This window comes from Balneola sp. EhC07 (genome assembly GCF_001650905.1).
Lineage (GTDB): Bacteria > Bacteroidota > Rhodothermia > Balneolales > Balneolaceae > Balneola.
Genome location: NZ_LXYG01000012.1, coordinates 115,344 through 230,686 on the forward strand (window position 1 = coordinate 115,344; position 115,343 = coordinate 230,686).

Genomic DNA, 115,343 nt, shown 5'->3' on the forward strand with positions numbered 1-115,343 from the left:
TTTGATCACTTCTTTGGGTGAAGAAGGAAGATCCAGATCCGCAATTGGGTTTTCCCAGTTCTGAATTGCTTGTTTTACTTCGTCGATGGATGAAGGAGTTTTTTTCAATTTTACGGTTGCCGAGATCATATGTCCATTGATGGCAGGAACACGGGTTGCGGTAGCACTCAGATTAATTTGTGGTTCCGTAAGTTTTCCATCTGTGAGATCAGATAATAATTTCTGAGTTTCCGGTTTGATCTTAGGCTCTTCTCCTGAAATAAAAGGAACCACATTGCCTAAAATATCTAAACTGGCAACGCCTGGGTATCCAGCTCCGGAAATCGCTTGCATTGTGGTTAAGATCACGGTTTCAATTCCGAAGGCATCATGAAATGGTTTCAATGCTAATGAAAGTGGCACAGCAACACAGTTGGGATTGGTAACAATCCAGCCCGAGCCATCTGCAGTAAATTTCTGAGTTTTGATGAGGTCTATATGATCAGGATTTACTTCCGGAACCAAAAGCGGAACAGTGTCATCCATACGGAAATTCTTCGCATTCGAGATCACAGGAATACCCGCTTTAGCGAACGCTTCTTCGATCTCACCGGCAACGGAAGAATCCAGACCGGAGAATACAAAATCAACGTTTCCGAATTCCTCCGGTTTACAGTTAGCTACAATCATTTTTGCAATCGAAGAGGGGAGATTAACATCTTCGATCCAATTGGCTGCATCATTATATTTTTTACCGGCTGAGCGTTCTGAAGCACCCAAAGCTTCAATTTTAAACCATGGATGGTTTTGAAGTAAACGAATAAATTTTTGTCCAACGGCACCGGTAGCGCCTAAAATACCAACTTTCATGTGTTCAATTAAGAATGATTCAATGTAGAATTAAGAATGGCTAAAAATAGCATTCTTAATTCCTAATTCTCAATTATTCATTCAAATTTGGTTAAACTAAATTCTTATCTTCAAAGCTTATTCAAAATCAAAAACAGAGTTAGAACTTAATGTCGAACTTAGATAGCCTGGACAAGATCGTTTCACTGGCAAAAGCACGTGGTTTCATTTTTCAATCTTCTGAAATTTATGGCGGACTTAGCGCTGTATATGATTACGGCCCATTAGGTGTGGAATTGAAGAACAATATCCGCAATACCTGGTGGAAAGAAATGACGCAACGACATGATAACATTGTTGGTATTGATGCGGCTATCTTCATGCATCCGAAAGTGTGGGAAGCCAGCGGCCACGTAGGCGGATTTAACGATCCCATGATCGATGACAAGCAGTCCAAGAAACGCTACCGCGCAGATATGTTGATCGAGCAGTATATCGCTAAGCTGGAAAAAGATGGCAAGCAGGATGAGGCTGATAAAATTCAGGAGCAGTTAGATACTACAGGAACTCGCAAAAGTTTAACAGAAGACCTGTATGATATTATCATGGAAAACGAAATTCGTTCTCCCGACTCCGGCGCTTTCGACTGGACCGAAGTTCGTCAGTTTAACTTGATGTTCAAGACTCAGTTTGGTTCTACATCTACAGAAGAAGATGGAGTGTATTTACGTCCTGAGACTGCACAGGGAATTTTTGTGAATTATAAGAATGTACTGGACACAGCCAGAGTTCAGGTTCCTTTTGGGATTGCACAAACAGGAAAGGCATTCAGAAACGAAGTAGTAGCCCGACAGTTTGTTTTCCGTATGAGAGAATTCGAACAAATGGAGATGCAGTATTTTGTAGAGCCGGGTACAGATGGTGATGCTTATGAAGAATGGCTGGAAAAAAGATTAGCTTGGCACAAAAGTATTGGGATACGAGAAGAGAATTTAAGAACAGCTCCGCATCCGGGTGATAAACTAGCACACTACGCCAGAGCCGCTGCCGACATTCAGTATAAATATCCGATTGGCTGGCAGGAAGTGGAAGGAATTCATAATCGCTCTGATTTCGATCTTACTCAGCACCAGGAATTTTCCGGAAAGAAATTGGAATATTACGATCAGAAGAATCAAAAAAGATACATGCCGTACGTGATCGAGACTTCAGTTGGACTTGATCGTTTGACGCTTATGGTTCTTTGTGATGCATACCGTGAAGAAGAAATAGACGGTGATTCCAGAACGGTTCTGAAATTGGATCCGAGATTAGCTCCTGTGCAAGTTGGCATTTTTCCATTGATCAAAAAACCTGAATTGCAGGAAATAGCTCATAAAATTGAGAAAGAGCTTCGCGAAGATTATTCAGTTCAATACGATGAATCCGGTTCTATCGGTAAGCGATACAGAAGATTAGACGAAGCAGGAACACCGTTCTGTATCACCGTAGATTTTGAAACGATAGAAGATGATAATAAGGTAACTATCCGATACAGAGATGATATGAGTCAGGTTCGAATTCCTATTGAGAAAGTTGGTGATGTGATTAGGGATGGTATTAAGGACTGGAAGGTGGAAGGATAGTCTTTTCTGCTTATATATAAGAGAAGCGTCACGGAGGGCGTTGTAAAGTTTTGCAATTTTGAGCTTTACAACACCCCTCAGATCAAATCGAGAACTGTCGATTTGACCGTCTCCCCTCGAGGGGAGAATTATATGACAACCTTTTTATGTAGTTGTATATTCTTATATGATTCGTATGATTTTCTTTCTTTTAGTTTTTACAGTTTCTAATTGGGCTCTTCCAACTTATAGTTATGAAAATGAAAGCGATCTTTCAGAAATAGTTCTCAGAGAAGACTCGATTGATAAGTTTAGCTTGCCATTTCCTGAAAAGAAGATGTTTAATGAACTGGCATTGTTTTACGAACGATTTGTTGTCAAGGAAGAAATCGGGATGCAAGATGGCCCCGACTTTCCATTAATCAGCTTTTACGATAACAATAATGAAGTATTATTCTTCAAGTTTGATCCGGAAAATAGGCTATTATTAGATAAAGTAATTGTATCAAACTCAATCGTAAGAGATGAATATGGGTTGCAAGTCGGATTAACAGTTTCTGATATAATAAAGAATCGTGGCACAGATTTTAGAATCATAACAGATGCCCATCAGCATACCTACTTAAAGAATGAAAGGTCAAAAATAAGTTACGAGATAAGTGTAAGTTCTTTTATATCGGATGCAGAGCTTAGTTCGGTTAGTTCCTCAGATTTTAAAGCTTTAGAAAATGCAACAATCGAGAGGATCATCTGGACTAATAAAAAGATTGATAGTAATTAAATTTTACTATGTAGGTTTAATCTGATTTTTCAGAAAATTCCCTTAAGCAATCAAATATATATAAGCTAATCAGCCACACTTCCCGGAAGATCGATAATTACTTTAGTGCCTTTTCCGGGAACACTTTCTATTTGCAATTTGCCATCCATAATTTCAATGTATTTGGCAGCTGCCTTAAGACCAAATCCGGTTCCTTTTTCATCATTAGTGCCAACGGTGGTTACCCATTCTTTACTAAACAGGATCTTTTCCAGCTTCTCCTCACTTATCCCTACTCCATTATCCTCAATCGTTGTAATGGTACGATCACCTTTTTTTGTCAGATCAATATAAATGGATCCGCTTTTTGGGGTGAACTTTATTGCATTATGAAGAATATTACGTGTGACAAAAGAATAGCTTCCCTCGTCTGCATAAATTGACTGTTCTAAATTGTGAGTAACGAGATTTATATTCTTGGATTCTATGTTGTGATGATAAAGAGCCAGAACCTGAGTCCATGTTTTTTGAGAATTGAAAAGCTCAGGTTCGATCTCTTTATTTTCGATCTGTGCTTTTGACCATTGTAAAATATCGTCTAAAAAACTAAGGAGGTTATCAACTGTTCCGGAAAGGTCATTGATATAGAAGCTTAATTCTTCTTTAGAAAATGTTTCTAACTCGATCAGATCAAGAATTCCGTAGACGCCTGAAATTGGGCTCCTGATATCATGCGCTATAATTGAGATAAGACGATTATTTATTTCATTTAACCGTTGCAATTCATCTTTCTGAACCTCAATTTTTTTGTAATACCGGATCAAAAGATAGGACATTGGATATGAGATCAACGCCGGGATTATTACAGAAATAGACAGACCAAAAGTATTTACCTCAAAGCCCCATATTGCACTTAAGATCAAGTAACATACAAGTGAAATAATTATTGAAATAACCATCACCTTTAATGGTGATAGCATGAACTTTGCTAAGGTGTCTCTTTTGTGCATGTTAGGATTTTTTCAGTCAGAACTTAAGTTTTAAAAGAATTTATACCAACTCGATTTTAGTCAATAAATATTCATTTTATAAAAACCGAAAATTTTGGATTCTGATTAAAATCAGTTTCAACTTCTATAATTGAGTTTTATAGATTAAGTGCCGTTCTTTAATAAAAAAGTAAATAGTTATGGAACTATTCGTTGAATTTTTTGAAAATATCCCGACGGCATTTAGGGCAGGATTATTGGTTGGAGGTATTTTTCTGTTCTGGATCATTGAAGGAGTATTTCCACTTTTCGAATTCGGATATAAGAAAGTTCGTCATGCCGGGATAAATTTATTTCTGAATGGTTTGTTTCTAGCTATCGGACTTGCTTTTGCAGGGTTGCTGGTGTGGTCGTCTGATCTGGTGACGACTGAAGGTTTTGGAGTTCTTCAATGGATCGAAATGCCGCTATGGGCTCAGGCAACTGTAGGAGTTCTGCTACTCGATTTCTTTGGAGCTTATCTGATCCACTGGATAGAGCACAAAGTGGTTTTTATGTGGAGATTTCATTTGGTTCATCACAGCGATACTACCGTTGATGTTACCACAGGTTTACGTCATCATCCCGGAGAAGCAGTTTTCAGAATGGTATTTACGATCTTAGGAGTAATTTTGGTCGGTGCCCCGATCTGGATCATCTTTTTGTATCAAAGTATTTCGGCACTATTTGCACATCTTACACATGCTAACATCAATATGCCTAGAAAGATCGATCGTGCGTTATCATGGATTTTCATTACTCCGTTGATGCATAAAGTTCATCATCACTACACACAGCCTTTAACAGACACCAATTACGGAAATATTTTCTCTATTTGGGATCGCCTGCTCGGCACGTTCGCTCAGGTTGATGAAATGACTGAGCTGAAATATGGAATTGATACTCATATGGATCCCAAAGAAAATGATAATCTTGGGAATTTGTTAAAGATCCCGTTTCAGCAATATCGCCCGCCGGTAGGTTCTAAGTTTGGAGAGGAAGAAGGTGATGCCACGGAATCACAAAAACTCGGAAAAGAGTGAAAGAGAAAACCTTTCAGCTTATATTCTAGTCACACAAATGGATTGATAATCTGGACTGAGTAAATTTTTTGTTTATGTTGCAAATCTTCGGAGTAAAGGGTGGAGCAACCGGCTTCAAGTGCAGCGGCAATAATTAAAGAATCGTAGAATGAATATTTCCAACGCTCAGCAATATTTATGGCTGAATAAATTAACTCTTTGTTGGGATTTACGTCCCAAATTAAGGCAAGTGATCGATCTATAAACAGCTGACAATCACTCCACTTTATCGGAGATTTGAATTTTTTTGTTGCAACGTTCACAAATTCCTGAATAACTTGATAGCTTATTGAGGCTGTATTATTAGATACTCCTTTGATAATCAGCTCTTTTGCAATCTTTTGTTTATTTAGATCTTCGTTTTCATATGCATATACGATGATATTAGTATCAAGAAAGTATCTATCGCTCATTCATTTCATCTCTTGTGAACTTGCCACCTGAATTTACATAACTTAAATCTTCCATAAGCTGTTCAAATTCTTTTCGATAGTCATTTTCTGATGCATATCTTTTCAACCAATCTCTGAATTGTTGATTGAGCGTTGTTTTTTCTTTAGCCGCTTTTAACCGGGCTTTTTCGATGAGCTTTTCGTCAGCGCTGAATGTGATATTCTTCATAATACACGAGTTTAGTGTACACGAATATAGTGTATAATTTCAAAATTAGCTACTTCATGGTTTTAGAATGATCCCATGCAAATAGGTTCTAAGTTTTCTGAAGAAGAAAATGATGCCACTAAATCACAAAAACACTAAGGCTATAAATTTTTTGTGATTTAGTGTTTCCGTGGCCAGATCAAACTAACTCCAATCCCAACTATAACAACCACAAAAGCGCCCAGCGGATTTAACCACAAAAACTCAATGGCTTTGGAATATCCTTCCGGAGTTTGTGACCACGGAAAGAAAAAAGAATAATCATGTGTTGCAGCATTATAGAAAAGTCGATCAAATGTAAATACAGAGGCCATTCCTGAGAGAAGTCCGATCAACGCTCCATTTCCATTTGCTTTCTTTACCCAAAGCAGGAGAATAAATACACCGAGAATAGAACCATAAAAATAGCTTCCTATTTGATTGATCAACTCGATAATAGAACGTGTTTCACCGAGAACTAGTGCTGAGCCTGTGGCTATCACTCCCCATAATACAGTAACCGAACGGGAAGATTTTAAGAAGTGCAACTCACCCGGATCATCGGGTCGGAGTCGTTTGTACCAATCCACAATAGAGACGGTAGTGAGGGCATTCAATTCTGAATCAATGGAACTCATAGCTGCTGCGAAAATTCCGGCTACGATCAGACCAACCAAACCAATTGGAATGTATTTTAAAATGAAATAAGGGAAGATGTAATTGGTGTCGTTTACATCAGCCTGACGAATTTCTGCTTGCAGAGCCAGTTCTTTTTGTCTGGCGGTATTCAGATCAGCATCTGCTTCAAGGAATGCTTGCTGAGAAATCATATCTCGATTTTTTGCAGCTTCTACTGCTAATCTCTGTCGATTTTCACGAGCTTCTAAATATTGTTGTTCAATGATCTGCTCACGATCCATCTGCTCTTCAGTTTGGGCAACAGGATCGGTAGCCCGGAAAGAAATTGGGGCATCATTGAAAATGAAGAACACATACAGCATCACACCCAATAACAAAATAAAGAATTGCATAGGTACTTTTGCATAAGCTGAAAGCAACAGAGATTTCTTCGCTTCTTTCGTATCAGAAGTAGTTAAATATCGTTGAACTTGAGTTTGATCCGTTCCGAAATAAGAGAGCATCAGAAACAGAGCCGCAAAAACACCACTCCATACATTATACTTTTCGCTGAGATCAAAATTCAGATCCAGAGCGGTAAGTTTATCCAGACTTCCGGCGAGGTAAAGGGCGTCCCCAAAACCAACATCTTCCGGGAGGTTAGCCATCACTATAAAAAAGCAGAAGACAAGGCCGAACATCATCACAGCCATTTGCTTGATGTCGGTTGTAATTACACCCGCAACTCCACCGTACATGGTATAAATGGTTGCGATCAAACCTATTATAAGAATGGTTGCAGTAAGTGGAAGATTCAATAAAAGAGCCAATACATAACTTGGAGCAGCAATTACAGCTCCTAAAGCTAATCCTCGGGAAATCAAAAATAATCCACTGGTGGTAAGTCGTGTTTTTAGACCAAAACGTTCTTCCAAAACTTCATAAGCGGTAAAGGCTTTCATCTTGCTGAAGAAAGGAACCAGAAATAAACAGATCAGGATCATTGCAAAAGGAATAGCCAGATACACCTGAACAAATCGCATGTCTTCTACATAAGCAATTCCGGTAGTTCCTATAAAAGTAATTGCAGAAGCCTGAGTGGCCATGATGGAAAGTCCGGCTGCCCACCAAGGCATGCTTCGTCCGGCAAGTAAAAATCCTTCGATGTTTTCCGCATCTTTACCGCGTCGGGTTCCATCCCAAATGGTATACAACAAAAAAAGTGAGAGTACTGCCCAGTCTATCCAATGCATATCAGGAAGGCAGATTAAAGGTGGACGTGAACCAGAAGAATAGAAGAATGAACACAATCCCTGTTATAAAAACAGCAGCGTAGATCTTGGTCCAGTTGGTGGTTGATTTTTCTTCTTTCATGACGGATGATAGGGATTGGACATTACAATTTCTCTAAAATTCTGAAACTCTCGACACCTTTATTCAAGAGCAGATCCAGAACAGAACAACCAGAAACAAATCCGGGATAAGCCTGATCGTACGCCGGATGCTTTTCAAGAGCTACTTGAGCTTGCTTAGTTTGACGTTGATAGTTTTTGGATTGATGCTCCAGATACAAAACTTCAGCAGATAACTTTTTCTTAGTCTCATCAGGGAAAGTGCTGTAACCGGAAACTTTACTAGCAAGCTTATACTTAATATCGATTTCCATATAGCGAAGTAATCGCTCAAAAAAATAAAGATTGAACTCCATCAAATATTCAAATTCGAACGCTTGTTGAATGTCATGATAGAGCTCATCTTCAAAATGATCGAAGTAAGTAGCGTTTCTGTAATTATGAAGGATCGCATTCCAAAACGGATCTAACCATTGTTGATCATGATCTAGTCGCACATCTTTGATAGCTTTTTTCCGATCTTCTGAAACTACAGGAAGGTTGATCCACTGAGAGTCCTCTTCATTTCTGATTTCTGCCCGATGCGTTCTCCCTTTACGGGACCATTTTTCCACATCTGTAAAGATAATCCGATCTGCTTTCAACATCGAAGCCAGGTCATAGAGATTAGGAGCAAATTGGGGAGTAAGAATTGTCAGAATCATAATTTTATAGAGCTATAACACCATAACACTTTAGCACAAAAGGTAAGTGTTAAGGTGCTAAAGTGTTATAGTCGCTCTAATAAAATGAATGCCTGATTCTGAACCTTATTATTCCTTATCTTTAATGCTCAAAAATAATAGAATTCATCAAAATTTAGTTAGAAAATATGAGCGTTCGCGTACGTTTTGCTCCATCACCAACAGGATTTCTTCACATCGGCGGTCTCCGCACAGCATTATATAATTATCTGTTTGCCAAACATCATGGCGGAACTTTTGTTCTTAGAATTGAAGACACCGATCAATCTCGTTATGTAGAAGATGCCGAACAGGATATTATCGATTCTTTGGAATGGGCCGGGATGACGATCGATGAGGGTCCTACCAATCCCGGAGAAGTTGGTCCGTATCGACAGAGCGAGCGTAAGGAAATGTATCACAAATATGCCAAGCAGTTGATCGAAAGTGGTCATGCTTATTACGCCTTTGATACAACTGAAGAGATCGATCAGATGAGAGAGCGATTAAAAGCTTCCGGAAATCCATCTCCAAGCTACGATTCTATCACACGTCAGTCGATGAAAAACAGTTTGACACTTCCTCAGGATGAAGTTGAGAAAAAGCTGGAAAACGGTGATGATTATGTGATCCGTTTAAAAGTACCAAGAAGAGAAACCGTAAAGTTTGAAGATCTTATTCGCGGAGTGGTTTCTTTTGAAACAGCCGGATTAGATGATCAGGTTTTGATGAAGTCGGACGGGATGCCAACCTATCATTTAGCGAATGTTGTGGATGATCATACAATGAATATCACACATGTGATTCGTGGAGAAGAATGGTTGAGTTCAGCTCCAAAGCATATGTTGTTATACAATGCTTTTGGATGGGAGCCGCCAACAATGGCACATCTGCCTTTAATAATGAGTCCAAGCGGTGGAAAGCTTTCCAAAAGAAAAGCAGAAAGCGAAGGGATTCCTGTAAATACAAAAGATTATATAGCCGGAAACTACGAGCCGGAAGCGCTGATCAATTTCTTAGCATATTTGGGATGGAGTCCGGGCGATGATTCTGAAATCCACGACATGAAAGAATTGTGCGAACTGTTTACGCTCGATCGAGTGAGCAAAGGCGGCGCGGTATTCAACTACAAGAAGTTGATGTGGTATAACGAACACTACATTCGTGAGACTTCAATTGCTGACTTGCTTCCAAGAGTCAAAGAACTGGCTGAAGATGCAGGTTTTGATACAAAGGATGACGAGTATTTAGAAACCGTAGTAGGTTTACTGCACGAACGTGTTTCCAAAGTAGATGAATTTGTAGAAATGGGATCGTTTTTCTTTGAAGCTCCGAAAGAATATGATGAAAAAGCACTGAAGAAATGGAAAGACGATAGTGCCGGATTAGTAACTGCATACAAAGAAAAAGTTGAAGCTTTATCTGATGCTGAGTTTGAAGCAGCTACTCTGAAATCCAAGCTGGAAGAAACAATTTCAGAACATGAGGTTGGTTTTGGAAAGTTGATGATGCCACTTCGAATTGCGGTAACGGGACAAGGTTTTGGACCGGACTTGTTTGCTTCTTTAGAGCTTCTTGGAAAAGAAGAAGTTTTGGATAGGATTGATGTAGCTTTGGAGAAGTTGGGGTAGTTAGTTAGGTCATCCTGAACTTGTTTCAGGATCTTACGCCATGGCTCTATTTTTTCAATTGATGTGAATAGTCTTTGTTCAAATTTATTGCGGCTATCTAAGAATTTGGTCTCTACAAAGATCCCGAAACAAGTTCGGGATGACGTATTTATTTCGTTTAATATTTTCATGCACTTGAGAAGAAAAATCACCCTAAAGAACACTTCCGAAGGATCTGCACGACAACGAGCTTAGCAGATTCTTAGCTATCGCTCAGAATGACTATACAAAGAAATAACTATCGTAAACAAAAAAAGGCTCCCGATCGATGATCAAGAGCCTTTAAAATATTCAGAAATCTAATTACTTCTTCTTAGTAACAACACCACCTTTTTGACTGTCTACTTTTACCGTATAATTGTTTCCACCGCTGATGATCCAACGAACAGTAACAGAACTCATTCCGGGAATATTAGCTACTTCAATTCGCTCGGGTCTGAATTTCTGTTCGGTAGTTTGATTCAGATCTCGGTTCGTAACGATCATTCCTGCTTCTACGGTCGCTCCTTCAATGCTGATGATATCCGGTGGCATGATGTTGTTGTTTACATCTATACTTGCGTGAGTTGGCATCAATCTGCTGTTGGTTACTACGGCAGTTACTTCTCTTAAACCACCACCAAGATTCTTTTCAGAGATCTCATCGATGGTAAGCTTTGGAGTGTGATAAGCATGGTATATCGTGAATGCCATATTTCTGTGGGCACCTTGTTCCAGCAAGAATCCCGGATGAGCACGACCAAAGTTTTTCTTGAATCCACCGATCTCGATCTTTCCATACTGTGGATGATCATATTCCGTCCATTCCTGCATAGCATCACCGAAAAGTAAATACTTGTTGAACTCATAAGAATCTGTAGCTGAGCGGTCGTTGCTTTGGAACATCTCGTAGCTGGTCCACAGCTCATTGGAATACGTGAAGACTCCACGAACGCCATAAAACCAATCTAGCTCTCCGCCAAATACATCATACAGATCATCATAAACAACTAAATATCTGTAGCCGGGAATTAAGCGTTCGCCCATTTCACCGATGGCATCATAAACCTGAACATCCTGGCGATTGTATGTACTGATGTCTTCTGCTACGCCGGGACCACGAAGGATCATTCCGCCTGAGTTATGATAACTTTGAGCAGCAGCAATGTTTGGTCGCTCCATTACGAAATCCATAACGGCTCTCGTTTCAGGAAGAGAGAATGGATATTTATGCGCTCCGCCCTGAATGTGGTTTGGTTGCCAGTTCCAGCCCCAGTCACGGTTAGGATCGTAATAACCAACGCGATCTTCGTTGATTCTTCCATCATTATCGTTATCGATTCCTTCAGAACCCAGATATTCGTAATCACCGAATTCATCATCAGGAACACGAACCATCATATTTGGATAAGTAGGATGAGCTCTGAAATTTCCACGAGGATTTTTACGACGCATTTGAGTGATGCTTCCGTTTCCATCAAGATCGTCAGGTTGATCTTCATCTACAAGTCCGTCACCGTCATCATCAATTGGTTTCAGACCTGATCGAGGGGAGCTTCCTGTGTTTGGCTCCGTCATATAATGCTCGCGCGCATCAGGATTGATGGTGGGCACTATATAGAATGTTTTGTCATTTAATAATTCGGTTATAAACTTCACATCTCCGAAAGACTCTGTTAAATACCAAGCGGTATACAATGACATTTCCGTTCCCTGAATTTCATTCGAGTGGATATTTCCATCGATATAAATCGCAGGCTTTCTGTCCGGATCTCCTTTTTTGAAGTTAGATACCGTCAGCATCCAAATGTCTTTACCTTCATAAGACTTACCAATGGAAGTTCTCTTAGCAAGATCAGGATAAGCTTTTGCGATACGCTCTGTGAGTTCACTAATTCCCTGATAATTGTAATAGTGATTCCAGGTTGCTTCCACTTTTGGATTAGAAGGTGTTCCTGCGGCAGGGAATACGCCGTCAGTAAGTTGAGCTTTTGCTGTGTTTGAAGTCATTATCATCAAACCAAAAACAAAAGCCGTAAGTAGGGTATATCTAAATTTTTTCATGATTCTGTTACTTAATGGTTTGTTCTTTGGTTGAAAATCCTGTCATCGGTGAGCCGGATGTAATAGTAACTTTTCCGGAACCTCGAATTAACCAGGTTTTGGTTACGGAACCATCTGCCGGAATTGAACGATCAAAATCCTGAATATCGCCACTAATCAGACTCATGTTGTTCCCAAGTTTGATCTGAGTCATAACTCTTCGAACCCAGTTATTTCGCTGACCCAATAGTGATGCAGTTGGGAAGCTTCCACCGTTATAAACGTCAACGGTAATACGGGTAAGATTTTTTCCAGCGCTTTCTGATTTGAAGTTCACTAGTTCAACCATTGGTTTCATAGAAGCAATTTCCATGATGAAATCAGTGTGACTTTCAGCTAATGAATCCAGAATGTTTGCAGGAGGCGTCATCAAAGTAAATGGCTTGATTCCACCCACTTCCACTTTTTGATTCGGAAAATCAGGATGATCGACCTCTGTCCATTCAACAAAAACATCCTGTCCCTCGGCTTCTGCCCAAGCTAAATGTTTTGCATGATCATTATCGAATTTCTGAGCTTTCCCGTCCTCATCTTTTACTTCGGGAGTCCACCAACCCGGAGTGCTGAAACTGAATCTGCCGTAGTGGTAATAAGCCCATTGGAAGAGATCTCCTTGCTGTGGTTCACCTGAAGGCGCTTTACCAAGATTGGTTTTATCGTTATAAAGATCAGAAACCATTTTATTAACGGTGATGTCATCAGATAACCATCCTGAAACTACTCGTTTAGAAGCAGCTCCTCTGTTAAACTTAAGCGGATCAGACAGATTGTTCTCCGGTCCGAAAGAGATAACAGCGAAAGTATTTCGTGCTTCTTCAAACAGAAAGTCTAGTACTCCACGAGTTTCATTTTCTGATACAGGATTTTCACTTGATCCGGGTTTGAAATAAGGGAAGTCATAGGAGAAGTTTTGATTGATGTTTACTCCACCTTCGCCATCTTCGTTGAATTTGCCATCTTCATCGTTATCTCGGCCTTCAGTAAACATTTTATAAGACCCTTTTTCACCGTTGTCAGCGTCAGCTTTTACCATAACCCGAGGATCATCTTTGTGCATGGTCCAGCTGCCGGTTTTGTCAGCTACGCGCATCATGGTAATAAAATTATCTCCGTTCAGGTCATCAAAACCGTCTTCATCATAAAATCCATCACGGTCGGCATCAGTTGAAGTCATGTTGCCGTCACGCTCATATTTCAGTTTGTCGAAATACTGAATAGCAGCATCAGGATTGATCTGAGGAAATACATAGAATGTTGTTGATGCTAAAAGTGCTTTTGTTTCTTCTGTATCTGCAGAAGATAAAAGTTGCTCAGCAAATCGAAGTGTGAGTTCAGTACCTAAGATATGTGAGGCTTTTGAACCACCAATTACAGCTATTCCGGGATGATTTTTCACATCTCCTGAGCCAATGGTAAGTAACCAAACATCTTTGCCGCCTTTTGTTTTAGCAACAGATGTCAGTTCCGTTATATTTTTGTTGGCGTTATTTAATGCCGTCATTTTATTCGTCAGTTCTGAATAAGAACTGTACCCTGTTTGGGCTTGAGCTGATGCCGGTATAAAAAATAAACCAACAAGCATTGTAAAGCTCAAAACCCGGACTGATATTTTCATCATGTAAATCCGTTTAGTTTTTTTGATGTAAGAAAGTCCTCACTTAAAAAAGCATTTCAAAATTACAGCTGTAAAAAGATTATAAGCTGAATGGAAAAAGTTATTATTTCACAATCACAATAAGCACAAATGGCAATTAAGTGTGATATCTTTTATTGTAACTCACTCTTATAAATATTTAAGCAGACGAATTTTATGAAGAAATATATTCTGGGATCATTGTTGGTTTTGGTAAGCTGTACATCAGTAGAAAAAGTAGCTGAAAAAGAAATTTCAGACAATGAAACAAAAGACCTTGGTAAAACAGAGCAATTAGCTCAGATCTTTGAAGATTCAGACACATTCAGAAAAACCATAACCGGGTTTATGCTATTCGATCCGGAAGGAGATTCTACGATCTATGCTGAAAATGAAAACAAGTATATGATACCGGCTTCCAATACAAAGCTTTTTACTTACTATGCAGGGTTGAATGTATTGGGAGATCGAATTCCTGCTTTGAAGTATACAATTAAAGGAGACTCATTGATCTTTTGGGGAACAGGAGATCCTTCTTTTCTTCATCCCGATTTTGGAACAGATGATGTTTACAATTTCCTGAGTTCATTTGAGGGAAACCTGTATTTCTCGGATAGTAATTTTAATGACGAAAATCTTGGTCCCGGATGGTCATGGGCAGATTACAATTCTTATTATTCAGCCGAGAAAAGTCCGTTTCCAATTTATGGCAATGTTGCCAGAGTTACGATTGAGCACATCGAAGAATACCATCTTGCCAAAGAGAACGGGGAATATCTGATCAATCCAAAGATCTTTAATAAATATATCGATGATGGAGTCTTAAGCGATAACGGTAGATTTGTACTCGAAAGAGATAGGGTTGGTAATGAATTTGAGTATGCGTTTACTTCAGATACAAGCAGATATCAGACCGACAAACCCTTTCATTATTCACCACAGCTGATCGTGGAATTACTTTCAGATACGTTGAAGAAGAGAGTAGAATATCTGCCAAAAGCCAAGCTTCCTTCAGATCACGAAATGATCTACAGTATAGAGTCCGATTCGCTGTACAAAAAAATGCTTCTTCCCAGCGATAATTTGTTAGCAGAGCAGATCATGTTGATGATATCAGGAGTGGTTGGGGATGAATTGAACAGTTCTGCAGGGATCCGATATGTGAAAGATAATTTCTTAAGTGATCTGCCTGATGGAGCTAACTGGAGAGATGGCTCAGGTCTATCCAGATATAACCTGTTCACTCCAAGAAGTATGGTTGCTCTTTTAGAAAAGCTTGATGAAAAAGTAGAAGAAACTCAGCTTTTAGATGCTCTTCCTCAAGGTGGTAAACAAGGCACGATCAGAAGATTGTACGCTAACAAAGATGGCGGAGAACCCTATGTGTTTGCTAAAACGGGAACACTAAGCAATAACCATTGTCTGAGCGGTTATGTGATCACAAAATCAGGCAAAAAACTCATCTTCAGTTTTATGAATAATAACTATGTGATCTCAACCAGTGAAGTACAAGCTCAAATGGATGAGATCCTTTGGTTTATATATGAGAATTACTAAGCGTCTTGTGGTTTTGCGTCTTTCAGCATTCTCAGCTTGATCTTAAATACTCCATATATCACAGTCATAAACGGACTGATAAGGTTGAAGAAAGCAAATGGCAGATAAGTAAAAGTGTCCACACCAAGTACTTTGGAATGATAAGCTCCGCAGGTATTCCAGGGAATTAAAGCAGAGGTAACGGTTCCGGAATCTTCCAGTGTTCTGCTTAAATTTTCAGGAGCTAATCCTTTCTCTTTAAATACATCCGCATACATTCGTCCCGGAACTACAATGGCAAGATATTGATCGGACGCTGTAATATTGAAGAATACACAAGTTCCTGCCGTTGTGGCTATTAAAGCACCGGCAGAGTTAATTCCACTGATAACGCCTTCAGCAATTCGTTTAAGCATTCCACTGCGTTCCATCACTCCACCAAAGATCATCGCAGATAGAATCAACCAAACCGTTCCAAGCATTCCGTGCATTCCACCCGAGCTTAAAAGACCGTCCACGATTTCATTATCTGTAGTAAAACTGATGTCTCCATACATGGAAGTCATAATTCCGACGAAGCCTTTTTCCCAAGTTCCTTCACCAAACTGAGCCACTTCCTGAACTAAATTGGGTTGGAAGATCAATGCAAATACAGCTCCGAGTAAAGCACCCACAGAAATTGCAGGAATAGCGGGCATTTTCTTAGAAATTAAAACTACCATAATTATCGGTACTAGAAACAACCAAAAATTGATCTCAAATTTGCCGGAAATAGCATCCAGAATAACTTGAGTTTCTTCGATTTCAATATTTCCACCTTTTATAAATCCAAGAATTAGAAAGATCACTAAAGCAATAGAGATCGATGGAATGGTGGTATATGCCATATATCGAATGTGCGTAAATAGATCTGTTCCGGCCATTGCAGGGGCAAGATTAGTTGTATCAGAAAGAGGAGACATTTTATCACCGAAATATGCACCTGATATGATTGCACCGGCTACCATACCAACCGGTATCTTTAATACCGTTCCAATTGCGACTAAAGCTATACCAACGGTTGCGGATGTGGTCCATGATGATCCTGTTGCTACTGAGACAATTGCACAAACTACACAGGCTGCAACCAAGAAAATAGAAGGATTCAGGATCTGTAATCCGTAATAGATCATAGCAGGAATAATTCCGCTTAATAACCATGTTCCTGCAAGAGATCCTATCAGCAATAAAATGATCATTGATGACATAGCAGAACTGATGCTGTCAACAATTCCTTGTCTGATCTCAGCCCATTTAATACCCAAACCAAGAGCTACAAGCGAAGCAACTCCGGCAGAAAGCATTAAAATAATTTGATTGGAACCGTCAAGAGAAGCGTCTCCGTAAATACGAACATTGATGAATAACGCGACGATCAAAAAGATGATCGGAATAAACGATTGAAGAAGTGTCGGTCGGTCGTATTTATAGGTCATAGTAAAAGTAAAAGTTGATTCTTAAACTGAGTAAAACATAAAGTGGTGTGAATAAACGTCGATTTTTAACTAAAAACCAGTTTAAAAGTATTTTCATCAATAATTTCACTTGTGCTTGAATCATATCTGCGTTCCGTAAATTCAGCATTGCCATCATAATCCACTAAAAGTAGGGTGGAACATAAGGTTCCGTAATTGTCTGTTTTTATGAATATCGACGAAACAGCTTTTTCCCATTCATAAGGAATTCCTGTAGATGGCAACTTATCATCCGGAGCGGTTTTGCTGTTTGTCAGAATATTAAAAAGATCTTCTTTTGAAAAATCTTCCTTAGCAGTGACTTCTGTCAATGCTTTTTTTGCATGGTCTAATTTTGGCCAATTCGTATCCAAAAGAGCATTACTTACTCCATGAATTCCGGGTTTTACTTCCTTGATCAAGTTGTTTTCATTCGAGAAATGAAACACTGAATCTTTATTTCCGATCAGTAGATTGAACCCATTATACTCCTCAGCTTTTCTCTGAATTTCTTGTAAATATTCTTGTTCACTTAACCCTGATTTGAAAAAATCTAACACCAAATCACCTCTTGTAGGTGCACTATCTTTGATATTCGAAGGGTCTCTGTAGTTTGTGAGTGCTCCCCATTTTCCTGTTCTGGAAACTCCCATCCAGGTTCCATTGGCTTTCAGATCTTTACCCGCGAGTATGTTCGGGAGACCTTCTTCAGTCCAAAACTGTGCTTTTCTAGTCGGTCTCTGATAAAATTCATCTCTGTTTGCCGCTACTATTAATTTGTAGCGAGGATGAGTTTTATATGAGAATGCAATCAAACACATAGAAATTGAAACAAATTTGGTTTTATAATTCGAATGAATCTAAGCATATTCCTGCAACCATTTCGAAATTTTGCGTATAGTTCAAAATGTTTTCTGAATCAAATAATCACTTTAGGGATTTACTTTTATTAATAGTCGGGTGTTTAGGAGCTGTTTGGTTTTACTACAGCTATCCGAATCTGGACTCAATGTCTACTATTAAAAATAGTGTGTCAAAAGAAGCTGTTATCTCAAAAAGTGATTCAATAATTACTTCCTGGCAGGTTTATTCTGATAACACACTTCCTCGTATTGAAATGGAGTCATATCGGGGGATCATAGATTCTCTTCAACACAAATTTGGGAAAAAAGGATTTAAAGAATTAGTGGACAAAGCTGAGTCCAGAAATTTTCCTTTATTCTACTGGGATATTGATAATTATCTGAAAGAGGATTTTTATAATGATGGATCCCGATTTTCTTCAGCTTCACTTACACCTTCGGGAGAAATTTTTTCGTATTCAATGGGTAGTGACGCTATTCTAAAAGCGCGACCGTATAATAACAGCACGATCCGTCAGGCGCTGGGATTGAATTTCGAAACAACAGTTGAAAATAAAGCAATTCAGGATTCGCTTCTAAGTGAGCTTCTTAGATTTCAATCTGTAACGGAAGAGGATTACAGAAGCTACGGACAGATCAGGAAATTTTCTGAGATGCTCGGTGCTGAGATTCCTGAAGACGGTGATTTATTTACACAGGATGAAATTTGGAATGGAGTTTCGGGATATTTGAGTGGTACCTATTGGAAAAATTATTCCTTCCGAAGAGATTCTTTAGAATTTCAACAGTCTCAGGGACTACGCTTTGTGAGGTTGTTTTTAACTTCCCGAGATTCTGTTTTAGGATTTCTTCCAAAACTTCAAGTAGATCTGTTACCTGCCGGTGGAATAAAGGCCATTACATTTGATATGGCTGACATTGATATTCCTTCACGTCCGTATTCTGATATTATGGATGTTATTATCCAGTTTACATTTTTGTGCCTGGGTATATGGCTGATCTCGATCTTTTATCTCAGAATTAAAGCAAAAGCGATAGATACACAACCTGCTTTTGTGATTTCAGTATTAGCAGGGTTTATGTTCTCTGCCACACAGTTTCTCAGATATGCTAATGAACTGGAATTCAGCAGCGAAGCAATTTTGAATGCATCTTTACCGGATCGCTTGTTTATAACAGGAATTCTGGGAGCCATCTCAGCTGTTTTATTCTTTATTTTGACATCCATCAGTGATTCAGTTACTCGTCAGTATTGGCCCGAGAAGCTTAAAGCATGGGATCTTGCAAGAAGAGGATTTTTCAAAAATAAGCCGGTAGGTCGTTCAGCTATTTTATCAATTTGTATTGCCGGAATGTTAGCCGGACTTTGGGCAGTATTAGTTCAGGTTTTCCCCGGAACTCATATTACTGCTGATGTAAGGTTGCAGTCATCCAATTTCGCATTTCCATCCATTGCAGTATTGATGGAGAACTTATTGGGAAGTTTACTCGTGGTTATTTCTTTATTGATGATACTTGGAAATCAGCTTTACGCGATAACCAAAGCCAAATGGCTTATTCCTGTTCTGAGTGGGTTCATTTTTGCATTGTTTTTGGAATTCTTTATTTCCTTAGATGTTCATCCGTTCAATTATTCGCTGGTCATAAATTTTGTAATTGGGGCAGCTTTTGGCGCTTTTTACATCAGGTATGGATTTTTGACGATGGTATTATCATTATTCATATTTGTCGGGATTTTTACAACCAGAGCCGGATGGTTAATGCCCAATTCTCCTGATGAGAATTTGTTCTATATATTTACAACACTGGTATTTGGGATCTTTGTTCTGGGTTTTTATTTCGTAGCCAAAGGAAGCGAAAAGAAAGATTTGCCTGATTACGTTCCTACTTATATTGAAGACCAGGCAAAGGAACAGCGCCTGGATCAGGAGCTGGAAATTGCCCAAGCTGTTCAAAAGACATTTTTACCATCAAGAGTAGAGCAGTTGCCCGGAATCGATATAGCAGGAATTTGTGAACCTGCACAGGAAACGGGTGGAGATTATTATGATATGATTTCACTTGGTAAGAACAGGATGGCTATAGCGATTGGTGATGTAAGCGGAAAAGGGATTCAAGCTGCTTTTTATATGACTTTTGTAAAAGGAGTGTTGCATAGTTTAAGCGCTCTCATTTTATCTCCTCTGGAACTTTTAAATCAACTTAACCGGCTATTCAAGGAAAACGCTACGCGAGGTACTTTTGTGTCCATGATCTATGGAATATTGGAAGCCGATAAGAGAGAGCTTACTTTTGCCCGGGCCGGCCATAATCCGATGCTGATTGTAAGAGCTAATGGGGACACGGATTGGCTGATGTCTAAAGGGATTGGTATCGGGGTAACCAGTAGTTTATTATTCATGAAAGGAACTGAGGAAGCTGTACTTAAGCTGAATGAGGGAGACGTTGCCGTTCTATATACAGATGGCATTACCGAAATGATGAACATCAGCAATCAATTTTATGGAGAAGAAAGACTGGAAAGAGTTGTAAAAGGAGTACGAAAAGGTGCATCGAGTAGCATTCTGAATATAATAATCAGCGATGTAAAAGAGTTTAAAGGTGTAGCAAAACAGCACGATGACATGACACTGGTTGTTATAAAAGCTGATTCATCTGTAAACAAATAGTTTCGTATATTTAGGCATGATATTTTTAAGACTAACAATACCGTTATTGCTGGCACTTTTAAGCGTTAGCACAACTCTCGCTCAGGAATCCTTAGTGGATTCAGGAGTAGAATGGCAAACACTCGAAGAAGCACAAAAAAAAGCTAAAGAAACAGGGAAAAAGGTACTCGTTTTTGGATATGCTGATTGGTGTACCTATTGCATGAAAATGAGAAAAGAGACCTATCCTGAAGATAATGTACAGAAATCGCTCACTGACGATTTTATTCCGGTTCAGATCAATGGAGAATCTGAGGAAGAAATAGTATTCAATGGAAAAACGTACAAATCGTACGAGTTGGCCAGATATTTGAGATTGACATCTTATCCAACACATTACTTTTTAAATTCGGACGGAAAAATAATTGGTGCCCAGCCGGGATTTTTACCGGCAGAAGTATTTTCTCCTCTTATGAATTATGTGTCAGAGGACCTTTTCGGAAAAGTACCTTTTCTGGATTACATGGAAAAGAAAGGAATAAAGCTAGAAAAAGAACAAGATTAAGCATGAGTCTAAGCCAGTCGGTAGAGGATTATCTGAAAGCAATTTATCTATTGGAAATAGATGGAGTTGTAGCAACTACTAATAATATAGCTGAATCACTCTCTGTTTCTTCTGCTTCAGTAACCAATATGTTTAAGAAATTGGCTAAGCTTCAACTTATCAATCATAAATCTTATCGTGGAGCGGAACTTACAGAAGCGGGAGAAAAGATCGCCCTTGAAGTTATTCGTCATCACAGATTACTGGAGCTATACCTTAAAGAAATGATGGGTTATTCATGGGATCAGGTACATGATGAAGCTGAAAAGCTAGAACATCACATTTCAGAACAGTTTGAAGATAAGATCGCTGAGTTGTTAAATGATCCTACTCATGATCCTCATGGAGATCCAATTCCATCAAAAGAAGGAGTTGTACCCGAAATGGCATCGTTGGCTATTACTGATGCTGATGAAAATGAATCCTATATAATTGGAAGAGTAAGAGATCAAGATCCTGAATTATTGAGGTTTCTGGAGAAAAGCGGAATTATTCCGGGGGTTAAAGTTACTATTTTGGAAAAAACTCCGTTTGATGGACCTGTGAAGATCAAACTGGAAGACAAAGAAACCACCATCGGCAATTCTGTTGCAAAAGATGTTTTTCTGGTAGAAAAGTAGTGACTACACAGTTTGTGAAAAAACTAAATCAAAGTCCTTCCAATTCTTCTTCTATTACTTCAACTACTTTGTCTGCATCTTGATTGACGAATTGAGTGCCTTGGTATGCAATCTTTCCTTCTGCAGATATAACAACCGATCTGTCATAAGATGACGCGTTTCCATAATAATCTACCAGACTTTGACGGGCATTAAGCAAAAGAGTATATGTGATACCGGTAGCTTCTTTAAAATTTTGAACGGCTCCGGCGCTTGTATTCCAAGTATCTAAACCCAGTGCGACAAAATTTTGGTCGTCTTTAAATTCAGCATAGATCGTGTTTTCGGTAACAGGACCGTTATCCCGGCAATGAGGACAATTCGCTCCAAAGAAAAAGATGTAAACCACTTTTCCTTTCAAACCCGAAAGGGATACCTGATTTCCATCCAAAGAAGTTAAAGTGAAATTCGGTGCGTCTTTACCTTCGTCTTCGCCTACAACCTCTGAAGAAGGAGTTTCAGCACAGTTCAGTGTAAAGATCAGAAGTAAAAAGAAAGTAATAGTTGGTAACTTCATGGTATTATTTGATTAAAATCTTGTTGTTATTCTTAGTTCAGCGCCTTCGAAGTCAAGAATCTCGTAGCATATTCCGGATGTACATGCCGGTCCACCTCTTCTTTTACCTACGAATAACGTCACCGAATTGGATGTATTAACTCTGTAAAGAGAATTAAATCCCAGCCAGGTTCTAGTATCAGTTTCTATTTCAGGGAAGGTATTAGGATTGTCTGTTAAGCCCGGTTCCGTAGTTGCTTCAAATACAGCACTAATATTGAAAGCGGAAGTAAATCCAAAAGACAGAGAAGCAAAGTAGTTTTCTATTTTATCTGAACTGTTAAACTCATTATATGTCTGATATTGAAGATCAATAATGACGTTTCGGGAGTTGCCGAAACTCTTATCGGATATTAGTCCAAGCGAAATTCTGTTGTCTTGTCCTTCTCGTTCATCAGTAGCAAAATCAATAAAAGACTTAAGCGATAATTTATCACTGAATTTATATAACCCCTCCAGAAAATATTCTCGGTATTCCTTTTTGTTAAACACATTATTTACTGTGTACGCGTAATTAGCTACTAAAGAATGACCGTCTTCAAATGAGTAAAAAGCCTCTGCCTGAACACCCTTTTCACTTGAAGTATTTGGGACATGTGTACTTCGGTTCAAAACGGGATAGGTGTGTTCTTTTATAAGCGACGGCGGATCATTGAAGCCGGATGATTCCAAGCGAAAATTGTTGTAATTCTTATACTCAAGACTCACTCCAAATGAGCCTTTGAAATAATTTAATCCGGAATAGAGGGCATAACTTTGATTATTTTTAAAAGAGAAAAGATCGGATTCGGTGCTAAAAGCATACTCGCCAAAAAGTTGAAAGTTAGCAGGTAATTGTATGTTAGTCATGAGCGAAGCAAATTCTTCATAATTAGAAGAATTTGGAGTATTTACTCTCATTACTGCAGCGCCTAAAGACAAATTTTCGGTAGGAAAGAAGTTAGCTTGAAAAGCTTCCAGCAAATCTGGTCTTCTTAAAGAATCGGGCTTAAAATTAGGGGGAAGATCATTTTGTAAAGGTTCGGCTCTTAGTGCTTTTATTTCAACCCAATCCAGACTGGCATCGAAAGCAATTCCTTCCAGATCTCTGAAAAATGCATATCTGGTTCTGTAAAAATCACTTTCAAAAACAGATCCGGGAATATCGTAGCTCCTTAATAATAATCCCGAACCAATGGTTTCATAAAAATTACCAAGCCGAATCCTGAAATTATCATCCTGATACTGGAATCTTTTCTGAGTAAGCTGGAAATAATTACGCTCAGCATGTGGAGACAAAAATTGTTCTGCTTTGCCAAATAAACTGAATTTTCCTGAATCGTAATATAGATTTAATTGATTGTAAGAAGTGGAAAGGTCTGTATCTTCTTCAAACGGAAGATTCCCAAGTTGAAATTCAAATGTGTTGGTTCCATAAAGTTGACCAACCGCAGACGCCCATGGGGTTATCAGAACAAAAAAAGTGAGAGCTAATATTTTTTGAAGGCTCTTCATTCTTCTAAAAGCTCAAGAATCTTATTTTTGATCTCAACTTCTTCTCCTGATTTATACCCTTCATGGAAGTAGATGATCTCGTTGTCAGAGTTTACAATTAACAGAGAAGGAACAGCCCGAACACCCAGCCTTCCCATGACGGAGCTTTCAGAATCTCTGAGAACAGGATATTCAACACCAAGAGATTTGATGAATGGTTTTACTTTGGCTTTATTTCTGGGTCCGTCAATTGAAATTCCTATGAACTGAACCTGAGTATCATCAAATTCTTCATCCATTTTAACAAACTCAGGGATGGATTTAACACAAGGTTTACACCATGTAGCCCAAAAATCAATAACCGTAAGATTGTCTCCTTTAACCTGATTATAGCTGACCGTTCGCCCATCCAGATTTTTTAAACGGAAATTGGGTACTTCATTTTTGGAATGTTCGAATCCACCAAAAAGCAGTGACAGAAGTAATAAATATTTCATGATACTCTGTTTTACTTAAAAAATGCACAATACGTACAATAAAGGTATCACGAAAATATAAAATCGGGAAAGGCTTAAGATATTAGACATAAGATGTAAGATGGTTTTAACAAAAGTCTTACTTCTTATGTCTTACATCTATACTCTACTTCACCCAGTCAGCTATAAACACATTTGTAGATCGGTCGCCGCCATTGAATCGGTTTGATGAGAAAACCAGTTTCTTCCCATCATGAGAAAACATAGGAAATGAATCGAAAGTATCATCAAAAGTAACTTGTTCAAGCCCGGATCCATCAGGGTTGATCATAAACAGATTAAACGGAAAACCTCTGGTTGAATTATGATTAGATGAGAATATTATTTTTTCTCCGGAAGGATGGAAAAAAGGAGCCCAGTTAGCGTTCCCTAGATCTGTGATCTGACGCATATTGGTTCCATCAACATTTACGAGGAATAATTCCATATCCGTAGGTTCAACCAATCCTTCAGCAAGAAGAGAAGTGTACTTTTCAACTTCGGCTTCTGTCTTTGGTCGTGATGCTCTGAATATCAATTCTGTTCCATTCGGAGAAAAGAAAGCACCGCCATCGTAACCAAGTTCATCAGTGATCTGAACAACATTAGATCCGTCAACGTCCATTATAAATAATTCCAGATCTCCGGTTCTCATTGAAGTGAAAACAATTTTGCTTCCATCCGGAGAAACGGTTGCTTCAGCGTCATAACCCGGTGTAGTGGTTAGAGTATCAATGATCTCACCGTCTAGATTAGCTCTGAAAATATCATAACCTTCATAGATCGGCCAAACATACGCTCCACCGGGTCCTCGTTCAGGAACTTCAGGACAAGCGATATCGTCCAGATGTGTAGAACCATAAACAATGGTTTCATCCGGTAAGAAATATGAACAAGTAGTTCTGCCCAGCCCTGTACTTATGATCGGAGCTTCAAATCCGGGTTCATTTTCTTCAGCATCCATATAAAAGATCTGATCACATTCGGTGTCCCATTCAGGGTTATTAGCTTGAAAAACCAACTTGGTATTATCGTAGCTCCAGTAAGCTTCAGCGTTATCTCCGCCAAAAGTGAGTTGTTTAATATTTTTTAAATGAGTCTCTTTTTCATATCTGAGAGCGTCATTTTTTTCAGATGTACAGTTTAGTAGTAAAAGTGTTAATAGAACCGGGTAAATAAACTTCATAGTATAATTTGATAAAAAATTTCAGCCCCAAAAATACCACAAAAAAAGATAGAAAATGAAGTTTATAAATATTAAAGATCGGAACGTTTTCTGTTGTTGACTATAGAAACTAGTAACAATATTAACTAACAGAATACAATGAAGAATTCAAGAGTTTTATTAATGATCACATTAGTAGCATTAACTTTTGCTGCATGTTCAGAAAAATCAAAAACAGAAGCCGAAAAAGCAGGCGATCAGATCGAAAATACTGCAAAAGCGATAGGTAATGATTTTAAGGAAAAAAAGAATCAGTTTATTGCGGAAGCAGAAGATGAGATTGAGGAAATCAATAAGAAAATTGATGATATAGACAAAGAAGTCAAAGAAGATTCTGAAGAAGTAGAAGAAGAAACTAGAAAAGCATTAGATAAGCTGAAAAAAGAAAAAGAGGAGCTGCATAATGAAATTGCTGACCTTGAAGATGCGACCAAAGAAAATTGGGAACGTCTTACCGCAAGTATAGAAGATGGTTTTGATGACCTGAAAAGAGGTTACAACAGCTTGCTGGAAGACATGAAAACAAGCTAAGTCTTGTTAAAGAATAATCCACTAAAAAAGCCCTTTCTAGCAGAGGGCTTTTTTTATGCATCAGATTTTTATCTGAAGAGTTACATAAAACGTTCTTGGGGGAGAAGGGATAATTCCCGGCCCGGGATAACCGGTCGCTCGTCTTGTAAAGTAAGATGAATTTAGAATATTGTTTACTCCTGATTCCAGAGAGAGCTGTTTATGTGACCATGACATAGAAAGATCGAGTACATCATATGCAGGAATTTCACCCTTAATTCCACTTTGGTTATCTCTTACATTCTGTAATGCATTTGATGCATCTGTAAACTGTTTGGAAATGTAAGTGTACTGAACGGATCCCAACAGGTTCTTAAATCCAAAATTAACGCCTGTTTTAAGATTTAGAGTCGGAACAAATTCAACTTCATTTCCCTTAATTCCTGCAATTTCAGAATTCAAATATTCGGATTGGGTAACAGCAGTATTGGCAAAAATGGTAAGTTTTCTATTTGTTGATGTTGTATTAAAAACCGAGAATAGATCGATTTCGATCAGGCTTTCCAGACCGTACATAAAAGCTTCTCCGATATTTCCACGAAATCGGACAATTCTACCGGTTTCTTCCTGCTCTCCATCAGCATTGGTTCGGGTTTCTGCCCGGAGCACCTCACCTAAACGGTTTTTATACAGCAATCCAAAAACGCCGACATCGTAAGAAATAACATCCCCGATTTTACCACGGATTCCAAAGTCTGACGAAAAACCACTTTCATCTGTGATATTCGGATCAACCTGAAAACTGGGGTTTATGATTCTGATATCGTTAAAAGTAACTGAGCGATAGTTCTGAGAAAAATTTCCGTAGAGATCAGTATTTAAGTCAGGCTGATAACTGAGTCCGATCCCAAGCAATACAAAATTTCGTTCAAAAGTTTTCTCTTCTTCAAAGGTTTGGTTTTGAATAGGATTTCCCGCCAGATCGAAATTCACCCGTTTATAAGAACCTTCACTTTGGGTTTTGATATACTCAAAACGAAAGCCGGGAGTGATAGAAAAATTATCTTTCACATAAAAAATGTGTTCTCCAAACAAAGCAAAGTTCTGATTAGGGAAGGTGAAATCAGATTGTCTCGGGTAATTCGGGAACTCTTCATCAGCTAAAGTAAAATCAGCTGCACTCGAGGCAGTTCCCGGTCCTTGAATAGAAGAATTTTTCGATTGATAATATTTCGAACCGATAAGAAAGACCGCATTTTTACTGCCTAATTTATATCGCTGCAGAAAACGGGTTTCCACTCCCCAGTTATTGAAATCACCTAAGATCAGATCGCGTGGTTCGTTGGGATCATCTTGCTGAGAAACTCTGTTTGTTCTGAAACCAACTGATTTTCTGGAAGCATTTAATCCGAATGCAGTCATACTCAAACGGCTTTGATAGGTGAATCGATGATCTAGTTTCAAAGACGCCAATTTCCAATCAACCTCAAACCAGTTTCTTTCTCTGTTGCTGAATTCCGGATCATCGTAAAATTGAGCATCCGTAAGCCCGCCGGGTTGTTGAGCCAGATATCCCAGATAGGTGAAATCAGCGCTAAGTGATGTTTTATCAGACAATGCATACTCAGTAAACAAATAGACGTTGTCAGATTTAAACTCAGAATTTGGACGGAAACTGTTTCCATTTTTATAGTTGTAATATCCCAGATAGCCGAGTTTCTTGTAAGTGCCGCTCACACTGTTATGGGAAGTAAAAAGAGCATTTGAACCGATGGACTGACGGGTTGTAAATTCAGCAACTTTGTCTTCAACCGGTGATTTCATTCTGAAATTAACCAAACCACCAAATTGTGTTCCGTACTGCAAGGAAGCCGCTCCTCGGATGATCTGAATTTCTTCGAGCGCTTCGGCGGGAGGAGTGTAATAACTTTCCGGATAACCCAAAACGTCAGCACTTATATCATATCCATTTTGTCGGATATTGAAGTTGGAAGATCTGTTAGGATCCAGACCGCGTCCTCCGATATTTAGCTGTAATCCGGCGTCATCCGACTCAAAAATATTTAAACCGGAAACCTGGCTGTAAATTTGCCGCGCATTATTTGAAGAAGTGTTTACTGTCATTTGGCTTAGGTCAACAACTTCATTCTTTTTACCGGCATAAATAGAAGTTCCTTCCACTTCACGAAGTCGTTTTATAGAAAAGATCTGTTCCCTTTGGTTTACAACAGCAACTTCAGAAAGTTCACCGGAAAGTTTGCTTAACTGTATATTCAGGACTTCGTTTTCAGATCCTAATTGTATTACTCTGTTTGTGATCTCATACCCTAAAGCAAAAAAGAACAAATTGTATTTTCCATAGGATAGATTCTGAATCTGAAAATATCCTTCTTCATTCGGTTCATAGGATTCCCCGGAATTCTCCTCAAAAATAGCCACTTTCGACAAGGGTTCACCAGTCGCGTTATCTGTTATATATCCCGAAATAGAATACTGACTAAATGCAGGAACACAGATAAAGCAAAATATTACGAATAAGCTAAAGTCCTTTAATCTCATCGTTGAAAGGAAGTATCCATTTTTTTGGTTTTAAATTTCTTTTAATTGTTGTGAGATCGATTTCAGGATCAATGAACGACGCACTTCTTCTGCCATTCAGAGCAACAAAACTCTCAACATAGATTTCAGGATCTTCGATTCCCTGATTCTGATAATGCTGTTCCAGATGATGAGCATATTCAAGAATGAAATCAGGCTGTGTTGACATCTGTTTTTCCTGAAAGCGAGTCAAAAACTTAGTGTTATCTACATAAAATCTTTTCTGCGTCTCGGGATCAACAACTTTGAAATTTGCATATCCTGCTTTTTCAATTAGCATTACCCGCCATGAAAATCTGTAACCCTCTTCAGTCCAGAATAATTCTCCGGAATACAGCAAATACCTGAATGGAAATAAGAGTTGAAAAAGGAAGAATACCCCTACAATACTGAGACTGAATTTCTTGGATATTGGGCTCTCAAATGAATATCGCTCTGAGTTGTTAAAAGCATCTAAATCTATTTTGAAGAATGTGGAAACCCGTTCAAGAATTCGGATGTGTAATCCGGCATCAAAAAAGATTAACGCGCTTATGATCATGATGTAAGGAAACATTCCTATTGGGAACAGAATCCGGGTTAGAATGTGAAAGATCACAACAAGTACAAAAGCGAAGGTTCTGGTTCGTTTGACCAGAAGTAAAAAAGGAATAGACAGATCATAAAGAGCGCCTCCCCATGCAAAAGCAAAATGAACCCATGATTGTTGCAACAGCTCCCCGAGTAATGGAATGGAGTATTTTGCAGGAAGCCAGATCTTTAAAGGCATTGCCTGAAAAAGCCAGTCGGAGTTCAATTTTGCTAATCCTGCATAGAAGTAAACAATAAACAGAAGCAGTTTTATAACATCGATTGTCCAGCTTGGTATAAACTCAGCTTTAAGTTTTGGGTTTCTGGCAGCATCAACTGAGAAATATGTACTAGCCGGTAGAAAAATCATCAAAAAACTGAGAATGCTGATGAAATAATAGTGATTCAGATAGGTGGTTTTGTCCATCAGTTCTATAAAAGTAAAACTGAGGAAAAAAGTAATGATGGCAAATCGGTACTTGAAACCCAGTGAAATAAAAATGGCAGATAGCCCACAAACAGCAAAAATTAAATAGGTCCATTCACCGGGAGGTTGAACCCATTCAAATCCATAATAGGAAAAGAAGAAATCCGGCTCGATATACAGTTTTTGTATCCATCCGTTTAACGCAAACCGAACAATGCTTATAAGCATTAACAGGCCGAAAAAAACACGAAAAACCGCTAAAGGAGCGGCTTTCGAGTAAGAATTAAGATATGTGCTAATTGAAGTTTTATTCAAAGATCAATCACCGTCAGCATCCACGTAGTCTACATTAATATTTAATGCCTGAAGCATATCAACTTTCAGGAGAATGACATTTTTTTGGAGCTCATCGTATGTTTGCAGCATTAAAGAATTATCGGTCTCAACCTGAGCAACAAAACTTGAATTCAGATTTTGAGCTTTTGTTCGACTTTCTTCGAATTGTTGATTGATAAGCTGAGTCAGATCTGTGCCGTTTTTTATGGTATTCAGAAAATCCAGATAATCACTTAGGCTAAGTCCTGAAGTTCCTGAATTAAAATGTTTTCCGTTAAAGAAGTTCTGAGTTGCAGTTAACGACTCCAGAAAGAGTTCTTTCGAGAATTCTTCGCTATAAAAGCCTTCCACATTTTGAGGAAGTGGGGTTCCGGAAAAAACACCGGCAGGAATTCCGATCTTACCTGCGCGGAGATTCTTTTCGTAGTAAAAGATAAAGTCATTCACCATCATGTCGATGGAGGAATTTGCTCCGTTTCCTGAGTTGTTTACAAATTCATCTCTGAATCCTGAGTTCCAGTCATTTAATACTATATCGGTAAGAGAATCTATTCTGGTTACCAAATCCACTACATAATTTCGGTAATCAGAAGAGTTTTTTCCTGAGTTATAAAAAGAGAGTATTTCAGCATCGTTGCCGGCCAGTCCGTAAAGTAAATAATCAAGAGTTGGAAAACCCTGTTGATCAATCTCAGAAGGTAATTTTAGGTTGTAGTTGCCCTGATTGATGTTTTCATTTACTTCTGCAGTATCGACCGGGTAAATGTTTAGATTGTTTCGGTACCGGATCTCCATTGTTTTTGAGGTTTCAAACATGGATACATGTTGTAAAGCAATATATCCGGCTTTCCATTGATCACGAAGTGCTTCTAAAGCTTGTTGATCAGGATTTTCTGCAAAGTTATTACCGGCAGTTTTGAGGGATTCTGTCTTTTCTGAAAAGTCAGTTAAAGCAGGAATAATGATATTATCAGCCCAGTTTTCAAGTATTGCTTTTCGATCAAAATCGTTAGGGTCAGGTCCTGATGGATTCGTTTCTGTACAACTTGAAATTAGAAGTGAAACTGATAAAAAAAGAAAGAGATAACGTTTCATATAAAAATAAAAAAGCTGCTAATAATTGTATTAGCAGCTTTATCCTTAAAATTTAGTTTGAAGCTTCTTCAATTGTGAAATTGAATTTTGAAGCTATTTCAACAGAAATATCCTGAAGAGTTTGAGGAGTTACATCCCATAAGCCATTTCCGGCTTCCAGCAAGGAGATGAAACCATCAACTTCAGCTTTGGTGAAATATGGCTGACCCGTTCCCGGCTGTCTGGTAAATTGTAAACTGTATACAAAACCATAAGCCTCTGAAAGATCGTGAAAAGCAGCTCCAAAGTCAGGATTAGCTTGTTCTAGAACTGTTTTACCTGATTGTAGATAATAAACAGCTCTGACACCGATGATTGCCGAGATCTGAGCTCTTAATATTTCAGCTTGTTCGTCTCTAAGTTCATAATCTCCTTCAACAATAGCTACTCGTCCTAATGCAAAAGCATCAAAAATATCCTGAGCAATACCGGCGAAATCGTCATCGCCTTCTACTCTTCCTACATACTTATTTAAAAAACTGTCGTCCTGACCAATTGTTAAGTTGGGGTTTGCTGTGTTTGAAGAGTTTCCATACAGGTATCCGAAAGCTTCATCCCACTTATGCTCCATATTAGTGTAGGTTTTACCTTCGGCTGTTATTCCATTGTTGTTGTCTTCAATATTAGTTCCTGCATCCAGAACCGAGGTGCTAACATAATTATTAAGGATTTGATCAGTCATAAGTGCACCAATCAGGCTTTTTGCTACCAATTGATTGTACTCAAATCCTTTTGCACTTACATAGCGTGTAGAAGTTCCGTCAGCAATTTGTCCGGCAACTCCCGGTTGCGCTTGAATATTTTCATTTGGAAATACTTCATCAACCTGAGCAGTTAGCCATGTTTCGAACTGAGTTTTAATTTCAGAACTAACGGTTGTATTCGAAGAATAAAAGTCGGTTGAAGCAGCTATTTTACCTTTAACATTTTTTGTGGCAGCGTTTAATTCAGCTTCTGAGAATGGATTAGCATCAGCACCACTTTCCGTTTGATTTCGAAACATTTCCAATAGAAGTTCTTTGGTAGTGTTATCGAAATCTGTCATGGCAGAAGTTAATTCGCCGGACATTTTTATACGTGTAGTTTGACCTGAAAATGAAACAGTGGATTCTCCATTTCGGGTAAATTCATAAGTTTCAGGGGTAGCGATCTCGTCGTTAGTGTTATTAGTATCGCATGAAATGGTGAAAATAAATGCTGCAATGATCAGCAGACTTTTTGATAGATTCATCGTTTTTTGAAGAATAGTAGTTGTAGATTTTATTTAGAACGAATCTAAGTTAAGGACTTTTTCGAACGTCCTCAACCTTTATGTAGAATAAATCTAAATAAAATCGAAAAGTGGGATCGTCAGTAGTTTAAAATATAAACGAAGCTGATAAGGAGGCTCCAAAGTTTGAGGAAGTGTCTAAAGAAACGGTAGGATTTATAACAAATTTGCTTTGATTTAAGACGTTTGCATATATCCCAACTCCAAACTGAAAGAGAAAAAACTTTTCATCTGAAACATATGTATTCCCGCTTCCGGCAACCTGGCTAAAAGGAATGAAAGAAACTCCGAATAAAGGAATTGTACTAAAGGTATTCGGTTGTTCTTCTTTATAAGCAAAAGTAAGACCGGCCCCAAAACTGGATGCGCTGAAATTTTCATATTCTGCATAAGAACCAGACAAGGATAGTGCTATTTCAACTGGAAAGTCTTCTTGAGTTTTACTCCCCCATAAGGTTAGACTGCCGCTAATTCCGTCTGCATCAGATGCCGATTCTTCTTCAGATTCCTGAAGATGTATTTTCGAATACTGAAATGAGACATCTAATTTCTTATTCAATGAAAAAGAAGTTCCTATTGAAAGAATTGAAACGTCTTCAGCAAAAGAAAACGAAGGCGTTATGGCAAGAGCAAATCGTTCTTTATCTAAATAAAGAGACTGTGACATTAAAAAACTGCTAAATAAGAAAGCAATTAAAAAAGGAGAAAAGATTTTTTTCATAAATTTAGTTTTTCTGATCTCCGGTAGATAAGTGTTCAAAAACCTGTGTAAAGATGCTTTTTCCGATCTTTAAAAAGCGTTCCTGATTACCAAGTGCAAGATATCCAAGTACAGACCGAAGTTCTTTGAGGAGAACGGGAGGATTGGTTATTAGTGAGTCCTCTGCTATGATATGATCCCAGTCCATTTTCTTTTGGAATTTAACACCGGCCTGTACCATTGAGATATAGTACACATTTGCCATCAATCCGTAACCAATGGTTGTAGGATGTAAACCATCCAGACTGAAAATTCCGCCTTTTATGATCTTTTTGTCTTTATCCAACCTCAGGAATTCGGTGTTTATTGTAGCTTCATCTTTTTGATTTACCAAATGTGCGGTTGCAGGATTTCTTTTTAAAGCACTAACAAATTCTTTAGGGTAACCTCGCAATAATTCTCCGCCCAGTCTTCTATTAGCCATACCGGCGACATTTCGGGCAACCGGGACTACAAACCAATCATATTCTTTGGCTACTTTTTTAATGATGTTGTTGAATTCATCCACTGCCAAATCAATTTGAATAGCTTCATCTTTGGTAATAAAAGGGTGTTTACCCGGATCAAAATCCTCATCCCATATCCAGAAACGTGTGTAATAATCGAAGTAACCCAGAGCCTTTTTTGAAACGCTGGAATTTACGCCTCGAATTACCGGTGGAATTGTGGGGTAAGGAATAGTGGGTACAAAAACCCGTTTTGCTCCGATCTTTGAGATCCGTTCAGCTAGTTCTCTGTATTCCATTTCAAAATGTTCCGGACGGTAAATAGAATGCTTTCTATGCGGTGTAAAAGCTTTCATGTCTTCGGGTTCCGACCAGGTTAGATTTAAATTCACAACGGATCCCAAGGCATTATTATGTCCCAGACAAACGATCAGGTTTTCAATCCCACCATCTTCCTGAAGAATGTTTGCATTATCGATTTGGGAGTTTTCCTGAAAATCATTTCGAAGCGTCGGATTAAGTACCAGTCTGGATGTGGTATATTTTGCATGTTCCGGAAGAATACCAAATACAGAAAAACTTTCTTTATTGTTTTGAATGTATTCTCTGCTTTTTCGCTCGTTTACTATCCATGAATCATTAATGGCAAATCCCCAAATGGCCTGATTGTGGTATGGCGTTAGCTGATTCACTTTCAGGTCTTTCATTCCACCTTCCCAGTATTTCTTTATTCTTTTCAGAGTTCTGAAAGTATGATTAGCAGCGGGAAGATATTCTCTCCAGTCGATCTCGCTGCCAAATTCCTCCGAAAGCCCACGAATCAAAACTTCGAGATTTATAGGAATCCCGGCCTGAGCTGTAAAATTTGCCTGATCGAATCGAGGTGTTGGCTCAAAACATCTTGCTATAAAAGAAGGAAAGTTGATGTCGGTGCGGTAAATACCACCATTGTTAAAACCCTGAGAAAGGCTGTCACCGATTACGACCAGTTTATGTTTTGGATCTTTTTTTCTGAACATTAATAAGAAGTCCCCTCTGGAGAGGGGATTTAGGGGTGTGTTTCTTTTTAAAATTGCGACTAATTAATCAAATCACAAAATGAAATTTTTGGGGACACAGAATCGCTATAAGTAGATGAGGAAAAACGTGGATAAGTATAGGAAGTGCCTTATTCTCATATCTACTTATCAGGACAATCAGTATTTTCTGAAAAATTTAATGCACAATTTCATTTGTGCTTTCGTGGCTAAATCAAATTAGAAAATGAATAACACCGATAAAAACCGACTACAAGCTTTCCGTGAGGAGAGAGAAGAATTAAATGAAAAAACCCTAAATGCTGGACATCTTGGAATCAAACGGTTCTTTAACATGGATGCCAATACTTACCGTGATGGCGCTCTGGATTCCAAAACCAAAGAGTTGCTCGGGCTTGTTGCCTCTTCCGTACTTCGATGTAATGATTGTATCGATTATCATCTGGAGCAATGTGCCAAAACCGGTTCCACCAAAGAGGAAATTCTGGATGCTATGAATGTGGCCCTAATTGTTGGCGGTAGCATTGTGATCCCACATTTACGAAGAGCAGTCGAAACCATTGAGATGATTGAAGAAGAAGGAGCTTTTCAAAAACAATAACCAACATTCAATATCAAAATTTCAAATTAGTTTGCTCAGATATAGAGAATGGGTGCTCTTGTCATTTCGACCAAAGGGAGAAATCTAAAAATTTCTTTAGAGCAGATACTTAGATTTTTCGTTCCACTCGAAATTGCAGATGTTTAGATAGTTCGCTGACAAAAATCGTCCTGTTTATAATTCTGACGATTTCAGAAAAAGCTTCAAACTACACCGACCTTTAGAATTATTGGCGAGCCAAGAACGCAATGAAATCGACGGCTCCGAAGGAGCAATCATTACACTCAGAATGATTCTTGAATGTGAACAATAAGAACGAAGACCTTTTGTAATGATTAGTCGATGCAATGGAGTTCGCGCCAATAATTCTTGTCGGGAGTTTTTGGTACTGGAGCCTGTGCTGAGGAAGCTCAGTATCGGTACAAAAGTACACATATCAAGTAAATGTACTCACGATCCTTAAGAAAGACCTCCTCTGTCTCCTCCTACAACAGGAGGAGGACTCGTTGATAAAAATTAGAATCAACTCGGGAATTCCCCTCCTTATCCAAGGAGGGGCGAACTACTCAGAACCAAAGAATTTGTTTCGTAGCCGGGGAGGTCCGTTTCCAATGCATAGCATAGAGACCAGATAAAAAGACTTAACCTAGCACAAGAGCACCTACTTTTGTCTTGATACAAAAGTAGCAAAAGATCAAGCCGAAGTATTTAAAACGGGTTCACTGATCCTGCGCTGAATAATCCTAAAGGTCTTCGTACATTCTGAGAAAATTTCTGAACTCCTCACCGGAAAGGATTATTCCTGCTTCGCATCCGCATCCGGATCATGCTCTCTTTTCCGTCTTAAATACTAAGGGCGAATTTGTCTGGAGTTGTCACTACTACAATGTCAACGAATTACCTAATATCTACAAACCTGAGATTACTTCCGAAGGATCTGCAAAACTATTCAAATTCATATGCAAACAGATCATTATGCATGTACTCAAACCCCAACTCTTTTTTAATTCTGGTACTATCTACTAGTTTCTCATCAGATCCGCCTGAATCAAAAGACGGTATTTCCAGTCCTGATTTATCTGCAAGTTTGGTATAGAGTTCTTCTTTGGTTGGATGATGATCGCTGCAAACATTAAAGATCTCGTTCTGGATTTTTTGGGATATACCAGAAATAGTAGCAGAGATAACATCTTCTCTGTGAACCAGATTTACCGGCGCATCACCATTTGAAATTCCTTCACGCCCTGCGAGATATTTAACGGGATGTCGGTCTGAGCCAAAAAGTCCGCCCAAACGAAGAATGACAGAGTCTGGAATTATTGTTTTTAGTTCGCCTTCAGCAGCCAGTATCACGTTATCACTTTCCGGATCAGGAAGGGCGTCTGTTTCCGTAACTATTCCCATCCTTTCTTTATAAGCGGAAGTGGAACTATACATGACCACTTGTTGGTTTGTTGAAGCAAGAAGTTTACTGAGTTTTTTGATGTGTTTTGGATACTGAGATCGTTGATCACCTCTTCCAGGGGAAATGGAAATGACGATTGCATCAACTTTGGGAAGATCAGTTTGGATGGTGTCTTCTTTTTCCAGATCAAAAATGATTGGTTCTATTCCTAAAGAGCGAAGGGAGGAAACTTTTTTAGCAGAACGAGTAGTTCCGAAAACTTTGATATTCTGCGAGATCAAAGTTGTTGCAAGCTTGGTTCCAATCCAACCACAACCAATAATTAATACAGAATCTAATTCAGCAGACTTCATAAAAAATTCACAAAAAAGTGAGTTATTAGTTAACTGTACATAAAGTAGATAAAATTTCAGGCATGGCTAAATCAAAGACAGGAATATTTTTAGTGAATCTGGGTTCTCCGGATAGTTTTGAACCCGAAGATGTTAAGGTTTATCTGAGAGAATTTTTGATGGATAAGAGGGTAATTGATGCTCCCGAAATTATCAGAAAGATGATCGTAGAAGGATTTATTCTCCCCAAACGACCGAAAGAATCAGGAGAAGCTTATGAGTTGATCTGGTGGGAAGACGGTTCTCCGTTGATCGTTATCACTGAGCAGGTGGAAGCAAAACTGAAGCAAAGATTGGGCGATGATATTCCCGTTAGTATCGGAATGAGATACGGGAATCCATCTATCGAGGCAGGGATTGAAGATCTTCTAAAGCAAAATCCTGAACTTGAAACCGTATTTTTAGTTCCGCTGTATCCGCAATACGCGATGGCAACGTTTGAAACAGTGATTGAAAAAACCAAAGATGTTATTCTGGCTAAGTTTCCTCACTTACACACGGTAATAAAAGATCCATTCTTCAACGATCCGAAATACATCAAAGCGTTGGCGGAAAGCATGAAGCCGTATATCACTGACGATATTGACCATATACTTTTTTCTTATCACGGAGTGCCTGAGCGTCACATTAAGAAGAGAGATATCACCGGAGATCACTGCCTGAAATGCGAAAACTGTTGTGAAGTAAGTTCACCGGCTCATCAGTTTTGCTATCGGCATCAGGACCTTATGACCACAAAACAGGTTGTTGGATATCTGGATCTGGATGAGTCAAGGTACAGCACGGCTTTTCAATCAAAGTTAGGAGTTGATCCGTGGTTGTTACCGGCTACCGACAAAGAGCTTGAACGTCTTGGAAAAGAAGGAAAGAAGAAAGTAGCAGTAGTTTGTCCGGCTTTTGTATCGGATTGTATTGAAACTTTGGAAGAGATCGGTATCAGAGGAAAGGAAGATTTTATTGAAGCCGGTGGAGAAGATCTGGTTTTGATTCCGTGTATCAATGACAACGATCTTTGGATCGATGCTCTTGAAGACTGGAGCAGAAAAGCTCTGGAAATAGCTCCTGAGTTAGAACGCGTTTAAATGAGTACTTCTTCCTCAAATACTATTGCAGTACTTGGAGGAGGTATTTCAGGTTTGTCAGCAGCCTGGTATTTGAAAAAGAAAGGCTTTGAAGTAACTCTTTTTGAAGCTCAGAAAGATACGGGTGGTGTAATTCGATCTGTTTCAAATCAATATTCTGTTTTTGATTTTGGACCTAACACCATTCGTGATAAAACAGGATCTGTTTCTGAAATGATTGCAGATCTGAGTCTTGAAGACGAAGTACTTTCTATGTCTGAAGGTTCAAAAACCAGATTTATCGTTAAGAACGGAGAACTGAAAAAGATAAAGCAGAATCCGATTTCTTTTCTGTTTTCTGATGTGCTTAGTTGGAAAGGGAAGAAAGAGCTTTTTTCCGAGCCAATCAGGAAATCATTGAACTCTGATGCCGACGAAAGTATCGGTTCTTTTCTGGAAAGACGAATCGGTAAGGAAGCTGTCGATTATCTTGCGGATCCTTTTTTCTCCGGAATTTATGCAGGTGATATTTATTCGCTCAGCAAAAATAAATTGATCGGTAAACTGTCTGATTTTGAACAGGAATATGGTTCGATCAGCAAAGGATTTCTTAAATCCCGAAAAAAGAAATCATCTTTTAAACCTAAAATGATCTCTTTCAAAAAGGGAGTTCAACAATTAACCGATAAGCTAACCGAACGTTTTGAAAATTCAATTCTTCATGAAGAAGTAAAAAGCCTTCATGTTCAGCAAAGAAACTTCAAAGTAACTACCGCTGATCACGAATATATTTTTGATAAGGTTGTAAGCTGTCTTCCCGCCTATGTTTTGAAAGAAGTATTGAAAATAGATGATCAGAAATTGGAAAACAGTTTGTTAGAAATCGACTATTCACCGATGCTTTCAACCCAACTGGTGTTTAAAAAAGAAGATCTGAATCTGCCTGAAAACGGATTTGGGTTATTGGTTCCGAGAAGAGAAAACATCCGATTACTTGGCGCGATTTGGAAATCAAACATCTTCCCTGACCAAACAGAAGACGAATATGTGCATGTAAACCTGATGACAGGTGGTTCACACGATATAAAAGTGATCAATCAGGATATCAGTGATATTGAGAAGGAAGTTATTGAAGAGTTTTCAGCAATCATGAATGTGAAAGGCGATGCTGAAATGGTTTTTTCAAAATTATGGAAAAAAGCTATTCCTCAATTTCATGTAGGCTTTGCATCAGTAGAGGAATCAATGGACCGATTTCAGCAAGAAAATGAAGGGTTTTATATCGGAGGAAATTTCCGTTGGGGAGTTTCTGTCTCTGACTGTGTGGACGGAGCGAAAAATTTATCTGAATTCATATAATCTTCACATTCAGGTCTTATTTTAGCGTGAATTTGGTCCAAACTATTTTTTAAGCAAATATGAGATTTTCAGCAATAGGTATTTCTCACTGGAAAAGTGAGGTTTCTATTCGTGAGTTATTCTTTATTGATAAACAAAGACGTGAATTTCTGGAGTTCAATACCAGAAATATTCCGGGTGGTGTCATTATTCTGGATACCTGTAATCGAACAGAGCTTTATGCGTTTTGCGATCCCGATGTGCTCGTTTCAGCATTATGTAAGGCTACAAATACAGATGCCGACTTTTTCAGCAAACACGGATACAGCTATTCTGAAGAAGAAGCATATCAGCACTTGTTTAAAGTGGGAGTTGGTATGGATTCACAAGTTCTTGGTGATGTTCAGATTATCCAACAACTAAAAAAAGCTTACAAAGAATCTAAAAAGAATCTTTCAGGTGAATTCCACCAGTTGATGCAATCCGTTTTTAAAGCTCATAAAAGAGTGCGTACTGAAACTGATTTTGGTAGAGGAATGGCTTCGGTTGGATTCGTTGCCACTCAATTAGCATTAGATCATTTCAAAGACCTGAGCAATGTCAATATTTTGTTGCTGGGCGCAGGGAAGATGGGTAAAGTGACCTGTAAAAACCTGGTCTCAAACGGAGCTGAGCATATTTCGGTGATCAACAGAACCATCGAGCGGGCTCAAAGTCTGGCCTCCTCATTCGATATAAAAGCTCACACTTTTGATGAACTGGAATCTGTAGTTGCAAATTCGGATCTGATCATAACTGCAACAGGTGCGACTTCCCCGATCCTGAAAAAAGAGCATTTTCCTGAAGATGGAAAAGCGCGTTTAATATTTGACCTGAGTGTGCCGAGAAATGTAGAAGAAAGTGTTTCTCAAATAGAGAATGTAACTTTGGTTGATATGGATTCTATACATCTCGCAAATAAAGAAGCGATTGAGAATCGTAAGAAGTCAATTCCTGCGGTAGAAAAAATTATTGCCAAGGAATTAGATCAATATGAACATTCGATCGAGCGAAATAATTACATTCTACCAAGGATCAAAGAGATCGATCATCACTTGAGTTCCATTACAGACCACGAACTAGATCGCATCAAAAATAAAGTAGATGGAGAAGCTTTTGAGGTCATCGAAAAACTTACGGGACGGATCAAGAAAAAAGTAATGGCGATTCATATCAATCGAATTGAGAATGAATTAGAGGAGCTTCGAAATGAAGCTTAAAATAGGCACACGCAGAAGTAAGCTTGCACTTTGGCAATCAAATCTGGTTGCTAAAAAACTAAACGCCCTCGATGTTCAAACCGAGCTTGTTGAGATAGAATCGTTTGGTGACAAGGAACAAGATCTCCCACTTCATAAACTGGGCGACAAAGGTGTATTCACAAAAGCACTGGATGACGCTTTATTAGATGGTAAAATAGATCTCGCAGTGCATTCACTAAAGGATGTTCCAACAATTTTTGAAGATGGATTACAGCTAAACGCAGTGCTTGAAAGAGCAAATCCTATTGATGTACTTGTTGAGCCATTGAACTACGAGAAGGGAAATGCGTCTAGAACCATTGCTACCGGAAGTATAAGAAGATCAGCATTCTGGAAGAACAAATATCCTGAAGATGAAGTTGTTGATCTTCGTGGAAATGTGCCCACAAGATTAAATAAAGTTGATACTCTTGGTTGGGATGGAGCTATTTTTGCTCACGCCGGTTTGGAAAGGTTGGGATTAGGTGAGAGAATCAGCAAAGAATTACCGTGGATGATATCTGCGCCTTCTCAAGGAGCGATAGGTATAGTTTCTAAAGAAGACTTTAAATATTCTGAAATTGTATCTGTGCTGAATGATGACAACACCAGAATTTGTGTAGATATAGAACGAGCGTTTTTAAGGACACTAGATGCAGGTTGTTCATCACCTGTAGGAGCTTTAGCTGAAGTGAAAGGCGATACACTGTTTTTTAAAGGAGCAGTTTTGTCCGTTGATGGAAAGCAAAGGGTGGATATTCAGGAAGAGATCGAATTAAGAAATGCGAATGAAACTCTGGGAGCAGAATTCGCAAAAAAAGTAATCAACGAAGGTGCAGCTGATCTTCTTAATGGTAACTGAGATCAGATGCCATGCCAAAGATCCTTTTTACACATAAAATCAAAGCGAAACACCTTGATGAATTAAAGCGCGCTAAATTCGAGTTCGCTCATATTCCTTTCATAGATGTTCAGATAAAGGACTTTGATACAGAAAAAGTCAAAGAGATAAAATCTGATGCTTGGGTGTTTACGAGTAAAAAAGCAGTAAAATCGGTAGGCAAAAAGCTGGAAGAGCTGGAAATCCCGGAATTCGTTTTTGCAGTGGGTTCGTCAACTTCAGAAAAGTTAGACGAACTTGGAATTAAGGCTTTGGTTCCTAAAAATTTTACAACAGAAAGTTTAGCTCATGAAATTGCGAAACATCCGGTAAAGAATGTGATCCATTTTTGCGGGAACTTGAGCGATTCAGAACTTGGGGATCTATTACAAAAGGAAGGATGTTTGGTTAAAAAGCTCGAAGTCTATGAGACTTTATTAACACCAACAACTGTAGATCTTTCAGAGTTTGACGCGGTGGTTTTTTTAAGCCCAAGCGCATTTAATTCCTTCTGTAAAACCAATGATCCAAAAAAATTGAAAACGGTATTTTGCATCGGAAGCACTACAGCGGAAGCCGTTAAAAAATCATACGAACGACTAATTGTTACGCCGGATAATTTCACATTTGCTGATCTGGTGGAAACTATAAATCAAAAATATAAGAATGTCATTTCCCGAACTTAAAAACACTTTATTTCTGGATACTTTAGCCGGAAAGGAAACTCCCAGACCTCCGGTTTGGATGATGCGTCAGGCTGGAAGATATTTGCCGGAATACATGGCTATAAAGGAGAAGTACAGCTTTTTTGAAAGAGTAAAAACTCCTGAATTGGCAAGTGAAATTACCATTCAGCCAATCGATATTGTTGGGACAGACGCTGCAATTTTGTTTTCGGATATTCTGGTACTGATCGAATGTCTGGATATTGAAGTACAACTAAAGCCTGGATTCGGACCATATTTACCGGATCCGGTTCGTACTGCAGAACGAGTTGAGCAGATAAAGATCATTCCTGCGGAAGAACAACTTAGCTACGTGTACGATGCACTGACTTTAACACGGAAGGAATTAGACGGCAGAGTTCCGCTGATAGGATTTGCTGGTGCTCCGTGGACATTGTTCTGTTATTTGGTTGAAGGTCAGGGTTCTAAAACTTTTTCTACAGCAAAATCATTTTTGTTTTCACAGCCAAAAGCAGGGAAAAAGCTACTGGAAATGATGACAAAAATAACGATCAACTATCTTCATCAGCAGGTAAAAGCGGGAGCGCAGGCATTACAGATATTTGAATCCTGGGCAGCTGCTTTAGGACCGGATGATTTCAAGGAATACGCGCTTCCATGTTTGAAGGCTATTGCAGCAGAAGATTATGGCGTTCCGTTGATCATGTTTTGTAAAGATGCGGAATGGGCGTACTCTGAGTTCAGCGAACTTAATGTAACCGGGCTGGGAATCGGCTGGGGATGCACTCCTGAAAAAGCTCGTGAGTTTGCCAATGGAATAGTAGTTCAAGGGAACTTCGATCCTTCAAAATTGCTGTGTGATCCTGAAGTCATTCAAAGAGAAGCGACTGAAATGATCAACAGATTCGGTCCTCAACATTATGTTGCAAATCTTGGCCACGGAATACTTCCAAATGTTCCTGTTGAAAACGCAAAAGCATTTGTAGACGCAGTGAAAAATTACAGATCATAATGAGCAATTTGGTTTCAAAAAAAGAGGAGTTCATTAAATTTGTTTCTGATGTTCAGGAGCACATCTGCGAAAAAGTGGAAGCCATCGATGGAACAGCTAAATTTCAAATTGATGACTGGACCAGAGACGGATTTGGATATGGAAGCACCAGAGTTATAAGCGATGGTGCAGTAATTGAGAAAGGAGGAGTAAATTATTCCGTTGTGGGCGGAGAGCTTCCCAAAGCACTACAGGAAAAGTTTGAAGTGGATGAAGCCAGTTTTTTTGCTTCCGGAATTTCATTGGTTCTGCATCCTCAAAACCCATTTGCTCCAACGGTACATGCTAATTACAGATACTTTGAACTGTACGATCGTGAATCTGAGACGCTGAAAGATCTTTGGTTTGGCGGGGGAGCTGATATGACTCCTTACTATTTGTTTGATGAAGACGCTGTTCACTTTCATAAAACACATAAAGATATTTGTGATCAATTTGATGAGAGTTTCTATCCTAAATTCAAAGAAGAGTGTGATAACTACTTTCTGAATCATCACAGAGAAGAATCCAGAGGAATCGGCGGGATCTTTTTTGATTATATGCGTCCGACGGAAGAGATGTCGTCTCATGATCTATTTGAGTTTGCTAAAACAGCAGGGTTCGGTTTTACGGATGCTTATCTTTCGATCCTGAAGCGAAGAAAAGATATGGAATTTACTGAGGATCAGCGATATTGGCAGGAAATACGACGTGGCCGATATGTGGAATTCAATTTGATTCACGACAGAGGTACACTTTTTGGTCTTAAAACAAAAGGACGTATTGAATCTATCCTGATGAGTTTACCGCCAAGAGTGCGTTGGGATTATAATTTCACTCCCGAAGAAGGTTCAGAAGAAGAACGATTATTGGAACGACTGAAAAACCCTGTTGATTGGCTGAGCAAGTAGTCATTCCGCGGCGCATGTCTGGAATCTGGATGTGCTTCACATGTGAGATCCAGATTCCTGCCTTCTCAGGAATGACTTGGTGAAAGAAATAGCAAGAATATTATATTGGACTGAAGTTTTAAAAAATTTAGAAGATCAAATATGAGTTTTCCAAATACACGACTTAGACGACTTAGAACAAATCCTGCCATCAGAGCGATGGTTGAGGAGAATTCACTGAGTCCGGTAGATTTTATAGCTCCGTTATTTATTGTTGAAGGAAATGGAGTGAAAGAAGAGATCGAAAGCATGCCCGATTATTTCCGCTATTCACTTGATAGGTTACAACCCGAGCTGGACGAGTTAGCAGAAGTTGGAATCAGGTCGGTTTTATTGTTTGTGAAAGTTCCTGATGAGAAAAAAGGTAACAAAGGAACGGAAGCACTGAATGATTCGGGATTGATGCAGGAAAGCATTCGTTTCATCAAAGAATCTCATCCTGAGTTTTTTATAATGACAGATATCGCTTTGGATCCATATTCTTCATACGGTCATGATGGAATTGTTGAAGACGGAGAAATTCTGAATGATGAAACCGTAGAAGTTTTAGCAAAAATGTCTGTAAGTCATGCAAAAGCCGGCGCTGATATGGTGGCTCCATCTGATATGATGGACGGAAGAATTGGAGAAATACGAAAAGCATTGGATAAAGCCGGATTCTTAAACACCGGAATAATGGCGTACAGTGCAAAATACGCATCTTCTTTTTATGGACCATTCAGAGATGCATTGGATTCCGCACCGGGTTTCGGAGATAAGAAAACCTACCAGATGAATCCTGCAAATCTGCAAGAAGCACTTCGTGAAGTGGAACAGGACATAGAAGAAGGAGCAGATATCGTGATGGTAAAACCGGGAATGCCTTATCTGGATGTAGTAAAAGCAGTATCAGATAATTTCAATATCCCTGTTTCAGTCTATAATGTTTCCGGAGAATATGCGATGATAAAAGCAGCAGCAAAGCAAGGCTGGCTGAACGAAGAAGAAACGATGATGGAATCACTATTGGCGTTTAAACGAGCCGGAGCCGATCTGATAGCGACCTATTTTGCTAAAGAAGCCGCAAAGATCATCAACAGATAATTTTGAAAAGTAGGAGCGTATCGCATACGCTTTAATGAAAACAGAGTATATATTTACCCATGGAAAACACCAACAGCAAAGCATTATTCGAACGAGCACAGAAAGTAATTCCTGGTGGAGTGAATTCTCCCGTTCGGGCATTTAATAGTGTAGGCGGATCTCCGGTTTTTATAAAGCGCGCAGAAGGTGCTTATCTTTTTGATGAGGACGGAAACAAATACATAGATTTTATCGGTTCGTGGGGACCAATGCTCCTCGGTCATGCTGATCCTGATATTGTAGATGCTGTTCGTGAAACTGCCTTGGGATCAACTTCTTTTGGTGCCCCAACTAAGTTGGAAGTTGAAATGGCAGAACTGATCACAAGTTCCGTTCAGGGAATTGATAAGATCAGAATGGTAAATTCCGGAACGGAAGCCACTATGAGCGCCATCCGCGTTGCCAGAGGGTTTACGGATAAGAATAAGATCATCAAATTTAAGGGTTGCTATCACGGTCACGGAGATTCTTTTCTGATCGAAGCAGGAAGCGGCGCTTTAACTATGGGACAACCAAGTAGTCCGGGCGTAACTGAAGGAACGGCAAAAGATACATTGAATGCTGACTACAACGATATCAACTCCGTAAAAGAATTAGTTGAAGCAAATAGTGATGATATCGCAGCGATCATTTTAGAGCCTGTTGCCGGAAATATGGGATGTATTCCTCCGGTGAATGGATTTCTACAAGACTTAAGAGCATTAAGTGACGAACATAACATAGTGCTGATCTTCGATGAAGTGATGACCGGATTTCGTGTTGATTTCGAAGGAGCTCAAAAAGTGTATGGAGTGACTGCCGATCTTGTTACTTATGGAAAGATCATCGGTGCAGGGCTTCCTGTTGGTGCTTATGGTGGAAAGAAGGAGATCATGGAATACGTTGCTCCAACCGGACCGGTTTATCAGGCGGGAACGCTTTCAGGAAATCCATTAGCGATGGCTGCAGGTTTGACCATGTTGAATAAGCTGAAGAATAATCCTGATGTATATGAAGATCTGGAAAGAAAATCGGCCCGAATTGCAGAAGGGATGACCAAAACCCTGGAAGCTCACGGAATTACATTTTCAGCAAACAGAGTGGGTTCCATGATCGGTTTATTCTACTGCGAAGGACCTGTGACTTCATTTGCTGATGCTAACAGAACAGACAAAGAATTATTCAGCAAGATATTTCATGGTATGCTGAAAAGAGGTGTGTATCTACCTCCATCACCGTTCGAAGCTTTCTTCTTATCCAATGCACTTAGCGATGATGATATAGAACTTACTTTGAATGCTTTTGAGGAAACTATAGAAGAGATTTCAATTAAGAATTAGTCAATTAAGAATGTGACAATTGTGGCATTCTTAATTGGTAACCGATTAAATCCTCCTGGTCCCGGACGCTCTGTGTCGGAATCAACTATGTTGTGAGTAAAATAATGAGTAGAGTTAATGCTTCTCAAATGGTTTCCGGCTTTGAAAATACTTATTCTCAAATAATTCTTTAGCTAAGACGAACTTACAAATGAACTAAAAATTCTTAAAAAAGCTTGTCAAGAAAAAGAAAGACAGACAAATTTAGATTTTGTAGAAAATGAATATCCTGATTACCGGTGGAACCGGGTTTATTGGTAAAGAGCTTAGAGAGACGCTTTTAAAAGCCGGGAATAATCTTGTGATCATTACAAGAAACCCAAAAAAGTATGAAGATGAATCAGCTTCTAATCAACGGTTTGTTAGTTGGGATGATGATCTGGTTTCAGAAATGGAAAATGCTGATGCAGTTATTAATCTTGCGGGCGAAAATCTTTTTGGTCAACGTTGGAATGAGCAAGTAAAAGAAAGTATCTATAACAGCCGGATTGACTCTACACGATCTTTGGTAGAATCAATGAGGTCAGCAGAGAAAAAACCGTCAGTTTTTATTTCAGCATCAGCATCGGGAATTTACGGAGATCAGGGTGACACGGTATTGTCAGAAGAGTTTGAAGCTGCGAATGATTTTCTCGCAAGTGTTTGTAAAGATTGGGAAGAAGAATCACAAAAAGCCGGAGAAATCGGAGTTCGTGTTGTAAATCCAAGAATAGGAATTGTTCTTGAAGAAGGAGGTGGAGCATTAGAGAAAATGATCCCACCGTTTAAATTCTTTGTTGGTGGTCCAATAGGAGATGGAAAACAATATATGAGTTGGATCCATCGATCTGATCTTGTAAAGGCCTTGGTATTCCCGATTGAAAATGAAAAACTGGAAGGGGCATATAATGTTTGTTCACCAAATCCCGCAACAATGAATGAAGTTGCCGAAACATTAGGAGATGTAATGAACAGACCATCATTTTTCAGAGTGCCCAAATTTGCCCTTGATATAGTTTTGGGAGAGGCTGCTCAGCCAATTACAGGAAGTATCAGAATGCAACCCAAAAAACTACAGGTTACAGGTTTTGAATTTCGATTCGAAGAATTGGAAGAAGCGCTTGCAGATATTATTTACTAGAAGGAAAGAATCTTTCATTCTTAATCGCTAATTAGTCCTCAAAATGGTCCAACACCGCAAACCTTCTCTTGTCTGTGCAATTAGTTCTTTTTGACCATCTCCATTCAGGTCAGTAATTATAGGATATTTCATCCCGGAAGTAGGTAAATCGTAAAAACGATCACCTGTAAGTACATCCCAGGCAAAAAGGCGTCCAAATTCCGCCAGTGCCAACATGTTTTCATTCTTATCATTATCAATATCAATCAACATTGGCTGAAAAGTATTCGAAGCGGGTTGTCCAAGATTCTCAGTTAATCTCAGCTCTCCAAGAAGATTAAAACCAAAAACAGAACCATTTCTACTTTGTGCAAGAAGTAAGTCTTCTCTGAAAAAATCAGTACTGTCTCTTAAGAGTACGTTTTCCGAGGCTCCAACAGAAAGTAATTCATTGTTGGTTACATAAAGAGATTTTACAGAAATGGAATCCATCCGCACAAAAGTTCCTAGAGAATCACTGAAGCTTGGATTTTTCCCTATAGAATAAAAGTTTCCATCGGATCCGGCTCCGTAAACAGAACTTTCATAGATCATTGGGGATCCATTAAAACCGGCATTAACAAATTGAGGATATCCGGGTCTTACAGCCCCATTGCGCAACCAGCTGTGTAGAATATTTTGAGAGAAAGCCCAAACAGACCATGTTCCATCCACTTGTGCAAAAACAGGTTTTGATGTTACAGCTGTGTTTACAGATTTAGGCCAACCGGACACATTTTCGCCTCTTCCGTCAATGACATGAATCAATCGGTCTTCAGTTGCAGCAATTACTTCAGGAATGCCATTTCTTCGAACATCGGTTACTACGATTGGAGCAGTTATTTGCTGATTTAATTCTATCGGAAATTTCGGAAGGAGCGTACCACTCTGATTCCATGCGAATATCTTAGTTCCGGCTCCAAGCATAATAACAGGCTGGTTGTTTCCGTACCAGTCGTATAAGACAGGGCTCCCGACCGGAATACTGCCATTGGTGGAGGTTTGGAGTACAATAGTGCCATCACCTGCAACAGCAACAACATTTCCATTTTCTGTTGCATAGATTATTTCATCACCGGAGCTCCCAACTATATCTCCGAGAATTGGCGCCCCTGTTAGATCACTATTAGAAAGTGATGTTACCCAAAGCTCTTGATAAGGCTGTGTAGAACCTTCTTTATTTTTAGTACCTAAAGAAAAATCTACTGAAGATTGATTCAATCTCTCCATAGTAACATATGCCAGATCAAATTGATTGAGTAAACCTGTGGCAGCATTTTCTGGAAGTAAAAAAGGTTCTATAAAGCGTTGAAACTCTGAAGATTCCACCCATACAAATCCACTAATTTCGGACGGGAGATCTTTTCGAATAGCAGAATAATCATCGTTGTAATAAATAACTCTGCGTCGAGCCCGATCAGATTCTACACTTTCTGAAAGACCTCTTCGGTTTGAAATCACTGCTACATCTCTTGAGAATGAAATATAGAAATCAATAAAAGGACTAAGTTCAGAACCTATCAATTCAGACAGCACAGTGCTGCTTACAAAATAGGAATCACCGATTTTGGAGATCAATTCTTGCTGACGGAGTTCTTCCAACTTCTGCTGAAAAACTCTAACATTCTTTAATTTGCGCATGAAAAGAAACTCTCCATTAGAAACAAGTCCGGATTCTGAGAAAGTTTCTACGGCAAAAGGGTCGTCGATAGTCGAAGCCAACTCTGAATAAAACGAGTTGGAATTCAAAAGAAACTTATCAAGATCTGTAAGTCGAGTGTCGGGTTTTCTGGGTATAACTTTTGGGGGGAGACGAAATAATGCAAAAGATGCGGCATTTCCTGCAATAAAACGGTCCAGTTCGATCGGTGCATTTTTTGAAGAAAGTGCGCCTATGAGAGCAGAACGGGATGTGTCTGACAACATGATTTTCCCGGAAAGGTTTATCCGGGAATTAAGTGAATCTCCCGAATTACTAAACACCAATGAAGCAGAATTTGAACCGGAAAACGATCGATGGACAGATGGGCGATAACCCACATTTACGAATTGTTCTACCCAGGAATCGAGTTTTGGCGTATTCATTATAAGCTGTCCCGGATAAGCATCGTTTGGAATACTCATAGAAGGAGATGCTCCAAGATATGATCTTATTGAAGACTCAACAGCCAAACTCGAGGATGAAAAAACTATCCAATTATGAATCTGAGAAGCATAGAAAACAGGACTGTTGTCCGTTTCTATTTTATGGATCGTATTCCCTTTGATGGTATAATAATTTTGAGAAAGTGGTTTGTAGAACTTCTTTACCCAATCATCAATAGGTTCTTGAGAATTAATGATCCAGATAAGTTCTGACTCTGTAGATTTAGAAGGAAACATAGCAACCCCTTTAAGTGAAATCTTAGAAAGGATCTCCGGATCAAAATTAGAAATTTGTTGAGCGGAACTTGCAGTCATATCATCAATAATAGATGCGTACCTTGTTTCAGCAATAGATGAAATTGTTACACCTTCTTTGGGAATAATTAAGAAGCTCGCTTCAGAAGGAACCAAAGCTGTCCAGGGTTTTTCACTCATGGATGAACATGACCAAAAGAACGAAAAGAAAAAGGTTGTAATTAGTAGCGAAAGTACTCGTTGCATAAATGGATTTAAACCATCTTTTTTTGAATATTGATATTATACTGGCTAAGTCTCTTTAACACAAAAAGTTCCTGCCCGATCACAATAAAAGTAACATTTTTTTAAGCTAAATGAGTTTTCTAAATCCCATTTTTTTATTTGCCTTAGTAGCTGTGGGTCTTCCGCTGGTTATTCATTTGCTGAATTTGAGAAAACCCAAAAAAGTTCAGTTCTCAACTTTAGCCTTTTTTAAAGAGTTACAAAAGACAACGATCAGGAAAATAAAGATTAAACGATTGCTGCTTTTGATGCTCAGGTTTCTAGCCATAGTATGTCTGGCAATGGTATTAGCGAGGCCTTTTCTTCCTCCTTCATTGAGTACAGGCGCTGTAAATAATCAGCCAACTTTATACGCAATTTTGCTCGATAACAGTATCAGTATGAACAGAATAGGTTCAAAAGGACCTCTAACTGATCAAGCAAACGACTTGATCCAAAAAATATTAGATGTTTCCGGCGAAAAAGACAGATTTATCATCCAAACCACAAATGGTGAGCCGCTGAATCTTTCTATTTCAAGTGCAGGTCAGGTGGAGAGGAGAATTAAAGATATAGAAGTAACAAAAACAGGATCCTTTATATCAGAAAGGTTAAATGGTCTGTTATCTGCTTTAGACACAGCCCCCTATCAAAATAAAAAGCTTTATATAATCGATGACAGAAATCCTGAACTGAAAGAAGTATTAGAAGAAAGAGCTGATGATTTAAGTACTGATCTTGCTTTAACAATTTTGAATGTTGAAGATGTTAAAGTGCAAAACACATTTGTTTCAGAAATAACTACTTCATCATCGATGGTAGGAAAAGGAATTCCGTTTAATGTAGAAGTATTGGTTCAAAATGAAGGCGAAGTTATCGCAACAAATCAATTTTTAACATTAACAGTCGGAGAAGAAACAATTGGGCAATATTCTCTTCAAATAGACCCGGGGGTTTCTCAAAGTTTTTCGTTTGAGATAAATCCGGATTCGGAAGGTTCCATTACCGGTTCTGCAATAATTGAAGGCGATGATTTTACCCAAGATAACGAATACTTTTTTTCTGTTCAGATTCCAAGCAAACGAGATGTGCTCTGGATCACCTCAGAATCCGAAAATCCAAATGAAGTTTCTTACACGTCCGTGATTCTGGATGCTCAGCTTGAAGGAAACAATCAAATTAACTACTCCAAAACCACATTAAATAGTCTTTCCAACTATTCTATAGAAGAATTCGATGCTCTGATCCTTGAACAGATAGATGAGATCCCGGAGTTTCTGTTTTCCGATATTCAGCAGTTTGTACAAAATGGAAAGGGAGTTGTATTTTTTCCTTCCGAAACTGCGAACATCCAAAATTACAATGATTTTTTAGCTCTTTTCAATGCGGGAGATTTTGCAGGTATCCTGGGTGATTACACATCCTTTAATTCGATAGCAAAAGGGTCAGTGCTGTTAGAAGATCACCCTGTTTTTGAGGGGCTTTTCCAAAGAGATTCTGATGAAGAATTGAATTTTACTGTTCCCGATATCTATTATTATTTGAAATTAAGAACCAATAATTCAGGATTGGGATTAAACATAATTGAAATGAATAACGGAGATCCTTTATTAAGAGAAAAGAAATTCGGAGAAGGACGGGTTCTGTTGTTTACTATCGGGAATGATCCCGGCTGGTCTAATTTTCCGGTAAAAGCCATTTATGCGCCAACCTATTATCGTACAATTTTATATGCCGGCTCATTAGAAGAAGGAGGATTGACTTATAAGTATTTAGGAAAACCATTTGAGTGGAGCGGGGATGCCGATGCTCAGCAAACAGAGTTAATTTATAATGATGAAACCATACAGGTAAATCCCCGCAATATTGGAGGAGCTATTTCACTGTCATATACCGGATATGAATGGGAGCCCGGTTTGGTTACTATTACTGATGGAGAAAAGATGTATAAAACAGCTGTTAATTTATCAAAAAGCGAATCGAGCTTTAATTCGGAGAGAGCGTTGAGTCCTGAGGTTTCTGATAGGATCAATATTGTTGATGCGGGTGCGTTAACATCAACAGAGATAACAAGTGAAATTAAAACCAGTGGTTTTGGAAAGGAGATTTGGCATTGGTTTATGCTGGCAGGATTCTTGCTCTTAGTTACGGAGTCTCTGGTATCCATTTTTTATAAAGCAGAAACAGTTACATAATTGAAAGAAATACTGTCCATATTTTTCCAGGGTGTAATTGTATTATTTACAATTTCATCAACTTTATTAGCCGGTTATTCTGTAATGAATAAATTCAGGTTAAGAAAGGTGAGGATGAGTTGGAGAGCAGGAAAATTCGCCGGATATCCACTTTTTGCTACGGTTTTTTTAGTATTAATTGGTTCTTTGGGAATTGTTGCTCTTTTGGTAAATGATGTGAGCAGGTTTCCTACTTTTGTTTGTTATGTTTGGATCGGTTGTATGTGGTTTATCGCCAGTTATCTGGCGTCTAAACATTATATAACTGATTATGGTATTGTGAAGAATATCAATGAACCATCTCAAACGATCCCCTGGTTTCAGATTCTGGATCAGGTAGAGAAAGAACAAAAAGAAGGAGTTGAGTATTCTTTTTCATATTCCGAATTGGACAAGAGTCTCACTGAAGGTTTTAAGCAGTTGAAGATCTACGTTCCCAATAGTAAAAGAAAGAGATTCGAAAAAATCGTATCTTTAAAGTTGAAAAATCGGTTTGAAGGACAAGAATTACCCGATATTGATTTAAAAAATTTACAAAACGAATAAAATAAAAGAGAAGAGATAGATTATTGTTAGACGACATTAAAAATTCTGACATAGAAAAAGAACGAGTGATGCTGGTTGGGCTGTACGGTCCGGATACCACAAAATTTCAGGCAGAAGAATACTTAGAAGAATTAGCATTGTTGGCAGATACTGCCGGTGGAATTACTGTCGAAAAGGTGCTTCAAAATAAGACCAATCCGGATATAACTACATTTGTTGGGAAAGGAAAGCTTCAGGAGTTGAAGAGACTTAAAAGTGAACTGAATATCGACACTATTATATTCGATGACGATCTTTCACCTACTCAAGTCCGAAATATAGAAGCGGGAACAGATGCCAAGATATTAGACAGAAGCGCTTTGATCTTGGATATTTTTGCCGGAAGAGCTAAAACAGCGGCTGCTAAAACTCAGGTAGAATTAGCTCAGCTTCAATATCTGCTTCCACGATTGACAAGATACTGGACTCACTTATCCCGCCAAAAAGGTGGAATTGGTACAAAGGGTCCGGGTGAAACTCAGATCGAGACTGACAGAAGAATAATTGGCCAACGCATAGCTACGCTTAAAGACAAGCTTACAAAGCTGGACAAGCAAAGAACTACCCAGCGAAAAGGCAGAGAGGGTATGCACCGTGTTTCTTTGGTTGGATATACCAATGCGGGTAAATCTACTTTGATGAACGCGCTTACGGAAACAAATGTGTTAGCAGAAGACAGGTTGTTTGCTACATTAGATTCAACAGTAAGGCGTCATGAACTTGAAAACCATACCATTTTATTATCTGATACGGTTGGATTCATCCGAAAGCTTCCGCATAATCTGGTAGAAAGTTTTAAATCAACGCTGGATGAAGTAAGGGAAGCAGATGTATTGCTTCATGTGATTGACGGTTCTTCCAAAATGGCTCATGAATACAAAGAAGTTGTTGATACCACTTTAGAAGAACTTAATGCAACCAATACCAGAACGATCTTAGTTCTCAACAAAGTAGATATGATGGATGCAGATCAGATCAGAGAAATGAGATCAGATTATCCGGATGCAATTTTTGTATCTGCAGAGCAAAGTATTGGACTTGATGAACTGGAAGAAAAAATTGAGCAGATGATCGAAAGTGAATATGAAGATCATACTCTGCAAATTCCGATGAGTAAATACAAAGCAGTTGCCTTTATTCATGAGAACGCAAATGTAGATAAAGAAGTTTATGAAGGTAGTGATGTTGAGCTTACATTCAGTATGGCTGAAAAAGATTTTGAGCAACTTTCACACTTGTTGAATACTATTGGTACAAATGGAGAAGTTATATAGACTATGTTAGTTAACGAGATTTTAAATACTGAAATAGCACCACTGAAAGAATCAGATCCGGTTTCTTTGGCATTGGCAAAACTTGATCTGCTCCATATCAATAAGTTTGTAGTTGTGGATACAGATCATAAGATCAAAGGTATGATCAGTATTGAGACACTGGCGGAGGTTGTTGATGAAAATACTATTCTCACAGATCTGCCTTTGGAAGAGATCATTTCGGTGCCTATTACACAACATCTTTTTGAAACAACCCGCCAAATGTTTGCTAATGAGTTGTACGTTCTTCCGGTTACCGACAACGAAAACAATTTTCTGGGACTGGTTCGCAAAAGAGAAGTACTGAACGGTTTGGGAGATATCTTTAATCTGTCGTCATACGGTTCCGTTATTACTATAGAACTCGCTCAAATTGATTACACTTTATCAGAAATAGTTCGGATCATAGAGACTGAAAACGCAAAGATTCTGGGAATAGCAGTTCAACAACCTAATGATGTGCTCGACTCAATAAGAGTATCCATCAAGTTAAACTTGGAAGATTCTTCTGTTGTAAGTGCTGCTCTTCGGCGGTTTGATTATGTAATTGTTTCAGAAGAAAGCAGTGAAAATATGGAAAATAATTTTTCTGACCGTGCGGACGAACTTATTCGCTATCTTGACATATAAAAGATAAACTCAAAACAATATTCCAGCGATAAATGCGCCTTCTGTTTCAAAGCAGCTTACTTTTTATATTCATTCTAACTTCAGGATCGCTCTCAGCACAACGGATTCAGGCTCCAAAAACTGATGCATACCAAACCGGCGTAGATCTATTCGAGAAAGGTTTTTTTGAAGAGTCATTGAAAAAACTCAAGCAATTTAGAAGCAATTATTCCGGATCAGAATTAACCCCTTTTGCTGATTATTATATAGCCCGGGCCAATACCGGCATAGATTCTTCCGGAATAGAATATTACTATCAGAATTTTATTCGTGATTATCCCAAACATGATCTTTCAAAGAAGTTATTAAGGGATCTTGGTCATCGCTTTTCTGATAGCGGAAAGTATGACGAGGCAATTTCATACTATCAGGAATCTTTGAAGACGTTTAACACAGTAGCGACATCAGCCGAGACTGAATACTGGGTTGCCGAAGCAGCAGCTGAAAAAGGCGATAATGCAGAGGCAAGACAATATTTTTTGACATTAGCTGATAAGTATCCAAGAAGTAGTTGGTCTCCAAAAGCTCTATATGCCAGAGGGCGCTTATATCTTTCTGATAATGAATTCGATTCTTCTTCTATAGCATTTGAGGTTTTAAAAGATCGATATCCTAACAATGAAATTACCAGAAGAGTCGGAACAGCACTTGGGGAATCTTATTATCAACAAGGAAAGTACCAGGAAGCAATAGATGCACTTAAAGCAGCAATGGCATACCTGGATGATGTATCCAAAGAAAAGGCGATCTTCCTGATTGCAGAAAGCTATAATTTTCTTGGAGATTTTAAAGAATCGTCAAAAGCATATTTGCAGTATCTGAATTTAACAAAAGGTACAAGCAAAGAACGAAGCGCACACTATGGACTCGGGTGGTTATATCACAAACAAAAGATATATCACTGGTCAGCCGATTCATTCGAAAAAGCGGCAACGGGAGACGATGAACTCGCTAGAAAAGCTTTGTACTATGAAGCTATCAATCAGAAGCTGGGTGGACAATATGAGAATTCGCTGAATACATTTTCTGAGTTCGGTGAACGCTACAAAACAGGACTTTGGGTAGAACAAGCATTTTATGAATGGGCTGTTTCTTCTTTCGAGTCGGGGCAGTATGGAGATGCCATAGAAACGCTGCTTACATTGATCAGAAATGAGAAAAATCTTCAGGATCCCGGAAAAGTTTATACACTTTTGGGCGAATCTTATTTTGCCAATAATGAATTTACCAGAGCTAGTATAGCATTCGAAGAAGCAGAGAAAATTGCTGATATAGATCCGGAGCTTCGCCGGCAAGCACGTTTCCAGAAAGCATGGATATTATATAGAAACCAAGCTTATGGAGAAGCTCAGCCGGTATTCGAATCTGTTTATGCAGAAACACCAACTTCTGAGATCGGAGCGGAAGCATTATTTTGGAGTGCTGACAGTTATTACAAACTTCGTCAATATGGTGATGCTGCTCAGAGATTCTCAATCTTTATAAGAAATTATCCCGACCATGAACTCATAGGCGCTGCCAGATATTCGTTGGGTTGGAGTTATTTTGTAACCGGAGATTATGAAAAAGCAGTGGCTCCTCTGGAAGCTTTTTTAAATGACTATAACCCTCCACCGATTGCGCTTTTTCCTTACGATACGGACACTCAATTAAGAATTGGCGACGCTTATTATGCACAAGGGAAATACAGAGAAGCGATCAGTTTTTATAACAAAGCGATTGGAGCCGAACCGGGAGGGGATTACGCAATGTTTCAGGTTGGAAACAGCTACTACCGTTCGGGGAGAACATTTGAAGCTGTAACTACTTTCAGAAAAGTTCTTCGCATTTATCCATTTAGCAGATTAAAAGAGCAGGCTCAATACAACATAGCTTACATTTATTTGAACTCGGATAATTATTCTCAGGCCATTGAAGAATTTCAGACGGTGATCAATAAATATCCCGGAACTGAATGGGCAGCAAGATCTCAGTATAACATCGGAGATTCTTATTACAACTCCGGAGAGTATGAACGAGCTATTGAAGCATATAAAAATGTATTGCAGAATTACCCCAGAAGCAGTTACATCATAGATGCTGTGAACGGAATTCAATATTCTCAGTTATCATCTACCGGAGTAGATAGTAGCTCAGCTGTGTTAGAAGACTTTTTAAGTAACAACCCAAGTAGTGGAACGGCGGATCGATTGAGGTACCGTCAAGCAGAAACTATTTACCAAACGGGAGATTATGAAGGAGCGATCAAAGAATTTCGCCAGTATCTGAGAATAACTAATTCGGATAACCTAACTCCTGAAGCATATTCCAATTTGGGAGATTCTTATCGCCAAACTGGTCAAATTGACAAAGCTATTAGTGCTTATCAGACGATTGTAGATGAGTTTCCGAATGATGACCAAACACCATCAGCTTTAATAATACTTGGGAATCTTTATAAAGAGAGAAATGAATTTGATGTATCTCATCAGTATTTCGAGTTGCTGCTTGAGAAGGGTTCACGATTCAGCCAGGAAGCTTATGTGGGGATGGGATCAGCAAGTTTAGCTGCAGGACGAACGGGTGCTGCAAAGTCAGAGTTTGAAGAAGCTTTAAAAATAAATTCAGGAAATCCGGCTGCAAATGTCGGGCTTGGAAAAGTCGCTGTAGCTGAAAGCAGATACGAAGATGCACGCCCATTACTTGTTCCGGTGGCTGAAAAAAGTACGACTATAAGCGGCGCAGAAGCTCAATACTATCTGGGAAAGATCGAACAGGATCAGAATAATTTTGAAGCAGCGATAGAAAACTATTCTAAAGTTCGGGTATTGTTTGAAGCATTTGAAATTTGGGTGTCAAAAGCGTTGTATAATTCGGCGGAATGTCATATTCGATTGGGTAACAGAGGCGAAGCAATGAGCATTCTAAACGGAATCATTGAAAAATACCCTGATACCGAAGGAGCTGTGCAAGCGCAATCTTTACTGGATTCTACAGAATAGATCGTACGCATTTAGAATTTAAGGTCAGCTTGCTGAATATCTTATCTTCAAATTTTCTACTTTCAAATACACTCCAACACACCTACTTATCAATTAAATGATCCAAAAAGTAAAACCCTCTGACTCGTTACAGGGAACACTTTCTCCTCCACCGGATAAATCCATATCACAGCGAGCAGCGATTTTTTCGTTACTTCATGAAGGTACATCAGTAATTAAAAATTATTCTTCAGCACAAGATCCGCAAAGCTCATTGGAGTGTGTAGAGTCACTAGGAGCTGAAGTTATCCGAGGCAAGGATTCCATTTCTATAAAAGGAACAGGTAGATCAGGAATAAAAGCTCCGGAAGATGATCTGGATTGTGGAAATTCCGGTACAGCCATGAGGTTATTAGCAGGAGTAATTGCAGGGTCAGGAAAACAAGTGCGGATGTGCGGAGACGCTTCCCTGACTTCCCGTACAATGACCAGAATTATTGAACCTCTGGAGAAAATGGGCGCTTATATTTTAGCTCGAAATAGTGCTTATGCTCCATTAATGATCACCAGAGAAGAGAAACTAAAGCCGATGGATTTCGAACTTCCGATTCCAAGTGCACAATTGAAATCCTGTATTTTGTTGGCGGGTTTATTTGGTGAAACTCCTACAAGAGTTATAGAAACTATTCCCAGCAGAGATCATACTGAACGTCTTCTTCAGCTAAAGGTGGAAGAAGAAAAAAAAGGTAAGAAGATCATCTCAGCATCATTAAATGATGAAATCCCAAATCAAAGCTATACTGTGCCCGGTGATTTCTCAGCGGCTGCTTTTTGGTTAGTAGCTGGGTGTATTATTCCAAATTCTGAGATCAAGCTTGAAGCTACGGGGTTAAACCCGACCAGAAATGCATTGCTTGGAATTTTACAGGAAATGGGTGCAAATATCACTATTGAAAATGAGCGGATGGAAGGAGCAGAGCCTGTTGGTGATGTTGTGGTTCGCAGCTCTGATTTGAGGGCAATTAATATTCCAAAAAGCATTATTCCGAATTGTATTGACGAGCTTCCGATTCTTGCCGTGGCTATGTCTTTTGCGGAAGGGATCTCGGTGATCTCCGGCGCTGAAGAACTTCGCCACAAAGAAACCGATCGTATTATGGCTATTTCCGAAATGCTGAAAGCTGCCGGAGTTAGTTTCGAAGAAAAAGAAGATGGAGTAGAGATTCACGGAAACCCTGAATTCAGTTTTGATTCAGCTACATTTAAAAGTTTCCACGATCACAGAATTGCAATGGCATCAGCAGTATTATCCTTAAAAGGAAAATCCGAATCCGAAATTCTGGATGCTGAATGTGCTGCTGTTTCCTATCCCGGCTTTTGGGAAGATCTTTTAGCATTATATCCGTAATCATTTTATTTCCGAGAATAACTCTCCCTTCGAAGGGAGACGATTGTCCAAACAGTTCTTTGGACAATCATCCGAGGGATGTTGTGAAGATCAGGATTGTCTAAACCTCACACATCCTCCATCTGCCACTTTTGTTACCCATCTGACTTCCCGTCAAACTTCCACTGACAGCTTTTCCAAAGCATAAATTCCGGTCTGTAAAAATTTCATTCCAAGTTTGTCGCACTGTCAGTGTGGTTTTAAAATTTCGTCTTGGCATTTCTCTTGTAGCATTCGTTGTGAACCTGATAAACAAATAATCAAAACAAGAGGTCAAAAAGTTATGGCACTTATTAAATATTCAAGACCAAGTACCGATCTTTTTTCAAGAAGATTCAATGACATTGTTGACGAAATGTTCAACAACACAAATAATGGAATGAACTACCGTCAAGATAGTTTTATGCCAAACGTAGATATAGCAGAAAACGATACGCAATTTGAGATTTCTGCAGAACTTCCGGGCTTAAAGAAAGATGCGATCAGCATTGATCTGGAAAACGGAAGATTAACGATCAGTGGTGAGCGTAAGTTTGAAAACAAAGATGAAGGAAAGAACTATCACCGAGTAGAAACATCTTACGGAACCTTTGTGCGTTCATTTTATCTGCCGGATAGTATCAATGAAGATACCATCAACGCAACCTATACTGATGGTGTGCTAAACATCACTATTCAGAAGCAGGAAGAGAAAATAAAACGACAGATCGAGATCAAATAATCTTGAAGCATATATAGAATAGTTAGTGAATGCTCAGGCTGTTTAAACGCAGTCTGAGCTTTTGCGTTACAAGATGTAAACCATATACAATTTATCAGGAACACATCGTTGTAACAACGGTTGATAACAGAGAACTATAATTAAGAGATCAATGAATACTACTGTAAAAAATGTATTTGGTGTGGCTGCAGCCATGCTGCTATTACTGGGAATGAATGCCTGGACAAACAATAATTCCTCACCAAGTTCGCCGGATTACGCAACTGAAAATGAGGTTACATCTGCGGAAAATCGTTCGGTTTCATCATTACTGGATCTGAATAATGCGATCGTTGATATCGCAGAGAAAACAAATCCTGCCGTTGTAATGATTACCACTGAAAAAGTGCAGGAACAACGAATAATGAGAAATCCCTTTTCTCAGTTTTTCGGAAATCCGTACGGACAACAAGACCCCGAAACAAGAGAATACACACAAAGAGGATTGGGATCCGGAGTAATAGTAACTGAAGATGGTTACATCTTAACGAATAATCATGTGATCGAAGATGTAGACGAAATTAAGATTCAGATGTTTAACGGAGATGAAGTTGAAGCAGAGCTGATAGGAACAGATCCCGCCACTGATATTGCCGTTGTAAAAGTAGACATGGATAATTTACCGGCCGTAAAGATGGGAAACAGCGAGGCTCTAAAAGTAGGAGCTTTTGTTTTAGCGATCGGAAGTCCGTTAAGTCAAAACCTGGCACATACTGTTTCATTTGGAATTGTATCAGCAAAAAGTCGATCAATAGGGCTTATTAATAGTGGTGCCGGATATGAAGATTTTATTCAAACCGATGCTGCCATTAATCCCGGAAATTCAGGCGGAGCGCTCATTGATATGAATGGAGAATTAGTGGGAATTAATTCAGCTATTGCTTCCCGATCCGGTGGAAACGACGGAATTGGTTTTGCGATCCCGATCAGCCTTGCCAAAAGAATAATGGATGATCTAATTGATGACGGCGAAGTTTCCCGGGGATATTTAGGACTATACTTTGGCGGAGAGGTGGACAGAACCATGGCTAAAGCTCTGGGTTTGGATAACGCAAGAGGAATCATCGTAGCAAGAGTTGAAGAAGACGGTCCTTCTGATAATGCAGGATTACTTGAACAAGATGTAATTGTGGCAATAGATGGCGATCAAATTACAGACTGGAATATGTTCAGATCCAAAGTTGCTTCGATGAAACCAAATGATGTTGTAGAACTTGATATCCTCAGAGATGGAGAGGCAAAAACATTAACAGTAACGCTTGGAGAAAGAAATGATGAAACTGTAGCCAGTGTTCGTCCTGAACAAACAGAATCCATGGAAGAAAAGTTAGGATTCACAGTTACGGATCTGGATGCAAATATTCGTCGACAGCTAGAATTGGATAGCTCTGAAGATGGCGTAGTTGTAAGCAGAATTAAAGACTCAAGCAATGCATATGAGCGAGGATTGCGCAGAGGTGATGTGATCACAACCGTCAAGAATAAGAAAGTAGAAACTACAACTGAATTCTATGATGAGCTCGAGAAGTTAGAAGAAAAAGGTGATGAAGTAGTGCTTCTGAAAATAATCAGAAATAATGGGAACCAATTCATCGCTTTCGAGTTAGAGTAGTATCCTATTTATTGTACCCCGAAAAACCAAAGCCATTTCCCTGATACGGAAATGGCTTTTTTTATTTAATATAAGTTTCTGTCAAAGTAATATTTGATACCTGCATTTACAGACCATTGAAACCTTTTGTCAGTAACAGTTAAGTCTAAAAATTCTCTATTACTACCATTATATGCTAAAGAAACCCCGGTATTAATAGCTATTTTATTTTCAACAAAGTAAAAGAGATTTGTTCTCAATACCGATGAAAGAACCCCGAATTTATCTTCAGTATTTTGTTTGAGTTTTCTGGTTGAATATCGGGTTTGAAGATTGGTATCAAGTGTAAAACGATCAGCAAAAATCCAAAGCCATTCTGCGGTGATATCGGTTTGGTTCGCCCATTCTTCCTGGTCTGATTCTTCAAGAGGAAGTATGAGGCTGTTATAAGTTCTTATGCTTAATTGATTGTAGAGATCGATATTTTTGAACCAATCAATATTAAAGTTCAAATTTGCTTGACGATAGAGGCTGAAAATTCTGGTTTCAGTATTGTTTAGGTGGTCATCTTGTTTTGTGAGACGATTTACATAACTGTAATCCACACTAACTGCTGCTTCATATCCTTCAAATCTGCTGCCAAGATTTTCATCGAACACATCATTCAAATAGAAAAGATCGAAGGCTCCAATCTGGTCTAGCTTACCATTTAATCCGTTATTTATATCATCCCAAAAATACTTTTGAAAACGATCGGTGGTTCTTCGATAACCTTGGATTCTTGTAAATGAATCAGCAGTGTTTTGGATTTCATTTCCGGAAAGAGAATTACTTTCCAGTTCTTTATATCGTTCATTAAAACGAATAGCTCGGATTATTGGTGTTACATTACGAATTCTTCCAAAACCAATTCCAAGTGTAGGGGTAAAGTTGAGCGACCTTTCAATAGAAGTTACCTCACTAACAACAATACCGTCAATCTCAGATTCAGCATTATCCCTCCTGTAACGTATATCTGCGAAAAGGTTGGTTATAAGAAACACATTGTCTGACGTATAATAATTATGTGCTAACGAAACCCGGGATTGTATTGATTGTCCGTTGAAGTTCCCTTCAGATTCATTAGTATTAGAACCGGATATATTATCTTGTTTCGAATTAGAAAAATTGGTAGAAATACCTGATATCATATCTAAAGAAAATGTTCGTAATTCACTTTCTCGATATAATTCATATCGAGGAGCAAACCCTATATTCGTATTATGATTAGCTCGGTCTGTCTCTGCACGATTAAGAGGGTTGCTACTTTCCTGATCAATGAATGAATATGTTCCATTGGAACTAAATCCAGCGGAGCTTATACTAAAATTACTATAACCCCAATCTGGTAAACGGTAGTCGATTAAATATTGAAAATCTGTTGAGTCAGAGTAACCTATACTTTCCTGAGCGCTAAGTTGAATAGTTGAAATTAGAAGAAGGGCAGGCAGTAATAGTATCAGTTTTCTCATCTACGATAACTTTATTTATGAATTGCAATCAATATGAAGGGGCTTAAGATAACATTTAATAGCATATGTGTGCTATAAATTATTGTTAACTATGAAATTCCGTCAGGTCAATGATTTGGCACGATTTTGGACTTATATGTTCTGAAATAACTAAAGAGGACGAGAATTATGAATTTGAATAAATATACTTTAAAGGCTCAAGAGACTATTCAGAAAGCATTAGAGCTGGCGCAGTCAGGAAATAATCAGGCGTTGGAACCGGCTCATGTATTGAAAGCATTTTTGATTGACGGAGAGAATGTTGTTGTAAATCTGCTGAATAAATTGGGGGCAAACTTAAGAGCAGTTGAAGAAGTTGTGGATGCGGAATTAGGAAGACTTCCCAAGGTACAGGGCTCTTCAGTATCAGGGCAGTATTTATCAACTACATCTAAAGAAGCGTTCGATAAAGCTCAGAAAGAAGCTACAGCGTTGGGAGATGAGTACATCAGCTCTGAACATATCTTGATGGGATTTACTGAAACAAAAGGACCGATTGCTTCTCTCCTTAAAGATCAGGGAGTAACTAAAGAGAATATTTTAAAAGTACTGACCGATGTTCGTGGAAATCAAACTGTGGATGACCCGAATGCAGAAAGCAGATACGGCGCTTTGAAGAAATACGCTCGTGATCTGAATGAATTGGCTGAGAAAAATAAACTAGATCCGGTTATTGGTCGTGATCAGGAAATTCGTCGGGTAATGCAGATTTTAACACGTCGTACTAAAAACAATCCTGTATTGATTGGTGAACCTGGAGTTGGTAAAACAGCTATCGCAGAAGGAATGGCTCTTAGAATTGTTCGAGGCGATGTTCCTGAAGGATTGAAATCTAAACGTATTATGGCTCTTGATATGGGAGCATTGGTTGCAGGTACAAAATTCCGCGGCGAATTTGAAGAGCGATTGAAAGCCGTCGTCAAAGAAGTGACCGATTCAGATGGAGAACTCATTTTATTTATAGATGAGATCCACACTTTGGTTGGAGCCGGAGCTACTGAAGGAGCGATGGACGCTGCCAATATCTTAAAACCGGCACTTGCCAGGGGAGAAATGCATGCAGTTGGTGCCACTACTTTGGATGAGTACAGAAAGTACATCGAGAAAGACAAAGCTCTTGAACGTCGTTTGCAAACCGTTTTGGTTGGCGAGCCGTCCATTGAAGATACTGTTTCTATTTTGCGCGGATTGCAGGAACGCTACGAAGTCCATCACGGAGTAAGAATTACCGATGCTGCTATTGTCGCTGCTGCTGAACTTTCGCACAGATATATTGGAGATCGGTTTCTGCCGGATAAAGCTATTGATTTAATTGATGAAGCCGCTTCAAGATTGAGACTTCAAATTGACTCTCTTCCTGAGGAATTGGATGGCATTGAGCGACAAATTCGTCAGTTGGAAATTGAGCGTGAAGCATTGAAGCGCGAAAAAGATAAAGGGAAGATCAAAGGCATTGAAAAAGAACTGGCTGATCTGGAAGAACAACGAAGTACCATGCGGGTGCAGTGGGAGCAGGAGAGAGATACCATCCAGAAAGCTCGTGAACTCAAACAAGCCATTGAGACGACCCGAAACGAAGCTGATAAGGCTGAACGTCAGGGTAACTACGAAAAGGTCGCAGAACTCCGGTATGGAACTATTACGCAACTAGAGAAAGATCTTGAGGAGGCGAAAGCTAAACTGGATGAAATGCAGGAAACAAAGGCGCTGCTGAAAGAAGAAGTGGATGCTGAAGACATTGCAGACATTGTTGCTCGTTGGACAGGAATCCCTGTGAAGAAAATGTTGCAGAGTGAACGACAAAAATTGCTTCAACTGGAAGATGAACTTCACAAAAGAGTAATTGGTCAGGATCTGGCTATTGATGCTGTTTCTGATGCAGTCCGTAGATCTCGGGCAGGTTTACAGGATGAAGACCGACCGATTGGTTCATTTTTCTTTTTAGGATCGACCGGAGTGGGTAAAACGGAATTGGCAAGAACGCTGGCCGAGTTTCTGTTCAATGATCAGAATGCGATGATCCGAATTGATATGAGCGAGTATATGGAAAAGCATTCCGTAAGTCGGTTAGTAGGAGCACCTCCCGGATATGTCGGCTACGATGAAGGTGGACAATTAACGGAAGCCGTTCGTCGACATCCGTATTCGGTAGTTTTGTTGGACGAAATTGAAAAAGCACATCCTGATGTGTTCAATATTCTGTTGCAGGTACTGGATGAAGGAAGACTGACTGACAACAAAGGAGTGACCGTAGATTTCAAAAATACCATTATCATCATGACCAGCAATATCGGTTCACATTTGATCGTGAATGAAATGGAGAAATCAGGCGGGGAACTTTCTGAAGAAAAGTATGAGAATCTCCAAAATCAGTTGATAGACCAGTTGAAGAAAACCATCCGACCTGAATTCTTAAATCGTGTGGATGATACTATTGTATTCCATCCGCTGGGCAGAGAACACATCCGATCTATTGTAGATATTCAGTTGAGAAGAGTTCATCAATTGTTAGCCAAAAACAAAGTCACGCTTCACGTTTCTGATAATGTGAAAGACTGGCTGGCAGTTCGTGGATATGATCCCGTATATGGGGCTCGTCCTTTGAAAAGAGTACTTCAGCAGAATATTACCAACAAACTGGCAACTCAGTTATTAATGAGAGACAGTGAAGAACCGATTGAATTCGAAGCTACGATCTCCAAAGACGGAAACGAGATCGATTTTGCAGAAGTAGTGGATGATCCCGAGAAATGGGCGAAGGGTGAGAATTAAGAATTAAGAATTATGAGTTATGGTTGGTTTTATAGTTGGTGGAAATAACCTTTATTCCCAATAGGAAGCCAATAACTATACCTGATAAACTTATTCTCGCGTTTTTCTAGAGGGATTTCTTTGATTGAATAATCCATTATTGGGTGACTAACATTTTTTGCACATAAATGAAGAATTAGTATCTCAAAAATAGTAATAATATTTTCTTCTACTTCGGGTAAAAAAATTGATAAAGATACTTTTTGAAGAATAGTATCTTTAAACTCAAGCTCAATAGAAGGCTTATAAATAATTGAGTCTGAATTCAGTTCGAAATCATTTACTGATACAAAATCTAATCTATGATCAAGACAGTTTCGAAGATTTCTAATTAACTTCATGAATTCTAAAGTAGAACTTAAGAATAGAGTAAATTCGTCTTCACTTCCATATCTCTTTTCAATTATTTCTAAGAGCTTTGGAAAATGTGATTGTTTATTCAACCCATAATCTGGATAAAAAATCAAAGTCAATTCGATCATGATTTGCTCTAAATGATCAGTTTTTTGAAAGATAGTTGTTGTGCGAGTTAGAACATCTGTAATCGAAGGGAGCGTAAAAGAAGAAGATGCTTGTTTCTTTTTAAACTTTTCTATCTCCTTTTCCTCGTCGGTAAGGAATTTTTCAATTTCTTTTTTTAGAAAATATAATTCATGCAATAGTTCCACTGAAAGACTTAAAGCTTTTTCTAGATTCAAATCTTTTTCGAAAAATTCTGGATCAAATAATCTTTTGGAGATTAAAAGAGTTCTAGAGACTATTTCGGATTCAGCACCTTGGTCAATAATTAGTTTTTGAACATTGGTAGGTAAGTCAATATTGGTTCGTTTAGGATCTATTGTATCGGCTAAAACAAGTTCGTAAACGGAAAATTCTTTAATTACTATTATTTTATCCTTTAATGGAATCATATCAATAATAGCACCATCTTTTTTTGTACCTACTTCACCAGAAAAACCAGAATTTCTTTTTATATCAATGGGTTGCTTTTTCATGAAGTATAGAATGGTTTCTTCGGCTCTAACTTAAAAAATTCAAACCCTAAACTCAGAATCTATTATCCGGTTTCCATCCTTATTGTACACACCATAATCAAAACCTTTACGAATGCTGTATGCGCCAAAAGCACCATCTTTGTTGAGGGCCAGGTAGCCGACTTGAGTATTTTTTAAGCTGGTGCCGTTTCTTTTGTTTCGGGAAATGATTCTATCGACAGCAATTTTGCAGGCTTCTTCAGGCGAGTGACCTTGTCGCATCATTTCAACGATTAGTGCACTTCCGGCAGTTTTTACAACTTCTTCTCCCAGTCCTGTGGCACAAGCTGCACCGACTTCCGGGTCTACAAAAAGTCCGGCGCCAATAAGTGGGGAATCACCAACCCTGCCATGCATTTTCCATGCAGCACCACTGGTTGTACAGGCTCCGGAAAGTCTTCCATCCACATCAAGAGCAAGCATCCCAATCGTATCATGATTTTCAATATTTACTACCGGCTCATACTTGCCGTTTTTCAGCCATTTTTCCCAAGCTTCTTTAGCTTTTGGAGTAAGCAGATCCATTTCTTCAAAACCTTGATCTTTGGCAAATTGCTGAGCCCCTTCTCCGGCTAACATGATATGAGGCGTTTCTTCCATTACTTTTCTGGCAACGGAAACGGGGTTCTTATAATTTTGCAGAAAAACCACAGATCCACACTCTCCTTTATCATCCATGATGCAGGCGTCCAAAGATACATTTCCTTCTCTATCCGGACGTCCGCCATAACCCACAGACATATTTTTAGGATCATTTTCTTCAACCATAACTCCGGCTTCAACGGCATCAAGTGCATAACCACCTTTATCCAGAATTTCCCATGCTGCAACATTAGCTTTAATAGCAGTATTCCAGGTAGCTATTACAACCGGTTTGCTTCCTGTGAACTTGCTGACATTCGTGCATCCAATTCCTGCAAAAGGAATAGCTCCAAGAAGGCCGGTTTTTAAGAACTGCTTTCGGTTTAACATAATGGTTAATCTATCCTCATTGGATGTGCTTCTGTATTGAACACATGTTTATCCAAATCAAAAACTTCATCATCAGCAAAAAGGAGGTAAGCATATTTGAGGGTTTCTGCTAAAAAGAAGCTTTCCATGTCATCGCTTTTTTCTTTGGTAGTAACATCTGATAAGGCAGCATAACCATGCTCAGTTTTACAATATTCGATGAGACTCTGGAACATCACTTTCCCCATCTCAATATATTTTTCATCGCCTGTTGCCTGATATAAATAATAAGCAGACTCAATATTTTCAGGGCGCAAAGGATAGCCTGCCCAGGTTACTTCCATATCAATGTAATTCAGACCTTCAGGTTCGATGCCATGCAATTGCCACATCTTAAAATTGGATTCCTGAACTTTTTTTGCAGTTTCGATATCTCCTGCAAGGACTAAAACTCCGGGCATAAAAGCATCCAGTGCTCCGTAAGTAGTTGCTGTTCGTTCTCCTGTGTCCATGTTTGCGCGACCATACCAGGTTCCGGTGGCAACTTCGTCGAGCAGATACTTTTCGATTGCAGGCTCGTGAGCTTTCCATATTTTTCGGAAATCTTCATCTCCAAAAAGTAGCCATGATTTCAGTGCATATTCGTAATAAGAATCTATCATTCCTGAAATGTGAGCTTCTTTATTCTGCCATTCACCGGTTTCTACATCAATAGTTGTTCCGACTAATCCGATTTCGGAGCGGCGCTCATACAATCCCATCATCGCTTTTTTGGCGCTGTTATAAAAAACAGAATCCTGAGTGTGCTTAGTGAGTGTCCCGAATTCTATCATTAGTGTGCCGATCTCAGCGGGGTTATTAACCTGCCATTTGGTTTCTCCGGTTTTAAGATTTACCTGTCCGTAAGTCATACCTGTTGCTGAATCGAATGCAGGAAGTAATCTTCTTCCAAGATCTTCAGCCAATTGCAGAAATCGATCATCTCCATCCATTTCATACGCTGAAAGAAGTCCGCCTAAAAGACGAATAGTTATCTCAAAATTGGACACAAAGAAGTCATGATCGAAAGACAATTCAGAAAAGATCAATTCTTTTGCTTCAGCGGCTTCTTCATTCAAACCCATTAATAACATAGTGTCAAAAGCATCGACCGGTGTCATCAATAAAGATGCGTCATACCAGTTTTTAGAAGACTTTGATAACGGTTTAAGTGCGTCATCTCCCCATGCATGTTGTTTGTATCCGTTCCAAGCGTGTAGGAATTCTTGTTTTACTTGCTCAGCTAGTTGTTCTTTCTCTGATTTTTGAGGTGCACACGCTATCCCTAAAGCAAGTGCCAATAATAAAAATCTCTTCATTAGTTTGTCGGTCTGTATTCAGTTTTCTTCGCCCAGTTTTTATTCGGTGCAGATCCCATTTCAAAGATCAATTCTCCACCCGCTATAATTTCTTCATGAGATATATAACTTCTCTCCAAAGGTTCTCCATTTAAAGATACTGACTTAATGTAAATATTTTCATCCGAAACTCCATCAGCTATAATAGTAAAAGTCTTTGTGTCAGATAAGGTTATATCAACTTGTTCAAATTGAGGAGTTCCGATCACATAATTACCAGAGGCGGGGTTTACAGGATAAAAACCCATCGCTGAAAAAATGTACCATGCGGACATTTGTCCACAATCTTCATTTCCGCTTAACCCATCTACAGCGGTGGAATATTGAGTGTTCATTATTTCGTGAAGAATTTCCTGTGACTTCCATGGTTTTCCTGCATAATTGTATAAATACCCAATATGATGGCTGGGCTCATTTCCATGTGCATATTGGCCTATCAATCCTGAGATGTCGGGTGAGGTATTATCACCGGTGATGTTAGAGTCCTGATTGAACAATGAATCTAATCTTTGAGTAAAAGCATCTTCTCCGCCCATGAGCTCTATCAGTTTATCCACCTGATGAGGAACAAACCAACTGTGTTGCCATGCGTTTCCTTCTGTATAGTCAGTATTTACGCGATGAACAGATCTCTTTGGGTCAAAAGGCTCAACCCAATCTCCTTCAGCGGTTTTGCCACGCATAAATTTAGTTTGAGCATCATATACATTTTGCCAGAATCCGGATCTGACAATGAAATGTTCATATTCCGACTCTTTACCGAGCATAAAAGCCATTTGAGCAATCGCCCAGTCATCGAAAGCATATTCCAGGGTTTTAGTGACTGATTCATGCTCAAGTTCAGAAGGAATGTATTGGTATTTGCGATACAGATCAGTTCCACGCTTATTTTGCATGGCACTGGCTTTCATCGCTTCGAAAGCAAGTTCGGCGTCATAATCTCTGAATCCTTTGGCATAGGCATCCGCGATCACCGGAATAGCGTGATAACCGGTCATAGTATTGGTTTCATTTCCGTGTAATTCCCAAACAGGAAGCAATCCGTTTTCTTTGTAGAAATCCAGCATAGTTCGGATCATGTCATTCACTCTGTCAGGATTGGTAATAGTAAGCAATGGATGCTGCGCCCGAAAAGTATCCCACAAAGAGTAAATGGTATATTTGGTTTGATCCTGATTGGCATCAGAAAACAAAACCGGAGCCAATTTGGAATGATAAAGAGCGGTATAAAAAATCGTTTTTTTCTCTTCATCTCCCTGAACTTTGATCTTGCCGAGTTCTTCATCCCAGACCATTTCAGCAAAGAGTTTGGTTTCGTCAAAATCCCAATCGTCCAGAGTTTCCAGATTTGCTAAAGCTCCTTCTTCACTGTTGGATGAAATGGCTACTTTGACGAGAACTTCTCTTCCTGCAGGCTCAAACGCCAGCGTACCAAACGATGTAAATCCTTTGTATTTAGCGGAATCAACGATCATAAAGTCTTTTGAGAATTCCATAGCAAAATATACATGTTGATCATTCGCCCAGCCGGAAGATCTTCGGTAGCCGACCAGTTTCTTGTTTTCATTTTCTCCGATAACTTTGAAATATCCTTCAGTGAAAGAATCCCAATTCAAGCTATATCCCAGATCCAGATTTAAGTATTGAGGATCGCCATATTCGAAAGTAAATCTATACATGGCTACTCTTTCTGTGGCAGTCATCTCGGCATTGATCTCATAATCATTCAGGAAAACGCTGTAATATCCCGGAGAGCCTTTTTCGCGATCGTGAGAAAACTTGGAAGCGTAACTTCTTTTGCTTTCATATTTGGCTGAATCTGACAAGAGCACTTTTCGATTGGTTGGCATGATCAGAATGTCATTCAGATCACCAATTCCCGTTCCGCTAAGATGAGTTTGAGCAAAACCGGTTATAATACTATCGGAATAATGATAACCTGAAACCCAATCCCAGCCCGGAGTTCCGTTTACAGGACTTGGTTGTATCATCCCGAAGGGTAGCGTTGCTCCGGGATAAGTATGTCCGTGTCCACCGGTGCCGATGAATACATCTACGTACTTATTGGGAGATTCGTAGCTGGAGCATGCAACAAAGAAGATGAAGAGAGGAAGAAATAAATGTGCTTTTTTCATAACAGAATGATACAAAAATTGACCAAGGTTTTCGAGACTTCTGTGTAATCTTCCGGGGCATTCTGAACGAGGTGAAATTAGAATGTAGGGACGCAAAATCTTGCGTCCCTACATTCTAATAATAGAAATTCACTAATCTTCCAAAAACTCTAAAAACCTCTGAACAGCTTTTCCTCTATGACTGATCAGGTTTTTGATATTAGGATCCATCTGAGCGAAGGTCTCTGCAAATTCATTCGGCATGAAGATCGGATCGTAGCCAAAGCCTTTTTTACCGATCTGATCTTCGATAATTTTTCCTTTACAAACTCCTTCGAATGTCCATTCCTGGTCTCCATCAACTAACGCGACAACGGTTCGGAATTGTGCTGCGCGGTTTTCTTTTCCTTTTAGCGCTTCCAATAACTTCAATACATTATCCTGATAAGAAGCATTTTCGCCAGCATAACGCGCAGAATAAACTCCGGGTGCACCATCTAAAGCTTCCACTTCTAATCCGGTATCGTCAGAAAGAGCAGGAATTCCGGTTTGTTGATTTACATAACGCGCTTTTTTGAGAGCATTTCCTTCAAGTGTTGGTTTATCTTCTTCTACTTCTTCCAGATCGGGGAAGTCGAGAGCAGAAAACACATCAATACCCAGATGAGCAACTAATTGCTTCATTTCTTCGATCTTATTCTTATTCCGGGAAGCGAGAATCAGCTTATCCATCTAACAACTCTTCTTTTCGGGGGTTTAGTTTGTAGTAAAGATTTATAGCACTTCCTACGGTTAACATTGCATTCAATACTGTGAAAATAAGATCTTCAGTCAGGATCGAATAAACGGTGAGAAGTAAACTTGAGGAGACATACATCAGAATAAAAGCGAGACTGATATCCGTTTTTCCCATTTTGATGGTTTGCCAGGTTTGGGGAATCCATGCTCCAATTAATATACCAAATCCTGCCCAGCCCAATAGTTCTATTCCGCTCATAATGTATGATTTTGAATTTCTTTGATCGCTTTCATGTTTAAACGCGGTCCGTATTGTGATACAATTTTGGAAGAAGCTAAACTCGCAAGTTTACCTGATCCTGCATAAGTGTGTCCATTGGTGATGCCATATAAAAAAGCGCCGGCAAACATATCGCCTGCTCCGTTGGTGTCAACAGCATTAACTTCATAAGGTTCTATATCGACAAAAGTATCACCGTCAAAGATCATAGCACCGTTTTTTCCCTGAGTTATCACAAAGCGTTTTGCAATTTTCTTTAACTCCTCTCTGGCAACATTGATATTAGAACTGTCTGTGAATTTGAGAGCTTCTTCTTCATTACAAAACAGCAGATCTACAGAGTTTCCAATAACTTCATGAAAAAGTCCTTTAAACCCTTCCACAATCGACGGATCAGATAAGGTGATAGAGGTTTTTACTCCATGTTTTTCCGCTAATTGCTTCGTGAGCTTCATAGCCTCAAATGCTGTTGGTGAAGCCACTAAATAGCCTTCCAAATAAATGTATTCTGATTCCTTTATAGCGTCTTCGCTTACCTCATCTGTAGAAAGTGAAGTTGTGATACCCAGAAAAGTATTCATAGTTCTGTCGGCGTCATCGGTGATCATAACGAGGCATTTCCCTGTGATTCCTTCTTCCCGTTTCATCCCATCCAGATTGGTTGAGATGCCGGCGTCAGCCAGATCTTCTAAATAAAAATTACCGAATTCATCATCAGCAACTTTGCATGAATAAAATGCTTTACCTCCGAACTGAGATACAGCCATAACTGTATTAGCAGCTGAACCACCCGATTTTCTGTTTGATTCTTCAGGATTGATAGCCCTGATAAGCCGGGTTTGTGTTTCTTCATCAACTAAAGTCATTAAACCTTTTTTGATTTCATGGTCGGTGATGAAATCCCGGCTTACTTCAAAATCGATATCAACAAGTGCATTGCCGATACCATATACATCATATTTTTTTGTCATGTTTAGTTAGTTATAGCTATTGAATAAATCTTTTGGCTTGTTCCCATGCTTCTTTTATAATTTGTCTAGACAACCTAATAATATCATCTTCAATCATTTGAATTTCATCTAAATTATTTTCAGGGTTTGACTCTAATAATACATTTTCAATTAATATCTCATATTCAACTAACTTTTCATCAAGTATTAGATGAGTGCTTGTGTTATCCTCATTTTGGTTAGGATTTAACATCAGTCTTACATTACTTATTAGGTCTTTATTTTTTGCTTCAATCGGTAATACGTTTTCTGTTAAGTCTTTAAAAAAAATTTCTAACCAATCCTTTTCAGAAAGATGAGAATACCTTTTTTCTTTTTCTATCTTAATTCTTTCTAGAGAACCATAGAGTTTACTCGAAATACTTAAGAGCTCACTAGTATTTTTTCTAAAAACTTGAACCCACTCCATTCTAGCTGATGAAAGTTTATTAAATTTTAGTTGAAGAAAAGTAAATGTTGTACCAAGAAAGGCAAGTATTATTGGGACTATTATAGACCAGTCAAGTACTTGACTAGATTCTAACATTGTCTGGTTTATTTCCTGAATTGATGTATCCAGTTCCTTAATTTGATTTGCTACTTTTACTAATAATGAGTCTGACATATTTTAATTTCCGATCATTTATGTTCAAAAAAATTCATATTTGTTAGTATAAGGTTAAAGTCTTAATAGGTGAAAATAAAGCATGCAAAAATTACAGTTATTTCTTCAAAAAAGACTAGAATCTCAACTTCCGGGAAAAAATGCACAGAATTTGATGCGTCCGGCTCCAAAGATTGAGCGTAAAAATGAAATGACTTACAAACCATCTTCCGAAAACTTCAGAAACAGCAGTGTGTTAGTTCCTGTTATAACATGGACGGAAGAACCTGAAATTATGTTTACTCTAAGAACAGAGGGAATTAAGCATGGTGGGCAAATTAGCTTTCCCGGAGGCGGGAAAGAGGGAGATGAAAGTATAGAGGAAACCGCTTTACGTGAAGCTCATGAAGAAACGGGTTTAAAACCGGAAAATGTAGAAGCAGTTGGTCGTTTAACTCCACTTTATATAAATCATTCGGAAAATATGGTTACTCCTGTAGTCGGTTTCATAAAAGAAGAACAGGAATTTTGTGCAAACCCGAATGAAGTTGATGAGATCTTCTCGGTTCCAATTTCAAAGCTGGTGAATGGAGAGTTTTCGAAAGTTGAGGATTGGAAGCTACGCGATTTGGATTACAGTATTCCTCTGTGGGATGTACATAAAGTACCTCTCTGGGGAGCAACGGCTATGATGCTAAGCGAGTTTGTGGAGTTGTACAAAGAGTTTTTGGAAGAATAGTGATTTTTTGATATCCGGTAGGTGCGTATGGCCATACGCACCTACCGTGTAATTTTCCTAAAAGCTAGTTCAAACCAACTCAGAAGCTTTTTTACCTAAGTTCATTCCTAAAGCCACGCCCATGCCGCTAAGTCCGGCCGCAAGTACACAGTTCTTGTCAATGTCTTCTAAGATATAAGATTTGGATTCGGTGAAGCCCATAATTCCCGACCACTCTTGCTCTATTTTCCAGCCTTCGGGTAATTCCAAAGTATCATTGGCAAAGCTGACAAGGTATTTTTTGATCTCTTCATTTACTCCAAACTCAGAAGTGGTTTCGGCGTCGTGATTGATGTTTCGCCCTCCGCCAATCAGAATTCTGTTGTCGCCGACATTTCTGAAATAGACATATCCTTTGTTGTAATGAAAGGTGCCTTTCCACTTTGGCTGATCTATTTCTTTGGTAATAAAAACATAACCTCTCCCAGGTTTTATATTGATTTTCGGGAAGATTTTATCTGTAAAGGCATTGGTGGCAATGATCAATTTTTCTGCCTGAAAGCGGATTTGAGATTTAGAGGAAACAAGATTTGTTTCAGTATCAATGTGATCGATGTTCGTATTCCATCTGAACTCTATTCCAGATTGAATGCATTTTTCATATAAAGTCCGGATCATCTTACCGGGATGCAGCATCCCTTCCACTCGATTGTAGAAAGATGGAAATGACAAATAAGTCCCGACTTCAAAGACTTCTTTTTCACCGATCATTTCTTCCATAATAGAATTCAACCGGGGAACGTAGTCTGATAATCTTACATATTCATCTGAATCTGTGAATATTTCCCATCCTCCACAGGAATCATAATCAATGTTTTCATCTCCAAGAGTTTCACGCAATAACAACAATCCATTATAACGATCCTGAATTCGTTGTTTTATAACTTCTTCAGTTTCTAATTCCAGATCTGCAACCAGTTCACCGACACTTCCAATACAGGCAAAACCGGCATTTCGTGTACTTGCTCCTAAGGGATAAAATCCACGATCAATCACTAATACTTTTGCACTTGGATGTTTTTTCTTAAAAAAATATGCGGAAGAAAGCCCGGTTAACCCGGCACCTACTACTATCAGGTCATGTTTCTGATTATAGAGTTCTTCTTCCCAGTAAGATCTTTTAGGTTCAGGCATTGTTATTTCTTCAACACCAATGCTGCCATTAACGGAGCAGCTGTTAAAAAGAATCGATCATCCACATTATATTTAGGGTGATGCCAAACGTAAGTAGACTCCGACTCTTCACTTCCACTTCCAACAAAAAAGAAAGCTCCCGGAAAAATCTCCTGATAAAATCCGAAATCCTCTCCTGCCATGCTGGGTCGTTCAACTTCAATAGCAGATTCATTTCCGAATAATTCCTGTGTTGTTTCAAGAACATTCATAGTCTCAGCTTCAGAATTTATAACAGCGGGATAACCTCTTCGATATTCCAATGAATAACCTCCTCCATGGGCTTCAGTAATCCCTTTTAACAGATCATGAAGTCTTTGCTCGATCAAATCTTTAGTGTCCTTGCTGAAAGTACGCACGGTTCCATACATACGTACTTTTTCGGGGATGATATTATGAGCAGTTCCGCCTTCAATTTTACCGATTGTAACCACAGCTGATTCAGTTGGATCAACAGAACGACTGACTATAGTTTGCGCTGCTGTGATGAAATGTGACGCAATAACAACGGGATCTACTGCTTCATGAGCACGTGCGGCATGACCGCCTTTCCCGGTAATCACAATGTCAATTTCATCGGGACTAGCCATGAATTCCCCAATTCTGATCGCAGCTGTTCCGGGTTTATGGCTTGGAGAAGTATGAAGTCCATAAATAGCATCAACATTTTTAGATTGAAGAAACCCTGTATCACATAAGAGTTTTCCTCCACCTGGAAGTTTTTCTTCTCCGGGCTGAAAAACTAAAAGTACGGTTCCTTCGATCTCATCTTTCAATTCCATCAAGATTCGGGCAACACCTAATAAATTTGAAGTATGAGCGTCATGTCCACAGCAATGAGCAGCACCTTCATTTTTTGAGAAGAAGTCTTTTTTGAAATCTCCTTCTTCGGTCATTGCAAGAGCGTCGATGTCGGCACGTAGCGCTATTACACGATCTGATTTCTTATTTCCTTCAATAATACCTACACAACCTGTTTCCAATGGACTTTCATATGGAATTCCGAGTTTATCAAGTTTAGATTTAATGAATTTTGTTGTTTCAAATTCCTTATAACTCACTTCAGGGTGTTGATGCAGATACCGTCTGGTTTCGATCATTTCCTGATGAAAATTCTTAGTGAGTTCTTTTATTTTGTTGTGAAGGTTCATGCTTTTATGGATGAAATTAGATGAAGGAATAATATATATACTTAGCTATCAAATCTGTAACTTTAGATTAAAGCAAGCGTACGGATTGTCTGTGCATTCAAATAGAAAAATATGAAAAATAGATCCTGGGAAATAATTGTTGCAGGCCTGTTCTTATTACTGGTGGCTATTATTATCACTTCAAAGGCTGATGATAATAATCATTCACAAGATGAAGAGAAGTATACAGCCAATGCAACGGCAAAAGCCACATCTTCAGACAAGTCAAAAACCTCTACAAGAAGTGTAACGGTTATTGATGTTGAAGAGCTCGCAAAGATGGAAGAGCTTAAAGAACTGGAAGAGCTGAAATCTCTGGATGGTCTAGAGAAACTGAAAAGTTTAGCGGCATTGATTCCTGAAGAAGCTAAGCAGGAGATGATGACAGAATTAGAAGCTGCTTTAAAAGAACTTGAAGATGACAGTTTTTCCATCAACATTGATCTGGCTGAAGGCTTGTTGATGCTTAAAAAAGAGTATAAAGTAACTCCGGGCGAATGGAGCAATGTATCGCCGGGAGTTTATGCATTTACTGAAGAGTTTGATGCAACAGGATTGAATGATATTTCTGTTCAGTTAACATCAGGTTCAATAGTATTGGTTGGTTCTGATAATGCTAAAGCATCTATATCTGTAAAAGCTTCAGGAGATATAGCATCAAAAGAATCATTGAAAGAAATGGTGTCGGTATCAACAAAAAAGAACGGATCTTCTGCAGAACTCAGAGTAGTTAATACTAAAAGCAACGATTCAAATATTCAGATGCAAACCACTATTTATATCCCGTCCTCAATGGATGTTACTTCTTTTACAAGTGGCGGACATATTGAAGCGACAAACTTTCAAGGTGATGTAGAATGCAAAACTTCAGGTGGACATATAACTTTAAAGGATCTTTCCGGTGATATAACAGCATTTACGGAAGGTGGACATATAAAAATGTCAGATTCAAAAGGAGACGCATCATTGAAATCTTTGGGTGGACATTTATCAGCTGTCAATTTTGAAGGTGATCTGGAAATGAGTACATCCGGTGGAAATGTTTCCGGTAAAGACCTTTCAGGAAGTACGAATGCATTTTCAAGCGGAGGAAATATCAAACTGAGTTTTCTCAGCATTGGTGGAGATATACAAGCCAGAAACGGAGCCGGACAGATAGACCTTTTTCTTCCTGCTGATGTTAATGTTGATCTGAACGTGAACGGCACAAAAGTAGAGATCGATGAAGCCTTTTCCTTCAATGGAAGGAAAAAGAAAAACCACATCATAGGAAAAATTGGTAAAGGTGGAGTAGAAGTTGTAGCCAAAACAGGATACGGTACCGTATCGATCAATAAGAATGAGTGAACGTCCTGATCATCACATAACAAAAGACGGTTCCTCCACACTCTATTCCAATACTTATAATCAGTATTTTCACAATCCAAACGGTTCTGTTTCCGAAAGTAAGTACGTTTTTTTCGAAACGTCCAATGTACCGGATGCTTTAGTTCAAAACGAGAAAGTTACTATTTTTGAAACCGGATTCGGAACCGGATTAAACTTCCTTTTACTGCTGGATTATTATCTTTCAGGGAAGTGCATTTCAAAAGTTGAATTTCACAGTGTGGAAGCTTTTCCAATTTTAGCTGATGAAGCCGGGAAACTCAATTACGCTTCTTTTTCGGATTTTGAAGAATTGGAACAGGTTTTGAAAAATATATTCACAGACCTAAAGAAAGGGATGAATATCATTAAACCATTGCCTGATGTTGACGTGACTCTGTTCCTTTTTATAGGGAAGTTCAAAGATTTTGAAGGCGAAGTAGTTCAAGCTGATTTCTTTTTCCACGATGCCTTTTCTCCTGAAGTAAATGAAGAATTATGGACCCCCGAAGCATTTCAAAAACTTAAATCGCTTGCTCATTCTGAAGCCATACTTAGTACATACTGCGCAGCTTCAAAAGCGCGGGCAGCGATGGCAGTAGCAGGGTGGAAGCTGGCAAAAGCGAGAGGTGCGCTGGGCAAGAGAGAAATGACGATCGCTTCTCTATCTGAAAAGAATCTGACCAATTTTAAAAGGGTAAACGAAGAACGACTTATCGAGCGATTCAATAATGGAGACTTTGATCACTGATTGGGTGATTATCTTTGATTTGCGATGATAGCAATTAAGTCCCCTCTTGAGAGGGGATTTAGGGGTGTGTTTATTTACCGAACTAAAAAGAATAAGTAACTGAAAGTGTTCCAGTTGTCGAATCTTGAGGAATGTACTTTAGCTTAAAAAAATTGCTATACCAATCACCTGAAAATTTTACTGTTGATGAACCAGAATTCAATACATAGTGTTCTGAGAAAGAAGAGTCAGGATTACTTAAAGTTAAGGATGCTCTGCCATTAATATTGCTTTGCAATTTCAACTCAAGATTAGATATAGATTCATGGGAATCAGGAGAAAAAAAAGAAATTGAAAAAGGTTGAGATATATCGTTAACCGTTGTTGTTTGAACAGTTCTTTCCGGAACTTGGAATAAGTTAAAAATGCCCCATGCAATCATCAGAAAGATACAGCTGGAAAATAGTAAGAAAAATTTTTTCCAAAGTTCCATAAAATAAATGTGTATGTACTAATTCTATTAGGTGCAAACTCCGTCAGGGTTTAAAACCCTGACGGAGTTTTTAAGAAATTTTTCAAGAAAAACTTACATACCGGATATGCTGAATTCCATTTAGTTCATTAATGGTTTTCAGTTCATCATCTTCAAGCTTTTTATCTATAGTTAAAGCGGTAATGGCATTTGAGCCTTTTTCAGTTCTTCCTAATCCCAGAGCACCGATATTAATGCTTTGCTTAGCCAAGGCTCCGCTTACAGAAGCTAACATGCCCGGAACATCTTGGTTTTGATAAATAATGATATCTCCTTCTAAACGAAGTTCTATTCCGTATTTATCAATTTGAACGATCCTGTAATCACTATCGCCAAAAACAGATGCTGAGATACTTCGGTATTCCGCTCCTTCAGCAAACTTAATAGTAACCATATCATTAAAAGTTTTTCCTTTGGAAGAAAGAACTTCTTTAATGGAAAATCCGCGCTCATCTGCAAAATGTCTCGCATTGATCAGGTTTACGGAATCTTCTACATAATTGGTAAGCATTCCCTTTAGGATACCGTCGGTTAATACGTCTGCGAATTTTGCACAATCTCCGGAATATTCAAATTCCAGACTGCTGGCATGTTCGGGAGAAATCTGAACAGCCATAGCGCCAAGCTTTTCTGCCAGTTGCAGATAGGGCTGTACTTCCGCATTCGTTAACAGCGAAATAGACTTGCCGTTCAAACTTCCTTTATAGTTTTTGTTCTCCAGCGCATCCGACATTTGAGCAGCTATTTGCTCAGCTACTTTTTCCTGAGCTTCTTCGGTTGAAGCTCCCAAATGTGGTGTACAAATAATACCGGGGTGTTCCAGCACTTTATAGAGTTTTTCAGTTGGTGGTTCCTGAGAATACACATCCAGTGCAATTCCACCAACAACACCGGAATCCAGTAATTCGGGTAAATCGGATTCTTCATAAATTCCACCACGGGCACAGTTCACCAAACGGATCCCCTTATTGAGTTTATCTGCATTTTTCAGAGAAACCAACCCTTTTGTTTTTTCAGTAAGAGGAGTATGAACAGAAAGAAAATCAACAGTTCCCAAAAGGCTATCTATATCAACTAATTGGATTCCCATTTCAGAAGCATGTTCTTTAGTAGCAAACGGATCATATGCCAGAACTTCCATTCCAAAAGCTTGCATTCTAAGCGCTACTTCTGATCCGATCTTTCCAAGTCCGACAATTCCCAGTTTTTTTCCATGAACTTCGGTACCCATATATTTTTTACGATCCCATCCTCCGCTTTTTACAGTAGAAACAGCAGTAGGGATATTTCGTGCTAAAGCGATGATCATTCCGCAAGTATGTTCGGCAGTAGAAATCGTATTTCCATCAGGAGTATTCATTACCAGAACTCCTTTCGTAGTAGCCGCTTTGATGTCAATATTATCAACTCCTACGCCGGCACGACCGATAACTTTCATATTGGTTGCTTTTTCAAGCAATTCGGGAGTTACAGTAGTAGCACTTCTGACAACCATTCCATCATAATCCCCAATCCGGTCAAAGAGTTCTTCTTCAGTAAGTTTTCCGGGTTGATCCGCTTGAATATCTCTGGATTTAAAAACCTGTGCACAAACAGGATCTACGCTATCTAGTAAAAGTACTTTGAATGACATTTTATATTAAGTGTGGTATAAGCTATTCTTTGATGAAATCCTGAATCAATTCCTGAATTTCAGGGATTCCTTTTCGTGAACTGGCTGAGTAGCCCAGAATAGGGACTTCAATATTCATTTCCGCCAGAATATTTTTAACTGCCTTTTTTGATTGAGCAAATTTGTTATTCGAAAGCTTATCTGCTTTAGACATCAACACACAAAAGGGCATTTCGTTGGATGCGAGCCAATAGAAGAAATCCTGATCAAGGGCAGAGGGCTCATGGCGTGCATCTATCACAGATAGAATAAGTCTCAAACTTTCTCTTTCAGAAAGATACTTTCGAATGCTTCGTCCCCAACGCTCACGTTCTTTTTTCGGAACCTTTGCAAAACCATAACCGGGAAGATCCACAAAAAAGCAATCATCTCCGATCTGATAGTAATTCATTTGCTGGGTTTTACCGGGCACATTGGAAGTACGGGCAATGTTTTTGCGGTTCACAATCGCGTTTATCAACGAAGACTTTCCAACATTGGAACGACCTGCAAAACAAACTTCCGGAAATTCATCCGGGGGGCATTCTTCAATTTTGGTAGCGCTGGTTATGAATTTAGCTTTACCGTTAAACAAGTTCATTCTCTTCCTTTTCAACACCAAAATTAACCGGGACAGGATAGTTGCTGGTAAAGCAAGCCGTACAATAATCGTGACCCGACGGATTTGCTTCCTTAACTGCATTTACCAACCCATCAGCTGATAAATATCTTAAACTGTCCACTCCTATTTCTTCAGCGATCTTATCTACATTTCGCTCAAATTTATTGGCGATAAGTTCTTCAGGGCTTGGGAAATCCATTCCGTAATAACACGGACTGATAATTGGTGGAGAACTTACCAAAAAGTGAATTTCTGCAGGATTACATGCACGGATCATATCAACCAATAAACGAGAAGTGGTACCTCTTACGATAGAATCATCAACAATAATAACGGATCGACCTTCAATTACTCCACGAACCGGATTAAATTTTGTCCGAACTTTTTGTTCCCGTGATTTTTGTCCGGGAGAAATAAATGTTCTTCCTACATAGTGATTACGGATCAAACCAATGTCATATTTACACTCGTGTCCCATTTTCTGATTCTCATTTGCATATCCGATTGCTGCGGTGTTACTGGAATCAGGAACTGAAATGATAACAGGCTTTTTGGAAGAATCTTTAATGGTAACAACTTCATCTATAGGATGTTCTTTTGCTAAAGCCTGCCCTAAATTTCTTCTGATCTTATCAACCATTTCACCGAAGATCATACTGTCCGGTCGGGAAAAATAAACATATTCAAAAATACACTGGCTTGTTTTAGTACCTTCCTTTGGTTCAATAAAGTATGATTTTACTTCTCCGGAATCAGAAGCTTCCTGATCAATTACCACAACTTCGCCAGGTTCAACATCGCGAATGTATTCCGCGTTATTGATATCGAAAGCGCAAGTTTCGCTGGCAAGACAGAATTTCCCGTCTTTTTTTCCAAGTGCTAAAGGCCTGAAGCCGTTAGGATCTCTTACACCGATCAATTTATCATCAGCTAGTATTACCAGACAATACGCACCTTCAATTTGATGCAGTGCGTCCATTATTTGTCCCATCTGATCCTGTTTCAGACTGTGTGAGATCAGATGAAGAATCAATTCGGTATCAGAGGTGCTTTGAAATAAAACTCCTTCTTTTCTGAATCTGGAGCGAATCTGTTTGGCGTTAGAGAGGTTTCCATTGTGCCCGATGGCCAGATTTCCGTTTCTGTAATGAACTCTGAAAGGCTGGATGTTAGCCGGATTTTTAGAAGATCCGGAAGTTGAATATCTGTTATGCCCGATAGCTGAACGACCCTTTAGGATCTTGTTCATGATCTTAGGTTTATCGAAAACACTAAGCACTAGCCCGAAATCTTTATAAGAAGGCATAACCATGCGTTCTTTGTCTTTGTCGTAATGACTGGTAACAATTCCGGCTGATTCCTGGCCGCGGTGTTGAAGTGAATGCAGGCCGTAATATGTGGTTAGTGCAGCTTCTTCATGATCAAAGATGCCAAAAATTCCACAATACTCGCGAGGTTTGTCGCTCATTAAAAACTCCGAATTTGGATGATTCTTGAGAAGTCTCAAGATAAGAAATGAAAAGCTTAATGTTGAATTAGGATATGGCTTTTTATTTCTTTTAAATATTGGACTTTATTTGTCCACTTTTAGGAAGAGTTAAGAAAAAGGTAGTGCCGACATTTTCTTCACTTTCAAAATAAATTTCGCCATTCATTCTGTGTGCGAATTCTTTGCACAAGCTTAGTCCAAAGCCATTGCCCAGTTCCATGTTAGTGCCTAAGCGTGTTTTTGACTTGTCTTTAAAAATCGAGTCATGGAGATCTTCAGGAATCCCAATACCGGTGTCTTTGATAGTGAAAGTAACAGAACCATTACCTTCAGTACAATCAAATTCTATTGATCCATTTGATTGAGTGAATTTAATACTGTTAGAAAGAAGATTTCTAATAATGAGTTTGAAAGCGTTGAGATCTACACAGGCAATTGTTTGGCCAGGGATTTTATTCGAAATAGTCAGGTTTTTAGCATCTATCTCATAAAGTTGTTTCGAAATTACATCATCAATAATGGGTTTAGTGTCAATATCTTGTGGATTTAAACTGATTCCGGACATTTGTTTTCTGGCCCAAGCAAGAAGATCATCTAAGGTATTTATATTTTTTTGAAGAGTTGGTTCCAGACTAATAACAAGATCTTTAACCTCCTGAAGGGAAAGCTCACTGCTGTTGATCATATATAAAATACCCTGTAGTGACGCCATAGGCGACCTAAGGTCGTGGGCTACAATAGCGAAAAGTTTATCCTTCGTTTGGTTGAGTTCTTCAAGCTCTTCTTTTTGTTTATTCAGAACCAGATTTACTTTTTTTCGATCTGTTCCGGACCTGAAAACCACATATAGCAGAACTAATATGATCACAATAACTACTACTGCTGCGATGTTAAGATTTCTCGTCAAAATTAACTGGCGTTCCTGAATTCCTTGCTTTTCTTCAAGAAGTCGGTTGATCTCTGTTTGTCTGTTCAGCTCGATCTCACTTTCCAGTTCAGAAAGTGCGGCATCTGATTCTTTTTTTGCGATACTATCCGAAAGAGCTTTAAAATTCTCAAGTGATTTCAGGGCCTGAGCGGTTTCGCCGACTGATTTGTAGGTTAAATAAAGTTTTTCATGAAGCTGAACTATGTAGAGATTTTGATCCAGATCAGTTGCTACATCAAGTGCTTTTTGATACCAACTGATTGCAGTATATGGCTGAGTGAATTTTTCATACAGATCGCCTAATCCCTTGTAATTAAAATACAATCCCTGAGTAATTTTAAGTTCTATACAGTACTGCAAAGATTCTTCAAAGGCATCTTTAGCTTTTGTAAACTGCCTTTTGTTGCTGTAAAGAACTCCCAGATTATAGATGATCTGAAAAGGGGGAGTATCTGGTCTTACTTCTTTATTTAAAGCTAGAGCTTGTTCGTAATACTTTAAAGCTTCGTCGTATTTTTCATTATTACTAAAAGTATTACCCAGATTTAAATAGATTCTGAGCAGATCGGGTTTATAATTATTTTGTAATGCTATAGTCTCTGCTCTTTTTAAGTAATACTCAGCACGTTCATACTCTGAATAAGAATTGTATGTATCTCCAAGGTTATTCAGTGTGATCGTCAAAAATGAAGAATCCTTTGTTGATTCTGCAAACTGTAATCCCTCAAGGTAATTTTTTATAGTATTAGATCTGTCCCCAAGTTTATGATATGCCCCCGCCATATTTACATGGACGGCCGCGATAGATCTGGATCTCATACTAGGAGGTAGTAATTCAATAAAGTTTAAGCCCTTTCTGAATGACTCAATTGCTTGTTTAGATTGTCCTTTATAATTGTAAGCGGCAGCCTGTGTGTTATAAAAATTGAAACGTAATCTGCTGTCAGGAAACTGATCTATAACTTTATTTATGGAAGTAAGAGCAGAATCGATCTGTTTCTTGATCAGTAATATTTCTGCCCGTTTTACGCCTGAAAAAGCTAATCCGTATTCATAATCAAATTGTTCAGACAGTAAATCTACCGAATCTAGTTTTTGATAAGCCGTTGTGAAATTACCTACATCCATTAAGTGTTCAATGTCAGAGAACATTGACTTAACCTTATTGGTATCACTTTGGAACGTTTGAAAATCTGCAAACACATTGCTGTATGAGTTAGCAGACAATACTAACCAAATTCCAAGTATTAGAAGTAGTTTTGAAACCCGTATTTTTTTAGCCACGATAGAAAATAATTAGCTGATTATAGCATTCTTAGGGCCAAAAAAAAAGCCATTCACATTGGAATGGCTTTATATGTGAAAATTTAAGTAAAAATGAAGTCAGGCCAGAGAAGCTTCCAGCTCAATATCTACACTTGCTAAAGCGCGGGAAACAGGGCACGCTTCTTTAGTGGCAGATGCAATTTTTTGAAATTCACTATCGCTTAATCCCGGAACATCTGCTTTGGTTGTCAATTTAATTTTTGTAATTGTAGGTGTCCCATCTACCATTTCTAAAGATACATCGGCATTGGTTGATACACTTTTAGAATCATGTCCGGCGCTGTGTAATTCATTAGATAGTGCCATAGAATAACAACCGGCATGGGCTGCACCAATTAGTTCTTCCGGATTAGATTTTCCTTCATCTTCAAATCTGGACGCAAAAGTAAAAGCAGCTTCAGATAAGACTCCACTTTCAGAATTAATAGATCCTTTTCCTTCTTTTAGGTTTCCGTTCCACACGGCTGACGCTTTTTTAACTGGCATAGTGATAACCTTACTTATTTTGTTATTAGTTGTTTATTTCAGTATTCAAACAGAAAGTAAAACTCATAAATTCCTTTTATCAGGAAACTTTATATCTACTAATGGCAAATAGGCCACATAGCGGGCCAATAAAAATCACCAAAAATACCAACGGATTCTGAAAGTGAGCCCACATCAAATTAACAAGCTGAATACTTACAATAGTTATTGCAAAACCAATACTGTTCACGATGGTAAGTCCGGTAGCGATGTAGGAACTATCTGTTGATTGAGCTACAAGTGTGGAAAATTGTGGAGAGTCAGGAATTACAAATATTCCCCAGATCAATAAAAGTCCAAGAAATACCCAGACCGGTGCATGAAACAAAAATGGAATTAATACTGAACATAATCCTGATATAAAGAGGGAGATCTTAGAAACAAACTTACTTCCTTTTTTAAGAGAAATATATCCACCAATAGCGCAACTTATTCCGCCAACACCAATAATAATGGAAGACCACAAAGGGATATTTATTATGAACCCCTGGTTTGATAACACGTAGAAAGCAAGCAAAGTAGGAATGAAAGCCCAAAACGTGTACAGTTCCCACATATGTCCGAAGTATCCGAAAGCAGCGGAACGGAAGTTTGAGTTTTTAAACAGAGTAAAAAACATAGAGGGTTTGAAAGAACTTCTTCTTACACGATAAGGACCATCAGCAACAGAATAGAAAAGCATTAAGCCTCCGATCACCGAGAGAGCAGAAGTTCCTGTAATAACAAATCTCCATGGCATGTCGCCACCCAGATACTTAAGGAAATGTGGGAACGCGGTTCCTAAAACAAGTGCTCCAACTAAATATCCCAAAGCTTTTCCAAGACCTTCTTTATGCCAGTCCGAAGCTATTTTCATTCCGACGGGATAAATTCCTGCCAGAAAAAAACCTGTAAACAATCGGGCTAACATTACTTCAGTAAAATTTGAACTGTAAATAGTCAGAACGTTTGCCAGCGCTCCCAAAACAGAACACACTAAAAATACTTTTACGGGAGAAAATCTGTCGGCGACACTTAAGACTGCAAAAACCAATGTTCCGATGATAAATCCCGATTGTACAGCCATCGTGATAAATCCCACAAACATCTCCAATAAATTTAGTTCTTCGATCAGATCCGGAACAACTGCATTACCGGCGAACCAAAGTGAAGTTCCTGCAAATTGAGAGAATACAATTACAGGTAAGATGTGCTTGGGAATTGAGGAGCTAATTTTCATAGAAGAAGAAAAGGAAGAATCCATTTAAAATATACTCAAATCGTAAGATTGATTTTAACGCGTCGATAATGAATATCTATCATAAAGAATGAAATGATTTTTTATGTTGTTAATGGATTAAAACTGTAAAGAAAAAAGATTATGTCAGATAAAGAAAAAGAAAGTTCGGGAACTTATAACGCAAACGATATTAGTAAATGCCCATTTCATAATGGCTCAATGAGGAAAGATGCCGGAGGCGGAACCAGAAATAAAGACTGGTGGCCGAACAAATTGAATTTGAATATTCTTCGCCAACATTCTTCCAAGTCAGATCCAATGGGAGAAGATTTTGATTATGCAGAAGAATTTAAAAAACTGGACATGAAAGCTGTTAAAGAAGATCTAACAGAATTAATGACGGACTCTCAGGACTGGTGGCCGGCAGATTTTGGTCATTACGGACCACTGATGATCAGAATGGCTTGGCATAGCGCAGGAACCTACAGAGTAACCGATGGACGTGGCGGTGGAGGGACAGGAATGCAACGTTTTGCTCCGTTAAACAGCTGGCCGGATAATGTAAATCTTGACAAAGCTCGTCTATTACTGTGGCCTATCAAGCAAAAATATGGAAGAAAACTTTCGTGGGCTGATCTTATGATTCTAGCCGGAAACGTTGCTCTGGAATCAATGGGCTTTGAGACTTTCGGTTTTGGCGGCGGACGTGAAGATCGTTGGGAACCGGAAGAAGATGTGTATTGGGGAGCTGAAGGTGAATGGTTAGGCAGTCAGCGTCATAACGAAGAGGGAGACTTAGAAAAGCCTCTCGGTGCCGACCATATGGGATTGATCTATGTAAACCCTGAAGGCCCTGATGGAGAACCTGATCCATTAAAAGCAGCTGCTTTCATCCGACAGACTTTTGCAAGAATGGCGATGAATGATGAGGAAACGGTAGCGCTTATTGCGGGTGGACATACATTCGGGAAAACGCATGGAGCCGCACCTGAAGATCATTTGGGTTCAGAACCTGAAAGTGCGTCTATTGAAGAAATGGGATTAGGTTGGAAAAATGCTCATGGAACCGGAAAAGGAGCTGATACTATCACCAGTGGATTAGAAGGAGCATGGACACAAAAACCAACAGAATGGAGTAATTTATATTTCGATAACTTGTTCAAGTATGAGTGGGAAAAATATAAGAGTCCGGCTGGTGCTTGGCAGTGGAGACCGGTTGATGGTGGTGGAGAAGGAACAGTTCCTGATGCACACGATCCTGATAAAAAGCATGCACCGTTTATGTTGACGACAGATCTTTCTTTAAAAGCAGATCCTGCTTACGAGAAGATCTCAAGAAGATTTTATGAAAATCCTGATGAATTTGCTGATGCTTTTGCACGTGCCTGGTATAAGCTGGTTCACCGTGATATGGGGCCAAAATCGTTGTTGCTCGGACCGGAAGTACCGGAAGAAGAACTGCTATGGCAGGACCCGATCCCGAAAGTGGAGCATGCATTAATCAACGAAAATGATATTGAAGGTTTGAAAGCTGAAATCTTGGATTCAGGATTGTCAGTTTCAGAACTGGTATCAACAGCTTGGGCTTCTGCATCTACTTATAGAAACTCTGACAAAAGAGGTGGAGCAAATGGAGCAAGAGTTCGATTAGCTCCTCAGAAAGATTGGGAAGTAAACAATCCTGAGCAATTGGATAAAGTGTTGAAAGTCTATGAAGGGATTCAAAGTGATTTCTCAAAAGAAGTTTCCATGGCAGATCTGATTGTTTTAGGTGGATGTGCAGGAATTGAAAAAGCCGCAAAAGAAGCTGGTCATGAAATTTCAGTACCATTTACACCCGGTCGAGCAGATGCAACTGCTGAACAAACGGATGTAGAATCATTTGCATGGTTAGAACCTTCGGCTGATGGATTCCGTAATTATTTTGCACCAAAACATAAAACTACTGCAGAGGAAATGTTAGTGGATAAAGCTCAGCTTATGACATTAACTGCTCCGGAAATGACCGTATTGGTTGGTGGAATGAGAGTTCTGGAAACCAATTTCGACGGATCAAAGAAAGGTGTATTTACGGACAAACCCGGAACACTTTCCAATGATTTCTTCGTGAACCTGTTGGATATGAATACAACATGGCAGGCAACTACAGATGAACAAAATGTATTTGTAGGAAGCGATCGAAAAACCGGAGATGTGAAATGGTCAGCTTCCAGAGCAGATCTGATCTTTGGTTCTAATTCAGAACTCAGAGCAATTGCAGAAGTATACGGTACAAGCGACTCAGAAGAGAAGTTTGTAAACGACTTCGTAAAAGCCTGGGATAAAGTGATGAACTTAGATCGGTTTGATCTGAAGTAGGGTCAATATCCTTATTCAAAGTAAAAAGCCTCTTAGATTTTTCTAAGAGGCTTTTTATTGAGCGAGAGATGAGACTCCCCGAATAGCCAGGACCACAACAACCTTGTCAAGACAGAGCTATTCTCACAGAAGATGATTGGAGTAAAACCTCAAAAACTCAACACTAATTTAGTTGCAGCCAATTGTCTTGTCGAACCTGATCGGGACGTGTTCCATATGGATCAATACTCACATATTGCGGAAGGGTGTCAATCCGGAACGTTAGCTTTTGTGTTCCGTCGGTAACCTTCATTGGTTCAAGAAATATGGTCTGCTCTTTTGATGCTTTTGAAGGATGAGTGGTAAATAGCCCCACAGGAATGGGCTCATTCATGGAAACCGAAGACTCAATTCCATCTATCGATTCAAATTTAGAAGCATCAATGGTCATGGTAATTTCATAGCTGCCATCGTTAAGTTCGGTATAGTCTAAGTCCTCAACCGAAAGATCATAGGTGATGATTTTCTTAAACCAGTCTTCAATGAGGGAGTGATATTCCACAGGAGTTGCCGCGTACAATTCTTCTAAAAATTCGAGAGAAGTTACAGTTGCATCGATCTCGTTTTTATGTCGTTGCACCAAAGTTTTTAAGATCCGGTTTATTGCTTCTTCGCCAATGAGTTCTTTCAAGGCTACCATCACTATATAGCTTTTGCCATACATCATATAGCGTTCTCCCTGTTCCAAATACAAAGGTTGCTCAGGAGTGGAAGCATAAGAACGACCATTAAAATAGGCACGATTAGCTGTTTCACTCAGTTGAAAAAGCGAAGCCATTCCAAAATGTTTTTCCATGACTACAGCTTCGGTGTATTTGGCAAAACCTTCCACAAAAATAGCTCCTCCGCTTACGTTCTGTGTGCTGAGCATGTGTCCCCACCATTGGTGAGCGACTTCATGAATGGTGCGCTTTGCAATCAGGCTGAAGGCTTCGGGGTCACGTTCATCCACCAGATACAAATTATTTTCCACCATACTGATCATTCCTGAAGCGGCATATCCTCCAAATCTCCAGTAAGAAGGGATTTCAGCTATACGAAGATGATCAAGGTGATAGTCTCCAAATTCCTGTTGAGCATAATCCAGCGTGTGTTTCATGCTATTCATGATGGTGGAATTATTGAAGGCGTGTTCCGAATGGAAATAATGCTCCAGCGTTATTCCTTGATATTTTTCCTGTTCAACTTCATACACTCCGGAGTGATAGCTGATAGCAGGAGCCACCGGATTTTGAGATTTAAACCGATAATAATTCCGATTATTTTCGGTCCATTCCTCTTCAAGACGACCAACGGTTACACCTGTCTGAGAAACGGGTACTGATAGTATTGTTTCGAAATCAACCCGCCCAAATCCGGATTCCATGACATCAAAATCAGCTGCTGAAGGTCGTTCAAATGATTTTCTTGGAAGACCGCGTTTATTCCGTTCGGGGTTATTTCGGATCTCAAGACTTTGAGTATATCCTAGAAACGGACTGAAATCACGGAGGTGTACATAACTGCCGTTATCTACCAGATCATTTCCGGATTGCAGTCCTTTGTGGCTTCCATCTGCAGAAAATTCAAGTCTGACAGTATCTCCGGGTTGTACCGGCGTATCGAATTGAAATTCAAAAATTCCATGTATGGGATCGGTATTCACTAACGTAGCCCGTTCGAGTTTAATTTCAGTGATGGTTTTTTTCTCAATAAACAGCGCCCGGTTTACTACCGAATCACTTTTATTCATGAGCGTGTACACAGCATCAACGGAATAGCTTCTTTCGTCTGGATAAAGTGCTACATCCGTGTAAATGGAAATCGGGTACATCCAATTCACCTCATCAAAGTGTTTATATTTTTTCTCGTAGTCCGCCCGGCGATCCAGGAATTCATCCGAAGAAAGATATTCTGTTTCGATATTGGTTTTGTAGAAGATCATCCCGGAAGTACTGAGAAAAGCCAATCCCAGAACAGCGAGAATGGTCAGCTTTTTGCGTGACCAATTTCTGAATACCTGCTTAGTATGAATCAGAAAGCTTTCAATAATACCTCGTCGCCAACCATGAAGAGCGATGACCGACAAAATGAATCCCAATAGAAGCCAATGCAGAGAGAAGAGATAAAAAACAGAAGCATTGTTGCTCAAACCGGACATATCCGAGAACGTAACCGTTGGCATAGCTCCGACTCTTAGCAGCGGATGTTCAATACCCAGCGTACCTGACAAAGGAGTTGCAAAGGTTACAACGAGCAATCCGGTTATTGCCATTCCAAGATATTTTCCGGGAGAAAGTGATTGGATAAACAGGGCGATCAGAATATAGAAAGCAAGTGGAGCTCCATGAAAATAATACAGCGATAAGTAGGTGCTCAAGTTGAATGTGGGATAGTCCAGCAGCACCTGAAAAATCATTGCAATCACAATTTCGAGTGTTACAAATAACAATGGAATGCACATCAGCACGGAAACTTTCGACCAAAAGAAAGACGCGTTTGAGGCCGGAGTCGCATCAAGGATAAGATGCATATTTTCACTTCGTTCTTTCCAACCCCATTCTCCGCTGAAGAAAATGATCAACATCACACCAAAAATAAAGATGGCAGTGCTGTTTAATCCCGCCAACAAAGCAGTTACCGGATACAGACTTTCAGAATAGCTACCGCCATCAACGAGCCTTGAATAAAATTCGGAGCACATCACAAAAACGATAAAAACGATCATCGCCTGAAAAGGAAGGCTTTTGAACAGTTGCTTAATTCCTATTCTGCTTTGGGAAAAGAAAGAATACCAAAAGGCCTTTTGAGTGAATGGAGAAATATCCAACGGCTGGTAGTTACTATCTGTACTAACATCTTTTAGTTGTATTTGGTCTGATGAAGCCTTTTGCTTTTTTCGCTGCAAAACCCGGAAAGAGAATAATTGGTATGTTGCTCCAAGAATAGCGAATGTGATCCCAATCCATAGTAATCTATTGTACAAGAAATTCCCTGAAAGGGATACTAAGACGCTGTTTTTCTGAAAGGGAGTGAGGTACTGACTTTGCTCCATGAAAGCCGAAACACCAAAGGGATCGCCCAGCGCAGCAATCGTCATATTATCAGTGTGACTTGGTGTTGAACCTGCCAGCATCGGGGAATCAAAATAGAAAGAACACACAAAGTACAATACATAGATTAACAAAGCAGACGCGTAGACCGACATCCTGTTTTTAGTTAAGAGTCCCACAGAAAAAATGAAGCCCGAGCAGATAAATACATTTGGAAGTACGAAGACCAACCAGTTCCAGAAATAGTGAAACAGGTTGAGTGGAGCCAGACGATCGGGGTCAAGGTTCATGATCTGACTTCCGGTAATCATTCCAATTATCAGCGGACTCACTGCAAGCAGACTGAAGATGAAAACCCCGGAAAACCGGCTGATAAAAAATTGATATTTCTGAACACCGGTACTGAAAATGATTTCCTGCATACGATGTGTGCTGTCGCGTAGCACGCCATTAATAACAAAAAACATAATGGCAAAAACGGCTCCCAGAGTAAAAATGGAGGTATAATAGCTGATCTGATAAGGGGCATTGAAGTTGACGAGATCAGGAGCGAAAGCTTGTCCGCCAATTTGTAGTCCGGATATAAAGAAAAGGACCATAGCTGCCGGAAGCGCCCAGAGTTTCCTTTGATAAATAAGTTCGAATTTTAATAACGCAGCAATCATGATACACCCACGGTTTGTTGTTCAGAGTTTGAAACCACTGAGAAATAGAAATCTTCGAGTGTGGGAGCGACGGACTTGAAATCATTTCCCGGAGCGTGATCGGCTAATACATGAATTTGAGTGTTCCCGGCTGCTAGCCTGGTGGAAATAATATGATGAGATTCCCGATAGTTGGATAGTTCAATCGCGGGAATAGTTTTTTTCCAGATTTTACCTTCCAGTGTGCTTACCAGCTCTGAAGGGTTTCCCTGAACTACCAGTGATCCTTTATCAAGAACCGCCATATTCGAGCATAAATTGTAGATATCAGCCACTATATGAGTGGAAAGAATCACAATGATGTTTTCGCCTATTTTGCTGAGCAAGTTCAGGAAGCGATGTCTTTCTTCCGGGTCTAATCCAGCTGTGGGTTCATCCACAATGATGATTTGAGGATTTCCTAATAATGCCTGAGCAATCCCAAATCGCTGTCGCATTCCTCCTGAATAAGTATGAACATGTTTCTTTCGGTGCTCATACAAATTGGTTTGACGCAGTAGCTCCTCTATTTGTCGGCTTCGATCTTTTTTACTTGTGATCCCTTTCAGAACGGCAATGTGATGTAGTAACTCAACCGCAGATATTTTAGGATATACTCCAAACTCCTGAGGCAAATAACCCAAACCTTTTCGTACTATATCGGGATTCTTTTGAATATCGACCCCATTGAACAGGATTTTACCTGAAGATGGAGATTGTAATGTTGCTATGGTTCGCATCAGGGAAGATTTACCGGCGCCATTGGCACCCAATAATCCATACATTCCATTCCGGATAGTTAGTGATACATTGCTTAATGCTTGTACACCGTTAGCATAGATTTTGGAAATATTTTGAATGTCTAATGTGTGCATAATCACGTCTTAATTATTGAATTTTGACGAAATTACGGAGGCTTAATAGCTTTGTTAAGGTGATTAGACGGACAATAAAAATTTTGACATCAACAGTATGAAAACCGTGATGAATCCGGTTCATGTCAAAAAAAGAAGGACTCGTTTCAAAAAACAAACTGTTCAACACGAAGAAGAGTATCAGTGTCTGATTTCACTTATTTTAAGTTATGAATAACATCTTTCGAAAATATCAGGCTTTTGTAATAGGACCGATTATTACTTTTGTATTGATTCTGTTTATGCAGTATATCGACCTGATCAGAGTCCCCGGAAACGCCTGGATCAGCAATACTTTGGGTTTCTTGTTCTATGCGTATTTTATTTCACTGGCCATACATCGCTACCTGAAAAGCGGGGGAAGGATAATTAAGGTAGGCACCGGTTTTTTTGTATTGGTGATGGTGATTTTCAGTATCGGATATTTTACCAGTCAACTTCAGGATAATCCGTTGATGATTCTGCTGATGATCTCATTCTGGCTGATGTTGTTCTATTTCATCCTTCCGGATTTCTTTAAAAAGTATCGTTTCCTGATTTTTGGGCTTTATGGTGGCTCAGCACTATTCTTTTTATATGCCCGATTATTCACAGGTAGCTTTGAACTGTATGAAAGTACTTACAAAATGTGGGCTTTAAGTCTGTTTTTACTACCCATCCCGATATTGATAGCTCTGTGGTTTTATGAACAATGGAAATGGTTCAGAACTTTGAAAGCCGAAAAGGCGGAGGCTGAATTAGCGTTACTGAGGAGTCAGGTTAATCCACATTTCTTTTTTAATACACTGAATAATTTGTATTCGTTGGTGGTTCATCAATCGAAAAAAGCGCCCGAGGTGATTCTCAAGCTTTCGGATATGATGCGCTACACTATTTATGAGGGTAAAAAAGATAAAGTAAGTTTGAAAGACGAGATCGAATATCTGCAAGGCTATATCGATCTGCATAAAATACGATATCAGAAAGAGGTGGACATCCGATTCGAAACTCCTGAAGAAATGGATTTACAGGTAGCACCCTTACTTTTTATCGTACCTCTGGAGAATGCCTTCAAACATGGAGTGGAGTCATTGAGGGATGGAGCGTTTATCCATGCTTCTATCAAAACAGATATTCAAAACGAGAAACTGGTTTTTGAAATCAGTAACAATTTTGAAGAAAAGAACCCGAATTCTGAAAAGGGGATCGGATTGGCAAATCTTAGGCAGCGATTGGAGCTGTTGTACCCCGATCAGCACCAACTTGATATTGTAAAAGGTGAGAACGAATTTAAAATAACACTTCAGCTTAATATGCTATGATCAAATGTATAATTGTTGATGATGAGCCTTTGGCGCATGACCTGGTGACTACATTCTGTAAGAGAATACCTCACTTACAAGTTGTAGCTCAATGCTATGATGCTTTTGAAGCTTTGGAATGGTTAAACTCGAATAATGTCGATCTGATGTTTTTGGATTTACATATGCCTGAACTCAAAGGCTTCGAATTTCTTAGAACGCTCCAAGCTCCTCCCAAAGTGATCGTAACTACAGCTTATAAAGAACATGCTCTTGAAGGGTATGAACTGGCTATAAAAGATTATCTGGTTAAACCCTTTAGCTTTGAACGCTTTTTGAAGGCAGTAAATAAAGCTATCGGAAGCCCTTCCTCAGTTAGTAATAAACAAAACAACAGTGAGGAGAAGGAAGGGCATGTTTCTCGATTTTTTGTGAAAGGAGAGAAAGAACACTATCAAATAAATACGAAAGATATTTTATATGTGGAAGCCAAAGGTAATTACGCCACAATGTTTATGGAAAAGGGAGAAATTTTGGTACATGAAAAGATATCCGGTTTAGAGGAGTTGCTTCCTGAATCTGGATTTCTGCGTGTACACCGGTCATTCATAATTTCCTTAAACAAAATAACTTCGATGAAAGGTGATGTCTTAATTATAGGAAATCATGAAGTTCCTATCGGACAGACTTACAGCAAAGCCATCCGAGAAATAATATTGAACAAAAAATAGTTTCCCAGTATAGATTTAATCTTATAAAAAAAGCCTTCCAGATTATATCTGAAAGGCTTTGTAAGAGCGAGAAACGAGACTCGAACTCGCGACCCCAACCTTGGCAAGGTTGTGCTCTACCAACTGAGCTATTCTCGCATTCAGTAAAATTCGTTTCATTTCTGAAACGGCTTTAAATATAAGGCTGATTTAGATTACAATTCAACCTTAATTTTGAAAAGATTCAACATTTAGCTTGTTTAATATTTCAACTTCATAATATGCGGTCTGACGGCTTGAGTCCGTCTGACCAAAATCCGTTTATGGCATGGAGTATTTCCATCAGACGGGATATCCGTCAGATGGAAATTTCTGATAGTAATCTGTAATTTATATTTCCTAAGATTTTTTTTCCTTATCCCTCATCTTTTGGCACTCACAGTTAATTCCATATTCTTCACAAAGTGGGTGATCCGGAGCAGAAGAAATTCTTGCTTTACAAGGTCCGCGGCCGTGATGTATCATCAGGTGTGAGAGATCAGTCCAGTTTTCCTGAGGAAATAACGCCATAAGATCGCGCTCGATCTTGTCTGTATTTGATTTATGTTTTGTCAATCCAAACCTGTTCGAGAAGCGCTTAACGTGCGTATCAACTACTACACCTTCGTTTATTCCAAATGCATTACCTAGTACAACATTAGCTGTTTTTCGAGCAGCTCCGCGTAGTTTTAGAAGATCATCCATGTTTTGAGGTACTTTGCCATCAAACTCTTCGGCTAAAATTGTAGAGGTTTCTTTTAATGATTTCGCTTTATTTCTGAAGAAACCGGTTGTTCTTACCAGCTCTTCTAGATCTTCAATGGGAGCGTCTTTCATTAATTCCGGAGTTGGATAGAGTTCAAATAATTCAGGAGTTACTTTATTTACCCGAACATCGGTGCATTGCGCACTTAAAATAGTGGCGATCAACAACTCAAAAGGATTTCGGTGATCTAATTCACACTCGGGATTTGGGTAGTAAGTATAAAGCTCATTTAAGATCTTCTGAGCTCGCTCTTTTTGCTTCTTTGTTTTTCGTGGCAGTTTTTGCTTCGACATAAATAGAATTTTCTTTTTCTAAACATAAAGATTGTACCATAGATAAGGAACTTATGTGAAATATAGTTTCTAAATTCCCGCCATGAATTTTTCCGGTAAAAATAATCGTCCTGATATTTACGCATTAATAGCACTGCTTACTTTGATGCTGATCTATATTTGTAGTTTTGTAGACAGACAGATCATTGCGGTGCTTGCATCACAAATAAGAGTAGATCTGAACTTTACAAATACTCAAGTGGGAGTTCTTTACGGACCTGCTTTTTCTCTGGTATATGCTTTCTGTGGAATTTTTATGGGAAGAATGGCAGACCGCTTTTCAAGAAAGTATATAATCCTGTCGGGATTGTTGATCTGGAGTATGATGACATTTGCGAGCGGTTTTGCGAACTCCTTTGCTTTTTTGATCTCGGCAAGATTTGCAATTGGGGTTAGTCAATCTGCATTAAGTCCGTCGGTGTATTCGCTCTTAGCAGATTATTTTAAGCCGAAGCATAGAGCACGAGTGTTTTCTGTGTACGCCTCAGGAATTTTTATTGGAGTGGGACTTTCTTTCTTGATAGGAGGGAGCATTGCTGAAAATTACGACTGGCGGTTTGCATTAAAATCAGTTGGTTTACCGGGAGTTGGGCTAGCAGTTCTGGGCTATTTTTTGTTGAAAGAACCATCTAGAGAAACTACGATAGATTCAGAGTCTTCAGATCAAAGCTTTTTTGAAGTACTCTCATTTATTCTGAAAAAGCCAACGGTTCGTTATCACCTAATGGGATTTTCATTGTTGGCGCTAAGCGGTTATTCCATTTTGGCTTTTATCGGAACCATATTAACAGATGTATTTGAGTCCTCTAACCTGATCAGTAGTTATGGTTGGTTTATGTTTGCTACGGGAGTCAGTGTAAATCTTTCCGGTTGGATGGCTGATAAGTTGGCATTGAAATTCGGTGAAGAAAAGAGATTTATTTCCGGGATTGTAGCAGCACTCGGAGGATTACCATTTTATTTTTTCGGGTTATTCGCTGAAACTGCTCTAATGGGATTGATACTGATCGGAATAGCCAACGTAGTTTCGTCATCCTACAACGGAGTAGCTGCAGCTTTGATTCAGGATTTTGTGGGATCGAAAATGCGCGGTGTTGCCGGATCTGTTTATCTGTTTGTGGTAAGTATAGTTGGATTTGGAATCGGTCCACCGGTAACGGGTTGGTTGATGGATCATATTTTTACCGGATCAAAAGGACCATCTCAAGCTATGTTTTCTGTGTTTCTTGTTTGCGGAATACTGTCTACAGCCTGCTTTTTAAAGGCTATGAAAAGCTACAATGCCGATAAAGTTTAAAAGCTAGATCTGGCATCTATAAGAATCAGCGAAATCAGTGATCAAACATCATTAAGAGCTTCATTCAAAGCTTGCAAGCTTTTCTTTGCATCCCCAAAAAACATCTGATTTTTTTCGGTATAGAATAACGGATTATCAATTCCGGCATAGCCGAAACTCAAACTTCGCTTAAAGACGATCGTTCGCTTGGCTTCATCCACATTCAGAATGGGCATTCCATAAATCGGACTTCCTGGAGAAGTTTTTGCCATTGGGTTGACCACATCATTTGCCCCGATCACCAATACAACATCCGTAGATGCAAATTCAGGATTGATCTGATCCATATCATACAATTGATCATACGGAACATCTGCTTCAGCAAGCAACACATTCATATGTCCGGGCATTCTTCCCGCAACCGGATGAATTCCATACTTCACCTGTACTCCACGTTCTTCTAGTTTAGTAGCTACTTCTTTTATGATATGCTGAGCCTGAGCAACCGCCAATCCGTAACCGGGCACAATTACAACCTTAGAGGCGTATGCAACCTGAATGGCGAGATCCGTTGCAGAAGTTTCACGAACTGTTTTGTCTCCATCAGAACCGGAAACTTGACCGGAAGAAGAGTCTCCTCCAAAACTTCCAAATACTACATTGAATAGAGAGCGATTCATCGCTTTACACATGATCTGAGTTAGAATCAATCCCGCAGCTCCCACCAAGGCACCGGAAACGATGAGCAAATTGTTACCGAGTACAAAACCAGCCATAGAAGCGGCAAGTCCGGAGTAAGAATTTAATAATGAGATCACTACCGGCATATCGGCTCCACCAATCGGGATCACCGAAGTGATTCCTATCAAAAGTGACAAACTCAAAATGATCCAGAATACCGTTTGATTTGCTGGATCATAAGTAAAAACACCGATCAGGACTACCACTCCAATCATGGAAGCAATGTTGATAAAATTCAATCCCGGAAAGGTAATTGCATTTCCTGAAATGAATCCTTTCAGTTTTCCAAAAGCCACAAAACTCCCTGTTAATGTCAGAGAACCAATGAAAATACTGAGTCCGGTCGTAACCAAACTCGAATTTCCCATCACAGAAGGATCAGCAAATTTACTGAGTTCACCCCAAGCAACTAAAGCAGAAGCACCGCCACCAAATCCATTAAAAACTGCTACTAGTTCCGGCATGGCTGTCATAGCAACTTTTTTAGCCAAAATTATCCCGATCAAACTTCCGATCAGTACTCCGGCTATTATCCATTCAAAAGAAACAATTTGCTGATCAAAAAGAGTAACAATAATTCCGATCAACATTCCTGTTGCGGCAAGCTGATTTCCTTTTCGGGCAGTAGCAGGAGATCCAAGTAATTTCAATCCGCGAATAAAAAAAGCAGTAGCGATGAGATAAATTAACTGAATCGCATCGGGCAAATATGTAACGATATAATCCGGAAGAAACTGACTCATTTGTCATCTCCCTTTTTCTTGAACATCTCAAGCATTCGGTCGGTTACCATAAATCCGCCGACTACATTTATTGTAGCGAAAATAATTGCCGCCACACCAAGAATCTGAGTAAGTAATCCGCCTTCGCCACCGGTAACAATAAGCGCTCCTACAATGGTGATTCCTGAAATTGCATTAGCTCCCGACATCAAAGGGGTATGCAAAGTTGGAGGCACTTTCGAGATCAACTCAAAGCCAATAAAACAGGCGAGAACGAAAATGAATAAAGAAAAAATGAGTATGGACATATTGAATGAATTAGGAACATTTGAATTAGGAATATGCAGCCTATTCCTAATTCGTAATTCAATTATTCTTAATTAATGGTGAAATAATTTCGCCATTGTGGGTTATCGTTGTGTTTAGTAGAATTTCATCTTCAAAATCGAAGTTTGGTTCGCCATCTTTTAACAGCAAATTCAAAAGAGCCAGCATATTTTTTGCATAAAGCGTACTTGCATGGTTTGCCAGTTGACTTGGAAGATTTATAGGTCCAACGATCTTGACTTCATTAACAACTTGAGTTGTTCCCGCTTCCGTAAGCTCGCAATTCCCTCCATTTTCAGCAGCAAGATCAACAATTACAGAACCGGGCTTCATATCAGCTACCATTTCTTTGGTGATCAAAAGCGGAGCCGGTCGTCCTGGAATCAATGCTGTGGTTATAATGATATCCGATTTTTTTGCATGCTGATGGATCAGTTCACGCTGCTTTAGCTTGTCATCTTCCGTGAGTTCTTTTGCGTATCCTCCTTTGGTTTCTGTTTCTTCATCAGATAATTCCACTTCGATAAATTTAGCACCCAAACTTTCTACCTGTTCTTTAACTGCAGGTCGAACGTCAAAGGCTTCAACAACGGCACCCAGTTTTCTGCATGTTGCAATGGCTTGTAATCCGGCAACTCCTGCTCCAAGAATCAGTGTTTTGGATGGAGGAATGGTCCCAGCCGCTGTCATCATCATTGGGAAATATTTATCGAGTTCATTAGCTGCGATCAGGGACGCTTTGTATCCGGCAATGGAGCTCATGGAAGAAAGAGCATCCATATTCTGAGCTCTGGAAATTCTTGGGATGGCATCCATTCCTAAAGCAGAAATATTCAATTCCAACAATCTGGAAACCAGCTCAGGATTCTGAAGTCCCCAAATAAAGGAGACCAGAACAGCGCCTTTCTTTAACTTACTAAGGTCTTCATCTGATGGTGTCTGTACTGAAAGTAAAATATCCGCTTTTGTGAGTAACTCTTCTTTAGAATCGATGATAACAGCTCCGGCATCCTTATAAGTGTCATCTCGAAAATTAGAAGGCAGACCGGCATCTTTTTCAATCCATATTTGAATGTCTTCATTATTAAGTTGACGAACTACATCAGGCGAAAGAGCTACTCTTTTCTCATGTTCTGAAGTTTCTCTAAGTACTGCTATAATCAATTGTTCCCTCCGTTAGGTATTAGAACATAGTAAATTAGAATGTTAGTGCCAATAAGTTAAAACCAGAGTGTTTAATAAATTGGAGTTTTAGTAGTTTTAATCAACTTTTAAATTATCAAAAGTGACAGTGATAAAAAGTTGTATACTTTAGAAGTCTTAACTGCCGTTTAGAAGAAAATTTCATATCTCAAAAAATGACGAGATCTTATAACCTGATTACAGTAATTATATTAGTATTAGTTTTTAATACTTCATGTGACAACAGCTCCGACCCGGCGGTATTTCCGAAGGATTTTCGAAATGTGATATGGGAACTAACGGAAGATGACTCAACCAATACCTACATGGAGTTTTTCGCTATAGATGTGGAAGTGACGAACACCTATACTTTTGATGATGAATGCTACGCAACAGAAAAGGCAAAACTTATTGCCATAAGTGAAGCAGGCGGGTATTTTGTGCAAGAAATTTCCGGCGGTGAATTTTTTAATTCTTCAGCTTTTATAAAAAGAGAATCAGATGAATTATGGGTGAGCGGAGTGCCAAGCTTCGAACCAAAAGATATATACCAGATTTCTAATCGCACAAAAGATTCGTTTGAGCCGGTTTGTAATTAATGCGCAAGATTACAAAGAATGATCGAATTCTCTCTTATTTCCCATGATTGATCTTGTACGCTAACTCATTACTCAATATTTGAGATAGCAATACAGTTTTTATTCTGACTATAAGGTGTATAGAAATATTCGAGTAATACATACTCTTAATTTTTTGTACTTTTTGTCATCATAAAATTTAAGAGATCATATGGAAGACATCGCAGATAAAACATTTCAAGTAGTTATAGTTGGTAGCGGACCGGCAGGATTAACAGCAGCACTTTACGCTGCCAGAGCAGATCTAAACCCTTTAGTATTTGAAGGACCGGAGCCTGGCGGACAGCTGATGACTACTACTGATGTAGAAAATTTTCCGGGTTACCCTGATGGAGTGATGGGACCTCAAATGATGGATGATTTTCGTCAACAGGCTACTAAATTCGGAGCAGATTGTCGTTATGGATATGTAACGGAAATCGACTTTGAGTCCCGACCTTACAAAATGGTAGTTGATGAAAAGACAGAAATAAAAGCACATACCATTATCATTTCTACGGGCGCTTCTGCAATGTGGCTTGGTTTGGAAAGCGAAACCAGACTAAGAGGAAAAGGTGTTTCTGCTTGTGCTACATGTGACGGAGCTTTTTTCAGAAATCAGCATGTAATTATTGTTGGTGGTGGAGATACAGCGATGGAAGAAGCTACTTTCCTTACCAAGTTTGCAAGTAAAGTAACCGTTGTTCACAGAAGAGATGAACTGCGTGCATCAAAAGCTATGCAAGCACGGGCTTTCGAAAATGAGAAGATCGAGTTCATGTGGGACAGTGAAGTAGAAAAAGTATTAGGTGAGCAAGTCGTGGAAGGTGTGAACATCAAAAACAGAAATACCGGTGAAATTACTACACTGGATGATGTGACTGGAGTATTTATCGCGATCGGGCATAAGCCAAATACAGATCTCTTCAAAGGTGTACTTACAATGGATGATGTTGGATATATCCAAACCAAAGGACAATCCACAAAAACGGATCTTCCGGGAATTTTTGCTTGCGGAGACGCTATGGATTCATTCTATCGCCAAGCAGTAACTGCTGCAGGCACAGGGTGTAAAGCTGCATTAGATGCGGAGCATTATTTAAGTAATGAACTCAGCAAAGAAGCTATTGCAGAAGAGCATTGGAAGTAAATAATTCCGTGCAGGAAAATCTTCGATCAATATTATCTGAAGCGGGAATAGAGGATGAACTGGTTCAGGAAATCCAGAAAGTCGGTTTTCCTAAAACAGCCCGCTCCGGAGAACTGATCATAACTCCCGGAAGTACTTCCATGCATATGCCAATTGTGCTTGAAGGATTGTTAAGTGTGGTTAGGCAAGACGAAAAAGCCAATGAAATACTTCTCTATTATTTAGAAGGAGGAGAAACTTGTGCGATGTCTCTGGCGTGTTGCATTGAAGGCAAAAGAAATGATTTCAAAGTAACGGCTGAAGATAATTCTGTTCTTTGGATGATTCCTATGAATTATATGGACGAATGGATTCAGAACTACAGATCTTTCAGAAAATATGTATTCAGCTCCTATCAAACTCGTTTTGATGAATTACTTGAAACCATCGACAGCATAACATTTCTTAATTTGTATGACCGATTGTATAAGTATCTGTTAGACAAAAAGCAGGCAACGAAATCTTACGAGATTCATATGTCTCACGAGCAAATTGCTCAACATTTAAATACTTCCAGAGTTGTTGTATCCCGCCTTTTAAAACAACTGGAAAATGAAGGGAAAATAGAATTGGAGAGAAACCGGATTTCCATTCTTTAACCTCAAAGCGCCTCTCTAAAACAATTATCATTAATCTCATTGTTTGTAACTAATGTTACAGAGTGTGGTTGTTTATTTGTGGATCTTATTTCCATAACAAAAAGATATTCAAACAATGGAATTAATAGAATTTTTAAGACAACCATGGCCGTGGTACGTGGCCGGACCTTTGATCGGGTTAATAGTACCAATCTTATTAATAGCGGGAGGGAAACTTTTTGGGGTCTCTGCGAATTTACGTCACGCTTGTGCAGCTTGTGTACCCGGAGATATCGAGTTTTTCAAATACGACTGGAAAAAATCAGGAAAATGGAATCTGGTATTTGTAGCAGGAACCATATTGGGCGGTTTTATTGGAGGATGGCTTTTAAGTAATCCCGATCCAATCAATATTTCTGCACAAACCATCACAGACTTAAAAGCTTTGGGAATTTCAGATTTTTCCGGAATGCTGCCATCTGATGTTTTTAACTGGGAAAATGTAGCAAGTACTCAGGGTATTATCTTGATGATAGTCGGTGGTTTTTTAGTAGGATTCGGTGCCCGTTACGCCGGTGGATGTACATCAGGTCATGCAATAACCGGACTTGCTGATCTGCAATTGGCATCATTACTGGCAGTTATAGGTTTCTTTGCCGGTGGATTGTTTATCACCTATGTCATCTACCCATTTATATTTTAATCGAACTTAGACATGAAGAATTATATAAAATATTTACTAGCAGGAATTTTCTTTGGAATCGTATTGATAAAATCTGAAGTAGTGTCCTGGTTCAGAATTCAGGAAATGTTTCGGTTCGATTCATTCCACATGTACGGCATAATCGGATTGGGAGTTGTAGTAGCTATGATCTCCATCCAAATTATAAAGAGAAAGAACATCAAAGATATGGAAGGGAATGCAATTACGATTCCGCCAAAAGATCCAAAACAAGTTACCCGATATCTTATAGGAGGAACACTATTCGGATTTGGATGGGCATTGACTGGAGCTTGTCCGGGACCATTATTCTCACTTGCAGGAGCCGGATACAGTATTATGATCGTTCCAATCTTAAGTGCTTTAGCAGGTACTTGGGTGTACGGAAAGATCAGACCGTCACTCCCTCATTAATTAATCTTCAAACAACAGAATTATGTATTTCAAACAATTATTTGACAAAAAATTAGCACAGTATGCATATATAATCGGATGCCAGAAGAATGGAGAAGCGATTGTAATTGATCCGATGAGAGATATAGATCAGTATCAGGAAATTGCAGCTTCGGAAGGACTGAAGATCACTCATGCTACTGATACACACATTCATGCAGACTATGTTTCCGGTTTAAGAGAATTTGCTGAAAAAGGAGTAAAAATTATCGCCTCTGATGAAGGAGATAAAGACTGGAAATACGAATGGCTGAACGGAAGTGAATATAACTATGAGCTCGTTAAGAACGGAGATTCATTCAGTATTGGTAATATTAAATTTGATGTTATTCATACTCCGGGACATACACCGGAATCAATCAGTTTTTTGGTAACAGATGGCGCTCTTACTGACGAACCAATGGGGATTTTAACCGGTGATTTTGTTTTTGTAGGTGATGTTGGCCGCCCTGATCTTTTAGAAACTGCAGCCGGTGAAAAAGGAAATATGAAACCGTCTGCACAAACACTATATAAGTCGGTTGAAAAATTCAAAGATCTTCCGGAATACTTACAAGTGTGGCCTGCACATGGCTCAGGAAGCGCCTGCGGTAAAGCGTTGGGAGCAGTCCCCGAATCTACTGTTGGATATGAAACTCGTTTCAGTCCCGCATTTAAAGCTGCTGTAGATGAAGAATCATTTGTGGATTTTATTCTGGACGGACAGCCGGAACCTCCTCTTTATTTTGGGAGGATGAAAAAGCTGAATAAAGTTGGTCCTTCTGTACTAGGGTCACCAATCGAGCTTCCGAAAAAAGTAAGTATTCAGGAAATGGTTGACAACGACATCACTATAATTGATACAAGAGCTAAACATGATTTTGCAAGTTCTCATCTTGAAGGCTCGATAATGGCTTCTTTTGATAAAAACTTTAATACGATAGCCGGTTCTTTTCTTGATGGAGAAGATGAATTTTACCTCATCATAGATCAGGATAATCTTCAGGAAGCTGTCAATGATCTGGCTAATGTAGGATTAGATAAATGCATAGGGTTTGCAACGTATAACGACCTTGAAAGCTGGAACGGTGAAATAGAATCTACCAATTCAACAGATTTTGAAGGATTATCAAAGCAGATGAATAATAGTAATATTCAAGTGTTGGACGTAAGGAAGGCAACGGAGTATTCAACGGGACATATTCCCGGATCCATCAATATTGCACACACACGATTAGCTGCAAATCTGGATAAAATTCCTCATGATAAAACGATAGCAGTTCATTGTGCAAGTGGACAAAGAGCTTCTTACTCCATTTCTCTATTGAAAAGTAAAGGATTCGATGTAATATGGGTGGATGATTTGTTCAAAAATTGGAAATCTGAGGTGCAAGCATAATGACTCTATCCTGGATTGGGGCTTTATTGGTCGGACTTTCATTAGGTTTGATGGGTTCCGGAGGATCGATCCTCACAGTCCCCATTCTGATCTATATTTCCGGAGAACCTGAAAAAGCTGCTATCGCTGAATCATTGGGGATAGTTGGGTTTATCAGTTTAATAGCATCCATTCCATACGCATTAAAAAAGCAGGTTAACTGGAGAAATGTAATCCTGTTCGGGATTCCGGGCATGGCGGGGACTTACGGCGGCGCTTATGTTGCTGGTTTTGTATCAAGTACATTTCAACTAATGCTGTTTTCGTTTGTGATGATTCTGGCAGCGGTGCTGATGCTCAGAAATAAAAAGATCACCGATGTTGATCAATCTCTTGCCAAGCAACAAAAATGGTGGCTTATTGCACTGGAAGGAGTCGTAGTTGGTGTGCTTACAGGATTAGTAGGAGTAGGCGGAGGATTTTTGATTGTACCTGCGTTAGTTATATTAGGTGGATTACCCATGCATGTGGCGATTGGAACTAGTTTGGTAATAATTGCTTTAAAAAGTTTTAGTGGATTCTATAAGTATTTTGAAGTTCTGGAATCCGTAAATCAACAAATAAACTGGGAATTGGTTTTAATTTTCAGCTTGATCGGTGCAGTGGGAAGTTTCGTCGGGAAAATTGTTGGATCTAAAATAAGCGGTGAAAAGCTGAAGAAAGGTTTTGCGATATTTCTTCTTTTCATGGGAGTTTATATAATTTATATGAACGTTTAATCTGAATTAATTATTTATTGAAGAGATGAAAAAATCAGTACTGATATTACTTGTTGGAATAGTTTTAGCTTCAGCATATGCACTGATCTATTTTCAAAAAGAGCGAGAGCTGCATGCTATTTCTTCTGAGCAGGCAATAGAAAATAAAGCTCAGGTCGAGGGAATCATAATCGATGTTAGAACCGAACGGGAGTACGAAAATGGAAGTTTAAAAGGGGCTCTTGTGGGTTACAACTTAACTTCGGGTGAATTCGAAGAAAAACTCGATTCATTAGATAAATCCAAAACCTATTATCTGTATTGTGCTTCAGGCAACCGAAGTGGGAAAGCAGCCGAAATAATGAAGGAAAACGGTTTTGAAAATGTACACAACCTTGGCGGCTACAATGATCTGGTAGAAGCCGGCTTCGAAAAGAAGTAATCTCATTTATTCTATATGCAAGCATTAATGGATCTGCTAAACCAAACTCAAACCGCAGTAGCGGTAATAGGATTGGTTGCGCTTCTGCTCTATGAACATGCTCATCCATTTTTTGATTTTTTTAAAGATTCCGGGAAACAGCGCTGGAAACATTTACTCAGAAATGCATCTCTTGGAATAGTAAATGCAGCGATTACCTCATTCCTTTTTGTGGGGATTTGGTTGTGGGCTTCCAATTGGGCAAATACCAACGACTTCGGAATTTTGAATTGGCTTGCTTTGCCGTCATGGGCTCATGTATTCGGTGCTGTTTTATTGATGGATACATGGACGTATTTCTGGCATGTGATGAATCATCGTATTCCATTCTTTTGGAAATTTCACCGTGTTCATCACTCTGATCCGAATATGGATGTGACTACTGCAAACCGATTTCATACAGGAGAGATCATCTTCTCATCTATTTTCAGAACCGGAATTATCGTATTGATCGGATTACATATCTGGGAATTACTGGTGTATGAAATTCTGCTCATCATCGTTGTTCAGTTTCATCATGCAAATATCGGAGTGCCGGAAAAGCTGGACAGATTTCTAAGAATGTTTATCGTAACTCCGGCCATGCACAAGGTTCATCACTCCAGGAAGCAATCAGAAACGGACTCTAACTACAGTTCGTTATTTTCGTTCTGGGATAGGATCTGTAAAACGTTCAATCTGAATAACGATCCTCATTCTATACACATCGGTTTGGATGAATTCGATTCCGAAGAAGATCAAAAGGTAAAGGGATTGTTCTGGATGCCGTTTAAGAAGACAGACAAATAATGAAGCTCAAAGTCCCACCCGTTATAGTAGTTGCAATCACTATATTTTTAATGTGGGTAATCGATAGATATCTGTCAGTGGAATTTCTTGCATTTAATGCTCCGAAATGGATCATTATTTTGACCTCAATACTTGGAATAGTTTGTATTGCGCTGGGAGTTATTCAGTTTTCTGTAAAGAAGACAACAGTAAATCCCCATAAACCGCAGGACTCTACTTCTTTGGTCAGTTCCGGAATCTATAGCATAAGCAGAAACCCAATGTATCTCGGAATGTTGATCTTGCTTGTGTTCTATGGTCTGTTTTTGGGCGATGGACTTGTATTTCTGATGCTTCCGGTATTCATTTGGTACATGAATTCATTCCAGATCAAGCCAGAAGAAGAGATGATGATTGAACTATTTGGAGATGAGTACAAAGATTATCAAAAAAAGGTAAGACGCTGGATGTGAATCACTAGCCAAAAGGAATATGATAAAACCTATTCTTCATTTTTATTCTCATTATATAAGTATCGAACAAAGAAGTAAGTAATAATGCTCGGAGCTAATCCTTTGGTAAACTGAAAAATAAAGTTGAGCCAATCATTTGAAATCGGAACCAAAGAAATCTGTTGAAAGAGAAGTTCGCCGTAAGGCTGATTATCCAGAAAAAGAGTAGATATAAAGTTCCAACCAACATGGAGTCCTAAAGCAAGAAAAATGGAGTTGGTTTTAAAATAAGAATAAGCCCAAACCGCTCCTGATGCGCCGGTAATAACGAATATGTAAACCATCGGAACCAGTCCCGCTCCAAACATACCATATGAAAACCAATGATACACCCCGAATAGAATTGCTGAACTTAAGATGGCTGCTTTATTATTAAATCTGCTGGCAAGAATATAAAGTGCGGCCCCTCGAAATAGAAGATCTTCGGTTAAAGCTGATTTAAGATGATACCACAGCGAACCAAAAATATGAGATAAACTGATGTTGGTTTTTAATTCCCACACAGTAGATAAAACATATGTTTCGGTCAGAATTAAAATGCTTTGAATAATACTTATAAATCCAAAACCCAATAAGAACTGAATTGATCTTTCGGAAACAGGAGTAAATCCTAATACAGATAAACTCTTTTTTTCAAGTAAAAATAAAAGGAGCCAAGAGGCTCCTAAAATTATAAGTATTCCAATCACGTATCAGCTAATCTGAAGTTATTTCTTCTTTTTCTTGCCTACAGTTTTTTCTTCCTTCTCTTCTGTTTCCTCAGCCTTAGCTTCTTCTGTATTTTCTTCTTCCTCATCTTCGTCTTCGGTGATCTCGATCACTTCCGCATCCACAGAATAATCGTCGTCTTCAGGATCTACTTCTTTTTCAACTAAGATCTGGTAGTCGTTGATGAACATGGCAAACATCCCGATGGCAGAAATAACCGGAGCCATTGCTCCAACAAGTGCAGCGCCTCCAACTCCAAATGCCAACTGAGTCTGAAAAACAACTTCGCCTTCTTTATTCTTGATGATAAGTTTTCGGGCACTTCCTTCCTTTATCAATTCACGGATAGAACTAATCACTTCGTTCACTCCGCCCTGTATCTCTTCGTAGACACGTTTAGCCTTGGATTTTGCTTCTTCTTTCTTCATGATATGTGTGATTTATGAAAATTTTTGTAAGGAATAGCTTCCGAACTTGTCTTACTACGCAGAACAATAAAAAAAGATACAGAATAATAATATGCTAGCCAGAGTATTTTGCGCATCCACAGTTGGTGTTGATGCGCGCATCATAGACGTAGAAACTCATCACACAAACGGAATGCCGAAATTCTTTTTGGTTGGATTGCCGGACCGTGCAGTGAGTGAATCCAGAGACCGGGTGGAAGCAGCCATCAGAAACACAGGTTCATATTATCCCTTGGGTAGGATCACCGTAAATCTTGCTCCCGCCGATCTTCCGAAAGAAGGAAATGCTTTTGATCTGCCTATAGCAATCGGTTTGCTGCGGATGTCAGGACAGATCTACACCGAGAAACTGGAAGAAACAGTTATGCTCGGTGAATTATCACTGGATGGAAAGATCCGACCTATTAAAGGAGTTCTTCCGGTTGCGGTGGAAGCCAAGAAGCAGGGTTTCCAATATTTGGTGGTTCCTAAAGAAAATGGAGCTGAAGCAGCAGTGGTAGAAGGAATAGAGATCTTTGCTTTTGATCATATAAATCAGGTTAAAGATTGGTTGGAAAATCGTGGATCGATGGATCCGCTGGAAGTAGATGTGAAATCTTTTTTCAATAATAACGGTCAGTCAAAGATTTTAGATTTCTGTGATGTGCGCGGACAGGAAAATGTGAAGCGAGGTTTAGAAATTGCAGCAGCAGGTGGGCATAATGCCATTATGGTCGGTCCACCCGGTTCAGGGAAAACAATGATGGCACGGAGAATTCCGACTATTTTACCTCCGCTTTCTTTAGAAGAAGCTTTGGAAACGACAAAGATCCATTCTGTGTCAGGGATTTTAGATGGAGGGAAAGCCTTGATCACTTCCCGTCCATTTCGGGCTCCACATCATACCGTTTCAGATGTTGCACTAGTCGGTGGTGGAAGTATCCCTATGCCGGGAGAAATTTCGATGTCACATAACGGAGTTTTGTTTCTGGATGAACTCCCAGAATTCAAACGAAGTGCTTTGGAAGTGATGCGTCAGCCACTGGAAGATGGATTTGTCTCTATTTCAAGAGCCAGAATGAGTGTGACCTATCCAAGCCGTGTGATGTTAGTTGCTTCAATGAACCCTTCTCCATCCGGAGATTGGTATGATGCTCAGGATATGAACGGAGCTTCTTCATTAGCGATGCAACGGTATTTGGGTAAGATAAGTGGTCCGCTTTTGGATCGAATCGATCTGCATATTGAAGTGAACAAGGTGAGTTATGATGAGTTGTCCGGGAAAGCAAAAGGGGAATCATCCCAAGAAATAAGAGAACGAGTAGTTAAAGCGAGAGAAGTTCAAACCAAACGATTCTTTGGGTTGAAGTCGGTGTATTCCAATGCACAAATGAATACCAGGATGGTTCGTAAAGTGTGCAAGCTGGATGATGCGGGTTCAGAAATCTTAAAGAAAGCAATTACATCGTTGGGACTTTCAGCCCGGGCTTACGACAGAATCCTAAAAGTCTCCAGAACTATTGCGGATCTGGATCACTCAGAGAATATAAAACCAAATCATATTGCAGAAGCGATCCAATATCGAAGCTTAGACAGAGAAGGGTGGCTTGGCTAGTTAAATCCCAAATATCAAAACCCAAATAACAAGTAAGCCTTTGGAATTTGATATTTGTTTACTGGGATTTGTATCTCTTCGCATGTTTATGCGGTGCGATAGATGAAACAATTTAATTATTTAAAGGTTAAGGGTAATAACAACTCAATGTGTAACAAAGTAAACAAGTATGAGAATGGAGGCAGTTATGAACAGTGAAAGATATACTTATTCGAAAAGTGGGCTTGTATTCGCACTGCCTGTTCTTATTATTATTCTTTATTTCTTGTTAACGATCTAACAGTTGATTTCAGTTAATTAATTGGATAAGCTTTCAGCCCTTTTAATAATTAAAATTAAGTGCTGAACTCTTGTCATCTTTTGCAGAAATAGCATTTCCAACCGCTGTTCGACGAACCTTTACATATGAAGTGCCGACTCAGTTTCAGAAGGAAATAGAAGCAGGAGTACGTGTCTGGGTTCCATTTCGTTCTCATTTTGCGATCGGGGTTATTGTACAGCTTCACGACGAAAAGCCTGACTTCAAGACAAAAGAAATCAAAAAGGTTCTGGATTCGGAACCGATCTTAACGGAAGAACTACTCAAACTTACAGAATGGATTCACAGATTCTACTTTTGTAGCTGGGGAGAAGTTATTCAGGCTGCGCTACCTGCGGGATTAAACTTCATATCCAAAAAAAGGCTGAAAGTCGGAAGTAAGAGAGGACTTGATCTCAGAACAGAAGCAGAAAAAGAAATTATAGACGATATCCAAAAAGATGGATCTATAACTCTGGATGCAGCAAAAAAGAGATACAAAGGCACTTCATTAAATAAGGTTTTCAAAAAATTATTGAAATCAGGCGTTCTTGAGATATGGGAAGAACCAGATATCAAAGTTACGGTAAAGACCGAAAGAGCTTGGGATTGGAAGGAGGGGAAAAACAGAAAGTCTGCAATTGAGTTTTTGGAATCACAAGACAAGAGTTTTAAATGGACTGAAGCTCTGGAAGTGTTTGCTTCTGAAGAAGTGCCCATTCGAAATTCTGATACAGATGACCTGGGAATCAACACCTATTCCATCAAAAAACTGATAGATGAGAATTGGATCCGGCCGATAGAATTAGAAGTTGAACCGGATACATTAGATTTAGAGTTTAATCCGGATTTGATCAAAGAACTGAACGAAGAGCAAAGCTCGGTTTTTAGTTCCATTGAAAAATCGATCAGAGAAAAGGAATTCAATAACTTTTTATTGAAAGGAATAACCGGTAGTGGCAAAACAGAAGTATACATTCAGGCACTAAAACAAGTATTGGAAAGTGGAAGAGGCGGAATTGTTCTGGTTCCTGAAATTGCACTTACCCCACAAACAGTTTCCCGTTTTTATCGGATCTTTGGTGAAGATATTGCGGTACTTCACAGCCGAATGAATGAAAGAGAGCGACTTGATTCCTGGAGAAAACTCCGATCCGGAGAAAAGAAAATAGCCATTGGTCCGAGATCTGCAATATTTTCTCCCGTTCAGGATTTTGGGATCATTATTTTGGATGAAGAACACGATAATTCCTATAAACAGATCGATCCGGCACCAAGATATCATGCCAGAGAAGTGGCAATTATGCGGGCAAGCATGACGGATTCAGTAGTTATTATGGGATCTGCTACTCCGAGTATGCAAGCTCTGGAAATGACCAAGAAGGGGAAGGCAGTTCTGCTGGAACTTACAAAACGACACGAATCTGCTAAGCTTCCGGAAGTTGAGATTTTGGATCTCAAGCAATACACAGGGGCAATGAAAGGGGAACTGGCGGTTCCGTTGCATTTAGCAATGAAAGAAGCTCTGGCTAAAAAAGAACAAGTAATTCTGCTTTACAACCGGCGTGGATTTGCCAATTACTTACAATGCGAAACTTGTGGACATATTCCACAAAGTCCGGAATGTTCGGTAAGCCTGACTTACCACAAAAGGAAAAACCAGTTGATCTGTCACTATTCGGGCTATTCAAGAAAAGCGGATACTAATTGCGAAAAATGCGGTTCAGAATTTCTTTCAGAACAAGGATCGGGAACCCAAAAAATTGAAGAGCAACTGGAAGAGTTATTCCCGGACGCTAGAGTTCTTAGGTTTGATCGTGATTCAACTTCTAAAAAAGGAGCACACGAAAAAATACTGGATTCATTCGGAGCAGGAGAAGCAGATATTCTGGTTGGAACTCAATTAGTGGCAAAAGGCTTGGACTTCCCAAATGTAACGGTTGTTGGAGTAACTGATGCTGATACAGAATTAGCGTTTCCATCTTTTCAATCGTCAGAGAGAATGTTTCAATTACTGAGCCAGGTTGCAGGAAGATCAGGGCGGGGAACTAAGCCTGGAAAAGTATTTATTCAAACTCGTCAGCCTGATAATGAAGCACTTAAATTTGCTCAGAAACATGATTACGATGGTTTCGCAGTCTCAGAACTGGATTTCAGAAAAGCTTTGAACTACCCACCGTACTCCAGATTGGTAAAGTTTGTTCTGAAAGGAAAGAATGAAAGTCAGGTTCGGGTTTCAGCATTTAAACTTAAGTCGGTGCTGGAAAGATTGGTTCCTGATTTTGACTCACTGGGACCGTCGC

Annotated in this window: 96 protein-coding genes and 1 tRNA gene (2 of these 97 cut by a window edge); 48 read left to right on the forward strand and 49 right to left on the reverse strand. The window is 39.1% G+C overall.

Going from position 1 to position 115,343, the window contains the following annotated elements; genetic code table 11:
- On the reverse strand, positions 1-849 hold the 5' portion of the coding sequence (gene asd, locus A8B79_RS04775) for an aspartate-semialdehyde dehydrogenase (protein ID WP_066218700.1). It extends 201 nt beyond the left edge of the window; the window shows 849 of its 1,050 coding nt (coding positions 1-849); its start codon is at positions 847-849; its stop codon lies off the left edge, out of view.
- A 149-nt stretch (positions 850-998) separates the two neighbouring features.
- Between asd and A8B79_RS04780 the strand changes: the two genes are divergently transcribed.
- Together A8B79_RS04780 and A8B79_RS04785 are read left to right on the forward strand one after the other, a co-directional pair.
- On the forward strand, positions 999-2,453 hold the full coding sequence (locus tag A8B79_RS04780; RefSeq protein WP_066218703.1) for a glycine--tRNA ligase: 1,455 nt from the start codon (positions 999-1,001) through the stop codon (positions 2,451-2,453).
- Positions 2,454-2,628: 175 nt separating this feature from the next.
- Positions 2,629-3,213, forward strand: a complete 585-nt coding sequence (locus tag A8B79_RS04785; RefSeq protein ID WP_235603584.1) for a hypothetical protein — start codon at positions 2,629-2,631, stop codon at positions 3,211-3,213.
- A 65-nt stretch (positions 3,214-3,278) separates the two neighbouring features.
- Here A8B79_RS04785 and A8B79_RS04790 read toward each other — a convergent pair whose 3' ends face one another.
- Complete coding sequence (locus tag A8B79_RS04790) at positions 3,279-4,172, reverse strand: sensor histidine kinase (protein WP_161485136.1); 894 nt, start codon at positions 4,170-4,172, stop codon at positions 3,279-3,281.
- A 209-nt stretch (positions 4,173-4,381) separates the two neighbouring features.
- Between A8B79_RS04790 and A8B79_RS04795 the strand changes: the two genes are divergently transcribed.
- Positions 4,382-5,263: a sterol desaturase family protein gene (locus A8B79_RS04795; protein WP_066218709.1), complete on the forward strand. Its 882-nt coding sequence runs from the start codon at positions 4,382-4,384 to the stop codon at positions 5,261-5,263.
- 29 nt (positions 5,264-5,292) lie between these two features.
- Here the strand turns inward: A8B79_RS04795 and A8B79_RS04800 are convergent, their stop codons facing one another.
- From A8B79_RS04800 to A8B79_RS04815, 4 genes are all read right to left on the reverse strand, one after another.
- Positions 5,293-5,715: a PIN domain-containing protein gene (locus tag A8B79_RS04800; protein ID WP_066218712.1), complete on the reverse strand. Its 423-nt coding sequence runs from the start codon at positions 5,713-5,715 to the stop codon at positions 5,293-5,295.
- A complete protein-coding gene (locus A8B79_RS04805) occupies positions 5,705-5,923 on the reverse strand; it encodes a hypothetical protein (protein WP_066218717.1) in 219 nt (72 codons plus the stop codon). Before A8B79_RS04805 ends, A8B79_RS04800 begins: the two co-directional genes overlap by 11 nt.
- A gap of 158 nt (positions 5,924-6,081) precedes the next feature.
- Positions 6,082-7,812, reverse strand: a complete 1,731-nt coding sequence (locus tag A8B79_RS04810; protein ID WP_066218720.1) for a sodium:solute symporter — start codon at positions 7,810-7,812, stop codon at positions 6,082-6,084.
- Positions 7,813-7,955: 143 nt separating this feature from the next.
- Entirely contained in the window at positions 7,956-8,615 is a 660-nt protein-coding gene (locus A8B79_RS04815) for a WbqC family protein (protein WP_066218724.1), read from the reverse strand.
- Between the two features lie 167 nt (positions 8,616-8,782).
- Between A8B79_RS04815 and gltX the strand changes: the two genes are divergently transcribed.
- Positions 8,783-10,264: a glutamate--tRNA ligase gene (gene gltX / locus A8B79_RS04820; protein WP_066218727.1), complete on the forward strand. Its 1,482-nt coding sequence runs from the start codon at positions 8,783-8,785 to the stop codon at positions 10,262-10,264.
- 342 nt (positions 10,265-10,606) lie between these two features.
- Here gltX and A8B79_RS04825 read toward each other — a convergent pair whose 3' ends face one another.
- Both A8B79_RS04825 and A8B79_RS04830 read right to left on the reverse strand, forming a co-directional pair.
- Entirely contained in the window at positions 10,607-12,346 is a 1,740-nt protein-coding gene (locus A8B79_RS04825; protein ID WP_066218730.1) for a M14 family metallopeptidase, read from the reverse strand.
- 7 nt (positions 12,347-12,353) lie between these two features.
- Positions 12,354-14,003, reverse strand: coding sequence for a M14 family metallopeptidase (locus A8B79_RS04830; RefSeq protein ID WP_082894061.1), 1,650 nt, complete (start codon positions 14,001-14,003; stop codon positions 12,354-12,356).
- A gap of 192 nt (positions 14,004-14,195) precedes the next feature.
- On the opposite strand from A8B79_RS04830, the gene A8B79_RS04835 reads away from it, so the two are divergent.
- Positions 14,196-15,575 carry a D-alanyl-D-alanine carboxypeptidase/D-alanyl-D-alanine-endopeptidase gene (locus tag A8B79_RS04835; RefSeq protein WP_066218733.1) on the forward strand — a complete coding sequence of 460 codons (1,380 nt, stop codon included), beginning with the start codon at positions 14,196-14,198 and terminating at the stop codon, positions 15,573-15,575.
- Here the strand turns inward: A8B79_RS04835 and nhaC are convergent.
- Both nhaC and A8B79_RS04845 read right to left on the reverse strand, forming a co-directional pair.
- On the reverse strand, positions 15,572-17,029 hold the full coding sequence (gene nhaC / locus A8B79_RS04840) for a Na+/H+ antiporter NhaC (protein WP_066218736.1): 1,458 nt from the start codon (positions 17,027-17,029) through the stop codon (positions 15,572-15,574). The genes A8B79_RS04835 and nhaC overlap by 4 nt on opposite strands.
- Positions 17,030-17,094: 65 nt before the next feature.
- Complete coding sequence (locus tag A8B79_RS04845; RefSeq protein ID WP_066218740.1) at positions 17,095-17,868, reverse strand: NRDE family protein; 774 nt, start codon at positions 17,866-17,868, stop codon at positions 17,095-17,097.
- Positions 17,869-18,056: 188 nt separating this feature from the next.
- On the opposite strand from A8B79_RS04845, the gene A8B79_RS04850 reads away from it, so the two are divergent.
- From A8B79_RS04850 to A8B79_RS04860, 3 genes are read left to right on the forward strand one after another with little or no spacing between them, the layout of a single operon-like run.
- Entirely contained in the window at positions 18,057-20,579 is a 2,523-nt protein-coding gene (locus A8B79_RS04850; protein WP_161485137.1) for a PP2C family protein-serine/threonine phosphatase, read from the forward strand.
- Positions 20,580-20,595: 16 nt separating this feature from the next.
- A complete protein-coding gene (locus A8B79_RS04855) occupies positions 20,596-21,123 on the forward strand; it encodes a thioredoxin family protein (protein WP_066218744.1) in 528 nt (175 codons plus the stop codon).
- A 2-nt stretch (positions 21,124-21,125) separates the two neighbouring features.
- A complete protein-coding gene (locus A8B79_RS04860; protein ID WP_066218746.1) occupies positions 21,126-21,782 on the forward strand; it encodes a metal-dependent transcriptional regulator in 657 nt (218 codons plus the stop codon).
- A 28-nt stretch (positions 21,783-21,810) separates the two neighbouring features.
- Here the strand turns inward: A8B79_RS04860 and A8B79_RS04865 are convergent, their stop codons facing one another.
- From A8B79_RS04865 to A8B79_RS04880, 4 genes are all read right to left on the reverse strand, one after another.
- Complete coding sequence (locus tag A8B79_RS04865; protein WP_066218751.1) at positions 21,811-22,338, reverse strand: peroxiredoxin family protein; 528 nt, start codon at positions 22,336-22,338, stop codon at positions 21,811-21,813.
- A gap of 12 nt (positions 22,339-22,350) precedes the next feature.
- The gene (locus A8B79_RS04870; RefSeq protein WP_066218754.1) at positions 22,351-23,871 is read right to left on the reverse strand and encodes a DUF6029 family protein; all 1,521 of its coding nucleotides are present in this window, start codon (positions 23,869-23,871) and stop codon (positions 22,351-22,353) included.
- Positions 23,868-24,347 (reverse strand): TlpA family protein disulfide reductase, encoded by a 480-nt coding sequence (locus A8B79_RS04875; protein ID WP_066218757.1) that lies wholly within the window; start codon positions 24,345-24,347, stop codon positions 23,868-23,870. The genes A8B79_RS04870 and A8B79_RS04875 overlap by 4 nt, the downstream gene beginning before the upstream one ends.
- A gap of 145 nt (positions 24,348-24,492) precedes the next feature.
- Positions 24,493-25,551 carry a PD40 domain-containing protein gene (locus tag A8B79_RS04880; RefSeq protein WP_066218760.1) on the reverse strand — a complete coding sequence of 353 codons (1,059 nt, stop codon included), beginning with the start codon at positions 25,549-25,551 and terminating at the stop codon, positions 24,493-24,495.
- A 138-nt stretch (positions 25,552-25,689) separates the two neighbouring features.
- Between A8B79_RS04880 and A8B79_RS04885 the strand changes: the two genes are divergently transcribed.
- Positions 25,690-26,121, forward strand: a complete 432-nt coding sequence (locus tag A8B79_RS04885) for a hypothetical protein (protein ID WP_066218763.1) — start codon at positions 25,690-25,692, stop codon at positions 26,119-26,121.
- A gap of 60 nt (positions 26,122-26,181) precedes the next feature.
- Here A8B79_RS04885 and A8B79_RS04890 read toward each other — a convergent pair whose 3' ends face one another.
- The 6 genes from A8B79_RS04890 to A8B79_RS04915 form a co-directional block, all read right to left on the reverse strand.
- On the reverse strand, positions 26,182-28,659 hold the full coding sequence (locus A8B79_RS04890; RefSeq protein WP_066218766.1) for a TonB-dependent receptor domain-containing protein: 2,478 nt from the start codon (positions 28,657-28,659) through the stop codon (positions 26,182-26,184).
- On the reverse strand, positions 28,640-30,010 hold the full coding sequence (locus A8B79_RS04895; RefSeq protein ID WP_066218769.1) for an HTTM domain-containing protein: 1,371 nt from the start codon (positions 30,008-30,010) through the stop codon (positions 28,640-28,642). Before A8B79_RS04895 ends, A8B79_RS04890 begins: the two co-directional genes overlap by 20 nt.
- Before the next feature lie 3 nt (positions 30,011-30,013).
- Positions 30,014-31,126, reverse strand: a complete 1,113-nt coding sequence (locus tag A8B79_RS04900; protein WP_066218771.1) for an imelysin family protein — start codon at positions 31,124-31,126, stop codon at positions 30,014-30,016.
- A 52-nt stretch (positions 31,127-31,178) separates the two neighbouring features.
- Positions 31,179-32,396 carry a DUF4856 domain-containing protein gene (locus A8B79_RS04905; protein WP_066218774.1) on the reverse strand — a complete coding sequence of 406 codons (1,218 nt, stop codon included), beginning with the start codon at positions 32,394-32,396 and terminating at the stop codon, positions 31,179-31,181.
- Positions 32,397-32,523: 127 nt separating this feature from the next.
- Positions 32,524-33,156, reverse strand: a complete 633-nt coding sequence (locus A8B79_RS04910; RefSeq protein ID WP_153038351.1) for a hypothetical protein — start codon at positions 33,154-33,156, stop codon at positions 32,524-32,526.
- A gap of 4 nt (positions 33,157-33,160) precedes the next feature.
- The gene (locus A8B79_RS04915; protein ID WP_066218777.1) at positions 33,161-34,660 is read right to left on the reverse strand and encodes a hypothetical protein; all 1,500 of its coding nucleotides are present in this window, start codon (positions 34,658-34,660) and stop codon (positions 33,161-33,163) included.
- A gap of 244 nt (positions 34,661-34,904) precedes the next feature.
- Here A8B79_RS04915 and A8B79_RS04920 point away from each other — a divergent pair, with 244 nt between their 5' ends.
- Positions 34,905-35,279 (forward strand): carboxymuconolactone decarboxylase family protein, encoded by a 375-nt coding sequence (locus A8B79_RS04920; RefSeq protein WP_066218779.1) that lies wholly within the window; start codon positions 34,905-34,907, stop codon positions 35,277-35,279.
- A 945-nt stretch (positions 35,280-36,224) separates the two neighbouring features.
- Here A8B79_RS04920 and A8B79_RS04925 read toward each other — a convergent pair.
- Entirely contained in the window at positions 36,225-37,037 is an 813-nt protein-coding gene (locus tag A8B79_RS04925; RefSeq protein ID WP_066218782.1) for an NAD(P)H-binding protein, read from the reverse strand.
- Positions 37,038-37,099: 62 nt separating this feature from the next.
- Here A8B79_RS04925 and hemH point away from each other — a divergent pair, with 62 nt between their 5' ends.
- From hemH to A8B79_RS04975, 10 genes are all read left to right on the forward strand, one after another.
- Positions 37,100-38,158, forward strand: coding sequence for a ferrochelatase (hemH, locus tag A8B79_RS04930; RefSeq protein ID WP_066218786.1), 1,059 nt, complete (start codon positions 37,100-37,102; stop codon positions 38,156-38,158).
- Positions 38,159-39,496: a protoporphyrinogen oxidase gene (gene hemG, locus A8B79_RS04935; RefSeq protein ID WP_066218789.1), complete on the forward strand. Its 1,338-nt coding sequence runs from the start codon at positions 38,159-38,161 to the stop codon at positions 39,494-39,496. It begins immediately after the preceding gene.
- Positions 39,497-39,555: 59 nt separating this feature from the next.
- On the forward strand, positions 39,556-40,734 hold the full coding sequence (gene hemA, locus A8B79_RS04940) for a glutamyl-tRNA reductase (RefSeq protein WP_066218792.1): 1,179 nt from the start codon (positions 39,556-39,558) through the stop codon (positions 40,732-40,734).
- Positions 40,724-41,617: a hydroxymethylbilane synthase gene (hemC, locus tag A8B79_RS04945; protein WP_066218795.1), complete on the forward strand. Its 894-nt coding sequence runs from the start codon at positions 40,724-40,726 to the stop codon at positions 41,615-41,617. Before hemA ends, hemC begins: the two co-directional genes overlap by 11 nt.
- Before the next feature lie 11 nt (positions 41,618-41,628).
- On the forward strand, positions 41,629-42,321 hold the full coding sequence (locus tag A8B79_RS04950) for a uroporphyrinogen-III synthase (protein WP_066218797.1): 693 nt from the start codon (positions 41,629-41,631) through the stop codon (positions 42,319-42,321).
- Complete coding sequence (hemE, locus tag A8B79_RS04955) at positions 42,302-43,333, forward strand: uroporphyrinogen decarboxylase (RefSeq protein WP_066218800.1); 1,032 nt, start codon at positions 42,302-42,304, stop codon at positions 43,331-43,333. Before A8B79_RS04950 ends, hemE begins: the two co-directional genes overlap by 20 nt.
- Entirely contained in the window at positions 43,333-44,262 is a 930-nt protein-coding gene (gene hemF, locus A8B79_RS04960; protein ID WP_066218803.1) for an oxygen-dependent coproporphyrinogen oxidase, read from the forward strand. The genes hemE and hemF overlap by 1 nt, the downstream gene beginning before the upstream one ends.
- Positions 44,263-44,403: 141 nt before the next feature.
- Positions 44,404-45,384 carry a porphobilinogen synthase gene (gene hemB, locus A8B79_RS04965; RefSeq protein ID WP_066218806.1) on the forward strand — a complete coding sequence of 327 codons (981 nt, stop codon included), beginning with the start codon at positions 44,404-44,406 and terminating at the stop codon, positions 45,382-45,384.
- 59 nt (positions 45,385-45,443) lie between these two features.
- Positions 45,444-46,742 carry a glutamate-1-semialdehyde 2,1-aminomutase gene (gene hemL, locus A8B79_RS04970; protein ID WP_066218809.1) on the forward strand — a complete coding sequence of 433 codons (1,299 nt, stop codon included), beginning with the start codon at positions 45,444-45,446 and terminating at the stop codon, positions 46,740-46,742.
- 259 nt (positions 46,743-47,001) lie between these two features.
- Complete coding sequence (locus A8B79_RS04975; RefSeq protein ID WP_066218813.1) at positions 47,002-47,901, forward strand: TIGR01777 family oxidoreductase; 900 nt, start codon at positions 47,002-47,004, stop codon at positions 47,899-47,901.
- A gap of 27 nt (positions 47,902-47,928) precedes the next feature.
- Here the strand turns inward: A8B79_RS04975 and A8B79_RS04980 are convergent, their stop codons facing one another.
- On the reverse strand, positions 47,929-50,565 hold the full coding sequence (locus A8B79_RS04980; RefSeq protein WP_066218816.1) for a hypothetical protein: 2,637 nt from the start codon (positions 50,563-50,565) through the stop codon (positions 47,929-47,931).
- Positions 50,566-50,675: 110 nt separating this feature from the next.
- Between A8B79_RS04980 and A8B79_RS04985 the strand changes: the two genes are divergently transcribed.
- The 8 genes from A8B79_RS04985 to A8B79_RS05020 all read left to right on the forward strand — a co-directional run bounded on the left by A8B79_RS04985 (position 50,676) and on the right by A8B79_RS05020 (position 62,163).
- Positions 50,676-52,778, forward strand: a complete 2,103-nt coding sequence (locus A8B79_RS04985; RefSeq protein ID WP_066218819.1) for a BatA domain-containing protein — start codon at positions 50,676-50,678, stop codon at positions 52,776-52,778.
- Positions 52,779-53,363, forward strand: coding sequence for a hypothetical protein (locus tag A8B79_RS04990; protein ID WP_066218821.1), 585 nt, complete (start codon positions 52,779-52,781; stop codon positions 53,361-53,363).
- Positions 53,364-53,386: 23 nt separating this feature from the next.
- Complete coding sequence (hflX, locus tag A8B79_RS04995; protein WP_066218824.1) at positions 53,387-54,676, forward strand: GTPase HflX; 1,290 nt, start codon at positions 53,387-53,389, stop codon at positions 54,674-54,676.
- A 3-nt stretch (positions 54,677-54,679) separates the two neighbouring features.
- Positions 54,680-55,345 (forward strand): CBS domain-containing protein, encoded by a 666-nt coding sequence (locus A8B79_RS05000; protein ID WP_066218827.1) that lies wholly within the window; start codon positions 54,680-54,682, stop codon positions 55,343-55,345.
- Positions 55,346-55,377: 32 nt separating this feature from the next.
- The gene (locus A8B79_RS05005) at positions 55,378-58,365 is read left to right on the forward strand and encodes a tetratricopeptide repeat protein (RefSeq protein ID WP_066218830.1); all 2,988 of its coding nucleotides are present in this window, start codon (positions 55,378-55,380) and stop codon (positions 58,363-58,365) included.
- Between the two features lie 97 nt (positions 58,366-58,462).
- Positions 58,463-59,752 (forward strand): 3-phosphoshikimate 1-carboxyvinyltransferase, encoded by a 1,290-nt coding sequence (gene aroA, locus A8B79_RS05010; protein WP_066218833.1) that lies wholly within the window; start codon positions 58,463-58,465, stop codon positions 59,750-59,752.
- 322 nt (positions 59,753-60,074) lie between these two features.
- On the forward strand, positions 60,075-60,512 hold the full coding sequence (locus A8B79_RS05015; RefSeq protein WP_066218836.1) for an Hsp20/alpha crystallin family protein: 438 nt from the start codon (positions 60,075-60,077) through the stop codon (positions 60,510-60,512).
- 151 nt (positions 60,513-60,663) lie between these two features.
- On the forward strand, positions 60,664-62,163 hold the full coding sequence (locus A8B79_RS05020) for a Do family serine endopeptidase (protein ID WP_066218841.1): 1,500 nt from the start codon (positions 60,664-60,666) through the stop codon (positions 62,161-62,163).
- A 65-nt stretch (positions 62,164-62,228) separates the two neighbouring features.
- Here the strand turns inward: A8B79_RS05020 and A8B79_RS05025 are convergent, their stop codons facing one another.
- On the reverse strand, positions 62,229-63,653 hold the full coding sequence (locus A8B79_RS05025; protein ID WP_066218844.1) for a hypothetical protein: 1,425 nt from the start codon (positions 63,651-63,653) through the stop codon (positions 62,229-62,231).
- A 168-nt stretch (positions 63,654-63,821) separates the two neighbouring features.
- Between A8B79_RS05025 and clpB the strand changes: the two genes are divergently transcribed.
- On the forward strand, positions 63,822-66,464 hold the full coding sequence (clpB, locus tag A8B79_RS05030) for an ATP-dependent chaperone ClpB (protein WP_066218847.1): 2,643 nt from the start codon (positions 63,822-63,824) through the stop codon (positions 66,462-66,464).
- Positions 66,465-66,493: 29 nt separating this feature from the next.
- Here the strand turns inward: clpB and A8B79_RS05035 are convergent, their stop codons facing one another.
- From A8B79_RS05035 to A8B79_RS05070, 8 genes are all read right to left on the reverse strand, one after another.
- The gene (locus tag A8B79_RS05035) at positions 66,494-67,498 is read right to left on the reverse strand and encodes a hypothetical protein (RefSeq protein WP_066218850.1); all 1,005 of its coding nucleotides are present in this window, start codon (positions 67,496-67,498) and stop codon (positions 66,494-66,496) included.
- 39 nt (positions 67,499-67,537) lie between these two features.
- Complete coding sequence (locus tag A8B79_RS05040; protein ID WP_066218852.1) at positions 67,538-68,509, reverse strand: isoaspartyl peptidase/L-asparaginase family protein; 972 nt, start codon at positions 68,507-68,509, stop codon at positions 67,538-67,540.
- 5 nt (positions 68,510-68,514) lie between these two features.
- The gene (locus tag A8B79_RS05045; RefSeq protein ID WP_066218855.1) at positions 68,515-69,846 is read right to left on the reverse strand and encodes a glycoside hydrolase family 47 protein; all 1,332 of its coding nucleotides are present in this window, start codon (positions 69,844-69,846) and stop codon (positions 68,515-68,517) included.
- The gene (locus A8B79_RS05050; RefSeq protein WP_066218858.1) at positions 69,846-72,020 is read right to left on the reverse strand and encodes a GH92 family glycosyl hydrolase; all 2,175 of its coding nucleotides are present in this window, start codon (positions 72,018-72,020) and stop codon (positions 69,846-69,848) included. The genes A8B79_RS05045 and A8B79_RS05050 overlap by 1 nt, the downstream gene beginning before the upstream one ends.
- Before the next feature lie 132 nt (positions 72,021-72,152).
- Positions 72,153-72,731: an RdgB/HAM1 family non-canonical purine NTP pyrophosphatase gene (gene rdgB / locus A8B79_RS05055; protein WP_066218861.1), complete on the reverse strand. Its 579-nt coding sequence runs from the start codon at positions 72,729-72,731 to the stop codon at positions 72,153-72,155.
- Positions 72,724-72,996 carry a PQ-loop repeat-containing protein gene (locus A8B79_RS05060; protein ID WP_066218866.1) on the reverse strand — a complete coding sequence of 91 codons (273 nt, stop codon included), beginning with the start codon at positions 72,994-72,996 and terminating at the stop codon, positions 72,724-72,726. Before A8B79_RS05060 ends, rdgB begins: the two co-directional genes overlap by 8 nt.
- A complete protein-coding gene (locus A8B79_RS05065) occupies positions 72,993-73,988 on the reverse strand; it encodes an adenosine kinase (protein ID WP_066218872.1) in 996 nt (331 codons plus the stop codon). Before A8B79_RS05065 ends, A8B79_RS05060 begins: the two co-directional genes overlap by 4 nt.
- Positions 73,989-74,004: 16 nt before the next feature.
- Entirely contained in the window at positions 74,005-74,631 is a 627-nt protein-coding gene (locus tag A8B79_RS05070; RefSeq protein WP_066218875.1) for a hypothetical protein, read from the reverse strand.
- Between the two features lie 82 nt (positions 74,632-74,713).
- Here A8B79_RS05070 and A8B79_RS05075 point away from each other — a divergent pair, with 82 nt between their 5' ends.
- Complete coding sequence (locus A8B79_RS05075; protein WP_066218878.1) at positions 74,714-75,349, forward strand: NUDIX hydrolase; 636 nt, start codon at positions 74,714-74,716, stop codon at positions 75,347-75,349.
- Between the two features lie 69 nt (positions 75,350-75,418).
- Here the strand turns inward: A8B79_RS05075 and A8B79_RS05080 are convergent, their stop codons facing one another.
- Together A8B79_RS05080 and A8B79_RS05085 are read right to left on the reverse strand one after the other, a co-directional pair.
- Complete coding sequence (locus tag A8B79_RS05080) at positions 75,419-76,522, reverse strand: NAD(P)/FAD-dependent oxidoreductase (RefSeq protein WP_066218882.1); 1,104 nt, start codon at positions 76,520-76,522, stop codon at positions 75,419-75,421.
- Between the two features lie 2 nt (positions 76,523-76,524).
- Positions 76,525-77,712 (reverse strand): M20 metallopeptidase family protein, encoded by a 1,188-nt coding sequence (locus tag A8B79_RS05085; RefSeq protein ID WP_066218885.1) that lies wholly within the window; start codon positions 77,710-77,712, stop codon positions 76,525-76,527.
- A gap of 111 nt (positions 77,713-77,823) precedes the next feature.
- On the opposite strand from A8B79_RS05085, the gene A8B79_RS05090 reads away from it, so the two are divergent.
- Both A8B79_RS05090 and mnmD read left to right on the forward strand, forming a co-directional pair.
- Positions 77,824-79,098 carry a DUF4097 family beta strand repeat-containing protein gene (locus A8B79_RS05090; protein WP_066218890.1) on the forward strand — a complete coding sequence of 425 codons (1,275 nt, stop codon included), beginning with the start codon at positions 77,824-77,826 and terminating at the stop codon, positions 79,096-79,098.
- The gene (gene mnmD, locus A8B79_RS05095; protein WP_066218892.1) at positions 79,091-79,867 is read left to right on the forward strand and encodes a tRNA (5-methylaminomethyl-2-thiouridine)(34)-methyltransferase MnmD; all 777 of its coding nucleotides are present in this window, start codon (positions 79,091-79,093) and stop codon (positions 79,865-79,867) included. Before A8B79_RS05090 ends, mnmD begins: the two co-directional genes overlap by 8 nt.
- A gap of 82 nt (positions 79,868-79,949) precedes the next feature.
- Here mnmD and A8B79_RS05100 read toward each other — a convergent pair whose 3' ends face one another.
- From A8B79_RS05100 to A8B79_RS05130, 7 genes are all read right to left on the reverse strand, one after another.
- Positions 79,950-80,339, reverse strand: coding sequence for a hypothetical protein (locus tag A8B79_RS05100; RefSeq protein WP_066218894.1), 390 nt, complete (start codon positions 80,337-80,339; stop codon positions 79,950-79,952).
- A gap of 82 nt (positions 80,340-80,421) precedes the next feature.
- Positions 80,422-82,011, reverse strand: a complete 1,590-nt coding sequence (gene serA / locus A8B79_RS05105; protein WP_066218897.1) for a phosphoglycerate dehydrogenase — start codon at positions 82,009-82,011, stop codon at positions 80,422-80,424.
- 22 nt (positions 82,012-82,033) lie between these two features.
- Positions 82,034-82,630 (reverse strand): ribosome biogenesis GTP-binding protein YihA/YsxC, encoded by a 597-nt coding sequence (gene yihA, locus A8B79_RS05110; RefSeq protein ID WP_066218899.1) that lies wholly within the window; start codon positions 82,628-82,630, stop codon positions 82,034-82,036.
- Positions 82,617-84,119: an amidophosphoribosyltransferase gene (gene purF / locus A8B79_RS05115; RefSeq protein ID WP_066218902.1), complete on the reverse strand. Its 1,503-nt coding sequence runs from the start codon at positions 84,117-84,119 to the stop codon at positions 82,617-82,619. Before purF ends, yihA begins: the two co-directional genes overlap by 14 nt.
- A gap of 91 nt (positions 84,120-84,210) precedes the next feature.
- A complete protein-coding gene (locus tag A8B79_RS05120; RefSeq protein ID WP_153038352.1) occupies positions 84,211-86,352 on the reverse strand; it encodes an ATP-binding protein in 2,142 nt (713 codons plus the stop codon).
- Positions 86,353-86,451: 99 nt separating this feature from the next.
- Positions 86,452-86,880 (reverse strand): OsmC family protein, encoded by a 429-nt coding sequence (locus A8B79_RS05125; RefSeq protein WP_066218908.1) that lies wholly within the window; start codon positions 86,878-86,880, stop codon positions 86,452-86,454.
- 79 nt (positions 86,881-86,959) lie between these two features.
- Positions 86,960-88,138 (reverse strand): MFS transporter, encoded by a 1,179-nt coding sequence (locus A8B79_RS05130; protein ID WP_066219045.1) that lies wholly within the window; start codon positions 88,136-88,138, stop codon positions 86,960-86,962.
- A gap of 141 nt (positions 88,139-88,279) precedes the next feature.
- Here A8B79_RS05130 and katG point away from each other — a divergent pair, with 141 nt between their 5' ends.
- Positions 88,280-90,496: a catalase/peroxidase HPI gene (gene katG, locus A8B79_RS05135; protein ID WP_066218910.1), complete on the forward strand. Its 2,217-nt coding sequence runs from the start codon at positions 88,280-88,282 to the stop codon at positions 90,494-90,496.
- A gap of 163 nt (positions 90,497-90,659) precedes the next feature.
- On the opposite strand, the gene A8B79_RS05140 is transcribed toward katG, so the two are convergent.
- Together A8B79_RS05140 and A8B79_RS05145 are read right to left on the reverse strand one after the other, a co-directional pair.
- Positions 90,660-94,166, reverse strand: coding sequence for a M1 family aminopeptidase (locus tag A8B79_RS05140; RefSeq protein WP_235603587.1), 3,507 nt, complete (start codon positions 94,164-94,166; stop codon positions 90,660-90,662).
- Between the two features lie 62 nt (positions 94,167-94,228).
- Entirely contained in the window at positions 94,229-95,125 is an 897-nt protein-coding gene (locus A8B79_RS05145) for an ABC transporter ATP-binding protein (protein ID WP_066218915.1), read from the reverse strand.
- Positions 95,126-95,334: 209 nt separating this feature from the next.
- On the opposite strand from A8B79_RS05145, the gene A8B79_RS05150 reads away from it, so the two are divergent.
- Positions 95,335-96,465, forward strand: coding sequence for a sensor histidine kinase (locus A8B79_RS05150; protein ID WP_066218917.1), 1,131 nt, complete (start codon positions 95,335-95,337; stop codon positions 96,463-96,465).
- Positions 96,462-97,175, forward strand: coding sequence for a LytR/AlgR family response regulator transcription factor (locus tag A8B79_RS05155; protein WP_066218921.1), 714 nt, complete (start codon positions 96,462-96,464; stop codon positions 97,173-97,175). Before A8B79_RS05150 ends, A8B79_RS05155 begins: the two co-directional genes overlap by 4 nt.
- Positions 97,176-97,240: 65 nt before the next feature.
- Here the strand turns inward: A8B79_RS05155 and A8B79_RS05160 are convergent.
- Both A8B79_RS05160 and nth read right to left on the reverse strand, forming a co-directional pair.
- A tRNA-Gly gene (locus A8B79_RS05160) sits at positions 97,241-97,313 on the reverse strand.
- Between the two features lie 240 nt (positions 97,314-97,553).
- Positions 97,554-98,252: an endonuclease III gene (nth, locus tag A8B79_RS05165; protein WP_066218924.1), complete on the reverse strand. Its 699-nt coding sequence runs from the start codon at positions 98,250-98,252 to the stop codon at positions 97,554-97,556.
- Between the two features lie 82 nt (positions 98,253-98,334).
- Here nth and A8B79_RS05170 point away from each other — a divergent pair, with 82 nt between their 5' ends.
- The gene (locus A8B79_RS05170) at positions 98,335-99,588 is read left to right on the forward strand and encodes an MFS transporter (protein ID WP_066218927.1); all 1,254 of its coding nucleotides are present in this window, start codon (positions 98,335-98,337) and stop codon (positions 99,586-99,588) included.
- Between the two features lie 41 nt (positions 99,589-99,629).
- On the opposite strand, the gene A8B79_RS05175 is transcribed toward A8B79_RS05170, so the two are convergent.
- From A8B79_RS05175 to A8B79_RS05185, 3 genes are read right to left on the reverse strand one after another with little or no spacing between them, the layout of a single operon-like run.
- Positions 99,630-101,051, reverse strand: coding sequence for an NAD(P)(+) transhydrogenase (Re/Si-specific) subunit beta (locus A8B79_RS05175; RefSeq protein ID WP_066218931.1), 1,422 nt, complete (start codon positions 101,049-101,051; stop codon positions 99,630-99,632).
- Complete coding sequence (locus tag A8B79_RS05180) at positions 101,048-101,338, reverse strand: NAD(P) transhydrogenase subunit alpha (protein ID WP_066218934.1); 291 nt, start codon at positions 101,336-101,338, stop codon at positions 101,048-101,050. Before A8B79_RS05180 ends, A8B79_RS05175 begins: the two co-directional genes overlap by 4 nt.
- A gap of 58 nt (positions 101,339-101,396) precedes the next feature.
- Positions 101,397-102,521, reverse strand: coding sequence for a Re/Si-specific NAD(P)(+) transhydrogenase subunit alpha (locus A8B79_RS05185; protein WP_066218937.1), 1,125 nt, complete (start codon positions 102,519-102,521; stop codon positions 101,397-101,399).
- Between the two features lie 194 nt (positions 102,522-102,715).
- On the opposite strand from A8B79_RS05185, the gene A8B79_RS05190 reads away from it, so the two are divergent.
- The 10 genes from A8B79_RS05190 to A8B79_RS05235 all read left to right on the forward strand — a co-directional run bounded on the left by A8B79_RS05190 (position 102,716) and on the right by A8B79_RS05235 (position 109,934).
- Positions 102,716-103,138 carry a hypothetical protein gene (locus A8B79_RS05190; protein WP_066218940.1) on the forward strand — a complete coding sequence of 141 codons (423 nt, stop codon included), beginning with the start codon at positions 102,716-102,718 and terminating at the stop codon, positions 103,136-103,138.
- Positions 103,139-103,328: 190 nt separating this feature from the next.
- The gene (trxB, locus tag A8B79_RS05195) at positions 103,329-104,306 is read left to right on the forward strand and encodes a thioredoxin-disulfide reductase (protein WP_066218941.1); all 978 of its coding nucleotides are present in this window, start codon (positions 103,329-103,331) and stop codon (positions 104,304-104,306) included.
- Positions 104,297-104,944: a Crp/Fnr family transcriptional regulator gene (locus tag A8B79_RS05200; protein WP_201118466.1), complete on the forward strand. Its 648-nt coding sequence runs from the start codon at positions 104,297-104,299 to the stop codon at positions 104,942-104,944. Before trxB ends, A8B79_RS05200 begins: the two co-directional genes overlap by 10 nt.
- A 115-nt stretch (positions 104,945-105,059) precedes the next feature.
- Positions 105,060-105,626, forward strand: a complete 567-nt coding sequence (locus A8B79_RS05205; protein WP_066218944.1) for a YeeE/YedE family protein — start codon at positions 105,060-105,062, stop codon at positions 105,624-105,626.
- Between the two features lie 12 nt (positions 105,627-105,638).
- Complete coding sequence (locus A8B79_RS05210; RefSeq protein WP_066218946.1) at positions 105,639-106,058, forward strand: YeeE/YedE family protein; 420 nt, start codon at positions 105,639-105,641, stop codon at positions 106,056-106,058.
- Between the two features lie 22 nt (positions 106,059-106,080).
- A complete protein-coding gene (locus tag A8B79_RS05215; protein ID WP_066218949.1) occupies positions 106,081-107,475 on the forward strand; it encodes an MBL fold metallo-hydrolase in 1,395 nt (464 codons plus the stop codon).
- Positions 107,475-108,233 (forward strand): sulfite exporter TauE/SafE family protein, encoded by a 759-nt coding sequence (locus tag A8B79_RS05220; RefSeq protein WP_066218957.1) that lies wholly within the window; start codon positions 107,475-107,477, stop codon positions 108,231-108,233. Before A8B79_RS05215 ends, A8B79_RS05220 begins: the two co-directional genes overlap by 1 nt.
- Before the next feature lie 25 nt (positions 108,234-108,258).
- Entirely contained in the window at positions 108,259-108,654 is a 396-nt protein-coding gene (locus A8B79_RS05225) for a rhodanese-like domain-containing protein (RefSeq protein WP_066218959.1), read from the forward strand.
- A 15-nt stretch (positions 108,655-108,669) separates the two neighbouring features.
- Complete coding sequence (locus A8B79_RS05230; RefSeq protein ID WP_066218962.1) at positions 108,670-109,482, forward strand: sterol desaturase family protein; 813 nt, start codon at positions 108,670-108,672, stop codon at positions 109,480-109,482.
- Between the two features lie 50 nt (positions 109,483-109,532).
- Complete coding sequence (locus A8B79_RS05235; protein WP_161485138.1) at positions 109,533-109,934, forward strand: methyltransferase family protein; 402 nt, start codon at positions 109,533-109,535, stop codon at positions 109,932-109,934.
- 29 nt (positions 109,935-109,963) lie between these two features.
- On the opposite strand, the gene A8B79_RS05240 is transcribed toward A8B79_RS05235, so the two are convergent.
- Together A8B79_RS05240 and A8B79_RS05245 are read right to left on the reverse strand one after the other, a co-directional pair.
- A complete protein-coding gene (locus tag A8B79_RS05240) occupies positions 109,964-110,662 on the reverse strand; it encodes a CPBP family intramembrane glutamic endopeptidase (protein WP_066218970.1) in 699 nt (232 codons plus the stop codon).
- Between the two features lie 18 nt (positions 110,663-110,680).
- A complete protein-coding gene (locus A8B79_RS05245) occupies positions 110,681-111,109 on the reverse strand; it encodes a DUF4342 domain-containing protein (protein WP_066218973.1) in 429 nt (142 codons plus the stop codon).
- Positions 111,110-111,200: 91 nt separating this feature from the next.
- On the opposite strand from A8B79_RS05245, the gene A8B79_RS05250 reads away from it, so the two are divergent.
- Together A8B79_RS05250 and priA are read left to right on the forward strand one after the other, a co-directional pair.
- On the forward strand, positions 111,201-112,742 hold the full coding sequence (locus A8B79_RS05250; RefSeq protein ID WP_066218976.1) for a YifB family Mg chelatase-like AAA ATPase: 1,542 nt from the start codon (positions 111,201-111,203) through the stop codon (positions 112,740-112,742).
- Positions 112,743-113,092: 350 nt separating this feature from the next.
- A protein-coding gene (priA, locus tag A8B79_RS05255; protein ID WP_066218979.1) for a replication restart helicase PriA crosses the window boundary here: on the forward strand, positions 113,093-115,343 show its 5' portion. It continues 182 nt past the right edge of the window; 2,251 of the gene's 2,433 nt are visible here — the first part of the coding sequence; its start codon is at positions 113,093-113,095; its stop codon lies beyond the right edge, outside the window.

What these genes read in the sequence shown, in the direction of transcription:
- A8B79_RS04780 (WP_066218703.1), top strand. Translation starts at nt 999, where the DNA reads ATGTCGAACTTAGATAGCCTGGACAAGATCGTTTCACTGGCAAAAGCA.
- A8B79_RS04785 (WP_235603584.1), top strand. Translation starts at nt 2,629, where the DNA reads ATGATTTTCTTTCTTTTAGTTTTTACAGTTTCTAATTGGGCTCTTCCA.
- A8B79_RS04790 (WP_161485136.1), bottom strand. Translation starts at nt 4,172, where the DNA reads ATGCTATCACCATTAAAGGTGATGGTTATTTCAATAATTATTTCACTT.
- A8B79_RS04795 (WP_066218709.1), top strand. Translation starts at nt 4,382, where the DNA reads ATGGAACTATTCGTTGAATTTTTTGAAAATATCCCGACGGCATTTAGG.
- A8B79_RS04800 (WP_066218712.1), bottom strand. Translation starts at nt 5,715, where the DNA reads ATGAGCGATAGATACTTTCTTGATACTAATATCATCGTATATGCATAT.
- A8B79_RS04805 (WP_066218717.1), bottom strand. Translation starts at nt 5,923, where the DNA reads ATGAAGAATATCACATTCAGCGCTGACGAAAAGCTCATCGAAAAAGCC.
- A8B79_RS04810 (WP_066218720.1), bottom strand. Translation starts at nt 7,812, where the DNA reads ATGCATTGGATAGACTGGGCAGTACTCTCACTTTTTTTGTTGTATACC.
- A8B79_RS04815 (WP_066218724.1), bottom strand. Translation starts at nt 8,615, where the DNA reads ATGATTCTGACAATTCTTACTCCCCAATTTGCTCCTAATCTCTATGAC.
- gltX (WP_066218727.1), top strand. Translation starts at nt 8,783, where the DNA reads ATGAGCGTTCGCGTACGTTTTGCTCCATCACCAACAGGATTTCTTCAC.
- A8B79_RS04825 (WP_066218730.1), bottom strand. Translation starts at nt 12,346, where the DNA reads ATGAAAAAATTTAGATATACCCTACTTACGGCTTTTGTTTTTGGTTTG.
- A8B79_RS04830 (WP_082894061.1), bottom strand. Translation starts at nt 14,003, where the DNA reads ATGATGAAAATATCAGTCCGGGTTTTGAGCTTTACAATGCTTGTTGGT.
- A8B79_RS04835 (WP_066218733.1), top strand. Translation starts at nt 14,196, where the DNA reads ATGAAGAAATATATTCTGGGATCATTGTTGGTTTTGGTAAGCTGTACA.
- nhaC (WP_066218736.1), bottom strand. Translation starts at nt 17,029, where the DNA reads ATGACCTATAAATACGACCGACCGACACTTCTTCAATCGTTTATTCCG.
- A8B79_RS04845 (WP_066218740.1), bottom strand. Translation starts at nt 17,868, where the DNA reads ATGTGTTTGATTGCATTCTCATATAAAACTCATCCTCGCTACAAATTA.
- A8B79_RS04850 (WP_161485137.1), top strand. Translation starts at nt 18,057, where the DNA reads ATGTCTACTATTAAAAATAGTGTGTCAAAAGAAGCTGTTATCTCAAAA.
- A8B79_RS04855 (WP_066218744.1), top strand. Translation starts at nt 20,596, where the DNA reads ATGATATTTTTAAGACTAACAATACCGTTATTGCTGGCACTTTTAAGC.
- A8B79_RS04860 (WP_066218746.1), top strand. Translation starts at nt 21,126, where the DNA reads ATGAGTCTAAGCCAGTCGGTAGAGGATTATCTGAAAGCAATTTATCTA.
- A8B79_RS04865 (WP_066218751.1), bottom strand. Translation starts at nt 22,338, where the DNA reads ATGAAGTTACCAACTATTACTTTCTTTTTACTTCTGATCTTTACACTG.
- A8B79_RS04870 (WP_066218754.1), bottom strand. Translation starts at nt 23,871, where the DNA reads ATGAAGAGCCTTCAAAAAATATTAGCTCTCACTTTTTTTGTTCTGATA.
- A8B79_RS04875 (WP_066218757.1), bottom strand. Translation starts at nt 24,347, where the DNA reads ATGAAATATTTATTACTTCTGTCACTGCTTTTTGGTGGATTCGAACAT.
- A8B79_RS04880 (WP_066218760.1), bottom strand. Translation starts at nt 25,551, where the DNA reads ATGAAGTTTATTTACCCGGTTCTATTAACACTTTTACTACTAAACTGT.
- A8B79_RS04885 (WP_066218763.1), top strand. Translation starts at nt 25,690, where the DNA reads ATGAAGAATTCAAGAGTTTTATTAATGATCACATTAGTAGCATTAACT.
- A8B79_RS04890 (WP_066218766.1), bottom strand. Translation starts at nt 28,659, where the DNA reads ATGAGATTAAAGGACTTTAGCTTATTCGTAATATTTTGCTTTATCTGT.
- A8B79_RS04900 (WP_066218771.1), bottom strand. Translation starts at nt 31,126, where the DNA reads ATGAAACGTTATCTCTTTCTTTTTTTATCAGTTTCACTTCTAATTTCA.
- A8B79_RS04905 (WP_066218774.1), bottom strand. Translation starts at nt 32,396, where the DNA reads ATGAATCTATCAAAAAGTCTGCTGATCATTGCAGCATTTATTTTCACC.
- A8B79_RS04910 (WP_153038351.1), bottom strand. Translation starts at nt 33,156, where the DNA reads ATGAAAAAAATCTTTTCTCCTTTTTTAATTGCTTTCTTATTTAGCAGT.
- A8B79_RS04915 (WP_066218777.1), bottom strand. Translation starts at nt 34,660, where the DNA reads ATGTTCAGAAAAAAAGATCCAAAACATAAACTGGTCGTAATCGGTGAC.
- A8B79_RS04920 (WP_066218779.1), top strand. Translation starts at nt 34,905, where the DNA reads ATGAATAACACCGATAAAAACCGACTACAAGCTTTCCGTGAGGAGAGA.
- A8B79_RS04925 (WP_066218782.1), bottom strand. Translation starts at nt 37,037, where the DNA reads ATGAAGTCTGCTGAATTAGATTCTGTATTAATTATTGGTTGTGGTTGG.
- hemH (WP_066218786.1), top strand. Translation starts at nt 37,100, where the DNA reads ATGGCTAAATCAAAGACAGGAATATTTTTAGTGAATCTGGGTTCTCCG.
- hemG (WP_066218789.1), top strand. Translation starts at nt 38,159, where the DNA reads ATGAGTACTTCTTCCTCAAATACTATTGCAGTACTTGGAGGAGGTATT.
- hemA (WP_066218792.1), top strand. Translation starts at nt 39,556, where the DNA reads ATGAGATTTTCAGCAATAGGTATTTCTCACTGGAAAAGTGAGGTTTCT.
- hemC (WP_066218795.1), top strand. Translation starts at nt 40,724, where the DNA reads ATGAAGCTTAAAATAGGCACACGCAGAAGTAAGCTTGCACTTTGGCAA.
- A8B79_RS04950 (WP_066218797.1), top strand. Translation starts at nt 41,629, where the DNA reads ATGCCAAAGATCCTTTTTACACATAAAATCAAAGCGAAACACCTTGAT.
- hemE (WP_066218800.1), top strand. Translation starts at nt 42,302, where the DNA reads ATGTCATTTCCCGAACTTAAAAACACTTTATTTCTGGATACTTTAGCC.
- hemF (WP_066218803.1), top strand. Translation starts at nt 43,333, where the DNA reads ATGAGCAATTTGGTTTCAAAAAAAGAGGAGTTCATTAAATTTGTTTCT.
- hemB (WP_066218806.1), top strand. Translation starts at nt 44,404, where the DNA reads ATGAGTTTTCCAAATACACGACTTAGACGACTTAGAACAAATCCTGCC.
- hemL (WP_066218809.1), top strand. Translation starts at nt 45,444, where the DNA reads ATGGAAAACACCAACAGCAAAGCATTATTCGAACGAGCACAGAAAGTA.
- A8B79_RS04975 (WP_066218813.1), top strand. Translation starts at nt 47,002, where the DNA reads ATGAATATCCTGATTACCGGTGGAACCGGGTTTATTGGTAAAGAGCTT.
- A8B79_RS04980 (WP_066218816.1), bottom strand. Translation starts at nt 50,565, where the DNA reads ATGCAACGAGTACTTTCGCTACTAATTACAACCTTTTTCTTTTCGTTC.
- A8B79_RS04985 (WP_066218819.1), top strand. Translation starts at nt 50,676, where the DNA reads ATGAGTTTTCTAAATCCCATTTTTTTATTTGCCTTAGTAGCTGTGGGT.
- A8B79_RS05000 (WP_066218827.1), top strand. Translation starts at nt 54,680, where the DNA reads ATGTTAGTTAACGAGATTTTAAATACTGAAATAGCACCACTGAAAGAA.
- A8B79_RS05005 (WP_066218830.1), top strand. Translation starts at nt 55,378, where the DNA reads ATGCGCCTTCTGTTTCAAAGCAGCTTACTTTTTATATTCATTCTAACT.
- aroA (WP_066218833.1), top strand. Translation starts at nt 58,463, where the DNA reads ATGATCCAAAAAGTAAAACCCTCTGACTCGTTACAGGGAACACTTTCT.
- A8B79_RS05015 (WP_066218836.1), top strand. Translation starts at nt 60,075, where the DNA reads ATGGCACTTATTAAATATTCAAGACCAAGTACCGATCTTTTTTCAAGA.
- A8B79_RS05020 (WP_066218841.1), top strand. Translation starts at nt 60,664, where the DNA reads ATGAATACTACTGTAAAAAATGTATTTGGTGTGGCTGCAGCCATGCTG.
- A8B79_RS05025 (WP_066218844.1), bottom strand. Translation starts at nt 63,653, where the DNA reads ATGAGAAAACTGATACTATTACTGCCTGCCCTTCTTCTAATTTCAACT.
- clpB (WP_066218847.1), top strand. Translation starts at nt 63,822, where the DNA reads ATGAATTTGAATAAATATACTTTAAAGGCTCAAGAGACTATTCAGAAA.
- A8B79_RS05035 (WP_066218850.1), bottom strand. Translation starts at nt 67,498, where the DNA reads ATGAAAAAGCAACCCATTGATATAAAAAGAAATTCTGGTTTTTCTGGT.
- A8B79_RS05040 (WP_066218852.1), bottom strand. Translation starts at nt 68,509, where the DNA reads ATGTTAAACCGAAAGCAGTTCTTAAAAACCGGCCTTCTTGGAGCTATT.
- A8B79_RS05045 (WP_066218855.1), bottom strand. Translation starts at nt 69,846, where the DNA reads ATGAAGAGATTTTTATTATTGGCACTTGCTTTAGGGATAGCGTGTGCA.
- A8B79_RS05050 (WP_066218858.1), bottom strand. Translation starts at nt 72,020, where the DNA reads ATGAAAAAAGCACATTTATTTCTTCCTCTCTTCATCTTCTTTGTTGCA.
- rdgB (WP_066218861.1), bottom strand. Translation starts at nt 72,731, where the DNA reads ATGGATAAGCTGATTCTCGCTTCCCGGAATAAGAATAAGATCGAAGAA.
- A8B79_RS05060 (WP_066218866.1), bottom strand. Translation starts at nt 72,996, where the DNA reads ATGAGCGGAATAGAACTATTGGGCTGGGCAGGATTTGGTATATTAATT.
- A8B79_RS05065 (WP_066218872.1), bottom strand. Translation starts at nt 73,988, where the DNA reads ATGACAAAAAAATATGATGTATATGGTATCGGCAATGCACTTGTTGAT.
- A8B79_RS05070 (WP_066218875.1), bottom strand. Translation starts at nt 74,631, where the DNA reads ATGTCAGACTCATTATTAGTAAAAGTAGCAAATCAAATTAAGGAACTG.
- A8B79_RS05075 (WP_066218878.1), top strand. Translation starts at nt 74,714, where the DNA reads ATGCAAAAATTACAGTTATTTCTTCAAAAAAGACTAGAATCTCAACTT.
- A8B79_RS05080 (WP_066218882.1), bottom strand. Translation starts at nt 76,522, where the DNA reads ATGCCTGAACCTAAAAGATCTTACTGGGAAGAAGAACTCTATAATCAG.
- A8B79_RS05085 (WP_066218885.1), bottom strand. Translation starts at nt 77,712, where the DNA reads ATGAACCTTCACAACAAAATAAAAGAACTCACTAAGAATTTTCATCAG.
- A8B79_RS05090 (WP_066218890.1), top strand. Translation starts at nt 77,824, where the DNA reads ATGAAAAATAGATCCTGGGAAATAATTGTTGCAGGCCTGTTCTTATTA.
- mnmD (WP_066218892.1), top strand. Translation starts at nt 79,091, where the DNA reads ATGAGTGAACGTCCTGATCATCACATAACAAAAGACGGTTCCTCCACA.
- A8B79_RS05100 (WP_066218894.1), bottom strand. Translation starts at nt 80,339, where the DNA reads ATGGAACTTTGGAAAAAATTTTTCTTACTATTTTCCAGCTGTATCTTT.
- serA (WP_066218897.1), bottom strand. Translation starts at nt 82,011, where the DNA reads ATGTCATTCAAAGTACTTTTACTAGATAGCGTAGATCCTGTTTGTGCA.
- yihA (WP_066218899.1), bottom strand. Translation starts at nt 82,630, where the DNA reads ATGAACTTGTTTAACGGTAAAGCTAAATTCATAACCAGCGCTACCAAA.
- purF (WP_066218902.1), bottom strand. Translation starts at nt 84,119, where the DNA reads ATGAGCGACAAACCTCGCGAGTATTGTGGAATTTTTGGCATCTTTGAT.
- A8B79_RS05125 (WP_066218908.1), bottom strand. Translation starts at nt 86,880, where the DNA reads ATGCCAGTTAAAAAAGCGTCAGCCGTGTGGAACGGAAACCTAAAAGAA.
- A8B79_RS05130 (WP_066219045.1), bottom strand. Translation starts at nt 88,138, where the DNA reads ATGAAAATTAGCTCCTCAATTCCCAAGCACATCTTACCTGTAATTGTA.
- katG (WP_066218910.1), top strand. Translation starts at nt 88,280, where the DNA reads ATGTCAGATAAAGAAAAAGAAAGTTCGGGAACTTATAACGCAAACGAT.
- A8B79_RS05140 (WP_235603587.1), bottom strand. Translation starts at nt 94,166, where the DNA reads ATGGTCCTTTTCTTTATATCCGGACTACAAATTGGCGGACAAGCTTTC.
- A8B79_RS05145 (WP_066218915.1), bottom strand. Translation starts at nt 95,125, where the DNA reads ATGCACACATTAGACATTCAAAATATTTCCAAAATCTATGCTAACGGT.
- A8B79_RS05150 (WP_066218917.1), top strand. Translation starts at nt 95,335, where the DNA reads ATGAATAACATCTTTCGAAAATATCAGGCTTTTGTAATAGGACCGATT.
- A8B79_RS05155 (WP_066218921.1), top strand. Translation starts at nt 96,462, where the DNA reads ATGATCAAATGTATAATTGTTGATGATGAGCCTTTGGCGCATGACCTG.
- nth (WP_066218924.1), bottom strand. Translation starts at nt 98,252, where the DNA reads ATGTCGAAGCAAAAACTGCCACGAAAAACAAAGAAGCAAAAAGAGCGA.
- A8B79_RS05170 (WP_066218927.1), top strand. Translation starts at nt 98,335, where the DNA reads ATGAATTTTTCCGGTAAAAATAATCGTCCTGATATTTACGCATTAATA.
- A8B79_RS05175 (WP_066218931.1), bottom strand. Translation starts at nt 101,051, where the DNA reads ATGAGTCAGTTTCTTCCGGATTATATCGTTACATATTTGCCCGATGCG.
- A8B79_RS05180 (WP_066218934.1), bottom strand. Translation starts at nt 101,338, where the DNA reads ATGTCCATACTCATTTTTTCTTTATTCATTTTCGTTCTCGCCTGTTTT.
- A8B79_RS05190 (WP_066218940.1), top strand. Translation starts at nt 102,716, where the DNA reads ATGACGAGATCTTATAACCTGATTACAGTAATTATATTAGTATTAGTT.
- trxB (WP_066218941.1), top strand. Translation starts at nt 103,329, where the DNA reads ATGGAAGACATCGCAGATAAAACATTTCAAGTAGTTATAGTTGGTAGC.
- A8B79_RS05205 (WP_066218944.1), top strand. Translation starts at nt 105,060, where the DNA reads ATGGAATTAATAGAATTTTTAAGACAACCATGGCCGTGGTACGTGGCC.
- A8B79_RS05210 (WP_066218946.1), top strand. Translation starts at nt 105,639, where the DNA reads ATGAAGAATTATATAAAATATTTACTAGCAGGAATTTTCTTTGGAATC.
- A8B79_RS05215 (WP_066218949.1), top strand. Translation starts at nt 106,081, where the DNA reads ATGTATTTCAAACAATTATTTGACAAAAAATTAGCACAGTATGCATAT.
- A8B79_RS05220 (WP_066218957.1), top strand. Translation starts at nt 107,475, where the DNA reads ATGACTCTATCCTGGATTGGGGCTTTATTGGTCGGACTTTCATTAGGT.
- A8B79_RS05225 (WP_066218959.1), top strand. Translation starts at nt 108,259, where the DNA reads ATGAAAAAATCAGTACTGATATTACTTGTTGGAATAGTTTTAGCTTCA.
- A8B79_RS05230 (WP_066218962.1), top strand. Translation starts at nt 108,670, where the DNA reads ATGCAAGCATTAATGGATCTGCTAAACCAAACTCAAACCGCAGTAGCG.
- A8B79_RS05235 (WP_161485138.1), top strand. Translation starts at nt 109,533, where the DNA reads ATGTGGGTAATCGATAGATATCTGTCAGTGGAATTTCTTGCATTTAAT.
- A8B79_RS05245 (WP_066218973.1), bottom strand. Translation starts at nt 111,109, where the DNA reads ATGAAGAAAGAAGAAGCAAAATCCAAGGCTAAACGTGTCTACGAAGAG.
- A8B79_RS05250 (WP_066218976.1), top strand. Translation starts at nt 111,201, where the DNA reads ATGCTAGCCAGAGTATTTTGCGCATCCACAGTTGGTGTTGATGCGCGC.